This window comes from Mycobacterium sp. PTI7 (genome assembly GCF_056679845.1).
The window spans coordinates 5342315-5457657 of record NZ_CM155252.1 but is presented as its reverse complement, the minus strand read 5'-3'; the positions used below and the strand labels follow the sequence as shown (position 1 = coordinate 5457657).

Genomic DNA, 115343 nt, shown 5'->3' with positions numbered 1-115343 from the left:
CCATGACCGACCCCGACGTCCCCATGCCCCGCCCCGCCCGCACCGGCGGCGGATCCTCCCTGCCCATGCGCGACCTCATCCGCATGGCCGCCCACGCCATCCACTACCTCGCCGTGTTCGACGACCACTCCGACCGGCCGATCTACCTCGCCCGCAGCAAGCGCATCGCCACCACCGACCAACGCATCGTCTGCCACGCCCGCGACCAGGGCTGCACCCGACCCGGCTGCACCCGCCCCGGATACCAGTGCGAGGTCCACCACGCCCCCGACTGGAACCACGGCGGCACCACCGACGCCGACAGCCTCTACTTCGCCTGCGGCACCGACCACACCCTCGTCACCCGCGGCCACGCCACCACCACCGTCACCGACGACGGCCGCCTCGCCTGGTCCGTCGGCGGCGCCCCACCAAGGGTCAACCCCCTCCACCGCGACGCCGACCTCCACCGACGGCCCGACGACCGGTAACGACCCAAGGCCTCGGCCCCGCGTAGCCCGCGGGGCCTGCAGCCCGTTGGCGACCACCTCTACCCTGTCCGGGTGGCCCACTCGCATTCACATTCGCACTCGCTGAGTGGCCCGGCACCCCTGGGCCCGATGGCCGCCAAGATCGTCGTCGGCCTGCTCATCGTCATCGGGCTGGCCTCGATCGTGGGGGCCGCGATGCTGTGGCCGAGCCAGCAGAAGGTCGACATCCCGCTGCCCTTCCAGAACGCGGCCGGCGGCGCCGTGACCACCGAGGCGGGTCGCGTGCTGTCCACCGGCGTCGCCGACTGCGGCAGCCCGTCGGCGGGTGCGGTGCTGACCAGCGCCCCCACGATGGCGCCGTCGGGTGGCGGCGAGTGCATCCAGTCGCTCATCACGATCGACTCGGGCCCCAACACCGGCGCGAAGACGCTGCTCGAGTTCAGCGGCGGCCCCGGCCAGCCGCAACTCGCCGCGGACGACGACGTGCGGCTCAGCAGGCAGGTCGACCAGAACGGCCTCACCACCTACGCCTTCTACGACTTCGAACGGTCCTGGGCGCTGGTGGCACTGGCGGCCGTCTTCGCGATCGTCGTCGTCGCGGTGGCCCGGTGGCGCGGGCTGCGCGCGATGATCGGCATCGTCGTCGCCTTCCTGGTGCTGGTGGTCTTCCTGCTGCCCGCGCTACGCGACGGCGCACCCACCATCCCGGTGTCCCTCGTCGCGTCGTCGGCGATCCTGTACGCGGTCATCTACCTGGCGCACGGCGTCAGCCTCCGCACCAGCGCCGCGCTGCTGGGCACGTTGGCGTCGCTGCTGCTGGCCGCGGGGTTGTCCTGGGGTGCAATCGAACTCGCGCACCTCACCGGCCTGTCCGAGGACCAGAACAACGAGGTGGCCGCCTACCTCGGCAACGTGTCGATCACCGGGCTGCTGCTGGCCGGGTTCATCATCGGCTCGCTCGGCGTGCTCAACGACGTCACGGTGACCCAGGCGTCGACGGCCTTCGAGCTGGCCGAGCACGGCGTGTCGCGCACCGCGGTGTTCGTCGGCGCGATGCGCGTCGGCCGCGACCACATCGCCAGCACCGTCTACACGCTGGTGCTGGCCTACGCGGGCAGCGCGCTGCCACTGCTCCTGCTGTTCAGCGTGGCGAACCGGTCGCTGGGCGACGTGCTCACCAGCGAGAGCGTCGCCATCGAGATCGCCCGCTCCGCGGTCGGCGGCATCGCGCTCGCGCTGTCGGTGCCCCTCACCACCGGCATCGCCGCGATCCTGGCGACGCCGCAGGCGGTCAGCGGCCCAGCAGCCCCAGCAGATACGCCCCGTAGCCCGACTTGACCAGGCGGCCGGCCCGCTCGGCCAACTGGTCGTCGTCGATGAACCCGACGCGCCAGGCGATCTCCTCCGGCACGCCGATCTTGAGGCCCTGCCTGCGCTCGATGGTCCGCACGTAGTCGCTGGCGTCGAGCAGCGAGTCGAACGTCCCCGTGTCCAGCCACGCGGTGCCGCGCGCCAGCACCTCCACCGTGAGCCGGCCCTGCTCCAGATAGCGCTGATTCACCTCGGTGATCTCGTACTCGCCACGCGCCGAGGGTTCCAGCGCCTTGGCGATCTCGATGACGTCGTTGTCGTAGAAGTACAGCCCAGGCACCGCGTAGTTCGACTTGGGTGCCGCCGGCTTCTCCTCCAGCGACAACGCGACGCCGTCCGCGTCGAAGTCCACGACGCCGTACGCGGACGGGTTCGCCACCCAGTACGCGAAGATGGCGCCGCCCTTGACCTCGTGGAACCGGCTCAGGCTGGTGCCCAGGCCGGGGCCGTAGAAGATGTTGTCGCCCAGCACCAGCGCCACCGAGTCGTTCCCGATGTGGTCGGCGCCGATCACGAACGCCTGTGCCAGCCCGTTCGGCTGGTCCTGGATCGCGTAGCTGATGTCGACGCCGAACTCGCTGCCGTCGCCGAGCACGCGGTGGAACCCCGGCGCATCGGCCGCGGTGGTGATGATCTGGATGTCCCGGATGCCCGCCATCATCAGCGTGGACAGCGGGTAGTAGATCATCGGTTTGTCGTAGACGGGCACCAGCTGCTTGCTGACGCCCATCGTGATCGGATACAGCCGTGTTCCCGAGCCCCCGGCCAGGATGATTCCCCTCATGGGGAGAAGCCTAGAACGGAGTGCGGGTCAACCACTGGTCCCATACCGCCGAATCCCCGAACACCTCGATGCCGGCCTCGACGGTGCTGCGCCGACGCGTGATGGCCAGCATCAGGTCGACGGCCCGGCCGCGGACGGCCACCTCGCCCTTCGTGTGGTCGTGGGACCAGGTCACGCCGTCCTCGTCGTGCACGATGGTCCACTCCCCCGTCGGACCGAGGTCGTCGTCGGTGGCGTGCAGGTGCAGCGTCAGCCCGCGCTGCAGCGGCGGCGCGTGGCGGTCCACCTGGGTGGTGGCCAGATCGATCCACTCGGTGACCGCGTCGGCGGCCAGTTCGGGTGACAGCTCGAAGTCCCGGCCGAGCGCCAGATCGGCGTCGGCGCGGTGCACGGTCACCTCGTGCAACCGCCTCCGGACCCACCAGCCCGCCGGCTTGGCGCCGTGGAACGTCCACACCCGGGCATCACTACCGACGCGGTCGATCGCGTCGATGATCTGCTGGGCGCCCGCGTTGAGCCAGGCGATCGCCTCGTCGGGATCCGCGGGCGGCTTCCCCTCGCGGACCTCGCGCGGGTCGAGCGCCTCGAGCCGGCGCTCCCCGACGATCTGGGCGGTCCACCGCTCACCCCGTCCCACGTGCTTGAGCAGCTGGAGCAGGCTCCACCCGGGACACGTGGGGATCTGGACCTGGTCCCACGTCGTCGGGTCGACCGTGCGGACGACGTCGCCGAAGGCTCGGGTCTCGTCGATCAGGGCTGCTCGAAAATCCACCCTAGGAACGTACCGCCGGACGGGTCTGGCCAAGGGTGATCGGCAAGGTCGCCCAGCCGCGGAGCACGCGGGTGTCGCGACGGCTGCCGCCACCGGTCAGCGTCGCATGCGGATGCCGCTCGAAGAACGTGCGCAGACCGACCTCGCCCTCGGCGCGGGCCAGCGCGGCACCCAGGCAGAAGTGCCTGCCACCGGAGAACGACAGGTGCCGTCCCGCGTTCTCGCGGGTGATGTCGAAGCGGTGCGGGTCGGCGAACACCTCCGGATCGCGGTTGGCGCCCGCCAGGTAGAGGATGACCAGCTCGCCGGCCTTGACCGTCTGCCCGTCCAGCTCCGTGTCGACGCGGGCGATGCGCGCCGACAGCTGTACCGGCGACTCGAGCCGCAGGATCTCCTCGACGGCGCCCGGCCAGAGGTCGGGCTCGTCGAGCAGCATCGCGAGCTGGTCGGGATGCTCGAGCAGGATGCGAATGCCGTTGCCCAGCAGGTTCACCGTCGTCTCGAATCCGGCGGCGAGCACCAGACCGGCCGTGGCGAGCAGCTCCTCGTCGTTGAGGCGGGTGCCCTCGTCGCTGGCCTCGATGAGCTGGCTCATCAGGTCGTCGCCGGGCGACGTGCGGAGGTGCCGGATGTGGTCGGTCAGCCAGGAATTGAAGCCGTCGAGGCCCTTCTCCACGCGCAGGTACTGCGGCCACGCCAGGCCGATGTCGAGGCTCGGCGCGGCGAGTTCGCCGAACTCGAGGATCTTCGGACGGTCCCGGTCGGGCACGCCGATGATGTCGCCGATCACCGTGACCGGCAGCTGCGAGCAGTAGTGCTCGACGATGTCGACGGTCTCGCCGGAGTGGGCGTCGAGGTCGTCGATCAGCGCCGTCGCCGCCAGCTGCACTCGATCTCGAAGCGCGGCAACGGCTCTGGTGGTGAACACGGACGACACGGTCTTGCGGTAGCGGGTGTGCTCGGGCGGCTCGACCGACAGCAGCGACGGCGGCAGCAGCGGGTGCAGCCGTCCTTTGACGCCCGTGCGCTGCTCCAGCCAGCCCAGCGGGCCGGGCAGGTTCCTGCCGATCGCCGTCACCGAGAAGTCGTCGGACCGCAGCAGCTGATGGGCGATCGCGTGGTCGGAGGTCAACCAGGCCGCGCGGCCGCGGACCAGCCTGCCGCGTTCCCGCAGCTCGTCGGCGAACGCGCCGGGATCGGCCCGTACCGCGGGATCGGCGATCAGCCGGCCCTGCGGTTCGCCGTGCCGCGCGCCGTAGGACGCCAGGCCGCGGATCACACCGTGCAGGGCGAACCAGTGCACGCGCTGTCGCAAGGTCATGACTCGAGCTTAAGCACGGGCCGCAGGTCGTCCAAGCGATCGAACAGCTGCCACACGTACGACGAGGTGCCGTTCTCGCGGTGGGCGTGCAGATCGGCCAGATCGGGGTCGTCGCAGTAGCCGTCGAAGGCCGCCCGGTCCGGCCACTCGACCAGGATCAGCACCTGCCTCGGGGCGACCTCGCCGGCCACGGTGTCGGCGAACTTGCCCAGCGCCACCACCCGGCCGCCGTAGCGGGCCACCTCCGCGACCGAGCGCTTCGAGTAGGCCAGGTATTCGTCGCGGTCGGCGACGTCGAACAGGTTCAGTGCGTAGACCGTCACCCGGCCCACGTTACGACGCGGCGGACTCCGGGATCCGCCGGCCGAGCGCGTGCACCCGCCAGCCCGCGGCCTGCCACCTGTCGACGTCGAGGCAGTTGCGGCCGTCGACGATCACCTTCGCTCGCACCGTCGCGGCCAGCTCGTGTGGATCGAGGTCGACGAACTCCTGCCACTCGGTGAGCACCAGCACCGCGTCGGCGCGGTCGCACGCCTCGACGACGGAGGTGGAGTAGTTCAGCGTCGGGAACATCCGCTGCGAGTTCTCCATGGCCTTGGGGTCGTACACGTTGACACCCGCGCCGTTGAGCTGCAGCAGACCGGCCACGTTCAGCGCAGGCGAGTCGCGGACGTCGTCAGACTCCGGCTTGAACGCCGCCCCCAGGACCGCGACGTTGGCGCCGAGCAGCGAGCCGCCGCAGGCCTGGGTGGCCAGCTCGACCATGCGGACGCGCCGGCGCATGTTGATGCTGTCGACCTCGCGCAGGAACGTCAGGGCGTGGTTGGCGCCCAGTTCGCCGGCGCGGGCCATGAAGGCGCGGATGTCCTTCGGTAGGCAGCCGCCGCCGAATCCGAGGCCCGCGTTGAGAAATCGCCGCCCGATGCGCGGGTCGTACCCCAGCGCGTCGGCGAGCAGGGTCACGTCGGCGTCGGCGGCCTCGCACACCTCGGAGATCGCGTTGATGAACGAGATCTTGGTGGCCAGGAACGCATTCGCCGACACCTTGACCAGTTCGGCGGTCTGCAGGTCGGTCACCAGGAACGGCACCTCGTCGGCGAGCAGCGGCGCGTACATCTCGCGGATCGCCGCCTCGGCGCGCACCGAGTCGCGCTGGACGCCCAGCACGATGCGGTCGGGGTGCAGGGTGTCGTGCACGGCGAAGCCCTCGCGGAGGAACTCGGGATTCCAGGCGATCTCGACGTCGACGCCGTCGGGGGCGATCGCCCGCGCCCGGGCCACCAGATCGGCCGCGGTGCCCACCGGCACCGTCGACTTCCCCACGACCACCGCGGAGCGACGCAACCGCGGCACCAGGTCGTCGATCACCGCGTTCACATGGCAGAGGTCGGCGCCGTACTCGCCCTTCTTCTGCGGCGTACCGACGCCGAGGAAGTGCACGTCGGCGAAGTCGACCGCTTCCTCGTAGTCGGTGGTGAAGCGCAACCGTCCCGCTTCGAGATTGTCGCGCAGCACCTTCCGCAGACCCGGCTCGTAGAACGGGATGTCACCCGACGAGAGCTTCGCGATCTTGCCCGGGTCGACGTCGACGCCGATCACCTCGTGGCCGAGTTCGGCCATGCCGGCCGCGTGGGTCGCGCCGAGGTATCCCGTACCGAACACTGTGCATCGCATACCGCTTGGTTACCGGTTTGCGATGAGCTAACCACTACGCGACACCGAGCAGCAGGCCAACGTTGGGTGACGAGCGGTCGACGACGTCTCGACCAGCGATTTCTACGAGCAGAAGATCAGGAAGCAGTTCGAGCCCGGTGCCGCGGGAGCACCGCCACCGGGTCCACCCTGCCCACCACCGGAGCCGCCACGGCCGCCGGAGTCACCGCGGCCACCCGACCCGGAGTTGCCCGAACCGGAGTTGCCCTGCGACGGCCACGGGAACTGCTGCTGCGGTTCCTGCTGCTGGGGCTTCTGCGGCTGCCATGGCGGCTGCCACGGGGACTGCGGCTCCTGCTGCTGCGGGGGCTGCCACGGCGGACGCTGCTGCGGCCAGTCGTCATCGTCGCGCGACGGACGCTGCGGCCACTGCTGCTGCCACGGGGGTTGCCACTGCGGCTGCCGCTGGACGGGCGGCTGCCACATCGGCGGCTGCCAGACGGGCGGCAGGACCACGGGCGGGACCACCGGCGCGACGACGGGCGGCGCCGGAGCGGGTGCCTGGGGGACCACCGGCGCCGGTGCGGCGGGCGGAGGTGCGGGCGCCGCCTGCGGCGGTTCGACGTACACCGTGCGCGGCGGCGCGGCGGGCGCCTCCTGTACGACGGGGATCGGCGCCTTGATGGTCTCGGGCGGCGGCGCGGGGGCCGCGGGCGGCGCGGCCTCCTGAACCGGCGGTGCGGCGGGCAGCGCGACGCTCGGCGCGATCGCGGCCTGGCCCGGATCGGGACGCGTGTCGGCGGTGGGCCGGATGCTGACGGCCAGCGAGATGACCAGGGCCACCACGCCCAGCACGAAGACCGACGTCAGCGCACTTCCGACGAGCAGGAACGGCTTGCGTCCCTCCTCCGCGGGACGGTCGTCGAACGCGTCGTCGTCGTCGAAGGGGTCGACGTCGGAGTACGCCTCGTAGGCGGCGGCGGGCGCCACGGCCGGGGCGACCGCGCCGATGGGCCGCATCTGCGTCGCGGCGCCGGCCAGGTTGACGCTGCCCGCCGTCGCGCCGTCGGGATCGAGCGAGTAGGCCAGGCCGGCGGTGGTGGCGTCGTAGACCGGCGCGTTGGCCGCGGCCAGCGCCGCACCGCGGGCGAGCGCGAGACCCGACTCGTCGGGCGCGTTGACCGGGATCGTGACGAGGTCGGCGAGGTGCGCCTTCACCGCGGCGATGTCGACGCCGGCACCGACGACGAACATGCCCTGCGGCGGCGCGTTCTGCGCCTCGACGGCGGCGACCATGTCGGCCAGCACGGCGAGGGCGTCGGTGCTGTGCAGGCTGCGGCTCAGGACCTTGACGATCGAACCGTCGTCGCTGCGCACCACGGACAGGGTGGCGGTGTCGCGGTCGATGAAGAGCAGGCCGGTGCTGTCGTAGCCGACCGCGCCGCCCGCGGCCTGGGCGAGCGCACCTGCGGCGTGCAGTTCGGACACCAGCATGACGTCGGTGACGCCGCGGGCGGCGAGGCCGTCGCGCAGCGCCGCGGCCTCGGTGCGGTCGTTCCAGGTGACGCCGATGGCCTTGAGGACGTGGCCGCCCTCGGTGGCGCTCTCCTGGGTCCCCAGCACCGCGGACACCAGCTGATCCGTCGCGGTCGAGGTTGCTGAACCGTCACCGCCGGCCACCTCGAAGGTGTCGTGGTCGACGATCGCGCCGTCGCCCTTCTCACCTTCGACCAGCACCATGCGGACCGTCTTAGGTGTCAGGGACACACCCAGTACGATATCCACGAACCCCTCCAAAAAGTTTGCTATGTTGCCAAGCCGCCGCTACTGACAGATACAACACACGTCGTCGACTCGATGTTTCATCGCCATCACCAGCGCCGTCGTTACATGACGCACGGTTAGCTGACCGCATCCGCGGACACGTGCCGACGGCTCCCGATCGACCCTACTCGGGCCGCCGCCGCGGTGCCGGGGTCAGTTCTCGTCGGCGCGCTCGGTGCGGGGCGGGCGGGGCGCGCCCAGATCGCCGAACGGTCCGGGCCTGCGCGACGCGGTGTGTCCGTGCACGCCCTCGGCGTACGCGGTCTCCGCGTGCTGGGTGAAGTCGACGCCCGTCGTCTCGTCCTCCGCGCTGACGCGGAAGCCGATCACCCGGTCGATGACCTTGCCGATGACGTACGAGACGCCGAACGCGTAGAGCGCGACGACCACGACGCCGAGCGCCTGCTTGCCGAGCTGGCCGAACCCGCCGCCGTACAGCAGGCCCTCGGGACCGCCCGTCATCACCTCGGTGGCGAGGAAGCCGATGAGCAGCACGCCCACCACGCCGCCGACGAAGTGGACGCCGACCACGTCGAGCGAGTCGTCGTAGCCGAACCGGAACTTCAGGCCGATCGCGAACGAGCAGACCACGCCCGCGAGGAGGCCGACGACGACGGCGCCGAGCGTGTTGACCGTCCCGCACGACGGGGTGATCGCGACGAGTCCCGCGACCACGCCGGAGGCGGCGCCGAACGTGGTGGGCCGGCCGTCGCGGACCTGCTCGACGGTGAGCCAGCCGAGCATGCCGAGGCAGCCGGCGACGAGCGTGTTGAGGAAGATCGCGGCGGCGGTGCCGTTGGCGGCGAGCGCCGAGCCGGCGTTGAACCCGAACCAGCCGAACCACAGCAGGCCCACGCCGAGCAGGACGAAGGGCAGGTTGTGCGGGCGCATCGCATCGGTCTTGAAGCCGATGCGCGGCCCGAGGACCAGTGCCAGCGCCAATGCGGATGCGCCCGAGACGATCTCGACGACCAGACCGCCCGCGTAGTCCAGCGCGCCGAGCCGGAACAGCCAGCCACCCGGCGCCCACACCCAGTGCGCGACCACCGCGTAGACGGCGACGGTCCACACCGGCACGAACACCACCCATGCGGCGAACTTCGCGCGATCGGCGATGGCACCGCTGATCAGGGCGGCGGTGATGATCGCGAACGTCAGCTGGAACGTCGCGAACAACAGCTCGGGCACCGATCCGTGCAGGGTGTCAGGAGTGATGCCGGCGAGCCCGACGTGCTCGAGCGTGCCGATCAGTCCGGTCGCGCCGTCCCCGGTGAAGGCCAGCGTGTAGCCGAACAGCAGCCACGCCACGGTGACGAGCGGGATCGAGATGAAGCTCATCATGATCATGTTGAGCACGCCGGTGGTGCGGACCATGCCGCCGTAGAAGATCGCCAGGCCGGGCGTCATCAGCAGGACCATCGCGGTGGCGGCCAGCAACCAAGCGGTGGCGGCGGGGTCGAGTTCTTGCATCCGGCGATTCTCACACGGCGGCGGGGTCGCGCCGACCGCCGAGCGGTGTCAGGACTTGACGAAGTTCAGATACGACTTCGACGGCGTCGGTCCCCGCTGGCCCTGATACTTCGAGCCGGCGGCGGAGCTGCCGTAGGGGTGCTCGGCCGGGCTGCTGAGCCGCAGCAGGCACAGCTGACCGATCTTCATGCCCGGCCACAGCGTGATCGGCAGGTTCGCGACGTTCGACAGCTCGAGGGTGATGTGCCCGCTGAAGCCGGGATCGATGAACCCCGCGGTCGAGTGCGTCAGCAGCCCGAGGCGGCCCAGCGACGACTTGCCCTCCAGCCGTCCGGCGAGGTCGTCGGGCAGCGAACACCGCTCGAGGGTCGACCCCAGCACGAACTCGCCCGGGTGCAGGACGAACGGCTCGTCCTCCTTGGGTTCGACCAGCGTGGTCAGGTCGTCCTGGCGCAGCGACGGGTCGATGTGGGTGTACCGGGTGTTGTTGAAGACCCGGAAGAGGTTGTCGAGCCGGACGTCGACGCTGGACGGCTGGACCATGCCGTCGTCGAACGGGTCCAGCCCCAGACGCCCGGCGGTGATCTCGGCGCGGATGTCGCGGTCTGAGAGCAGCACGCGGTGAGCCTAACCGGGTCAGTACGCGCCGTGGCCGCGCAGCACCACCAGGACGGTCCGGCCGATGATGATCAGGTCCTGGGCCATCGACCAGTTCTCGACGTAGGAGAGGTCGAATCGGGTCGCGTCGTCGGCCGACAGGTTGGACCGGCCGCTCACCTGCCACAGCCCGGTCAGCCCCGGGCGGACCATGAGGCGGCGCCGGACCAGGTCGTCGTAGGTGGTGACCTCGTGCGGCGACTGCGGGCGCGGCCCGACCACGCTCATGTCGCCGGTCAGCACGTTCACGAACTGCGGCAGCTCGTCGATGCTGAACTTGCGCAGGACGCGTCCGACGCGGGTCACGCGCGGGTCGTCCTTGGCCTTGAAGTACAGACCGTCGTGGTCTGCGGCGGCGAGCATGCCGGCCAGCTGGGCGTCGGCGCCCACGACCATGCTGCGGAACTTGAGCATCGGAAACGTCCTGCCGCCCAGGCCAACTCGCTCCGCGGTGTAGAAGACCGGTCCGCGGCTGGTGGTCTTGACGAGGATCCCGGCGATCAGCAGCACGGGCGAGGCGGCCAGCAGCGCGGCCGAGGCGAAGGCGACGTCGAACATCCGCTTGCCCCACGAGTTGGCGCTGTCGTACTGCGGTTCGTCGATGAGGAGCATGGCCATGCCGGCGACGGGTTGGCTCCGGATGCGTTCTGCCGCGACGTCCATCAGCCCGGCCGCGACGATCAGGTCGATGCCCAGCGACTCGAGATCCCAGATGAGCCGTCGGATGGCCTGCGGTGTCAGGTGGTCGGTGGGCGAGAGCGCGACGGTGTCGGCACCGCTGAGCTTCACCGCGTCGATGACGGAGTGGTCGTCGCCGACGTGCGGCACGCGGCGGTCCTCGACGAGCGTTGCGTCCCCGTGTGCCGGCGGCGTGCACAGTCCGACGACGTCGTACCCCAGGCGCCGGTCGGTGACGAACTTGCTGGCGATGTCGACGGCGGTGGCCTCGCGGCCCACCACCAGCAGCGCCGTCTGATACAGCCCCCTGGCCCGCTTGCGGGCGGCGACGGTGCGCCACAGGCGGCGGTTCGCCAGCAGCCCGAGCAACCCGAAAGGCAGTGCGAGGGCGATGTATCCGTTGGCCGGGTCGATGTTGAGCGCCAACGACAGGAACGCGATGACGCTGAACAGCACCAGCGCCGACGAGACGACGCGGCGGTACTCCTCGGTGCCCTGACCGAGGATGCGGCGGGACCGGCTGTCGAGGATCGCGAGCAGGCCCAGCCACAGGGCGGCGAGGACGGCGCCGACGAGTGCGTAGTCGATGCCCGGCAGCTGAGCCCAGGCCAGTTCTCGGGCCCCGCCGAAGAGTCCGAAGCGGACGCCGTCGGCGAGCGCGAAGGCGGCGCAGACGACCAGCGCGTCGCTCGTCCACACGTGGCGGAGGTACTCGGCCTGCCACTGCTCGCGTGGGGAGCGGAAGGTGCGGGTGCGCCGCCTGGTGTGGGGAGGGCCGGCGTCGGGGTCGCCGGACGTCTCGAGGGACACGCGTCATCCATTTCGTCGAACTACTTGCCGACGCAATGGTGCGGCGTCGAGCGCCGCGCGGCAGCGGAACGGAGGAAACCGTCATGTCGGCTGTCCCGCGGCGGCGCGCTCGAGGTCGAGGAGTTGCTCCCCGCGCCGTTCGGCGTCGTAGGCCGCGCGCCCGCCACGGAGGCCGAACAGTCGCTTCGACACCAGTAGATAGACGACGGCGGCGACGTTGACGGCGAAGGTGAGGACGCGGGTTAGCGTGATGCCGTTGCTCAGGTCGTAGATCTCCAGCGGCAGGAACACCGAGGTGGCGACGACGGCGAAGTACTCTCCCCACCGCTTGAGCAGCCACAGCCCGACAGCCTCGATCAGCTCGAGGACGGCATAAGCGCCGAGCGCCGCGACCAGCAGCGCGAGCGTCGAAGGTGTTGCGGCCAGCGCCTTTTCGACGGTGTGGACGAGGCTCATCTCGTCGACACGGAAGCCGGACTGGCGCAGCAGTGGCAGGTCGCGGTCGAAGACGGCCTGCAGGGACAGTTGCTCGTCGCGGAACGTCCACACGCCCCACGCGGCCAGTGCGAGCAGCAGTGCGCGGATGAGGCGCTCGACCGCCAGCACCCGGACGATCACCACCTGCCGCAGCGCCTTGCCGCGCAGGATCTCCGGCGCCGCGCTCGTCGGGCCCGTCGTGAGCGCCGGCCCGAGCGCGAAGTCGCCGCACCGCAGGCACCGCCACGCCGCGCCGACGCCGGTCGTGGCGTGCAGCCTGTCCGAGAGCGCGGGGTCGTCGGGGGCGAACGTGGCGTGGCCCGCGAACGCGCAGACGAGCAGTTCCCAGCGCCGGGTGTTGCGAGGTGTCGACATCGTGTTCGTCCTTCCCGACGCGACAGCAGCGCCCGACCGGGCGACTGTATGCTCACTGCCAGGATGGAGCGCCACGGACGTCCCGTGCCGATGTAGTTCAATGGCAGAACATCAGCTTCCCAAGCTGAATACGCGGGTTCGATTCCCGTCATCGGCTCCACGTATCGACCAGCGGGAGCCCGTCAGAACACCCGCACATGCCACGCCGGTCCCGAAAATTCCTCGCTGTGTCGCGGCGTGCAGCCGGCTCTCTCGGTGACCGTCGCCGAGCGCACGGTTGTTGCCGCCGCTACTCGCGATTCGCGTAAACAAGCGTGCGCTCGGGGGCGAGATGGCTGAGACCGCGCGGAGGGTCGTGCTCGCGCGGGAATCACGACCCTATGCGCAGTCTCGACGCCGAGCGGCTACTCGCCGCTGCTCGTCCCACCGCCGGCACCGTCACCCTCGCCACCGGTCGACGCGGGAGCAGCGGGCTTCGCGCCCGTGATGGATCCGAACCCGCCCTTGATGGCGTCCGTCAGCGGCTTCAGCGGCGTGAACGGGTCGAAGGCGGAACCGCCGGAGGCACCGGTCGAACCGGTCTTCGGCGGGGTGGACAGCGGCGCGCCGTTGACCCCGGGGATCACCGGCTTCGGCTTGGCCTGCGAGACGCGGGAGGTCTCGACCACGGAGTCGGCCTCGGGCTCCGCCACCGTCGCGGCGGCGATCCGCGGCGCAGGTGCGGGCGCCGGCGCGGGTGCCGGCAGCTGCGGCGGGTTGAACAGCGGCGGCGCGATCACACCGGGAGGCGGCGGGGTGGCCGGCGCGAACGGGGTGTCGGCGGCGGTCAGGTCGGGCGCCATGGTGAACGAGACGCCGTACGGCATGATCCCGGCGCCGATGCGCGGCAAGACATTGATGCCGAACGCCGGGCCGGAGCCGATCTGCAGCGCCGTCTGCAGTCCGCCGGACGCGCTGGCCTGAATCGGGCCGGGACCCATGTCGGCGTAGTCGACGAACCCGGTGGTGCCGGTGTTCATGATGACGCCGGGGATTCCGGCCCGCCAGCGGCCGATGTCGACGGCGCTGACGTTGTCCGGGTAGCCGCTCGCGAGCAGCGATCCGGTGGGGGCCTGGAAGAAGCCGATCGCCTTCAGGACGTTCAGGTCGAAGACCGCCGGACCGAACACGTTGTTGGTCTGCAGGAAGCCGGCGTGGTTGGCCATGAACGGGTCGTACTGCGCGGCACCCTGCGTGAAGCCGATCGCACCGGTGCTGCTCGCCAACCCGGTGACGCCCAGCAGCCATTGATCGACGCTGGTGACGTTGCCGAGCGTGTTGTTGGTGCCGGGCACCGACTGCTGGATGCCGATCGATCGCAGCGAGTCGAGGTTGAAGCCGACCGGTCCGAACTGGTTGACGGTGGCGAGCGCGCCGGACGCCGCGGCCGCGGTGGGACCGACGAGCGCGGACACGGTGGCGGCGCCGGTGCTCGGCCCCGCCGCCCACGGGAACATCTGGCTCAGGGCCAGCGGCTGAGCCGCGAGCCGGACGTCGCGTGCCGTGATGGATTCCGGGGTTGCAACCGACGACGTGTACTGGGCCGCCAGCAATGCGGCCGCTCCCACGGCGCCGATGCCAGCACTGGCCAAAAGATATTTGGTCGTAAGCATGAAATTCCTAGTGCAGTGCGGACGGGGGTTTGCTGCTCGTGCAATCTAACCCCTTGCGCACGGAAATTCGAGGCCTACAGCAAATAACGAATTCGCATACGCGAAGTTTGCTACCAGCTATCGGAAATCGGGCTCTTCAGCAGTCCCGACGACGACGGCCGTCAGAAGACCCGGATCCAGTCGACCAGCATCTCAGCGGGGTAGTCGCCCCCGGCTGGTTCCCGCCCGCCGGACCCACCGACGGCAATGTTGAAGATCGGCGCCATCGTGTAACCGGGGTCGTTGAACGGCCACTCCGGCAGCGAACTCGCGGCCACGGTGAAGAATGGCTCCGCGCCGGGCTGGTAGTCCTTCCAGAAGTACATGGCCTCGGGCTTCCACGTCATCCGCCAGGTGTGCCAGGCGCCGTCGACCGGATGCTTGTCGGTCTCGAACTGCGTGCCGTCCAGACGCGCGTGGACGGTCGTGCCCGACGGCCAGTCCCCGTTGCCGTACCACTCGACGAGGTCGACCTCGCCGCCGCGCACCGGATCGTCGTTCAGCAGCCAGAAGGCCGGCCAGGCGCCTGCGGTCAGGCAGTTGAGCTTGATGCGGGCTTCCCACGTGGTCCCGACGCCGCCGCGCCAGTTGCCGACGATCTTCGCGCCCGCGTACTTCTCCTGGATGTTGGCGCCCTCACCGCGGGTGGCGCGGATGACCAGGTTGCCCTTGCCGTCCTGGAAGACGTGCTCCTGGTCGGTGACGTAGCGGCCCATGTTGTAGGGCTTGTCCCACTCGACGGGGTTCCGGATCGTCTCGCGCGCCGGCACGATGAACCAGGCACCCGGATCCGGCGGCGAGCCGGCCGGTCCGTTGAACTCGTCGGCGAACAGGAACGCCGGCGTCGGATTCGCGGCGGGAACCGGCGCACCCGGTCCGGGGGGCGGCCCTGGCGGCGCGTCACCGATCACCGGTTCGGCACCAGCCTTGGCGAGCGGCAGCGCGGCGGCGGCCACCCCGAACCCCAACATCAACATCGCGCTACGGCGATCCATACTCGGCACCTACAAACCGTAAACGGAGAGGGCGTGATTCTGCGAGTCCCCGGCTCCGGTGTCGCGCAGGTGGGTCACCGCGCGACGGGCCAGTCCCACACCGACATGTCGCCGGCCGGGTAGTTCATGCAGACGTCGGTGGCCTTCGCGACCACGCCCTTGTTGTTGAAGAACACCTTCGCCCAGTTGCCCCAGCGCGTCGCGACCTGCTCGTAGTACACGTTGGTGGCGGTGTCCTCCGAGTACTGGCGGCGGGCGACCGGACTCAGCGAGAAGAACCAGTGGATGCGATCCTCGGCCATCTGCTGCACGTCGGCGGGCCGGTTGCTCTTGTCGATCATGTAGCGCTCGAAGTACACCGGGCTGGTGTCGCGCGCCGCCTGCAGGTACTGCTCGGTGTCGCACGTCGTGATGATGATGCGGTGCGGGATCGGGAAGTCGTCGGTGGAGTCGGCGGCCGCCGTCCCCGTCCCCCAGATGCCCGCGGTCGCCAGCGCACTCGCGACGAGGGCGCCCTGCACCAGCTTCGTGATCCCGTTCATGGCGGTCCCCTTCATCGGTCGGAATCCGGGCCGTCGGCGACGGCGGGTTCGGGTTCGAGCAGCCGGCGCACGTTGGCACGCGAACCGTAGGGCTGCAGCATCCGGCTGGCCGGACGCGGGCGGATGTTCAGCGGCCACCAGAACCAGCGGCCCAGCATCGCCGCGATCGACGGCGTCATGAACGACCGCACGATCAGGGTGTCGAACACCAGGCCCATGGCGATCGTCGTACCGATCTGCCCGAGCACGACGAGGTCACTGAAGACGAACGACGCCATGGTGGCGGCGAACACCAGGCCGGCCGCGGTGACGACGGCGCCGGTGCCACCCATGGCCCGGATGATGCCGGTGTTCAGGCCCGCGCCGATCTCCTCCTTGAACCGGGATATCAGCAACAGGTTGTAGTCGGCGCCCACCGCCAGCAGGAGGATGATCGCCAGCGCCGGCACGATCCAGAACAGCTCGATGCCGAAGATGTACTGCCACACCAGGACCGAGAGTCCCAGCGAGGCGCCCAGCGACAGGACGACGGTGCCGACGATCACCACCGCGGCGACGAAGCTGCGGGTGATGAAGATCATGATCAGCAGGATCAGCGCGATGGCCGCCAACGCCGCGATCATCAGGTCGTAGGTCGACCCCTCCTGGATGTCCTTGTACGTCGATGCCGTACCCGCCACGTAGATCTTCGCGTCGGACAGCGGCGTCGCCTTGATCGCGTCGAACGCCGAGTCGCGTAGCGCGTCGATGTGCGAGATGCCCTCGGGCGTCGCGGGATTGCCCTCGTGCGTGATCGTCATGCGGGCGGCCTTGCCGTCCGGCGACATGAACAGCTTGAGGCCGCGCTTGAAGTCCGCGTTGTCGAACGCCTCGGGCGGCAGGTAGAAGGAGTCGTCGTTCTTCGCATCGTCGAACGCCTTGCCCAGCGCGGTCGCGTTCTCCAGCGCCTCCTGGCTCTGCGTGTTGGTGCCACCGGTGGTGGCGTAGTTCGACTGCAGCAGATCCCGGTTGGCCTTCTGCACGTCGATCTGCGGCGGGATCAACGAGACCAGTTGCGGCTGCAGGGCATTCAGCTTGTCCAGGCTGGCCGTGATCTTGCCGAACTGGTCGCTGAGCTGGGAGATGCCGTCGAGCGAGTCGAACACCGACCGCAGCGCCGCGCACGACGGGATGTCGTAGCAGTGCGGTTCCCAGTAGAAGTAGTTGCGCAGCGGCCGGAAGAAGTCGTCGAAGTTGGCGAGGTTGTCACGCACCTCGTTGATCGTCTTCACGGTGTCGTGGAACGCCTGGACCTGCTCGTCGGTCGCATCCGCGCTGGCCTGCTGCAGCTTCAGCTGCTGTTCGAGGATGTTGATGGACCTGCTGGTCTGATCGACCTGGCTCAGGATGTCGCGGGCCCTGTCCTCCTGGTAGCTCAGGTTCATGATCTGACCCGCACTCTGCGCGCTGATCTGGAACGGGATCGAGCTGTGCGTGATCGGCGTGCCGAGCGGCCGCGTGATCGACTGCACCAGCGCGATTCCCGGGGTGTGCAGCACCGCCTTGGCGACGCGCTCCAGGATCAACATGTCCGACGGATTGCGCATGTCGCGATCCGACTCGATCATGAGCAGCTCCGGGTTCAGCCGGGCCTCCGAGAAGTGCCGCTCCGCGGCGGTGTATCCGACGTTCGACGGCGCGGTGTCGGGCAGGTAGGGACGGCCGTCGTAGCTGATCTTGGCGCCCGGCAGCGCGATGACGCCGATCGCCGCAATGGCCAGCGACACGACGAGGATCGGACCGGGCCACCGCACGATGGCGGTGCCGACGCGCCGCCACCCGGTGGCACGCACCTTGCGCTTGGGCTCGAGCAGTCCGACCTTGCTGCAGAGCACCACGACCGCGGGACCGAGCGTCAACGCGGCGATCAGTGTCACCAGCACGCCGATGGCCGCCGGCACGCCCAGTGTCTGGAAGTACGGCAGTCGGGTGAAGTAGAGGCAGGCGACCGCGCCGACGATGGTCAGACCGGAGCCGACGATGACGTGGACGGTCCCCCGGAACATGTCGTAGTAGGACTCGTCGCGTTCGAGACCGCGGTTGCGGGCCTCCTGGTAGCGGCCCACCAGGAAGATCGCGTAGTCGGTACCCGCTGCAATCGCCAGCAGCGTCAGGAGATTCGTGGCGTACGTCGAGAGGCCGATGATCTCCTGGTGGCCCAGGACCGCGACGACGCCGCGGGCGGCCATCAGCTCGACGGCCACCACCAGCAGCATGATGAACATGGTGACGAAGGAGCGGTAGACGATCAGCAACATCAACGCGATCACCGCGAACGTGATGGCGGTGACCATGTGGGTGCCCTCGTTGCCCACCTCGAAGTTGTCGGTGATCGTCGGCGCCGCACCCGTCACGTAGGCCTTGACCCCTGGCGGAGCCGGGGTCTCCGCCACGATGTCGCGGATGCTGTCGACGGACTCGTTGGACAGCGCCTCGCCCTGGTTGCCACGCAGATACACCTGGACGAGGGCGGCCTTGCCGTCCTTGCTCTGCGAACCGCCCGCCGTCAGCGGGTCTCCCCAGAAGTCCTGGACGTGCTCGACGTGGGTGGTGTCCTCGTTGAACTTCTTGACGAGGACGTCATAGAAGTCGTGCGCGTCCTGGCCCAGCGGGTTGTCGCCCTCGAGGACGACCATCGCGGCGCTGTCGGAGTCGAACTCCTCGAACTTCTGGCCGATGTGCCGCATCGCCATGATCGACGGCGAATCGGCCGCATTCATGGCGACCGAGCGCGCCTCGCCCACCGTCTCCAACTGCGGGGCGACGATGTTGCTGAGGACGGCGATGGCGATCCACACCAGCAGGATCGGCAGTGCGAGTGCGTGAATGAGGCGTGCCGGCCGGGAGTGCACCGACGAATCCTCGCGATGCCCGCTCATGCCGACTTGTCCAGGCAGGCGATGTAACCGTTCACGTTGCTGGTGGACCTTTCGTCCTTGACGATGCCGTTGACCGTGATCCGGCAGGTGATCGGCGCCGAGTCACCCTGGGCGCGCAGGTCCGCGAAGAGCGTCGGGTCGTCGGTGACCAGATTGTGCGACCACGGCAGTGGGACGTCGTCGACGCGCTGCGGCTGGGCGTTCTCGTCCAGGAAGTTGATGGTCGCCGTCGCACCGGGACTGCCCATCACCTCGAACAGGACCCGCTTGGGGTTGTAGCCGGTGTTCTCCAGCGAGTCGGCGGCCGGCCGGGACGTCTCGTCGGTGGACCCGAAGATCCCCTGCAGTCGGTCGATGCTGAAGACGACGAGCGCGATGACGATGACCGCGACCAGTACCGTCCAGTGCCGCTTCATGACGCCGATCATCGAAAACCGCCCACGGGTGAAGCCTTTCGACGTCCGTCGCATGCGGCCATCCGCATCACGATCAATTGGTCCCAAACACTGAACCGAACGAAACCGTACGGTACCGTTCGTGGAGTTGCAACCGCAGCAGCAGGCGCTTCGCCTGCACGTATGGGCCATTCGGTAACGACTTCGGCGTCAATTTCGAAGTACACCGACGGAACATCTCGATGGAAGGAGGCGCGTGAGGCGGACGTCCACACCCACCGCACCCCCCGAGACCAAGCCGCGGTGGACGAAGCGCGAGGCCGAACTGCTAGCCGTCACCCTGCGGCACCTGCAGGAGCACGGCTACGAACGGCTGACCGTCGAATCCGTGGCGACCGATGCCCGCTCGAGCAAGGCGACGCTCTACCGGCGGTGGCCGTCGAAGGAACGACTCGTCCTCGCCGCGTTCATCGAGGGCACCAACTGTTCGGACGTCCCGCCCCAGACCGGCTCGCTGCGCGGCGACCTGCTCCACATCGGCAACGAGATCTGCCGGCAGTCCTCCGAGCACGCCAGCACGATGCGCGCGGTCCTGATGGAACTCGATCGGAGCCCGGAGCTCGGCGAAGCCTTCGAGACCGAGTTCCTGGTCCAACGACGCAAGGTCTACGACGAGGTGCTCGCCGCCGCCGTCGACCGGGGCGAGATCGACGCCGAGATCATCACGACCGAACTCAACGACCTGCTCGCCGGCTACCTGGTCTTCCGGTTCCTGATGCCCGGCAAGTCGCCCACCGAGGACACCGTGGTCGCACTCGTCGACGGCGTGCTGCTGCCGAGCCTCACCCGCAACCGCACGGGCTGAGCGCCGCACCAAGATCATTTGCTGTGGTTGGAACAGTGCCCGCCGGGGCATCGACGTCGTTTGCGGCCATGCTGCCCACTTCGGATACACTGCCGTCAATAAGAATTGGGGACGCGAAGCAGATCGGGGACTTCGCGGGGGGATGAGGGGGAAGGTCATGGTCGGGCACGGGGTGTCGTACACGGCGGCTTCGTACGTGGGCCGCATCGGTGCGCTCGCAGTCGCACTGGGCATCGGCGCCGCGGTCGCGGGAGGTGCGGGCATCGCCCGCGCCGAGGGCCCGTCGGACGCGGATTCGAGCGGGTCGTCGGCGCAGTCGTCGCCGGCGCAATCGGAGGCGGACGCCTCGGCAGGCGGCGCGCAGGCATCGACGAGTGCGCCACAGACGGAGACACCGGAGGCCTCGGATCCCTCAGACGACGCGGCGGACTCGCCCGCGTCGCCGAACGTCCCGGAGATGAACGTCGGCAATGGCCGCGACACCACCACGCCCGCCGACCAGGAGGAGGACAAGGACGCCGAGGCAGGTCCGGACCCGGTGCCCGACGTGACCCCCTCGAACGTCCGGCGGGACCGCTCGCACACCGCACCCGCCGTGACACCGAGGCCAGCGGACCCGGTCACCGCCGCCGCCTCGAGCCTCCCCGCCGTCAGGACCGCCCCGGTGGCCGACGACGCACCCGCGCCCGTCGCGCGCCCGGTGCTCGCCGAACCGGCCATCGTGACGAAAACCGTTGCGCTGCAACCCGTCACGATCACCGAGGTCGCACCGGCTCCGGTGAACCCGATGGCCACGATGGTGTCCCAGGTGCTGTCCGCCCTGGGCGTGACACCGGTGGCGACCGGCACGGGCGGCGCTCCGCTCACGCCGTTCCCGATCGTGCAGGCGTTCCTGCAGCTGATCCACCGCGAGATCGAGCGCTTCACGCTGAGCCTCAGCCAGATCTGGCCTGCGCCAGCGCCTGTCATCATCCCGACCAATCCGATTCCATCGGTCGGCACCGGAACGCCCAGTCCCACCGACGACGTCGCGACGCCGTACGGCGAGATCGGCACGTGGATGTTGGAACCCAACGGGCAGATCTCCGACTACGGCGGCCTGCCCTACGGGGGCAAGACCGTCCTCGAGCCCGTCAACGTCATCATCGTCGACCCGACGTCGTCGTCGGCGGCGGAGTCGGCGTGGAAGCTCAACACGGCGATGTTCTGGTCGGGCTTCCCCGCGCAACCCATCCACAGCGGCGGATTCCTCGGCACCATCGACCATTTCACCTACGGGCAGCAGCCGACCGGTCCCCTGCTCGGGTACTCGGACAACTTCTTCCTGTTCCCCAACAACCACGGCCGCATCTTCGGGCCCGACCCGGTGGAGACCAGCACGGGCTACGTGTGGAGCGGTGCCTTCAGCACGGAGGCATTCGTGATCTACGACTTCCTCCCGCGGCACGCCTACGTCTCGTCGAACGTCGCACGCACCGCGCTGGCGACGCGGCTCATCGCCAGTGGGCAGGCAACCTACGGCGGCATGGTCCCGCTGAGCAACGCCTACGAGACCGCGACCACCACCACGGGCGATCACGACGGCTACGCCGTGGTCATCGTCTTGAGGTAGCCGCACCGCCGAGCAGCTACGGACGTCCTGCGACCGAACCCGGTCGCCGAATTAGCCACCAGCTAAGCCATCGTCATCGTGGTTCCTGCGTGTTATCGTCCTGTGAGATTCCTGGGACATTTAGCAAAGGGGCTGCTCACATGTCTATTCATCGCGCTTACTCACGCCAGCCGGTGCAGCGTATCGCCACCGCGAGTGTCGTCACCGCAATCGTGACGGCCTTGACGATGGGCGCCTCGCCGCCGCCTCGGGCAAATGCCGCGTACACGCCGACCGCGCTGGCGGAGGCCCTGGCGACGACACCCGGGGCACCAGGACTTCCGCCGATGGCCCTGGCACCGGGGGCTCCCGATCCGGCGTCGATCCCCGACCTGACCTTCGGCATCGGACCGCGCGGCTACGACGCGATCCAGACCTACGGCGCCCTGCTGGAGACGGCGTTCCTGAACAACGTCAACCTGGCCGGAGTGCTCGAACGATTGGGCGTCGACCCAGAGACCGCGATCAACACCGCACTCGGAAACGCGCTGGTCTCGGCGCTGGCGGGCGTGGCGCTCCCGGTCGGGAGCATCCCGGTCATCGGCGGCGTGTTGTCGAACGCCGGGATCACCAACGTCGCGGCACTTCTCTCACTCCTCGGACTCGACCTCGACGACCCACTGGGGCTGACGGGACCGACGCCCGGCCTGAACGTCATCACCACGGGTCCGCCGTTCAGCCTGCTCAAGTTCGCCGGCATCGACCTCGGCTGGGTGCCCGGGTTCCCGAACGCGGTGGCAGACGAGATCAACGGCACGCAGTACCTCGGCATCAGCCCCGTCGCGCTGCTGCAGACGTTGAAGGGCCTGCCCGGCGTCACGGACGCCGACAAGCTCATCCTGGATCCGCTGATCCTGACCGCCCAGGGCATCTTCGGCAACGCCAGCGCGATCGACGTCCGCGTTCCCGTCGTCATCGGCTTCGGGCTGGGCGCCTTCGCCGCTGGCATGGCCTACCCGCAGGTGGTCGCGGACCTGGCCAACCAGCCCGGCGGCGCGAACGACGTGGGAGCCGACCCGCTGGCGGGGAGCCTCACGATCCTGCCGATGATCCTGCTGCGCAACCCCGGTCGCGCCAACGGCGGCCTCTTCGCGCGGTTCTACCCGGTAGCCGGACTCGCGGGCATCGACACCGTGACCCCGGACACCGCGGTGACGAGCAGCGCCGACGGGACGGGGCTCAGCATCGCAGTCGGCAACACCGGGATCGTGATCGGCGATGCCAACCTGGTTCCGATCAAGGTCGACGGGACGGTGGAGTACGACCCGCTGTCGGACTTCCCGGCGTGGCCGAATCCGTTCTCGCTGGCCAACTCCGCTGCGGCCCTGGCATTCCCGACCTACCTGCTCCGCGGCATCACTGCGGCGAGCCTCACCGAGGTACTCGACGGCCAGCTCAAGCCGCAGGTCGCCGCGGCGCTCGCCAACACGTCCGGTCCGCTTGCATTGAACCTGTATCTCACGGTCCCGGTGAACGACGCGCTGCCGCTGCTCGAGCCGGTCAAGCTGCCGATCGACCTGATCAACCTCTTCACCGGTGCGAACCTCAACAACCCGATCGCGACGGCCCTGGAACCGGTCCTCACCACGCTCGCCAATCTCGGTTACACCGACGTCACGCGCACCGTCGTCGACGGCGTCCCGGTGTACGACCGCACGCTCGACCAGGGCAACGTGATCACCCCGTTCGGCACACTCCCCTCGGGCGTCGACTGGGGACGGGTCCCCGGCGACCTCCTGGTGCAGCTGGCCGCGGGGATCCAGAAGGCGGTCGGCGACGGCCTCGTCGGCAGCACGCCAGTGGTCAACCCGCTCGGGATACTGGCCAACCTGCTGGGCCTGAACCTCCCCGGCGCCACCGGCACCAGCCCGCTGAGCGGGTTGACGACACTGCCCCGGCTCGCCGGCGCCACGTCCACGGCGGCGATCGCGAACGAGACTCCTGCCGTTCAGGCTCGCGCCGCGGCACCGGCCGCCGTCGCACCGGTCGCACCGGTCGCACCGGTCGCACCGACGACGGACCCCGAGCCGGAGCCGCAGCCGCAAATTCAGGCGCAGGAATCCCTGGCGTACAACGATGTCGCGACGACGTCGACCGACCAGACCACCGACGCCGGCGAGACCACGACGCCTCCCGCGACGGGAACCGATGCATCGGCTACACGTGCCCAGGCCCGATTGAATGCGGCGCACGAGCGGGCGGTGCAGCGGCTCGACGAGATCGCCAAGGATGGACGGGACCAGATCGCGAAGGTGGTCGGCGGGGTTCAGGACGACGTGCCGAAGACGGTGAAGCAGGACTCCGCGCCCGACCCGACCAAGAAGGCGACCGACGAGACGAGCACGGGCGACGACAAGCCCAAGGACACGGGCGGCGACGACTCCTAGCAGCCGTCTCGGCAGTCATCCCGTCGCACCGGCGCCGGCACCGCGCAGCACGAATCACCGCGCCAGGCGTCGCGTCCCTCGCGCACGGCGATCACCGCGATCACGAGTGCGGCAACCGGATCGGCCCACGACCACCCGAGCGTGCTGTTCACCACCAGCCCGACGAGGACCACGGCCGACAGGTACGTGCACAGCAGGGTCTGCTTCGAATCCGCCACCGCGGACGCCGAGCCGAGTTCCCGACCCGCGCGGCGTTGCACATGGGAGAGCACGGGCATGATCACCACACTGGCTGCGGTGAGCGCGATCCCGATCGCCGAGTGCCGGGCATCGGCCGCCCCGAGAAGGGACCTCACTGCGTCGACCGTGACGTAGGCGGCCAGGGCGAAGAACGAGCACGCGATGACCCGCAGCGCGGCCTTCTCTCGCGAGGCGGGATCCGGTGCGGTGAACTGCCACGCCACGGCCGCTGCGGAGGCGACCTCGATCACCGAGTCCAGCCCGAAGCCGATCAGCGCCGTCGACGACACGCGTGCGCCTTCGCCGACCGCCACGGCGGCCTCGACGACGTTGTACGAGATGGTGGCCGCGACGAGTAATCGGATGCGCCGGGAGAGGACCGCGCGCCGGTCGGCCGGCGTCGTCGGGGATGCGTCCGCACTCATCAGTCGCAGCCACACCCTCGTCCGGGATCATCCGACCCGGAACAGGTGCAGTCGGGATCGACGGCGAGGACGAGGCCCATCAGATCGTCGAGCGCGCGGCCGATCCGCCGGTCGGCGAGTTCGTACCTGGTGCGCCGCCCCTCGGGTACGGCGACGACGAGACCGCAGCCGCGCAGACACGCCAGGTGATTCGACAGGATCTGCCGTGAGACGCCGAACGCGTCGGCCAGCTCGGATGGATACCCGGGTGAACGATTGAGGCTCAGTAGTATTCGAGTACGGGTGGCGTCACCCAGCGCATGGCCGAAGCGCGCGAGCGCGTCGGTGTGTACCAGCGTCTCCATCGCACAGACAGTACATCAGAATCTGTATCGTCGACTAGCTGATGCGCCTCGGCACCTCGGGGTTGACCGGCGGCGCGACCGGCCGCGGTACCTCGACGGCGTTCTCCTGGATGATGATCGGGTCGCCGACGTTCACCGTGTCGAAGTACCACTCGGCGTCCTCGGTGCTCAGGCCGACGCACCCGTGGCTGACGTTCTCGAATCCGAGCGAGTTGACCGCCCACGGCGCCGAGTGCACGAAGAGTCCGCGACCGGTGAAGCGGACGGCGTACTCGACGTCCAGGAGGTATCCGTCGGGTGCGTCGACGGGGATGCCCACGCTGCTGGAGTCCATCACGACGTCGCGCTCCTTTGCGAGCACCGTGTACGTGCCGATCGGCGTCGGGTACTGCGGTCGGCCCATCGACGCGGGGAACACGCCCTGTTCGCCGAAGCGGGGGCGGTGATGTGGCGCCGGCAGCGGCGGTCCCGCCTCCAGCCCGTCGATCGTCACGGTGAACGTGTGCTCGGAGATGTTGGCGGTGCCGATGACGGCGGGGCCCGTCTTGAGCGTGGTGGTCCGACTGCCCACCGCGAGCGCGACCGTGCTGTGCGCGGGCCAGAACCGGTCGGGAGCCCACTGCACCACGTCGTCGCCCTGCCACTCGAACGTGCCCGTCATCGGGGGATCGGTCCTGATGGCGAGGGCCCGCTCCGCGGCGGCCCGATCGGACACCGGCGCCTCGAAGGTCACCACCACGGGATGCGCCACGCCCACCACCAGGTCGGGAGCGGGTGACACGGACGCGACGGCGTACTCGGACGTCCGGTTCGCCGCGGCGAGACTGACCTCGACCGGGGCCGCCGCCACGCTGACGGCGGTCATCACCACCGTGAGAAAACACCGAACGACCGTCCGCATGGCTCCTGCTCCTGGTGCGACGGCGACATCGCCGTGATGTGGGTGTTACTGCGAAAGATCGTGTGTTTCAGAATCGTTCGCCCGAAGCGCGGGCCGGCACGGCGATGGATCATCGCGGGTGCCGGCCCGCGTCCGGGAGACTGACCGGCTACGGTCAGCGCGTGGGGCCGGGCATGGTCGGCTGCCCGGCCACCGGGGCTCCGGCCGGCGGCGGACCCGTGGGCGCGCCCTTGCCGCCGAAGGTCCCGGACATGTCCACCAGCGGGGCCACGACGGGTCCGCCGACCGGCACCGGTGCGCCCACGGGAACCGGCGGCACACCCACCGGAACGGGAGGCACTCCGACGGGGACGGGCGGTACGCCCACCGGAACCGGCGGCACGCCAACGGGAACCGGCGGCACACCCACCGGGACCGGCGGCACGCCGACGGGGACGGGCGGCACGATCGCGGGAGGCGGACCGGGGAAGGCCATGGGCACGCCACCGGACATGTCGGTCAGCGGAGCGCAGGCCGCTCCCCCGCCCGCAGCGCCGGCGCCCGTGGCGGCCGGCGCGCCCACCTCACCCGAGGAGGTCTGCAGGCACTCGTACCCACCCGTCATGAACGGCGTGGCCGCGGCGACCGGGCTCAACGCCACGGTCAGGCCGCACACTCCAGCGATCACGATCGCCTTGATGCTGGATCGACTCGACATCGACATCAACGTCACTTTCCTTCCTTCGTGCACCAGCCAGTGCTCAACTGGTGCAGCCAATCCAGCTGTACCCAAGTCGTACCTGACAACCGAAACAATTGACGGCCGGATCAATTGGGCCAGAGCTGACCGTCGATCCGCGACGCGCCGCACCGCATCGTGTCCAAATGGTGACGTTCACAACGTTTTACGGCCAGATGGTCGAGTGACCCGCTGCGCAACCGTGATTCAACGGAGATGATGCGGCGTGGATCGTGTGCCGATCAGCCTGATGGCGGTCGCGACATGGTCACGGCTTCGCGTCGGTCGCGCATCGCCGATCCCCGAGGCCACGGTTGCTGGCTAACGTCGGATCGATCGAGTGGACGTCACCGCGTCGTCCCCGTCGCCGAAGGTGGGACATGACGCCGCGTCTGCGCATCGCATCCGTTCCGATGGCGATGGTGGCGGTCCTCGGCCTGACCCTCCCCGTCGCGATCGCGCCGCTCGCAGACGCCGAGCCGTGCGAGGGCGCCGCCGCTGCGGCGCAACCGCCTCCCGGTGTGGGCGTGGAGATCCCGAGCCCGTCCAAGCTGCCGGCGTTCGGAAGCCGCCCCACCGGACACCGACCTGCCGGCGCCAACGACGAGGCTCCCAAGCCCCGTCTGGGCCAGCTGCCGTTGGCGATCCTCAAGGCGCTGACCCCGCCGCAGACCGGCCAGGTGCGCCAGCAGGCAGCCGTCGTGCCCTCCCCGGGGCCCGGTGCGTCGAGCCAGTCCCCGGCCGCTCAGCAGGTCCCCGCCGCGCAGCCCGTCGCGCCGGCAGCCGCCGCGGCACCGGTGCCTGCGGCACCACCGGGCACCGCCCTCGTCGGCTGGGTCACCGGCCCGGACAGCCCGGGCGACACCATCGGGCGGTTCGGCATCACCGGAACCGACCTCGGAATCATGTGGGACAACGGGGATCCGGCCAACAACCAGGTTCTGGTCGCCTTCGGGGACACCTACGGGTACTGCGGGATCCCCGGCGACCAGTGGCGGTACAACGCACTGTTCCGCACGCAGGACCGTCAGCTCGCCCGTGGCATCGAGGTCGGTCCGGGCGCGGTGGGCAATGCCTACTCCGGATCGCCGGTGTGGCGCCCCAACCTCTCCAAGCAGATCATCAACAGCATCGACTACGCCCCGCAGGAGAAGGGCATCATCCCGACCGCCGGCGTGGCGGTGGGCAAGACCCAGTACCTGAACTTCATGTCGATCAAGAACTGGGACAGCAACGGCGCGTGGACCACCAACTTCTCGGCTGTCGCCGCGTCCACCGACAACGGCGAGCACTGGGGTGTCTATCCCGGCACGGTCCGCACCCCGGGCGCCGGCAACGAGAAGTTCCAGCAGGGCGCGTTCCTGCGGCCCGGCCCCGGCGACCCCTATCTCTACTCGTTCGGAACACCGGCGGGCAGAAGCGGATCGGCGTTCGTCTCGCGCGTCCAGCCCGGGCTGGTGCCCGACCTCACCCGGTACGAGTACTGGAACGCCGACGGCCAGACCTGGGTACCGGCCAACCCCGCGGCGGCGACGCCGGCGGTGCCCGGCCCGGTCGGCGAACTCTCCGTGCAGTACAACACCTATCTCAAGCAGTACCTGATGCTGTATTGCAACGGCGCCAACGACGTCGTCATGCGCACGGCACCCTCGCCGCAGGGACCGTGGGCGCCCGAGCAGATGCTGGTCCGGTCCACCGACATCCCCGGCGGCATCTATGCGCCGTTCCTGCATCCGTGGTCGGTGGGCAAGGAGCTGTACTACAACCTCTCGCTGTGGTCGGCCTACAACGTCATGCTGATGAAGACGGTTCTGCCGTAGTCGATCACCCGAGGCGCAGCGACGACGACGGCAGCGACTCCACACCGTCGCGGGCGAAGCCGGACCACAGGGCGCGCATCCGCGAGCCCAGGTGGTCGTCGAGCCGGCGCGTCGGGCCCAGCATCGGCGCATTCGCCCATGCCCCAGGCGATCCGAGCAGGTAGGGCAATTCGATGCAGTGGCACGCGCCGAACGGCGCGTCGGGTGGCGCCCAGTCGAAGCGGTAGGTGGCCGCCCGGCCTCCCCCCGACCGCCATCTCCCGACGAATGCTTCGACGGCTCGGCCGAACACCCGGCTCGTCATCGGACCGGTCGCGGCGCGGATCACGCTCCGCTGCAGGGGTTTCAGGCGACCGAGGGCAGCCACCCTCGGGTTCATCGCGACGAAGGGGGACGCATCGTCGCGCGTGTGCCCGATCAGCAGCTCGACCCGCCGGGCCGCATCGGCGATCCGCTCGGGCAGATCGGCCGCGGATGGCAGGGAGGCGCGGCCGAGGGTCGGCGCGAACGCCATGCCGCCCAGCAGGCCGAAGTCGCGCGCGGCCAGCACGGCCGCCCCCTCGGCCGCCAATAGCCGGGTCGGGGTCGCCGCTCGCGGATCCTCCCCGGCCAGCGCGCGCGCCATCGCGGCACGCATCGCGTCGGACATCCGGCCGCGCCCCTCGACCACGTCCGCGTTTCCGCTGGCGATGCCGAGCGGGGCGCTCTGCACGATGGCACGGTGGAAGAGGCCCTCGGTCTCGTCGCTCAGCATCAGCGCGATGACGGAGTCGCCACCGGCGGACTGCCCGAAGACCGTGACGTTCGCCGGGTCGCCACCGAAGGCGGCCGCGTTGTCGCGGACCCATCGCAGGGCGAGGATCTGATCGCGCAGCCCGACGTTGTCCGCGCCGTCCGCGTCCGGCGGCGCCAGGTACCCGAAGATGCCGAGTCGGTAGGTGACGGTGACGACCACGACGCCCCCCTGCGCGGCCAGCAGCGTCGGGTCGTACTTCGCGGACTCGCCGCCACCGGCGACGTACGCGCCGCCGTGGAACCACACCATGACGGGGAGTCCGGTGGCGTCCCGGGGTGCGGTCACCGACAGCACCAGGCAGTCCTCGTGGAACGTCAGTCCCGTCAGCACCGGGCCGGTGACGAAGTCGAGACGGCCCGGCCGCTGAGGGCAGGCCGGACCGGGAACCGTCGCGTCACGGGGCGTCGTCCACGGCGTGGGGGGCACCGCGGCGTCGAAGCGCGTCGCCGAGCCGTAGGGGATCCCGCGAGCCCGGATCACGCCGTCCGAGGCTTCGACCTCGAGGGGACCGGCGCCAATCGTCAGCTGCACGGCACGAACGTACCGGGCCGGCTCAGCGGTAGTAGACCTCGTCGCCGCTCGGGTAGCCGCCGCCGGTCGTGGTGACGTGGACGTGGTCGTAGTGACCGGCGCCGCCGCCGGACGGCCCGCTCGGCGTGAAGTACGTCCCGCGCCAGATGGCGTCCTGCATGCCGAACCGCTTGGCGTTCTTGATGACGAAGCGGACGATCTCGTTGCCGAGTGCGATCCCCGACGAGGAACCGGCGTTCGGGATCATCACGTCGAGTGCCAGCCCGTTCGGATGCCACGGCAGGGCATCCGCCCGGACGCCGCCGATGGAGTCGATCTCGGGGAAGGCTGCACTGATCGCGCGGGCGGCCAGGATGGTCTTGACCTGCAGACCGGACTCCGGGGCCACGCCTGCGGGCAGGGGCTTGGGGATCTGGGCCGCGACGCGCCACCGCGACGCCGACACCAGCTGATTGGTGGCGCCCGGAGTGCCGGGGAACGCGACCGTGGACGCCGGCGAGAAGACGTCCGGTGCGGGGACGATCTCCATGCAGCAGGGTGCGGTCACCGCGGCGGCTGCGACGGTCTGGGTGTCGACCATGGCGGGGCGGGGCTCGACGTCGCCGGCGGAGGCGATCAGCACCGCGACCGGCCCGAGGACGGCAGCGCACAGCACCAGCGACGTACGCCGGCTACTGGCTAATTCATGTCGACCCACAGCAGGCACCCTACGTGCGAATTGGCGGCCCATCGGCAAATTGCGATATCGAACCGTTGGTCAGTCGTTACAGGTTCGTGATCATGCCAGCCCACACGGTGGCGCGCAACCGTGTCATCCAGTGTCCGCCCTGCTCAGGGCGACGCGCGTGGACGAGGGAGGCTAGGCGGAGGCCCGCTCGGCGGGCTGCCACTGCGGGCGCATCCGGATCCGCCGGATCGTGGCCGCGCGGCCTTCCGAGCGCGTACCGACCAGCGCGATCGCCCGCCGCGGCTGCGCGCTGCGACGAGCCTGGGCCATTTCGCGGAAGATCGCCGCGACCTGGTCGGGTTCGCCGTGCACGGTGAACGTCCGGCGGTCCCACCACATCATCTTGGTCTCGTAGCGCTCGTCGGGGTACGGCGTCGCGGGAACGGAGGCGACCACGCCGCCCGAGGAACGCCACTGGTCGAGGATGTGGGCCGCCGAGGTGGCCATGCAGAAGTTGATGTCGAAGATGGCCATCGCGTGGAAGCCGCTCCGCGCGATCATCTTCGCGCGGTGCCGGGTGCCGCCGGGCTCCTTGGCCAGCCAGGCGGCCTTCATCTCCAGGACGCCGAGCGGGATCCGCGCCTCGATCATCTGGCGCACCTGGCTCGCACCGGCGTTGCCCGCCCACTCCACGATGGCGTGCGACTCCTCGGGTTCACGCAGCGGACCCTTGGCGCGCACGCCCCCGACCACGACGCCGTCGACGTCGGTCAGTGCCCAGAACAACGCCGTGTCGTCGGCGCACCGGGACGGGTCGGGGTCCAGCGCATCGGCGACTCCGAAGCGCGCGTAGCTCGCCACCGCCCCGCGGTGGTATGCGGCGAACAGCTCGGGTTCGGCGGCCGGGGTGGCCATCACCATCGTGCACTCGGCGATCGGATCCCAGCACGCGACCCTGGTGAAGTCGCCCAGCATGGGTTGGGCCGTTGCAATGCCGACTGGTGCCACCTTTGTGCCGCCCCTTCACTCTGTCGCCAACCAATTTCGTCGTCGGCGTTCGGTTATAGCAATACCATACGTTTAGTATTTTTAGCTATCTAGCAGCGCTTTCATCCTGGCGTGTCGTGTATAGCAACATATGTAGCTGTTGACGTAAGAGAAATTTGCGGCAGCCCTGGTGCGGGTCGGCGACACCGCCGCAGACCGTGTCCGGCCAGCGAATGGTGATCGCCGAGACTCGGGGCGGGAGGATGGGCCTCGATTGCACGAAATACGTTGCCAGACAACATATTCGGAAGGCCGGTCACCGGCCGGGGCCCCGCCGGGCCGGCCGACGCGAGCAACGGACACTCGATACGGTGGCGACGCACCGCGCACGGCCCATCGGGGATCGCCCAGTCGGGAAGCCATCGTTGCTGAGTCGCGCAACCCCGCCGACGCCCCACCGACGACCCGCCCGGCGGGCGGAATTGCGTTAGGAGACAACGGGAACACAACCAGCAGACGAAGAACCAGCGAAGAATCGACACGAGCGCTAATAGGAGCCGACTGAGCCACGGACACGACGAGGTGTCCTTGACCTCAGCTCAATCAGGTAATGTCGTGCATTCCAGTCGCAACGGTTCACACATTGGGCAAACTTCCGGGCATCCGCGACTGATGTCCGCAGCAAACCATCCAGGCGGTCGGAGCGCAGCATCGCGTGTCGGGGAACGGTGATGACGGGTTCGGTGTTCGGGATCACACGATGAGACACCGGGAACGGTTCGTCGGCGACGACGACCCAGGTACGGGTCCCGTCGCGATGGACGCAACCCTCGATTGGCTACCTCACCACGTCGGATCCAACGGCTCGTCGGCCACCGGGCACGTCCCCCCGGTCGCGGCGCCCCCTGCCCCGTTCGCGCAAATCCTCGACCACAGTCCCGACGCGATCTGCATCCACCAGGACGGCCGCTTCGTCTACTTCAACGCGGTGGCAGTGCGCTGGCTCGGCGCCCGTTCGAGCGCGGAACTCCTGGGCCACGCGGTCTCCCGCTTCGTCCACGCGCGGTCCATTCCGCTGGTACTCGCGCGCACCGCGACGCTGCACAGGCCCGGTGACGCGACACCCGGCCTGCGGGCCACGGTGGTCCGCGTCGACGGCACGGAACTGCACGTCGAGGCGCTCTCGGTGATGACCGAATGGCACGGCGCCGTCGCCTACCAACTCATCCTGCGCGACCTCAGCGAGCACCGGGCGTCCCACGATGCGCTCGCCCACCGGGCCGCCCTCGTCGACAATGCCGGCGACGCCGTCATCTCGATCACCCGCTCGGGGATGGTGACGAGCTGGAACCGGGCTGCGGAGCGCATCTACCGCCGACCCGCGCACCGGGCGCTCGCGCTGCCGATCGACGTCGCCGTCGGCGCGACCGTCGACCTCGCCGCGAGTACCGCGGGCGACGGCGTCACGCACGCCACCCACTACGCCCTGGACGGGTCGTCCCGCACGATCCGGGTGTCGGCCACCGCCTATGACGGCGGCTACGTCCTGGTCTGCTCCGACGAGTCGACCCTGCGCCGTGCCGCACGCAATCTCCGCACGGTGGTCAACACCCTGCAGGTCGGCGTCGTCGTCGTCGACCAGAACGGATGGCTGCTGACCGTCAACCCCGCCGCGCGCCAGATCATCGGGCTCGACTCCGGGCGGATCCGCGCCGAGCACGGCGAACGCTTCCGCGACGTGCCCGTCTACGACGCCGACGGCGTCCTGCTGCGCCCCACCGAACGACCGGTGCGCAAGACGTTCGACACCGGGCTCCCGACGATGGGCCGCATCGTGGGGATGGACCGGCCCGACGGACGCCGGATGTGGTTGTCGCTCAGTTGCCAGTTACTGCACCCCGATGCGCACGAGCACTCCCCCGTGCTGGTGTCGTTCACCGACGTCACGTCGCAGCGCGCAGCCACCGAACACCTGGTCTTCCAGGCGGCGCACGACGCACTGACCGGTCTGCCCAACCGCACGCACATCCTCGAGACCATCGACGCCCTGCACCGCGAGTCTGGCGTGCTGCGCGCGGTCCTCTTCATCGACCTCGACGACCTCAAGACGGTCAACGACACCTTCGGCCACGACGTCGGCGATCTCGTCCTGCAGGCAACCGCCGCCCGACTCTGCCGAGCCGTCCGCACCAACGACATCGTCGGCAGACTCGCGGGCGACGAGTTCGTCGCCCTGCTCGTCGGCGACCTGCAGAACGGTGCGCTGGACAGGTTCGTCGACCGGATCCGGCGCGTCCTCTCCGAACCCCTGGAGATCCCCGGCGGCACCCTTCAGCTGGGCGCCAGCATCGGCGTCATCGACACCCACGCCGACGACACGCGGGACGCGGCGACGCTGCTCCGCGACGCGGACGTCGCCATGTACGCGGCCAAGGCCACCGGTCGTCAGGTCAGCGTGTTCGCGCGGCACTGAGCGCGCTTCTGGCAAGCTGCCACCCGTGGTTCCGGTCGAGGAGTGGCTTAGGGAGCAGTGCGCCGACTACGGCTGGGGGCTCGGCGGCGTCTTCCGCGGCAAGGGCGACCACACCTGGCCGCTGATCGCCCACGACGCCGAGGACCTCGAGGCGCAACTGGTGGCCGGCGGGCACATCCTGCCGCTGCCCAAGGAACCCGCCGCACTGGCCAACGTGCTCGAGGTGGGCATCGTCAGCTTCCTGATGGATCGCGCCGACGACCTCGCCGGAGCCGCCTCGGCGCGCGGCACCGAACGCGGCTACCCGGACGTCGAGCTGAGCGGTGACGCGTTCGGAGGCGGTTTCCACGCCGTCGACATCAAGGTCGCCAGACGAGCGGTGGGCGCGAGGGGGAACCCGCTCGGCCGCACGCAGAGCCGCATCACCCTCTACACCGGCAACACCTACTTCCGGCATCCGAAGATCTCGTTTCCCGGCGTGATGCGCCCCTTCGCCGAGTACGCGTCGCATCTCGACGTGCTCGGCATCTACACCCTCGACGAGACGACCCCCGGGCGCGTCGCCGACCTCGAACTGATCGTGCAGCAGCCCTGGAAGATCGCCAGCAGACACCGCTCGTCGACCACCCGCGAGTACATCGGCGCGGTCGACAAGATCGCCGATCTGCGCGCCGGCAGGGGCGAGTTCGACACCGAGTCGGAGTTCTACGCCTTCTGGCGCCGGTTCCCGTTCAAGACCGCGCGGGCGGTCGAACTGCTCCTGGCCAAGGAACTCGACAGATAGGCCCGCGCGGGGCCGCGCAGCCGCGATTCGTCGGTGCTTCGTGGGATGCTCTTGAACCATGGCGAGCAGCAAGGGAACGGCGATCTCGTTGTTCTCGGGCGCCGGCGGTCTCGACCACGGCGCGGAGGCTGCCGGATTCGACGTCCGAGCCGCCGTGGAGCGCAACCGCGACGCGGCGCTCACCATGGAGAAGAACTTCCCCAGGCTCGCCTCGCCGGTCATCCAGAAGGACATCCTCGAGACCAGTACCGCCGAGATCCTGCGCGCCGCCGGCTTGCGCCGCGGGCAGCGCCCGGACCTCCTGCTCGGCGGTCCGCCCTGCACGCCGTTCTCCAAGAGCGGGTTCTGGCTGGAGTGGAAGCGCTCCGGCCTCGATCCGGACGCCACGCTGCTGCAGGAGTACACCCGGGTGCTGCGCGAGGCACGACCGCGCGCCTTCGTGCTGGAGAACGTCTACGCGCTGACCTACGACAACCGCGCCAGCCGCCCCGCGCTGCAACGGCTGCTGCGCGAGATCGACGAGGCCGGCTACGCCTATCACATGGGCGTTCTGCACGCCGCCAACTTCGGTGTGCCGCAGGCGCGTCCGCGGCTGTTCATCGTGGGAGCGCCCAAGGGCAGGCCGACTCCCGAACTGCCGGTGCCGACCCACGGGGGCAGCTGGGAGCGACGGTCAACGGGCAATCGGGAGCGCCCGTTCGTCACGGCCGGCGAGGCACTCGAGGGCCTGGTGTGCGACCCGGAGCCCGAGGAGGTGCTGCGCGGGCAGTACGCCCCGCTGCTCGCCGACATCCCACCCGGCGGGAACTACCTGCACTACACCGCCGAGCGGGGGCATCCCGCGCCCCGTTTCGAGTGGCGCAGCCGGTACTGGTCCTTTTTGCTGAAGCTCGACCCAGCCAAGCCCTCGCCCACCATCCAGGCGCAGCCCGGTCCCAACGTCGGCCCCTTCCACTGGGCCAACCGACGACTGCGTACCGCCGAGGTGAAGCGGCTGTTCACCTTCCCCGATGACTTCGAACTCGTCGGCAGCCGCGCGAGCGTACAGGCACAGCTGGGGAATTCGGTCCCTCCCCTACTCGCACGTCAAATCTTCGTTTCGGTCAAACGTTCGCTGCGCGCCTGATTTTCCTGCGAACACGCCGTTGTTCCGGAATGTTCGAGTTGCCCTGCGCCGGATTTCGGTAAAGATGCTCTGCGGACACGTCGACTGGCGTACAGCTTGATTTCACCGACCGGACTGCCCCCGGTCGATCGAAGGAGACTCGATGAAGATGCTCGGAAAGGTCGCGGCCGCATCCTGCGCCACCGTTCTGACCTTGGCGGTAGCGGCCTGCGGCGGTGACTCCGGCGGCGGCGGCTCGGCCTCCGGCTCCGGCTCCGGCGGCGACATCCAGGTGACCATGACGTCGTTCCCGGACTACGTCGACCCGCAGCTGTCGTACACCGTCGAGGGGTGGGAGACGCTGTACAACGTCTACACGCCGCTGCTCACCTACAAGCACGCGAAGGGCGAAGAGGGCACCCAGGTCGTGGCCGGCCTCGCCGAGGCCATGCCCGAGGTGTCGCCGGACGGCAAGACCTACAAGCTGAAGCTGCGGTCGAACATGAAGTACTCCGACGGCTCGCCGATCAAGGCGTCTGACTTCACCTACGCCATCCAGCGCCTGTTCAAGGCCAACTCCGGTGGGTCGGTGTTCTACGAGACCATCGTCGGCGCCAAGGAATACGCCGGCGGCACCGCGGACACGATCAGCGGCATCGTCACCGACGACGCGACCGGCGACATCACCATCACGCTGACGGAGGCCAACGGCACGTTCGAGAACGTGCTGGCACTCATGTTCGCCGCGCCGGTGCCGCCGTCGACGCCGATCGACAAGGACGCGACCAACAGTCCGCCACCGTCCAGCGGGCCCTTCATGATCAGCAGCGTGCAGGCGCCGCAGACCATGACGATGGAGCGCAACCCCAACTTCTCGACCGTGAAGGACGCCGGCGCAACGGAAGTCGCCGATGCGAACGTCGACAAGATCACCATCACCCAGAACAAGAGCAACACCGCCCAGGTGACCGGCGTCGAGCAGAACGCGATCGACTTCATGGTCGACCCGCCGGGCGCCGACCGGCTCGCCGAGGTCAAGTCGCGGTTCGGCCAGCGGTTCCGGCTCGAGAACTCGATCAACACGTACTACTTCTGGATGAACAACCAGACCGCCCCGTTCAACGACCTGCGGGTGCGCCAGGCGATCAACTACGCCGTCGATCCCGAGGCGCTCAACCGCGTGTTCGGCGGTCGGCTGCACCCGACCCAACAGATCCTGCCGCCGGGAATGCCGGGCTACGAAGAGTTCAAGCTGTACCCCGGCCCCGACCTGAACAAGGCCAAAGCACTGCTCGCCGAGGCCAATCCGGCCGACAAGGACATCACCGTCTGGACCAATGACGAGCCCGACCGCAAGCGGATCGGCGAGTACTACCAGAACCTGCTGACCCAGCTGGGCTTCAACGCCACCCTCAAGGTCATCGCCGGCGACGTGTACTTCACCACGATCGGCAACCAGTCGACGCCCGACCTCGACACCGGATTCGGCAACTGGTATCAGGACTTCCCGCATCCGGACGACTTCTTCCGCCCGCTGCTCAACGGTGCCAGCATCCTGCCGACCAACGGCAACAACTACTCTCGCGCCAGCTACCCGGATCTCGACGCCAAGATGAACGAGCTGCTGCGCAAGCAACTCGAGGATCCGGGCGTCGAGGAGCAGTACGCTGCGCTCGACAAGGCGTACATGGAGCGCGCGGCATGGGCGCCCTACGGGAACGAGCAGTTCGCGACGTTCGTCTCCGAACGGATGGACTTCGATAGGGCCTACAACCATCCCCTGTTCAACCAGGACTACTCTTCGTTCGCCATCAAGTAATGGCGGCGCCGTTCACGGACGTGGAGGTTCCCGACGAGCCGCCACTTCCCGCGGGGATTCCGCCTGCCGAGATCGAGGGGCGTAGCCCCTGGTACCTCGCGGGACTTCGGTTGCGCCGCAACAAGGTCGCGCTCGCATTCGGCGTGCTGTTCGTCGCCATCGTGCTGATATGCCTCGCCGCCCCGCTGTGGGCGGACCACGTGGCCCACACCACGCCCGATGCCAACCACATCACCGACACCATCGAGGTGGACGGCCAGCAGGTCGACATCGTGTCGCCCGACGGCACGCCGATCGGCCCCGGCCTGCGCGGGCAGTACCTGCTGGGCGCCGACCAGAACGGCCGCGACGTGATGGTCCGGCTGCTGTACGGCGGCCGCACGTCGCTGTTCATCGGCGTCGTGGCGGCGGCGATCACCACCGTCATGGCCGTGGTCGTCGGCCTGCTGTGCGGGTACTACCGCGGCTGGATCGACGCGATCCTGTCGCGGGTGATGGACGTCGTGTGGGCCTTCCCGGTACTGCTGCTCGGGATCGCCCTGGGCACGGCGCTGGCGGTGGGCGGGTTCGACGTCGGGTTCATCTCCATCGCCGGCGACTCGGTGTGGATCCCGATCCTGATCATCGGCATGGTGTACGTCCCGTACATGGCCAGGCCCATCCGCGGCGAGATCCTCGCGCTGCGGGAGAAGGAGTTCGTGGAGGCCGCCGTGGCGCAGGGCAAGGGCCCGCTGCGGATCATGATCACCGAGCTGCTGCCCAACGTGGTCTCGACGATCATCGTGTTCTTCACCCTGAACATCGCGAACGACATGCTGCTCGAGTCGGCGCTGTCGTTCCTGGGTGCGGGAGTCCGGCCGCCGGGCGCGTCGTGGGGCACCATGATCGCCGACGGTTATCAGACCATCTACACCGCGCCGCACCTGACCATCGTCCCCGGCCTCATGATCGTGCTGACGGTGTTGTCGCTCAACGTGTTCGGCGACGGCCTCCGCGACGCGCTCGATCCGCGCGCCAAGATCCGACTGGAGCACTAGCCCGATGTTCCGCTTCATCGCCCGGCGATTGACCGGGATGATCGCCGTGCTGTTCGCCATCTCGGTGATCGTGTTCCTGATCTTCAACGTGATCCCGAACTCGAACCCCGCGATCCGGATCGCGGGCAAGAACGCCAACCCCGAACTGATCGCCCGCGTCAGCGCCGATCTCGGTCTCGACCAACCGCTGCCGGTGCAGTACGCGACGCTGATGCAGAAGATCTTCACCGGTCAGTTGACGTCGTACGCGAGTTCGCAGAACGTCACCGAGCAGATCTGGCGCGGCCTGCCCGCCACCCTCTCGCTGACCGTCGGCGCTGCGGTGCTGTGGATGGTGCTGGCCGTGGTGTTCGGCTACCTGAGCGCCATCCACGCCGGCCGCTTCACCGACCGTGCACTGACCATCCTGTCGCTGGTGGGCATCTCGATGCCGGTGTTCTGGCTGGCCGCGATCCTGCTCTACTTCTTCACGTTCAAGCTGCAGATCTTTCCGACCAGCAGCTACGTCCCGCTGACCACCGACCCGCTGCAGTGGGCGTCGCACCTGATCCTGCCGTGGCTGACGCTGGCGGTGCTCTACGTCGGCTTCTACAGCCGGGTGCTGCGATCCAACATGCTGGACGTGATGAACGAGGACTACGTCCGCACCGCGCGCGCCAAGGGCGTCAGCGAGCGGCAGGTGCGCATCCGGCACGTGTTGCGCAACTCCATGATCCCGATCGTCACGCTGTTCGGCCTCGACTTCGGCGCCGTGGTGGGCGGCGGTGCGATCCTGACCGAGACGGTGTTCAACATCAACGGCGTCGGCCTGTACGCCGGCCGTGCCATCGGCAGCCTCGACCTGCCACCCCTGATGGGCGTGACCATGTTCGGCGCGTTCTTCATCGTGTTCTTCAATACGGTCGTCGACATCCTCTACGCGTTCCTCGACCCACGCATCCGGCTCGGAGAGGCGGCACCCGCATGATTCTGGAAGTGGAGGACCTTCGCGTCTCCTTCGCCACGGACGGCGGCGTCGTCCAGGCCGTCGACGGCGTCTCGTTCAGCCTCGCCGCGGGCGAGATCCTGGCCATCGTCGGCGAATCCGGCTCCGGCAAGAGCGTGACGGCGCAGACCGTGCTGGGCCTGACGCGCGCGCCGAACGCCACCATCACCGGCGCGGTCAGATTCGACGGCCGCGACCTCACCGACCTCGACGATCGCGACCTGCGCCAGGTGCGCGGCGAGCGGATCGCGATGATCTTCCAGGACCCGATGACGTCGCTCAACCCCGTCTACCGGGTGGGCGATCAGATCGTGGAGATGATCCGGGCGCACCGCGACGTGTCGAAGCGCGAGGCCCGCGAGCGCGCCGTCGAGCTGCTGACGTCCGTCGGCATCCCCAATCCCGAACGGCGCGTGCGGCACTACCCGCACGAGTTCTCCGGCGGGATGCGCCAGCGCGTGATGATCGCGATGGCGCTCGCCCTGGACCCCGACGTGCTGATCGCCGACGAGCCGACCACGGCGCTCGACGTCACCGTGCAGGCCCAGATCCTGCGCCTGCTCGACCAGTTGAACCGGGAACGCGGGCTGGCCGTCGTGCTCATCACCCACGACCTCGGCGTCGTCGCCGAGATCGCCGACCGGGTGGCCGTGATGTACGCCGGGCAGATCGTCGAGGACGCCACCCTGGAGGACGCCTTCTACGATCCCCGGCACCCGTACACCTGGGGTCTGCTCGGGTCGATCGCGCGTCTCGACGACGACCGTCCGACGCGGCTGGCACAGATCGCCGGTCAGCCGCCGTCCCTGCTGTCCCCGCCGACGGGGTGCCGGTTCGCGGCGAGGTGTCCGCACGAGTTCGAGAAGTGCTCGGAACCGCCACCGTTGGACGGTGACCGGTGCTGGCTGTCACCGGAGGACAAGCGCCGCCTGCGCGACGTCGACGGCCGCATCGGCCTGCGGGCACCGGCGGTGACGTCGTGAGCACGCCGGTGACCGCCCCGCTGCTCGAGGTGACCGATCTGGTCAAGCACTTCCCCATCAAGTCGGGCGTCATCGTCGACCGCGAGGTGGGCCGGGTGAAGGCGGTCGACGGCGTGAACCTGACCATCGGCGCGGGCGAGACGCTGGGCCTCGTCGGCGAATCGGGTTGTGGCAAGTCGACGTTGAGCCGCACGATCCTGCAGCTGACCACGCCGACGTCCGGTTCGGTCCGCTTCGAGGGCGAGGAGCTGGTCGGGCGGTCGCGCCGCGCCATGCGCCCCCTGCGGCGCCAGATGCAGATGATCTTCCAGGACCCCTACGCGTCGCTGAACCCCCGCAAGCGGGTCGGGCAGATCATCGGCGAGCCCATGGAACTGCACGGCATCGCGTCGGGCCGGGACGTCGCCGGACGCGTCCGGGACCTGCTCGACCGGGTCGGGTTGCAGGCCGAGCACGCCGAGCGCTACCCGCACGAGTTCTCCGGCGGCCAGCGGCAGCGCATCGGGATCGCCCGCGCGCTCGCGCTCAAGCCCAAGCTGATCATCGCCGACGAGCCGGTCTCGGCGCTCGACGTCTCGGTGCAGGCACAGATCATCAACCTGCTCAAGGACCTGCAGCAGGAGTTCGGGCTCGCGTACCTCTTCGTCGCGCACGACCTGGGCGTGGTCCGTCACGTCTCGGACCGCGTCGCGGTGATGTACCTGGGCCGGATCGTCGAGATGACCGGCGCGCAGGCGCTCTACGAGCATCCGCTGCACCCGTACTCGCACGCACTGCTGTCGGCGGTGCCGGTGCCGGACCCGCGGATCAACGCCGCCCGCGAGCGGCTGGTCCTCGAGGGCGACCCGCCGAGCCCCATCGACCCGCCGGCCGGGTGTCACTTCCACACCCGCTGTCCCCGGGCCGCCGATGACTGCCGGGTCGACGACCCGGCGCTACGCGAAATAATGCCGAATCACGTTGCCGCGTGCCATCATCCGCTGATGGGCGCTGGCGCGGTGTGACGGCTCAGCCCGCGGCCTTGGCGGCGGCCTTGGCCGCGGCCTTGATGGTCTTCGCCTCGGGACTCGCGGCGGAGTAGCCGGGTGCCTTGGAGTTCGCGGCGCCGGCGTCGCAGTTCAACGACACCAGCACCTGCTTGACCGCCGCCCCCGCACTGTTCTCCGGTGGCGGTTCGGTGCGCTCCCGTTCGTTCGACACCAGGCAGTCGGGCCAGGCCTTCTGATCGCCCACGGTCGTCGCGACGACGGCCTGCATGCCGGCACCGCTGATGGCCGCGGTGGCCTCGCTGTACTTCTTGCCCGTGACAGACGGGGCGGACGCCTGCGCGACGCCCGATCCCAGGGTCAGCGCCGCGGCAGCGGCGGTCACCGCGCACGTCAGCGCCCACGCGGGGCGGGCCACGTCAACTCCCGCCCTTGAGCGGAGGCACGGCCTTCTCGACCTCCGGGGTGGGTGCGGGCGTGGTCCAGGTGGCGGTCTCGCCCATCTTGGCCGCGCCCACCACCGGTTGCACGTAGACGGTGTTGGTGGGGGCGTCGCCGGACCCCGCCAGCACGTGGGACGAGTCCGTCGTGGTCGTGCTCTCGTGGATTCCGAGGACGGCGAGTGCGACGAGCGCGCACCCACCGGATACTGCCAGCAGTCGGGCGAATGTGCGGTCTGGGCGGGTGTCGTTGTCTTCCATGCTCACCGATGGTGACGCGCGTCCTGCCCGGGACGCTGGATCCCCGCTGTGACGTTGCTAGTAGCCGAACTGCGGCGGCTGTTGGTACACCGGCGGTTGCTGGTAGATCGGCGGCTGCTGATACACCGGCGGGGGCTGCTGGTAGATCGGCGCCGGGGTGGACGGCACCTGGACCGGGATGGGGATCGGCACGAACGGCACCGTGATGTAGCTCGTCGTCATGGTCGGCGTCGGCGACGTCGTGGTGGTCGTCGGGGGTGGCGTGGTCTCGGTGGTGGTCGGCGTCGTGGTGGGCGCCGTCGTCGTGGTGGTCGTGGCGGTCGTCGTGGTCGGCGGGGGCTCGACGGTGACGGTCTCCGGAGGTGGTGGCGGCGGAGGAGGTGCCTCGCTGATCACGGTGACGACGCTGGGCGGGGGCGCCTCCGGCACGGGCGGCGGCACCTCGGCGGCGGGAGGGGCGGCGGGAGGCGGCACCGCGGACGTCGGAGGGGGGAGCGCCGACGTGGCGGTCACCGGAGCGGTGCTGGGTGCCGGCTGGGTGGCCTCGGTCGCGCTGGTCAGGGCGATGGCGACGCCACCGACGGCGACCAGGGCGATCACCGCGGCGACGCCGAACACCAACTGCGGCAACCGTTGCCACGCACGTGGCCGGTCGTCGTAGGGATCGGCGCGGGGGACGTACTGCGACACCGCGCGGGTGGTGCCCGTGTCGAGCGAGTACGGATTCGCACCGGCGTACGGGTTGCCCCCGGCGTAGGGCAGGGGTTCGCCGGAGGCGTCGTCGTCCTGCGACCAGGCGAGCGCGCGGAAGGTGGCCGAGCCCGGCGCCGCCTCGTCGATCGCCTCGGTGGTGAACGCGGCCTGCGCCACCCCGGTCTGCGCGGCGGAGTCGGTCGCAAAGGCGGCGTACACGGCGGCACCCACCGCGGCGTCCTCGGCGGGCTGCTGCGTGGTCACCGACTGCGCCCGGCGGTCCGCGAGACGATCCGCGACCAGGGGGATCACCGCGCCACCGCCGACCGTCACCACAGACGCGAGGTCGTCCCACTCGATCTCGTTGCGCTGCAACAGGTCGTCGAGTTCGGCGAGCATCGTCCCGACGGACTCCGACATGAGTGCGTCGAGTTCGGCGCGCGTGATCGACATCGCCGAGCCGTGCCCGGGCAGGTCGACGGCGATGTCGGTCGACGTCTCCGCAGACAGCCGTTCCTTCGCCCGTCGGCACTCGTCGTGCAGTGCGGACAGCGATCCCACCGCCGCCGTGCCGGAGGGGTCCGTCCCCTCGGCGTCGGTGATCGCGTCGAGGACGTGAGCCATCAGCGCCTCGTCGACGTGATCGCCGGAGAACGCCGCGACGCGCACGGTCTCGATGGGCTCGAACGACGATCCGGCGTCCGCGAGCGTCAGCGTGGTTCCACCGCCGCCGAGGTCCACCAGCGCGATGACGCCCTCGGTGGGCAGCGCGTGGCCGGCGTGCAGCGCGGTCAGGGCGGCGACCGCGTCGGACACCAGCCGGGCGGGCACGCCGTTGGGCGACAGGTTGGGCAGGGCCCGCATCGCCGACCGCAGGGAGCGCAACGTCGCGGCACCCCAGTGCGCCGGCACCGCGATCGCGATCTGGCCCGCGTCGTCGCCGATCAGCTCGTCGAGCGCCTGGGCGATGAGGTCGTCCGCCGAGTGCCGCGATCCGTCCGCCGCGACCAGGGGCACCGATTCGCCCGCGCGCTCCACGAATCCGCCCAGCGTCTGACCCGACACGGTCAGCACCGATCTGCGGATGACGGGTGCACTGCCGACGCGAGCCATGACCATGTTGGTGGTCCCGATCGACAACCCCAGCGGGTCGCTCATAACGGACCCACCATAACCACACGACACCGCGAACAACGTTCGTACGTTTGGCCTTTGACCGACTGTGTCCGTAACGTGACCGCCTCGCACCTCGGCCGTCGCCGTCACCAGTGCGAATGCCGGGAACCCGGCCGGGCCGTCAATACTTTCGCGCGACTTCCGGTGCGCGACCCCACCGGTGTGTTTCCATGGCGACATGGGTGACATCGACGAGATCCAGCACGTGAAGTACCGGTACCTGCGCGCGCTCGACACCAAGCACTGGGACGACTTCGCGGACACGCTCACCGAGGACGTCGTCGGCGACTACGGCGAGTCCCTCGGCGAGGAACACCACTTCACCGACCGCGCCTCGCTCGTCGAGTTCATGGTCCGCTCGATGCCCGCCGAGGTGATCACCGAGCACCGGGTGACGCATCCCGAGATCGACGTCGACGGCGACGAGGCCACCGGCATCTGGTACCTGCAGGACAAGGTGATCGTGCCGGCGTTCGACTTCATGCTGATCGGCGCGGGCTTCTATCGCGACCGCTACCGCCGGACCGCCGACGGGTGGAAGATCAGTGCCACCGGCTACGACCGCACCTACGACGCCTCACTGTCGACGAAGTCGCTGGACTTCAAGGTCAAGGCCGGCCGCGCCATCAACGCCCTCCTCTAGGTCTCCCGCGAGCAGTCCACTGCGTGGCTCCAGTCAACTCCCCTGTTTCGCGTGCATACAGGGGAGTTCGCGACTGCTCGCGGGAAAAAGGGGGATGGCTACTTGGAGACGGCGATCAGCGCGCCGGGGCGCAGCCACTTGATGAGACCGACCATGGTCGCGTCGTCTACCGCCACGCAACCCGCGGTGGCGCCGCCGTCGGTGGTGTGCACGAAGAACGCGCCGCCCTTGCCGGGAACCCGCGCCTTGTTCACCCCCATCACGATCGCGTGCGCGTACTGCGGGATGTCCAGGTTCTCGGTGCCGTCGCTCAGCGAGGTGCTGAACGGGCACTGCGCCTTCTCGCACACCTGCATCGTGTTGTAGGTGGGGCTCTTCATGTCGCCGTCCCACCAGTGGTTCGGGGTCACCTGGACGTACGTCAGGCCGCCGCCCGGATTCGGTTGCGTGCCAAAGGCGAAGTCGAGGGTGTAGACGCCCATCGGCGTCATCATCGAGCCGTCGTAGTGGTCGGCCGACATGCCCTTGGAGCCGATCTTCGCCGGGATGCCCGCGCTGACGGCCCGCCAGCCGGCGGCCGTGCGCTCGTAGACGTCCATCTTGGCGTCCGTCTTTCCCACGCCGACAACCGAAATCACCTGGGCGGCCGTGCCGACCTGGCCGGCGAACCACGGCGTCAACTCGGCGGTCGCGACCGGTGCTCCCGCCCACCCGCCGACGAGGGTCAGCGCCGCGACGCACAGGACGGTCAGCAGACGGCGCACGCCCTCCATCGTTCGCAGCCCCGCACCCGGAGGTCAAGACAAGGTTCGGACACGATCCTGCAACCGTGGAGCGACGGCTAGGTTGGTGGGATGGACATTCGGCGGCGGCGGCGCGGCATCCAACAGATCGGCAAGGGCCTCGGCACGCTGGACCGGGAGATCTTCGAGGCCATCGCGGAGTCCCCCAGCCCGCTGCTGGACGCCGTGATGCCGAAGCTGACGGCGGCGGCCGACCACTCGAAGCTGTGGTTCGCGATCGCGGCCGGGCTCGGCGTCGTCGGCACGAAGCGCATGCGCCGCGGGGCGCTGCGCGGCGTCGCCACGCTCGGCGTGACGAGCCTCGTCACCAACCAGGTCGCCAAGCGGGCCTGGCGGCGGCAGCGGCCCAACGTCACCACCGTTCCGATCATCCGCCGCTCGCTGCGGATGCCCACGTCGAACTCGCTCCCGTCCGGCCACTCCGCCAGCGCGGCGGCGTTCGCCATCGGCGTCGGCCTGGAGAGCCCATCGGTGGGCCTGGGCCTGTCGCTGCTGGCCGGCATGGTCGGCATCTCACGCGTGGCCACCGGCGCGCACTACCCCGGCGACGTGCTGGCCGGGTTCGGCCTCGGCGCCGCCATCGCGGTGGTGGGCAGCCGCATCGTGCCGCCGATCGTCGAGACCCGCCTGCCCACCGCCGATCCCCTGCTCGTCAAGACCGCCGAGCGTCCCGACGGCGAGGGCGTGATCCTGGTGATCAACCCGGCGTCGGGCAGCGGAACCGGCGCGCGCGTCATCGACGAGGTGCGGGAGATGTTGCCGCGCACCGAGATCGTCGAACTGACCGCCGAGGACGACGTCGAGGCCGTCATGCGCGACGCCGCCGAGCGGGCCGACGTGCTGGCGGTCGGCGGCGGCGACGGCACGGTGTCGTGTGCGGCCGGGGTGGCCCTCGACGTGGGCAAGCCGCTGGCCGTCTTCCCCGGCGGCACCTTCAACCACTTCGCCAAGGACATCGGCTGCGACACCGTCGAGCGGACCGCGCAGGCCATCCGCGAGGGACGCGTGTCCTGCGTGGACGTGGTGCGGCTCAACGACACCGGCACGATCATCAACACCGCGAGCATCGGCGACTACCCCGCGTTCGTCCGCACCCGGGAGAAGCTCGAGCACAAGATCGGCAAGACGCTGGCCGGGGCGTACGCGCTGTTCCACACGCTGCGCCACAACGCGCCGGTGCGGATCGAATACGACAACAAGGTCCTCGACACCTCGCTGTTCTTCGTCGGCAACTCGGTGTACCTCCCGTCGGGATTCGCGCCGTCGCACCGCAGCCGGATGGACGACGGGCTGATCGACGTCCGCATCCTGGAGACGGGGCGCCCGCTGGCACGGACGCGCGTCCTGACCGCGCTGGCGCTGGGCCGCCTGGTGCGCAGCCCGCTCTATCACGAGATGCGGGTGCCGGAGTTCAGCTTCAAGGCCGTCGACGGACCCACCCCCGTGGCGCACGACGGCGAGGTCGAGATGACGCTCGACGAGGCGACCTTCAGCGTTCGGTACCGGGCGCTGCCGGTGTTCCGGCCGCAGTCCTGAGTCCGAGCACCGGCAGGCACAGCACGAACCACGCGTAGCCGAGCGCCCACCCGGCGACCACGTCGGAGGCGTGGTGCACGTTCAGAGCGACCCTGCCGACGCCCACGGCGACGATCACCAGGACGCCCGCGGCGACGAGGAGCGGTCGCAGGGCCGGCCGGACCAGCGGCCACGCCACCACGCCCAGCGCCAGCACGCAGGCCATCACGCCGAGCGCGTGCCCCGAGGGGAACGACGTCGACGACGCGTGGACCATCGCCGTGTCGGGCCGGGGACGGTCGGCCAGCCACTTGGCCAGTTCGGTGAGCGGACCGGACAGCACGGCGCACAGCAGCAGGAACGTCCCCACCCCGGGCCGACGCTTCACGTAGGCGTACACGATCACGCCGACGGCGACCACGCGCAGCACCAGGGGCGAGAACACGGTGCACACCGCGTCCCAGAACGTCACCCAGGCGCGGTCGCCCTCCCCGACGCGGTAGGCCGCGGCGAGGGTGGACGTGTCGACGTCGGCCAGCCACCGCCACGGCGTCGTCCAGCCCACCCACATCGCGGCGTAGAGACACAGCGCGAGCACCGCGAGACCCACCAGGACGTACGCGCGCTTGCTCATCAGTCCAGAGGTACCACGGGAAATGTCGGGGGCACGCACTTTGAGAAGTGCCGGGAACACGACCGTCACACATTCGAAACACCTCGGTTCTACCTTGCGATCCATGACGCAGGAGGCGCAGGACGCCGCACCGGGGGACGACATCGAACGCGACACCATGACGGCCACCAAGGAGACCTTGGAGGACTACACGCTGCGGTTCGCCCCGCGCAGCTACCGGAAGTGGTCGACGCGGGTGGTCGGAATCTCGGCACTGGGTGGCATCGCCTACCTCGCCGACTTCGCGATCGGCGCCAACATCGGCATCGCCTACGGCACCACCAACGCGCTGTGGGGCATTCTCATCTTCGCCGTGGTGGTGATGCTGACCGGCTTCCCGGTCGCCTACTACTCGGCGCGCTACAACATCGACCTCGATCTGGTCACCCGCGGCAGCGGCTTCGGCTACTACGGCTCGGTGGTCACCAACGTCATCTTCGCGACGTTCACGTTCATCTTCTTCGCCCTCGAGGGCTCGATCATGGCCCAGGGACTCGAGCTCGGCCTCGGCATCCCACTGTGGATCGGTTATGCCGCATCGACGTTCGTGATCTTCCCGCTGGTGATCTACGGCATGAAGGTGCTGTCGACACTGCAGGTGTGGACCACCCCGCTGTGGCTGATCCTCATGGTCGCGCCGTTCGTCTACCTCGTCGTGAGCCATCCGGAGTCGGTCAGCTCGTTCTTCGCCTACCAGGGTGAGAACGGCGTGCAGGGCTTCGATCTTGGCTCGACGCTGCTGGCCGCGGGCGTCTGCCTGTCGCTGATCGCTCAGATCGCCGAGCAGAACGACTACCTGCGCTTCATGCCGCCCCGCACCCCGGAGAACAGCCGCAGCTGGTGGACGTGGCTGTTCCTCGCCGGCCCGGGCTGGGTCATCTTCGGCGCCATCAAGCAGATCGTCGGCCTGTTCCTCGCCGTGTACCTGATCGCCAACGTCGCCGACGGCGCGGGCATCGCCAATCAGCCGGTGCACCAGTTCCTGGAGATCTACCAGAACTTCCTGCCCCCGTGGCTGGCCATGACGCTCGCCGTGATCCTGGTGGTCATCAGCCAGGTCAAGATCAACGTGACGAACGCCTACTCGGGCTCGCTGGCGTGGACCAACTCGTTCACCCGCATCACCAAGACCTACCCCGGCCGCCTGGTGTTCCTGGGCTTCAACCTGCTGATCGCCCTGGTCCTGATGGAAGCCAACATGTTCGACTTCCTCAACACGATCCTGGGCTTCTACGCCAACTGCGGCATCGCCTGGGTCGTGGTGGTGGCCTCCGACATCGTCTTCAACAAGTACCTGCTGAAGCTGTCGCCGATGCAGCCGGAGTTCCGCCGCGGCATGCTCTACGACTTCAACCCGGTCGGGTTCGTGTCGATGCTGGCAGCGGCCGGCGTCTCGATCCTCGCGTTCTTCGGCGGGCTCGGGGAGGCCATCCGGCCGTACTCGCCGCTGGTCGCCATCGTCCTCGGGCTGCTCTTGCCGCCGATCATCGCGGTGGCGACCAAGGGCAAGTACTACCTGCGCCGCACTGACGACGGCATCGACCTGCCGATGCTCGACGAGTTCGGCAACCCGTCCGACGCGCACCTGCGCTGCCACGTCTGCCACCACGAGTACGAGCGGCCCGACATGCTGAAGTCGGCGAGCGATGAGGGCTACATCTGCTCGCTGTGCCTGTCGACCGACAAGACCGGCGAGAACGTGCTGCCCGCACAAACGTAGAACCGACCGCAGCAGGACGGCCATGATCGATATCGTTCGATCATGGCCGTCTTTCTGCGCCGCATGCTCAGCATCGGCAACCTGCCCGACGACATGCGGGCGGAGGTGGAGGCGGAGGGCGTCCTGCACCTCGAGGAGTTCGTCCCGGTCACCTTCCGGTTCTCCGGCAAGGTGCCCGGCAAGACCGCCAAGGGCAACGTCCGCAGCTTCGTGGGCGCACTCGCGCTGACCAACCGGCGCGTGCTCGGCACGCTGTCGACCGTGCCGAAGAAGGCGGGCCGGACGGTCGACCACCAGTGGCTCGACGAGCCGGGATCCATGGTCGACGCGACGCTGGACCGGAGCGGCCTGACGCTCGACGTCCCGGATCTCTCCGTGGTCGACCCCGGGTTCGCGGGATCGGTGTCGCTGCACTACAAGTCGGACCTGTCCGACGAGGTGCTGGCGCAGGTGCCGCAGCGCACCTTCACCGTCGACGTACCGCCGAAGTTCGTCTACTCACTGTGCGGCGTGCCACGCGGCTAGGTCAGTCACGCCCCTGATTCAGTCGACGTCACCGTCGACGTAGCACCAGCGTCCCGCCCGCCGCTCGAAGCGGCTCCTCTCGTGCATCGCCGCGACGCCGTCGTCGTCCCGGTAGTGGGCGGTGAACTCGACCTCGCCGCGCTCGTCGTCCGCCCCGCCGGCCACCACGTCGTCGACGTCCAACCCCAGCCACGAGATGTCGTCGCCGAGCGACACGTCGGCGGGCCGGGTGCGCGGATGCCAGGTGCGGAAGAGGTAGTCCGCCCGTCCGCGCGCGTAGGCCGAGTACCGCGAGCGCATCAGTTCCTCGGCGGTGGACGCGGCGCGGGTGCCGTCGTGCAGTGGTTCGCAGCACGCGTCGTAGCGTCGACCGCTGCCGCAGGGACAGTCACCGGGAGTGGGCACGAGGGACATGATGGCCCGATCGGGGATATGTTGCTAGCGATGACTGACAACGTGCTGCTGGTGCACTGGCACGACCTCGGCCGCCACCTCGGCGCCTACGGTCACGTCGACGTGGCCAGCCCTCGCATGGACCAGCTGGCCGCCGAGGGCATCCTCTTCACCCGCGCCCACGCCACCGCCCCACTGTGCTCGCCGTCGCGCGGTTCGCTGTTCACCGGGCGCTATCCACAGAGCAACGGGCTGGTCGGCCTGGCGCACCACGGCTGGGAGTACCGCGCCGGCGTCCGCACGCTGCCCCAGCTGCTGTCCGAATCCGGTTGGCAGACGGTGTTGTTCGGGATGCAGCACGAGACGTCGTACCCGGCCAAGCTCGGCTACGACCAGCACGACGTGTCGAACTCCTACTGCGAGTATGTCGTCGAGCACGCCACCGAGTGGCTCCTCGATGCGCCCCGCGAGCCCTTCTTCCTCGTCACCGGCTTCTTCGAGACCCACCGGCCCTACCCCCGGGATCGGTACGAGCCCGCGGACCGCGCCACCGTCGCGGTGCCCGACTACCTTCCCGACACCGACGACGTGCGCCAAGACCTCGCCGACTTCTACGGATCGATCACCGTCGCCGACGCGGCCGTCGGCCGGCTCCTCGACACGCTCGAGGAGACCGGGCTCGACCAGGACACCTGGGTGGTCTTCATGACCGACCACGGGCCCGCGCTGCCGCGGGCCAAGTCGACGCTCTACGACGCGGGCACGGGCATCGCGTTCATCGTCCGACCACCGAAGCGATCCCCTGCCACCCCGACGGTGTACGACGAGTTGTTCAGTGGCGTCGACCTCGTGCCCACCCTGCTCGACCTGCTGGGCGTCGACGTCCCCGACGAAGTACAGGGCCTGTCGCACGCGGACGCGCTGCGCGAGCCCGGACAGGCGTCGCCGCGCACCGAGGTCTACACGACGAAGACCTATCACGACTCGTTCGACCCGATCCGCGCCATCCGGACCAAGGAGTTCAGCTACATCGAGAACTACGCGCCGCGTCCGGTGCTCGACCTGCCGTGGGACATCGCCGACAGTGCGCCCGGGCAGATCGTCGGGCCGCAGACCCGGGGGCCGCGGCCGCCGCGCGAACTGTACGACCTGCGCGCGGACCCGACCGAGACCGTCAACCTGCTCGACGGCGAGCCCACCCGCGAGCACGAGGCCGTCGCCGCCGAACTCGCCCTGCTGCTCGACGACTGGCGCACCAAGACCAACGACGTCATCCCGTCCGACTTCGCGGGCACCCGCATCTCCGAGCGCTACACCAGCACGTATCTGAGCATCAAAGGCCGGCCGCTGCCCAGTCGGTCGGCGCTCGCATCCGGTCGCGGCGTGCACGACGAGGCCGGCCAATAGTTGCGCTCGTGCTGAACGGAAATCGCCTGCGGCACGCCCCCTGACCACCGGCTAAGCTCTCGCGAATGGCAGCCCCGACGGCATATCTGGTGCTCGCATCGCAGCGCAGTGGCAGCACGCTGCTGGTCGAGTCGCTCCGCGCCACCGGCGTGGCGGGCGAACCGCAGGAGTTCTTCCAGTACCTCCCCACGACCAGCCAGTCGCCCCAACCGCGGGAGTGGTTCGCGGGCGTGGACGACGAGTCGATCCTGCGCCTGCTCGACCCACTCGACGAGGGCAAGCCCGACATCGCCCCGGCCGAGATCTGGCGGGACTACATCCGCACCGTCGGCCGCACCCCGAACGGCGTCTGGGGCGGCAAGCTGATGTGGAACCAGACGCCACTGCTGCTCGACCGCGCGCGGGACCTGCCGGAGCGGTCGGGCGAGGGCCTGCTCGCCGGGATCCGCGACGTCGTCGGCAGCGACCCCGTCCTGATCCACGTGTACCGGCCCGACGTCATCTCCCAGGCCGTCTCGTTCTGGCGTGCGGTCCAGACCCGCGTGTGGCGCGGCAGGCCGGACCCGGTCCGCGACGCCCGCGCCGAGTACCACGCCGGCGCCATCGCGCACGTCGTGACGATGCTGCGGGCGCAGGAGGAGGGTTGGCGCACCTGGTTCGCCGAGGAGAACGTCGAACCGATGGACGTGCCCTACCCGACACTGTGGCGGAACCTGACCGAGGTGGTCGGCAACGTGTTGGAGGCCCTCGGACTCGATCCCCGGCTGGCGCCCGAGCCGGTGCTGGAACGGCAGGCCGATCACCGGTCCGACGAGTGGGTCGAGAGATACAAGGCAGACGCCGAACGGGAAGGACTTCCGACATGACGGAGGCGGCAACCGACGCCACACGCGTCGACGAACTACGCGTCCTCGAGGCCGAGGCGGTGCACATCATCCGCGAGGTGGTGGCCGAACTGCAGCGGCCCGTGCTGCTGTTCTCGGCCGGCAAGGACTCGATCGTCCTGCTCCGGTTGGCGGAGAAGGCCTTTCGGCCGTCACCGCTGCCGTTCCCGGTGCTGCACGTCGACACCGGCCACAACTTCGACGAGGTCATCGAGTTCCGCGACCGCAGGCTCGCCGAGCACGGCCACAAGCTCATCGTCGGCTCGGTGCAGGAGACCATCGACAGCGGCCGCGTCGCCGATCCCGGCGAAGGCGCGTCGCGCAACCGGCAGCAGACCCGCACGCTGCTCGACGCGCTCGAGGCCGGCGGCTTCGACGCGGCGTTCGGCGGCGCCCGCCGCGACGAGGAGCGGGCCCGCGCCAAGGAGCGCATCCTGAGCTTTCGCGACGAGTTCGGCCAGTGGGACCCGCGCGCCCAGCGGCCCGAACCGTGGTCGCTGTACAACGGCCGCATCCGCAAGGGCGAGCAGGTCCGGGTGTTCCCGCTGTCGAACTGGACCGAACTGGACATCTGGCGCTACATCGAGCTGGAGAACCTGGAGCTGCCGCCGATCTACTTCGCCCACCAGCGCGAGGTGCTCGAGCGCGACGGGATCCTGCTCGCGGTGTCGGACTACGTCCAGCCCCGCGGCGACGAGACGGCGGCCGTCGAGTGGGTGCGCTACCGCACCGTCGGCGACCTCACCATCACCGGTGCGGTGCGATCGCGGGCGACGGAGATCGCCGGCGTGATCGAGGAGATCTCGGCAGCCACCGTATCGGAGCGTGGTGAGACCCGCGCCGACGACCGCACGTCGGTGGCGGCGATGGAGGATCGCAAGCGAGAGGGCTACTTCTGATGAGTGGGACTGGGGTCGCCAGGCAACTGCTGCGCATCACCACGGCGGGGTCGGTCGACGACGGCAAGAGCACCCTGATCGGGCGGCTGATGCACGACACCGACAGCCTGCCGCTGGACCACCTGGACGCCGTCACCGACGAGGCCGGCGTGGCCGACCTGGCGGCGCTGTCGGACGGACTGCGCGCCGAGCGCGAACAGGGCATCACGATCGACGTGGCGTACCGGTTCTTCTCGACCGAACGCCGCAGCTACATCCTCGCCGACACCCCGGGCCACGAGGCGTACACCCGCAACATGTTCACCGGCGCGTCGAACGCGCACGTGGCGATCCTGCTCGTCGACGCCCGCGCCGGCGTGCTGCGCCAGACCCGGCGGCATGCGCGGATCGCAAAGCTGTTGGGCATCAAGCACTTCGTCGCCGCGGTCAACAAGATCGACCTGGTCGACTTCGATCAGGCCCGCTTCGACGAGGTCCAGGCGGAACTGCAGCAGGTGGCCGACCGGCTCGGCGGGTCGGGCACGGAGGCCGACCTGGCGGTGATCCCGATCGCGGCCAAGCTGGGCGACAACGTCGTCCACCGCTCCGACAACACGCCGTGGTACACCGGCCCCACGCTGCTGGAGTACCTCGAGGGCATCGAACTGTCTGCGCCACAACCGGAGCCGACGAAGCTGCGGTTGCCCGTGCAGTGGGTGTCGCGGCCGACGGCCGAACAGCGGCGCCGCTACACGGGCCGGATCTCGGCGGGCACGCTGAGCGTCGGCGACCCGATCCTCGCGCTGCCCTCGGGCAGCCGGTCGACGGTCACGGCGCTCGACACCCTCGACGACGACCGCGCCACCGGTGTTGCGCCGCTGTCGGTCTCGGTCGAACTCGCCGACGACATCGACGTCGGCCGCGGTGACGTGTTCGTCAGCGGTGCGGACGATGCGGTGCTGCCGGTGGCGGCACGCGAGCTGTACTCGACGGTCTGCTGGTTCGCCGACACCCCGCTGCGGGCCGGCGACCGGCTGGCACTCAAGCAGGGGGCGCGGACCGTCCGTGCCACCGTCCAGGAGCTGCACACCCGCCTGGACCCGGAGACCCTCGACGACCTCGACGGCCCGGTCGAGTTGACCCTCAACGACATCGGCGCGGTGACGCTGCGCACCAGCGGCGTCGTGGTGGCCGACCCCTACGCCGACAACCGCGACAGCGGCGCCTTCATCCTCATCGACGAGACGTCCAACGACACCGTCGGCGCGGGCACCGTCACCGAGGCGCGCGAGGTCAAGCCCGGCGAGCAGACCCGCAACGACATCCGCTGGCACCCGTCGTCACTCGACCGCGACTACCGGTGGGGCAAGACCGGCCAGCGCGGCGCCACCATCTGGCTGACGGGGCTGCCCGCGTCCGGCAAGTCGACGCTGGCGGTCGCCGTGGAACGCGCGCTGGTCGAGGCCGGTGACGTCGCCTACCTGCTCGACGGCGACAACATCCGGCACGGCCTGAGTGACGACCTGGGCTTCTCGGCCGGTGATCGGGCCGAGAACATCCGCCGCGTCGGGCATCTCACGCGCCTGCTGGCCGACGCCGGCGTGGTCGCGCTGGCATCACTGGTGTCACCGCTGAAGTCGGATCGCGACATCGCCCGCACCCTCAACGAGGCGGCGAAGCTGCCGTTCATCGAGGTGCACGTGGCGACGTCGCTGGCCGAGTGCGAGAACCGCGACCCCAAGGGGCTGTACAAGCGTGCCAGGGCAGGCGAACTCAAGGGGCTGACGGGCATCGACGCGCCCTACGAGGAGCCCGAGAACGCCGACCTGGTGGTCGACACCACCGGGGCCGACATCGACGACCTGGTGCGCCAGGTGCTCGACGCGCTGCACGCCGCCCGCGACGGAAGGTAGTCAGCCGCCGACCCGCGCCACCACGAACACCCGCCGGAACGGGAAGTACGTGGTGCCGTCGGGTCGCCGCGGATATGCCTGGGCGAGAAGCGGAATGATGGCTCGGCGGTAGCGCTCCCACGCGTCGTCGTCGAGCCGGCTACGCACCTGGGTCAGTGCGGTGCCGGTGATCCAGTCGAGCACCGGCGTGTCCCCGCTCAGCTGGTGGACGTAGGTGGTCTCCCACGCGTCGACCACGCATCCCGCGTCGGTCAGCAGCTCCGCGTACGCGGTCGGCGTCGCGACCACGTCGGCCTCCCGGAACGGCATGTCCGACAGTGCCTCCGCGAACTCGGCGGTCCGGGCGACGGTGCGGACGGCGTCGTGGGACGGGGCGTCGAAGTTGCCCGGCACCTGCATGGCAATCCAGGCACCCGGTTCCAGCAGGCCCGCCCACCGGGTCAGCAGGTCCGCGTGCCCGGGCACCCACTGCAGGGCGGCGTTGGACACGACGACGTCGGTGTCGGGTTTCGGCGTCCAGTCGGCGATGCCGGCCAGCTCCGCGTCGAGCCCGCGGGCGCGGGCGGCCTCGACCATCTCCGCCGAACTGTCCACCGCCTCGACGACCGCGTCAGGCCACCGCTCCCGCAGCGTCACCGTCAGGTTCCCGGGCCCGCAGCCCAGGTCGACCACCCGGCGCGGCCGCTCCGCTCCGACGCGGGACGTCAGGTCGAAGAAGGGGCGGCCGCGGTGATCGGCGAAGGCCAGATAGACGTCGGGATTCCACATGTCTGCGATCCTCTGCCATCCTGTGCGGTGATGGAAGAGACAGCGTCGGCGCGGCGGATCTGGGAAGCCCTCGGGCTGCCCGGCATCGTCGACGTCCACACCCACTTCATGCCCAAGCAGGTGATGGACAAGGTCTGGCAGTACTTCGACTCCGCGGGCCCGCTGGTCGGCCGCGAGTGGCCCATCACCTATCGCACCGACGAGGCGGAACGCCTGCGGACGCTGCGCGACTTCGGCGTCGTCGCGTTCACCTCGCTCGTCTACCCGCACAAGCCGCTGATGGCGGCGTGGCTGAACCAGTGGGCGGCCCAGTTCGCGGAGGCCACGCCGGACTGTCTCTCGACCGCGACGCTGTATCCGGAACCGGGTGTCGAGGACTACGTCGCCGAGGCGATCGGGCGCGGCGCCAGGGTGTTCAAGGCGCACGTCCAGGTCGGCCGGTACGACCCGTCGGACCCGCTGCTCGACGCGGCGTGGGGGGTGCTCGCCGACGCGCGCGTACCCGTCGTCATCCACTGCGGCTCCGGCCCGGCGCCGGGTGAGTTCACCGGTCCGGATCCCGTACGGGCGGTGCTGCGGCGCCATCCCCGGCTCCGTCTGATCGTCGCGCACCTCGGCATGCCGGAGTACTCGCAGTTCCTCGACCTGTGCCAGCAGTTCGACGACGTCCACCTCGACACCACCATGGCGTTCACCGCATTCGCCGAGGAGACCATGCCGTTCCCCGCCGCCGACTACCCGCGGCTGCGGGACGTGGGCGATCGCATCCTGTTCGGCAGCGACTTCCCCAACATCCCGTACGGGTACGCCGAGGCGCTGACCTCGGTGACCCGGCTCGAGGGCGTCGACGACGACTGGCGCCGAGCGGTGCTGTATGGCAACGGGGCCCGCCTGTTCGACCTCGCCCCCAGCTGATCCACAGCCGCCACGCGGCGGGCCGGGAGCGTGACCGGGCAACCTGTCACGGTGACCTTCCGGTGGCCGCGCTGGATGCTCGCCGTCCTGCTCGTGGCGACCGCCGGGACGTACCTGTGGCACCTGTCGGCGAGCGGATACGGCAACGAGTACTACGCCGCGGCCGCGCAGGCCGGTGCCCGCAGCTGGTCGGCCTGGTTCTTCGGTTCACTCGACGCCGGGAATTTCATCACCGTCGACAAGCCGCCCGGCGCGCTGTGGGTGACGGGTCTGTCGGTGCGGATCTTCGGCATGCACCCGCTCGCCGTCCTGGTCCCGCAGGCGCTGATGGGCGTCGCCACGGTGGCAGTGCTGTACGCGACGATGCGCCGCACGTTCGACGATCCCGTCGAGGGCGCGGCGGCGGGGCTGCTGGCCGGCCTCGCGCTGGCGCTGACGCCCGCGGCGGCGATGATGTTCCGCTTCGACGACCCCGACGCGCTGCTGGTGCTGCTGTCGACGGTCGCCGCGTACGGGACGGTCCGCGCGGTGCGGGAGACGTCGTGGCGCTGGCTGGCGGCCGTGGGTGCGGTGGTCGGGCTGGCGTTCCTCGCCAAGATGCTGCAGGCGCTGCTCGTCGTCCCCGGTCTCGCGATGGCCTACCTGGCGTGTGCGGCGACGAGCGTGCGTACCCGGGTGGCCCACGTCGCCGGTGCGGGTGCCGCCCTGGTGATCGCGGCTGGATGGTGGGTGGCGGTGGTTGCGCTCGTCCCCGCGGGCTCGCGGCCCTACGTCGGCGGCTCGGTGGACGACTCGGTGCTCGACCTGGCGTTCGGCTACAACGGGGCGAGCCGGATCCTCAGTTCGGAGTCGTCGGGGGCCACCGCGACCACCCGCGCCGCGGGTGTCACCCGGCTGTTCAGCGGCGAGATGGGCATCGAGATCTCCTGGCTGCTGCCCGTGGCGGTGGTCGCCCTGGCCATCGGCGGATATTCAGCGGCTCGCGGGCGCCTGGCGCGCGTGGAGCGGACCGCCCTGATCTCGTGGGCGGGGTGGCTGCTGGTTGGCGGCGGCGTCCTGAGCGTCATGCGCGGTACCGAGCATCCCTACTACGCCGTGGTGCTCGCGCCGGCCGTCGCTGCGCTGGTGGGCCTGGGCGCGGTGTGGGCGTGGCGGCTGCGTGCGGGGTCGGACGGCCGCGTCGCGATGGCGGCCATGGTGCTGGCCGGGGCGGGATGGTCGTCGGTCCTGCTGCACCGCAATGGATTCGGCGTGGCATCGACGGTACTGGCGACGGGTGTGCTCGCCGCGGCACTGCTCGTGGTCGGTCGTCGGATGCTGTGGCCAGGTGCGCTGATCGGCGTGGGCTCGGTGTTGGCCGGGACCGTCGTCGTCACCCTCGCCACCGTCGCCTCGCCGCACCACGGGTCGATCCCGACGGCGATGGAGCTCCCGCATCGCGGTACCTCCGGGCCGTGGACCGGTGACGAGGCCACGAATCCCGACCTCGCCCGCCTCCTGGCCGCGACCGGTACCCGCTGGTCAGCGGCCACCAACGGGGCGGAGTCGGCGGCGCTGCTGGAGATCTCCTCGGGTACCTCGGTGATGGCGGTCGGCGGGTGGGGCGGTGACCCGGCTCCGACGCTCGCCCAGTTCGTCGACGACGTTCGTGCCGGGCGGGTCGCCTACTGGGTGGAGGCGGGCCGCGGCGGCGCCGCCCGACCGCACGGCAAGGTGATCCGGTCGGCGAGCACCTCGGCCGCGCACACCCGGGAGATCGCCGACTGGGTGGCCGCGACGTATCCGGCGACCAGCGTCGGCGACTGCCTGGTGTACCGGCTGTCCTAGACGGTGTCGTTGCAGGACGTCGTCACGTAGACGGTGTCGAGTTGCGCCTTGTCGATCCGGCGGTCCTCGTCGTCGATGTTGGATCCGCGCAGACCGCTCACACCCGTTGCGGTGCACTGCGATAGCGATCCCTGGCTGGGCCCGCCGTCCAGCTGGACGTCGTAGCCCTCGGAGCGCAGCCACTCGACGGTGTCCTGGGCCGAGCCGCCCATCGGTACGGCGGCCGCCGCGGGCGCGAGCGCGACGGCCCCCATCATCAGCGCGCCGATCGCGAAACCCGTTGCCGTGTAGCCCTTCATCAGTGAACCCCTTCGTTCGTCTGGAATGTGTTCGTGCGTCTCCTCCAGGATGGGTGGCGTTCACCGTCTTTGCGAGGAACTCATATGCCACGCATAGACGACACCTGCGGCGTTCGGGCCCGTGCGCGGCGATACCATCGCGTATGGCCGATGCCCGGACGGACGCGATCGATCCGCCGATTCCCGTGCTCGACGTCGCCGGTGCCGACGCGACCAGGGGCGGTCTCCCCCGCCGGGCGGACCTCACCTGGGAGCAGCGGCTGATCGTGGACTCGTCGGCCGTCGCCGACCTCGGACTGCGCACGGCGATCGCGTCGCTGATCAGCGCGACGATGCTGCCGAAGATGGCCATGTCGGCACTGCGGCCCACCGATACGCGGGCCGAACGCGCCGCCCTGGAGTTCTACGCCGATCTCGCCGCCGCCAAGGATCCCGCCGCCTCATTCCCCGCGCCGACCCGGCCGCCGCGGGTGTCGACGCGGGCCGCCAATCCGATCGCCGAATGGGCGGCACACGGGCGGGTCGAGAACGTGCGGTTCGCCAGCAGCTTCGAGGCCGTCAACCCCGCGATCCGCGAGCGCCGGCTCGGCTACGCCCGCAACAACGTGGTGCACGCGCAGCACTGGCGTCACGACGACGGCCCGCACCCGACGCTGTGCCTCATCCACGGCTTCATGGGGTCGGCGTACCTGTTCAACGGCCTGTTCTTCTCGCTGCCGTGGTTCTACCGCGCCGGATACGACATCCTGTTGTACACGTTGCCCTTTCATGGCCGCCGCGCCGAGCGGGGATCGCCGTTCAGCGGGTACGGCTACTTCGCCGACGGCCTCGCCGGCTTCGCCGAGGCGATGGCGCAGGCCGTCCACGACTTCCGGTCGGTGCTGGACTACCTCGAGCACACCGGTGTGGACCGCATCGCGCTGACCGGGATGTCGTTGGGCGGATACACCTCCGCGCTGATCGCGGGTGTCGATGACCGCATCCAGGCCGTCATCCCGAACGTGCCCGTGGTGACGCCGGACGCGGCGTTCGACGACTGGTTCCCGGCCAACCTGCTCGTCAAGCTGGGCAACCGGATGACGCGTGCCGACCGGGACCTGACGACCGCCGCGTCCGCCTACCACTCACCGCTGAACTACGCGCCGCTCGTTCCGAAGGACCGGCGCCTCATCATCACCGGCCTGGGTGACCGGCTCGCCCCGCCCGAGCAGGCCGAGCTGCTGTGGAAGCACTGGGACCGCTGCGCCTTTCACTGGTTCCCGGGCAACCACGTGCTGCACGTCAGCCAGCCGGACTACCTGCGCCGGATGACGCGGTTCCTGTCGGAGTTCATGTTCGACTAGGGGCGTTAGGTTGCGAGTGGCCACTCGCGAGCGTGCGCAAAGTCAGGTTTTCACGCGGCGTGTTGCCCGCAAACACGCACGCTCGCCGAAGAAATCGAACCCCGGGATCTAGCGGGCGTGGGCGCCGCCGGTCAGCTCCGCGGAACCGGCCGGCCACCGCAGCCGGGCGAGCACGTCGGCGGGCAGGGGCGCCGGGTCGACGTCGAGGACGCTGACCGACCGCGGGTCGAGTGCGGTCAGCAGGGGGCGGTGCCGTCCGTTGCGGGCCACCAGCCCCGGCACCGGCGGATCCTTCGGGGCGTCGTCGGTGCGGACGGCGGCCACCGCGACGACGGTCGGCCGGTCGGCGGTTCCGCCGAACTCCAGCGCCGTCCACGTCGGCTGGTGGGTATGGGTCCACACGTGCTCGAGACGTTCGGTCAGGGTGGCGTCGACGGGGATCGCGTAGGCGGCGAGAAAGCCTCCGTCGTCGGACATTCCGCGCCACGTCTCGCGGGACGATTCGGTCGGCAGCAGCGACGGTCCGTCCACCTCGTCGACGATGCTCGCCTCGAAGCCCAACTCGCGCAGGTGGTCCGACAGCCGGCGGCCCACGATCTCCGCGGTGTCGTACAGCGGGAGTTCCGGCGACCGGGCGCGCAGGGCCGCCAGGTTGTCGGCCGCGTTGACGGTCATCCCGATCCAGGTGCGGCGGGTGCCTGCGGCGTCGAGGTTGGTGACGCGCACCTTCGCGCACCGCACGCCGTACCGCTGGACGTACCCCGCGATCACGTCGAGCGGCACGGCCGCGCCCTCGCGGGCGGCGACGGACAGCAGCACCGCCACCTCGTTGGACGGCTTGAGCGCCGGCACCGAGCGATTGCGGCGTGCGACGCCCAGCCGCCGGGCGATCATCGTGGTGAGGAACGTCCCCCGCCACCACGCCAGCACGATCAGGACCACGGCGATCGCGATGCCGAGCACCCAGCGTCCGGTGGTCGTGTGCCACGGGTAGCCCATGACCGCGGGGATGACGACGAGCAGCGCCAGGGTGATTCGGGCGGTCATCAGCCCTCCTTCCGTCGATGTGCGGCGACGGCGGTCGCCGCTGCGGCCAGGGCGAGGAGCCCCGTGCCGATGAATGCGATGGTGCGTGGCGTGGAGTCGTCGGCCGCGGGGGGCGCGGGGGCGGCGACCGGACGCGACTGCGGCGCCTGCGCACCGTCGACGTCCGCCACGTCCCACGTGAGCGCCGCCACGGGATCGACGGTGCCCGCCCCCACCAGGTTCGACGGCGACCGTGCCGCGCCGTGGGCGCTGGCGGTGATGCGGCGCACCACCTCGTCGGCGCGCAGCTCCGGGAAGCGACCGCGGACCAGCGCGGCGACGCCGGACACGTACGCGGCGGCGTAGCTCGTCCCGCTGACGCCGAACAGCTCGCCGCGGTCGTTGGGCAGCGCGTTGGCCAGTCCGCCGCCGTCGGCGTTGCTCACCGACGCGATGTTCTGACCGGGTGCCGCGAGGCCCACCCACGGGCCCGCCATCGTGAAGTCCGACGGCTGGCCCTGCGGGCTCACCGATCCGACGGAGAGCACGAAGGGCTGCCACCACGACGGGATGGACACGGACGTAACGCCCGCCCAGTTGCGCGGATCGTCGGGACGGCCGGGATCGGACAGCGGGTTCGACGGGCACGCCGATCCCGCGTTGAGCCCGGCGCGGTTGTTCCCCGCGGCGGCGACGATCACGGCGTCCTTCTCGACGGCGGCATAGCGCAGCGCCGCACCGAGTTCGTCCTGCACGACCGTCTTGTTCGCCGGCAGGCACGTCACGGTCGACACGTTGATGACGCGCGCACCGAGGTCCGCCGCCCGCACCACGGCGCGGGCGAGGGTCGCCACGTCGAGCGTCGCCTGCACCAGCGCGGGATCCTCCCCCGTCGCGCGCGGCGCGAATCGTCCGGACGTCTGGCGGATCGAGATGAGCCGGGCGCCGGGCGCGACGCCCGAGAACCCGTCGGGGCCCGGCTGACCCGCGATCAGGCCGGCGACCAGCGTGCCGTGGCCGTCGCAGTCTGTGAGCCCATCGGTGTTCTCGACGTAGTCACCACCGGCCTCGACGTTCGGCAGCCGCGGGCCCGGTCGCACGCCGGTGTCGATGACGGCCACGGTCTGACCGTCGCCCCGGCCGTACTCCCACGCCCCGGCCAGGTTCAGCAGCTGGTCGTTGGGGCTCACCGCACCGGGATCGCTACCCGGCAGCACGCCGGTCACGAGGCAGTCGCCGCGCTGCGCCATCGGCTGCACGGGTCCCGCCGATCCCGTCGGCGTAGCCGCCTGCCCGTCGACGACGGGTGGCGTGATCGCAAGCGCCGCAGGGCAACTCGTCACCACGACGGCAGCGGTGACCGCGAGCGACACGGCACCGGAACGCAGCCGACGGGTCGTCACCGCTCCAGCACCCAGGCGAACAGCCCGATCAGGTAGGCCATCGCCGGGATCAGCGACGCGTCGAGCGCGGAGGCCACGAAGCCGGTGATGCGGCGCATCGGCAGCGAGTAGGTGTCGGGGTTCGCGATCGCGGGGTACAGCGCGGCGATCGCCCACGCGATGGTCAGCCCGGCCAGCGCGATGAGCGCCCACCACGCGGCCTGGTACCGCTCGTCGACGAGGTAGACGACCGCGAGCGCGAGTGCCACCAGGTAGGACTGGCCCAGCAGCCACGCCTTGCACGGCGCCGAGTCCCAGACCCTGGCACGCAACGCAGCACCGAGCGACGCGGCGACCACGACGTACCAGGCCCAGGCCGAGACCCCCTGCGGGGCAACGAGGGCCAGTGATCCGGCGACGGCGAGCAGGACGCCGCCCGCGACGAACCCGGTCTGGTGCGAGTCGCTGATGCGGACGCGACGGGGCAGGTCCTCGAGCACGCGCAGCGGCGGGGCGCCGGGCGACGGATCGCCGGGGGCGGGGATGACGGGCACCGGGAAGCGGGCCCACAGCGCCGAGAGCTGCGCGGCCTGCACGGTGACCAGCAGTGCCAGCACGATCAGCGCGCTGCCGAGCACGACGGCGTCGAGCGTCCAGATCGCGGCGGCGCCGGCGACGAGCACGGCACCGGCCCCGACGGTGCTGGCCGCCGTGAACACGGCGATGGCACGCTCGGCGAGCGTGATGCTGATGATCGACCACGCCGCGACGCCGGCGGCGGCGAGAAGCACCTGCGCGGCGCCGAATTCGCCGGGGACGGCGAGCGCGAACGCCGCGGCGATCGGCAGCAGCGCTGTCACGGACAGCGCGGTGGCCAGCCGGGGCGAGCGCGACCGGGTGACGAGGGCGCCGAGCACGGTCAGCAGTGCGACCCCGCTGACGGTGAAGAGGCCGGCCTGCTGACCCGTGGCGAGCCGGTGGGCCGTGGCAATCACCGTGGCGAGGACGACCAGCGCGAGCACGGCAACGGCGGCGCCACGCTCCACGTGCGACGCACCCCAGGGCCGTTCGCGCGCGGCGGAGAAGATGACGGCCGCGTCGGCGATGTCCTCGACGATGCGCGGCGCGGGCGGGCCGGCCGGAACCGGTTGCAGCGCAAGCAGGTCGCCGTCGGCGACGCCCACCGTGTCGAGGGTGGCGTCCAAGCTGAACGGCACGCCGCCGACCGGGGCCAGGGACAGCTGCACGGGTGTTGCGGTGGCGGTGCCGTCACCGGTGGGCAGCGCCATGCGGCGCACCGCCGGGAGGATCTCGCGCAGCGGCAGTTCGGTGGGCAGCGCCATGTCGACGAGCCGGCCGCCCTCGTCGCCGGTCGCGAGGACCGCGACGCGCACGATGGGCATCACCGGCGCGCTGGGCGTGATGGTGTCGGACATTCCTGGTCTTCCGTTCTCTGGTCGAAGTCTCGGGTGAGGCGGGCGTCGGGAAACCAGACGCCGCCGGGCAGTGTCGCGGTGAGCCGTTCGACCGCCGTCGCGATCGCCAGCGGGGTGCCGGGGGCGAAGGTCGAGACCCATTCGCCGTCGAAGCCCACCGACGGGCTGACGACGACGCGTCCGGCCGAGGTGTCGACGACGCTGGTGCCGACCTCGGTGCTGACGCGGTGGCCGTCGCGGTGATCACCGGCGACGATCTCGACGTACGTGCGATCGGCCGCGTAGGCCGCCTCGACCACGTGCCGGGCGCCGGGCGGGATGCCCAGGTCGTCGAGGACGTCGCCCAGCGTGGCGCCGTCGCGCAGCCGTTCGTCGGCGCGCGCCCCGATCCGTGCCGAGAGGACGAACTCGTCGAACCGGGCCGGCGGCCGACGCGAGAGCCCCGCCGTCAGCACCGGCACCAGCGCCTGGGGATGATCGACGTCGAGTTCGGTGAACGTGACGAGCGGACCGCTCCGCAGCGCGACGACGACGCGGCCGTCGCGGCGCGACACCAACCCGCGCAACAGGTTTCCGGCGCCCGAGACGAAGCGCAGCTCGAGCCACCGCCGCGCGCGGCAGGTCGTCGTGACCCACCGGGTCACCGACGCGTCCACGCGGCCGTCGGTCAGGACGCCCAACCCGGTCAGCTCGTCGCGCATCCTGGCGTCGAACACGTGGCGGGCGGCCGGGTCCGCGTAGGGCGGCGTCAGCGCCAGCACCCACGGGAAGTTCCCCGCGCCCACCGCGTCGGCGACGTACCACGCCTGGTCGGCGGTCAGCTCGACGGCGTTAGCGCCCACTGCGCATCAGGCGTCCCTCACCCATCAGACCGCGCCCCACTTCGCGCCCTGGGCCGCGTCGCGTGCGCTCATCGACATCGTGTTCATCTCGTGCGTGCTGGACATCGCCCGGTAGGCGCGGACCAGTTCCTCCAAGCTGGTGTTCCACTGGGCCTGCCAGGCCTGGTAGGACATGCCGGTGTCGCCCTGCCAGCCGGCGGAGAGCGCGGCCTGCTCGCTCGCGACGTCGGCGCCGACGGCGTGCAGCGCACCGGAGTAGCCGTTCATCTCGGCGGACAGTGCCAGCATGGCCGGGTAGTTGTACATGATCTGTGACATGTGATGTGTCCCTTCAGCTCTGCTCGGCGAATCAGATTGCGGTGTAGGTGCTGGACGCGGCGGCGTCCTCGGCGACGTAGGTGGACGCGGCGTCGCCGATGTTGGCCTGGGCGATGTCGAGCAGGGCGTTGACCCGAGCCGACACCTCGATGAAGCGGGCGTGTGCGGCCTGGAACGCCACCGCCGACTCGCCCTGGTGGAAGGCCTGCGACGACTGCGCGGCCTGCTCGGCCTGGGCGATGGTGCTGCGCATCAGCGCGGCCTTGGAGGAGAACGCCGCCTCGGAGGCGACGAGCTGCGGGATGTGGGCGTCGAGAAGGCTCATGGTGTGTCCTCTGCTGTGGTGGGTCGAATGGATGTTCTCGGTCGGATCGGGTGCGTCAGGTGCGTGGTCCCCCCTCCGGATCCCAGGTGCCCGGCAGCAGCGGATCGACGGGGCCGCCGCCGTAGGGGTCGTCGGGCAGCTGGGTGAGGCCCACCACGTCACCGGTCGACGTGGCCGGCTCGGTGACGATCGTTCCGGCGAAGCCGATCTGGCCCGCGCCGCGCGACGAGGCGCCGGTGCGGGGCCGTGCCGGGGGCGCCGGTTCCGGGTCGGGATCGGGCTCGTAGTCCATGTAGGCGTCGGCGTGGCCACGCTCCTGGATCTGCGCGCCACGCTTGCGCCGGGCCTTGCGCTTGGCGAGCGACGACGCCGCGGCAGCGGCGGCCGAGGAGGCGGCGATGTCCGACGCGGGTGCCTTGGCGCCGGTGCCCTCGCGCAACGTGGGGGTGGGTCCGGGTCCGGGGTCGGGCCCGGCGACCACGTAGGGCACCAGCGGCGCCGCCGCGACGGCGGGCGCGCCGGGCGCGGGGGCGGTCCCGCCGGGCACCGACGTGACCGAGGTGGCGGGCGCCGACGGCACGGTCGGCGCGACGCTGGCCGCAGGCAGCGGCTGCTGCGGCGCCTCCGCGCGGGGCGTCGGTGCCTGGGCGGGCGCGGGCTCCTCGGCGGGGACGGCCTCGGGTGCGACGGGCTTGTTCAGGTACTCCTGCAGGAAGTACCCGCCGACGCCCAGCCCGATCGCCAGCAGCGGCTGCAGCAGCAGCTGCGGATAGGTCAGCGACGCTCCGATCCACGACACCGCCTGATAGGCGACGGCGGACAGGAACGGCCCGTACTGCACCAGCGTGGGGCCGGGGTTGGTCAGCAGGCCCGTGATCAGGTCGACGGTGTTGCCGATCGGGTCCTGCAGGAACTCGGTGATCGGCTGGAACAGCGAGTTGGTGTAGTCGGAGTACGCCTGGAAGAACTGGTTGACCGCCTGCAGCAGCTGCTGGAGGAAGTCGGCGTTGTTGAGCGCGTTGCCCGCGTCGAGCGCCTGCACCTGGGCGAAGGACTGCTGCGCCGAGGCCGCACTCGAGCCCGCCTCGCCGACACCGGGCGCCAGCAGGAAGGGCGCGGGCGGCGTGACGGGCGTCGCCGCGACGGACGCGCCGGCCACGGCCTGGTAGGTGCTCATCGCGGTGGCCGCCTGGATCCACATCCGGACGTAGTCGGCCTCGTTGAGCGCGATCGGGATCATGTTGATGCCCAGGAAGTTCGTCGCCATCAGCACGCCGTGCACCGTGTGGTTGAGCGCGAGTTCGGGCAGCGTCGGCATCATCGCCAGCGCCGTCGTGTACGCCGCTGCCGTCGTCTCGTGCTGGACGGCCGCGGCGGCGCTGTTGGCGCTCGCCTGGGCCAGCCACGTCAGGTACGGCGCGTGCGCGGCGACGTACTGCTCAGCGCTCGGGCCCTCCCACGCGCCCGACTGCACGGCGGCCAGCAGGCTGGTGAGTTCCGCTGCGGCCATCGAGTATTCGGCACTCAGTGATTGCCATGCCCCGGCGGCGGCGAGCAGCGAGCCGGGGCCGGGGCCACTGCTCAGCAGGCCCGAGTGCACCTCGGGCGGCAGCGCCATCCAGACGGGAGCGGTCATGGTCGGATCAGCTACCCGCGGTCAGGTAGGAGGACGCGGCCATGGCGTCGCCGGTGGCGTAGCTGGTGCCGGACTCCGCCACGCCGACACCGGAGCGACCGAGTTCCATGGTGCCCTGTGCGGCGACGGCGTTGTGTTGCGCGCCATGTGAACTGAACGCGCCCGCCGACTGCAGCGACACCGGATCGGCGGCCGGCGGCAGCACGGCCGAGACGAGCGGCGCGGCGGCGGCGTGCGCGGCGGCCAGACGTGCCACGAGCGCCTCCACCTGACCGCCCGCGGCGGTCAGACCCTCTGGGACCACACGAAGAGTCATCGATTGAACTCCCTTCCTCTGTTGCCGCTCGCCGCCGCTTCGTCGACGAACGGGTTGACCAGTTGCACGAACGTCGCGCCGTCGCGGTCGTCGAGCAGCAACCCCCGGCCCGCGGGCAGCCGGCTGAACCGGTGGCCACGGATCTTGCCGCTGTCCTGCGGGTTGCCGGACAGCATCAGCGTGGTCGCCTGCAGCTCGTTGAGGCGACGGAGCAGTGGCGCCGTCATGATCGCGTGCGCGGATCCCGCCGCCCGCGCCGTGACGATCACGCGCAGGCCCAACTCCGTTGCCTGCGAAAGCAGCCCGACGACGTTCGCCCACGGCCGTTGCCCGACGTACGGCCCGTTGACCGCCGGCGCATCGGGGATCTGATCGACGTCGTCGACGATCAGGTAGTGCGTATGCCCCTCGTAGCTCCAGCCGCTGAGCTGCTGCGGCGTGAGACCCGCCGGGGGACGGCGCTTCTCGAGCAGCGCGGACAGGCCGAGCATCGCCGGTGTCACTCGGTCGATGTTGGGCGTGTATTCGTTGTCGGGGAACAGCGGCTCGTCGACGAGGTGCAGCCTGCGGTCGATGACCGTGAACGCGACGTCGTCCTGCGTCGAGTTGTCCCGGATCGTGCGGATGAGGTGCCGAAGCAGGGTCGTCTTGCCGGACTTGGTGTCGCCGAACACCATCAGCAGTGGGTTGTCGGCGAAGTCGACCTCGACCGCGGCCAGGTCCTCCTCGCGCTGACCGACCACGATCCGCTCCGGGCCGCGGTACAGCGGCGCGACGGCCTCGGGAGCGAGGACCGTCGGCAGCAGCCGTACCGGTGGTGCGGCCTGGCCGGGGTAGCGGGAGTTGATCGCCCCGATGGTCTCGAGTGCGGGCTGGGCGAACAGGAAGTGCTCTGCCGCCATCGTGAGACCACGTCCGGGCTGGTCGGCCGGCACACCGTCGGCGGCGCGGCGCAGCGCACCCACCACCCGCACGTTGCTGTCCTGGGAGTCGGACAGCTTGAGTTCCAGCCGCAGCCCCAGGCCGTCGCGCATCGCCAGCGGCACCTCGAGCCAGTTCGGCGTGGTGATGACGACGTGGATGCCGTACGACAGTCCGGTGTTGGCGAGTTCGGTCACGCGGGCCAGCAGCGGGTTGCGGGTGCTGAACTGGTCGGTGTTGTCGCGGCTGAACGCGTACAGGTTGTCGATGACCAGGAACACCTCGCCGTAGCCGTCGCTCTGAATGCCGTTGCCGCCGTTGGCCGCCCGCTGCTGACGTGCCCGGAGCAGCTGCTCCAGCTCGCCGAACGTGCGGCGGATGCGCTCGGGCTCCAGCGGCGAGGCCACGCTGCCGACGTGGGCCAGATCGGCCATCGGTCGGAGCTGACCGCCGCCGTAGTCGAGGCAGTAGAACGTCACGTCGCGCGGGGAGTGCAGTGCCGCGGCCGACAGCATGAACGTTTGGAGCGCGGTGGTCTTGCCCGACTTGGGACCGCCGTGGATGACGAGGTTCGCCCCCGCCGAGGTGGCGTCGAACACCAGGGGGTCCCGCCGCATTTGGAAGGGCCGGTCGATCTCGCCGAGGGGCCAGCGCCACTGCCGCTCGGGCACCCCCGCGCGGTGCAGCAGTTCGGCGAGCGGGATCGGCTCGTCCAGCGGCGGCAGCCACAGCGCCGGCGCCTTCGGGCCGTAGTGCGACAGCTGATCGCCGATGGTGGCCACAAGCTTGCGCGGCGGCCGCACGTCCTCGTCGACCGCGCCGTGCACGACCACCGTGTCCGCAGGCGCCTCCACGTGACCGGCCGTGAACGGCTGCGGCACGGGGACGGCGGACACCACGACCGACGTGGGCTTGCGCGGCGGGTCGTAGATGCCGTCGACGTAGGTGCTGCGGAACTTCACCGGCATGGCGCCGGGCGTCGGCACCAGGAAGCCCTCGCCCTTGTGGTCGGGGCCGGACTCGATGTGGAACGCGTCCTCGACGCCGATGATCTGGCGGCTGACGCTGGGGCTGGCCACCTTCAGGCCGATCCGGTAGGAGGTGTTCTTGTCGATGTCCTTGATTCGCCCGACGTCGAGCGTCTGCGAGGCGAACAGGATGTGGATGCGGAACGAGCGGCCCTTGCGCGCCACGTAGTCGAAGAGGTCCGCGTACTCCGGGTGGTCGGCCAGCATCAGCGAGAACTCGTCGGCCACCACCAGCAGCGTGGGCATCGGCGCGAGATCGTGTCCGGCCGCGATGGCCGCCTCGTACTCGAGCACCGAGTTGAACGCGCTGCCCTGCACGCGCCGGCCCGCCTCCATCAGCAGCTTCTCGCGCCGCGCCACCTCGCCGCGCAGCGTGTCCGCGAACCGATCGGCCAGCGAGCGCTTCTCGGCCATGTTGGAGATGACGGCGACGACCTGGGGGAAGTGGCGGAAGATGTCCGCGCCCGCCTCGCCCTTGAAGTCGGCGTAGATGACCACCAGGCGGTCGGCGGAATGAGTCGTCAAGAGCGCCAACAGCAGTGCCATCAGGGTCTGCGACTTGCCGGAGCCAGTCATGCCGATCATCAGGCCGTGCGGACCCATGCCGCCCTCGGCCTCGTCCTTGAGGTCGAACATCAGCGGCTCGCCCGTGGCGGTGACGCCGATGGGCACGCGCAATTCGTCGGCGCGGGTGCGCGGCGCCCACAGGTCGGCGACGTCGAGTGCCGCCGCATCGGAGATGCCGAGCAGCGTGTTGAACGTCTCGAGGCCCGCGCTCGTGGTCCTGGCCTGACGGGGGTTGGAGTCCCACCGCGACAGGCGGCGCGCCACGTGCTCGGCGTCCGCCGTCGGGTAGCTGTCGGCCCGGGCGACGTAGGTCTGCCACGACCCCGTCTGCCAGCGCTCGATGCGCCCGTCGACGACGCGCAGGACGGGGCGTTCGGGGTCCGAATACTGCTCGTGGTGCGGCTCTTCGGTGGTCCGGTGCACCACCGTGACGCCGGCGACGCCCGCTCGCGGCACGACGAGGGCCGGGTCGGCGTCCGGATCGTCGACGATCACCAGCAGGTGCCGGGTGGGGGCGTCGGCGGATCCGAAGGCGCCGCGGTCGTCGAGCGCCGGAGCCAGCAGGTCGCGTAGTTCGGTCGCACCGGTCGCGAGGTAGCGCGCGGCGCCTGCCCCGTCGACGCGGCCCGGGACGTCGACGTGCGACAGCCACTTCAGCCACGACCAGTCGGCGCCCTCGAGGTCGGGGGACGCCAGGGCGACGCCGAGGACGGCGGGGTCGTGCCAGGTGACGGCCTGCGCGATCCAGGCCCGCAGGGCGCCGCGGACGTCCTCCGGGTCGCCGACCACGGTGATGCGGGAGACCTTCGCGAGGTCGATGCCCGAGGGCACCGCGCGGACGGTGCGCTGCACCTCGAGCAGGCTCCGGAGTGCGCTGTGCGACACGGGTTCCAGATCGATCTCGTCCGCGGCGTCCTTGACCCGGAGCGTCGCGTTGAGGGGTGCGTCGTGCAGGCCGGTGCGCACGACCAGGAAGTCGGGGTCGTGCGGGTCGCGCTCCCACTGCCTGCGGGTGCCCGGTACCTCGGCCAGGAGTGCGGGCGCAGGATGTGACCACTCCAACGACGCGCGCTGCTCGGCGGCATGGGCGCGGACGTTGTCGCGCACCACCGACAGGTAGCGCAGGTAGTCGGCGCGCTCGGCGTCCACCTCCTCGGTGCGCACCTTGCCGTCGGTTCCGCGGTACATGGCGGTGGCGGCGAGCAGCAGCACGAACGGGAAGAACAGCGTCGTCGGCGACAGGAGCCGCATCCCGGTCGCGAACAGCGCGACGATCATTCCGACGATGAGGATGACGATCAGGTACGGCAGGACCCTGCGCAGCAGCGACGGCGGCACCAGTCGCGGCAGCTCGGGCGGCGACTCGATGGTGATGGTGCCCTTGCGCGAGACCGGTGCCGGTAGGCGACGACGGGCCTCGAAGATGATGCGACTCATGGAGTTTCCCTGATGACGGCCGGGCTGGGGTCGGGTTCGAGCCCGTCGTGCGCGAGGAGCGCATCGGCGCGGGACAGCGTCGGCCCTGCGGCGAACTGGTTGAGCATCGCCCACGGGATGGGCAGCGGCGGTGGCACGAGACCGAGTGCGCCGAGGGTGTCCTGATCGGAGTCCTGGTCGACGCCGTAGCGGACGCCGGTGTCACCGACCCAGAACAGCGACCCCGCGGCCGGCGACGCCGGCTGCTGACGGACGTCCTGACCGACGGTCTGGACGAGGAAGCCGGTGCCGGGGGCGAGGACCACCCGGTTGGCGGTCACCCCGGCGCCGCCACCGACGAGTTGCACGGGCCGCAGACCGTCGGCGACGGGAAGCGCTGCACCGGTGAGGAGGTCGAGCGTGCCGCCGGTGGCGTCCACCGGGTGCGACCAGCGTGCGCAGGTCAGCGGTGCGGCCGCGGAGTCGATCAGGCCGACGGGCCCGGCGGGGTACGCGTCGACGTCGATGGCGCTCGCGACGGGCAGCCGCGCCACGTCGTCGGCGCCCAGACGTGGCGGCTGCGCCAGCCCGTAGGAGTTCGCGTTGCGCAGGATGGCGGCGAGCACGGGCGAGATCGGTTGCAGCCCTTCGGCGAGTACCGCGTAGTGGCGCAGCGTGTTGTCGGCGTCGAAGGCCGCCACCACGGAGCCGATCTGGGCCGGCACCGGCAGCGGGTAGCCGGGCTGCCCGCCCGCACCCGCGATGGCGGGCACGATCAGGGCGGGCGCCTCGGGGATGGCGTTGAACAGGCCCGGCGCGATCGCCCGCGGAGCCGGTGCGCCCGTGCCGATGCCCAGGGCGTCGGTCACGGCGCGGTCGGCCAGGTCGACCTTGCTGCGTCGACCGTCCCACAGCAGCCAGGTGCCGGCGTTGGGCCCGCCGTCGTTGCGGACCAGTACGGCCTGCCCGTCCGGCAGCGCCGTCGCGCGCTCACCGCTGTCGTCCAGTGCCCCCGCGATCACCGTGATGCCCACCGCGGGACCGGAGGCGGCGTCGCACACCGTCCACTCCGCGTCGCGGGCGGTGTTCTGCACCATGCGTTCCGGGGCGCCGGGGATGCCGATCAGGTTGCCGCGTGCGAACTGGTCGATCTCGCTGCTCTTGACCGTGGTCGGCTTGTCGGGGCGATCGGCGATGAGCCGCGCCGAGGTCAGGTTCAGCACGGGGTGCACCTGGTCGCCGAGTCGCACGTAGAGCGCGGCGGTTTCGCGGTCGGCGAGGATCGCGCTGTCGCCGGCGTCGCCCGCGGGCCGGATCAGCGAGAAGATGAAGCACCCCGCCAGGCCGGTGACGAGCAGCAGGGCGCCGACGAGGACGGCCCGTGACTGCGTGCGCAGCGGATCGACGAGCATCCGGGTGTCGTGGAGCGCCACGCCGGATGCCCTGCGGCGCATGACGAATCGCCATCCCGACACCTGGTGGCGGGTGACGAACCCACGGCGGTAGGCCACGCGTTCGGGGTTGTCGTTGACCGGCGTGCGCGAGGCAAAGGACCGGCGGTCGTCCTCCTGGCCCGTCACCTGGGCACCTCGAGCCCGAGGCCGCGGAGCAGCGGGATCGCGGAGTTCATCACGTCGGTGTCGGTGATCGTCATCAGCTCGTCGTCGGTGAAGTCGTCACTGTCCGAGTGGTCGAGCCGGTATTCGCGCTCCTCCTCGGAACGTTCGACGAGGTTGCGGACGAAGCGGCCGTTGCCCGCGATGTCCAGGCTGCGCCGTGCGACGCCCGCGGCGTCGGGGGTGGTGGCCGTCGCGAGGTGCGCGAACAGGGCCTCCATGTGGTCGCGTGCCGCACCAGCGAAGACGCTGTCGCGCTTCTCCGCCATCCGCATCGCGATCTCGACCAGTTCGTGTGCTGAGTAGGACGGGAAGTCGATGCTGCGGGTGAAGCGGGACCGCAGGCCTTCGTTGGTGTCGAGGAAGTTGTCGAGATCTGCGCGGTAGCCGGCCACGATGACGACCAGGCGGTCGCGGTCGTTCTCCATGCGGGCCAGCAGCGTGTCGATGGCGACGAGGCCGAAGTCGTTCTTGGCGCCGGTGGACACCAGCGCGTAGGCCTCGTCGAGGAACAGCACGCCGTCCAGGGCGCTGTCGATCAGCGCGTTGGTCTTGGCCTCGGTCTCGCCGATGTGCTGGCCGATCAGGTCGGCACGGTGCACCTCGCGGACGGTCTCCTTCTTGAGGATGCCCAGACCGCAGTAGATCTTGGCGACCACGCGCGCGATGGTCGTCTTGCCGGTTCCCGGTGGGCCCGCGAAGACCAGGTGGTTGGTGCGCTGGGCGACGGCCAGACCGCGCTCCTGGCGGCGGATGGCCATGGCGACCGACGACTTGAGCCGGGCGACCTGGAACTTCACCTCGTCGAGGCCGATGAACTCGGCGAGTTCGGCCTCCGCCTCGATCAGCAGGTGCGCCTTGCGTTCCTTGGCGCCGGGGTCGACGAAGTCGGTCTCGTCAGGCTCGGTGGCGGGGTCCCACGGGTCGATGCGCGCCTCGATGCGGGCGGCGGTGGTCGGGACGATGGCGAACGACGTGTCCGACAGCGCCTCCTCGACCTGCGCGTGCTCGGGGTTGGCGGCGTACAGCTCGGCGAGGGTGTCCGCGGCGTCGAGGTCTTCGCCCTGCGCGCGCAGCGACAAGGCCTTGACGAGCGTGCCGTCCACGACGGCGACGGCCACCGGCCCCGAGGGATCCTCGAGATAGGACAGCGCAGGGGCGAACATGCCCAGCCGGGCCAGCGAGGTGCCGAGCGCGACCCGCGCGGCGTGGGCGTACGCGTCGTCGAGCCGGGGGTCGTTCACCACGGGGGTCAGCACGCGCACGACGTCCGACCAGCGTTCGGTGCGGTGGTACATCGCGACCCGCACCCAGCGGGCCTGGAGCCAGCTCGGCCTACGCTCGAGCAGCTGGGCCACCAGCCGGTCCCCGGCGGCGTGGTCGCCGCGGTCGGACAGCGTCGCGGCGTAGGCGAGCTGGAAGTCGTCGGGCGTGGTCGCACGGAAGGTCAGGTAGAGACCGGTGTCGTAGTCGAAGCCGAGGTCCCCCGCCGCCATCTCGAGGTGGCCCTGCAGTACGCCGGCGGTGGCGACGGTGCGCCAGATCGATTCGACGACGCGTGCGCTGGTGTCGCCGGCGGCGGCCAGGCCGGTCCAGGCGTCGCAGTGCTCGTGCGCGATGCGCGTCAGTTCGGCGAACCCGGTCCGCGCTGCCGCGACGTCCGCCGGACGGCGCCGGTCGTGGACGGTCAGACCGAGCGTCCGGCAGCATGTGCTGAAACGGCTGAGAACCTCTCGGTCCACCCGCGCCCCCGCAAGCGTGTCACTACCCATGTGTGGTCACGGAGACTGAACGCCCCCGCCATCTCCCTTATGTATGCCTAAGCTAACTCGCCGAAGTTAGCATTGCATAACTTAACTGTCGAGATGCACGGTGCGCGTTGCCGATGGTGACCGCGGTCACTCCTTGGTGGCGGTCACCAGGCTCGTCGAGGCGACCATCGGACCCGCGTCGGGATCGTCGGGCGGGACGGATCTGCCCAGTTGATCGAGATACGCAGGGAGGGCCGTGGCTTCCGCGCTCCACCCGCGGGCCCCGAACCACTCCTCCGCGGGGGCGTGTTGCTCGTTGTAGACCAGGGTGAAGAACGACCCCTCCGCACCTGCGTCGCGCTCCTCCTGCTGCTTTGCCAGGAAGACCTCCGCCGGCATCGGCCGCCCCTCCTCGACGGCGACCCAACTGCCCGGATGAGCCATTTCGTCGATACCCCTGAACAATTGCTCCTGGGCATCCGCCGGCAGGTAGATCAGCAGTCCCTCCGCGATCCAGGCCGACGGCCGGGCGGGGTCGAAGCCCGCGTCGCGCAGTGCGGCGGGCCAGTCGTCGCGCAGGTCGATCGGCACCTCGACGCGCTCGGCACGCGGTTCGGCGCCGTGGCGGGTGAGGACCTCCCTCTTGAAGTCGAGCACCTGGGGCTGGTCGAGTTCGAAGACCCGGGTGCCGTCGGGCCAGGGCAGCCGGTAGGCCCGCGAGTCGAGACCGGCGGCGAGCAGAACGATCTGGTCGACGCCCGCCTCGGCGGCGTGGGCGAAGTACGCGTCGAAGTAGCGGGTACGCGCGCCCTGGAACGACACGAAGTGGTCGCCGAAGGTCGATCGGAGCCGCAGTGCGCCCGCAGTCGGCCCGTCGCCCGACCCGGTGTCGTCGAGCACCTCGGCCCACGGACCGCCCACCGCCCGGCAGAACACCTCGGCGAAGGGATCGACGGCGAGCGGATCGTCCTTCTGCGCCTCGAGTGCACGTGCAGCGGCGACGAACAGTGCCGTCGAGCCGACGCTCGTGGTGATGTCCCAGGTGTCCCGCTCGTCTCCGTGGGGTCGCATCGGCCCGAGGCTACGCCCGGATTCTGACAGTCCGATGGGTCCGTTCCGGCTCGCGGACGCACACCTCAGATCAACGGGCGCCCCGTCCTGACGCGCCGGTCCAGGTCCTTCAGCAGGACGTTGAACGGGAACTGGCGGACGACGCTCGGCAGCGCGTGGTTGACCGTGCGCAGCACCGCGATCACGCGGTCGAACGCGCGCTGGCGCTCGTCGTCCCACGGCAGGCGCATCTCGTCGCGGAACCGCTGCGGCAGGAACCCGGTCGTGATCAGCAAGGCGAACGCCTCCAGCCGGCGCTGGATCGGTCCCGGTAGCCGAACGCCCCGGATGCGGTTGGCCGCGATCGGATAGAGGTAGTCGCGCAAGGTGTCGTCGATGTGTACCTCGTCGAGCGACCGCTGCCAGTAGTCGTCGAACGCGGCGCGGTCGGCCGGCCACATCTCCTGCGGAACCTGCAGCGTGGTGCCGAGATTCGCGCCGTCGACGTAGTGCTGATCGGCGGTCTCGTCGTCGAGTTCGCCGACGAACAGTCGATACACGTCGACGCCGCCCTTGTAGAGGCATGCCGCGACCCACAGCTGCAGGTCCTTGTCGAAGGCGTGGTACTTCACGGGGCTCTCGTCGGTCGAGTAGACCTGCGCGTGTGCGCCGTTGACGGCCCGCCGAAACGCCTTCTTCTGCGCGTCCGATCCCTTGGTCGCGACGGCGAGGTACGTGAACGTGGTGCGCGCCCGCTTGATCGGGTGCAGGTCGACGCGGCCGCTCTCGACGCGGCTCTCGTACACGCCGTAGCCGACGCCCGGGCGGGCCAGCTGCATGATCACGTTCGCCGGCCCGGCGAGCAGCGCGACGCCCATCAGCCCGTCGTCGAAGTGCGCACCGCGCCGTCGCCGCGCCGTCGACCTGGCGGGGGCGCTGATCGCCCGCTCGACGTGACTGTCGTTGACCGTCATCGGTCGCCCCTTCGGTCCAAATGTGAGAACGAGTGTTTCCTGATATTGCAGCCACAGTCGACGGGTGTCAAGATGGTGCTCGTGGCGGAGACCAGGGCGCAGGTGCGGCCGTATCGCGGCGTGGATGCCGCGCAGCGCCTCGCCGACCGTCGACGGCGGTTCGTCGAGGCCGGCCTCGACCTGCTCGGGGGGACCTCGGCGGGTCCGCCGCCCGAACTGACGGTGCGGGCGGTCTGCCGCGGCGCGGGCCTCGCGGCGCGCTACTTCTACGAGACCTTCACCGACAAGGACCAGTTCGTGGGTGCGGTGTTCGACAGCGTCATCGCCGAACTCGCCACGACCACGCAGGCCGCGGTCGCCTCGGCGCCGCAGGCCGAGCAGAACAGCGCGGGCATGGCCAACATCGTGCACACCGTGGCCTCGGACCCGCGGGTCGGACGACTGCTGTTCAATGCCCGACTCTCGAACGCCGTCGTCAACGCCAAGCGCGCCGAGTCGGGGGTGTTGCTGGCCACGCTGTACGGCCGGGAGATCGGCGTCGCGCTCAAGGTCGGCGGGGACCACACCACCCGCCGCGGGATGGCCACCGCGCACTTCGCGGTCGGCGGCGTGGGCCAGACCATCAGCGCCTGGCTGGCCGGTGACGTCGACCTCTCCCCCGACGAGCTGGTCGACCAGTTGGCCGCCGTCCTCGACGAGATCAGCCAGCCCCGCCTGTACGACGACAACTGAGACGTCGGGGTGCGCCGCCGGGCGGCTGCTCACGGTCAAGTCGTCTATCTTGCAGGCCATTTCGACGGTGCGACCGTCGGGGCACTAGAGGGCGACAATGCGCACGCGCCACCCGCGCGACGCTCCGGATCCTCGTCATCCGGCGGGATCGCCACGCGTTTCTCGACTCCGGGGTCTGGTCAAGATCAATGTGCGAACCTAACATCATCACGGACACCCCGGACCAGGATTCGAGGACGCCATGGCGGTCACATCTCGTGGGTGCTCGCCGGCTCCGCGCCGACGGATGGCGTTCGGGTGCGGGCACCATCACCGGGAGTCGACCCCATGAGCAGAACTTCCGACCAAACCCCGGGCGTGACGCGTGAATTCATCGGCGTCGACTCGCCATCGGCGCGGCGCGCCGGGTCCGGCGGCCATCCCTGCCAGGGCGTGTACTACCGCGGCGTCGGCCGTAAGCCCAAGGTGGCCATGATCGCCACGCACTATCAGGTCGACTTCTCCGAGCACTATCTCGCCGACTACATGGCGACCCGCGGCGTCGGGTTCCTGGGCTGGAACACCAGGTTCCGCGGCTTCGAGAGCAGCTTCCTGCTGGACCACGCTCTCGTCGACATCGGCGTCGGCGTGCGCTGGCTGCGCGAGGTCCAGAACATCGAAGCCGTGGTGCTGCTGGGCAATTCGGGCGGTGGCTCACTGATGGCCGCCTACCAGGCGCAGGCCGTCGACCCGCACGTCTCGCCCGCCGAGGGCATGCGTCCGGCACCGGGCCTCGGCGAACTCGACGCGGCCGACGGGTACGTCGCCAGTGCCGCCCACCCCGGCAGGCCCCAGGTGCTGACGGCGTGGATGGACGGTGCCGTGACCGACGAGTCCGACCCGGTGGCCACCGATCCCGACCTCGACCTGTTCGACCGCCGCAACGGCCCGCCGTACCCGGACGGGTTCCTCGAGCGCTACCGCGCAGCGCAGGTCGCCCGCAATCACGCCATCACCGACTGGGTCGAGCGCGAACTGGTCCGCGTTCGGGCGGCGGGGTTCTCGGACCGTGCATTCTCCGTGCACCGCACCTGGGCGGACCCGCGGATGGTCGATCCCACCATCGAGCCGACGAAGCGGCCCGGAAACACCTGCTATGCAGGGGATCCCGCGCGAGCCAACCGATCGGCACGCGGCATCGCCGCGGCCTGCACGCTGCGGAACTGGCTGGGCATGTGGAGCCTGCGGCACGCACAGACCAGCGCCGAACCGCACCTGGTTCGCATCGACAGCCCAGCGCTGGTGATCAACGCCGAACAGGACACCGGCGTCTTCCCCTCCGACGCCCGACGCATCCACGACTCACTGGGAAGTACGGACAAGACGCTCTGCGCCATCGACTCCGACCACTACTTCACCACCCCCGGCGCGCGCAGCGAGCAGGCCGACCTGATCGCGAAGTGGATCGCCAAGCGATGGCGGTGACGGCGCCGGACGTACGGTTGGTGCCGTGACCATCCGAGTGCTGGCCCACTTCGTGCCGGGCGACAAGGTCCCATCGCTCCTGACACCGCATTCCGCCTGGCTCGACGTCAGGTTCTGCGCCGAGAGCGACGACGCCGCGTTCCACCGCGAGCTGCCCGAGGCCGACGTCGTCTGGCACGTGCTCCGGCCGCTCTCGGGGGTCGACGTCGACGGCGCCGGGAAGTGCAGGCTCATCCACAAGCTCGGCGCCGGCGTCAACACCATCGACGTCGACGCCGCCACCCGGCGGGGCATCGCGGTGGCGAACATGCCCGGCGCCAACGCGCCCTCGGTCGCCGAGGGCACCGTGCTGCTGATGCTCGCCGCCCTGCGCAGGCTCGTCGCGCTCGACCGGGCCACCCGTGCCGGCGAGGGCTGGCCGTCGGATCCGACGCTCGGCGACACGGTGCGCGACATCGGCGGCTGCACGGTCGGGCTGGTCGGGTACGGCAACGTCGCCAAGCGGGTCGAGACCATCGTGTCGGCGATGGGCGCGACCGTGCTCCACACCAGCACCGGGGACGACGGCCACCACGGCTGGCGGCCGCTACCCGACCTGCTCGCCGAGAGCGACGTCGTTTCCCTGCACCTGCCGTTGACCGACGCCACCCGAGGGCTCATCGGCGCGGACGCGCTCGCCACCGTGCGGACCGACGCCGTGCTGGTCAACACCTCGCGCGGGCCCATCGTCGACGAGCACGCGCTGGCCGACGCACTGCGGGACGGACGCCTGGCGGCCGCCGGCCTCGACGTGTTCGGGGAGGAGCCCGTGCCGGCCGACAATCCCCTGCTGGCGCTCGACAACGTGGTCGTCACGCCGCACGTCACCTGGTACACCGCCGACACCATGCGGCGGTATCTCGCGGAGGCCGTCGACAACTGCGAGCGGCTGCGCGACGGCCGCGAACTGGCGAACGTGGTCAACGGGGTCCAGCCCACCTGGTGAACCTGGTGAACGACGTGCTTGACGCGCCTCCCGGTGCATTGGGTAACGTCGGTCCCAACCGACCGGTTGATCAGAGGAGACCCGCATGCCCATCGCGATCCTGTCCGAACACACCGACCTGGCCGACTCGGTGCGCTCGTTCGTCCAGCGCGTGGCCCCCTCCGAGGTGCTGCACGAGGCGCTGGAGACTCCGATCGCCAACCCGCCGTCCTTCTGGAAGGGCGCGTCCGAGCAGGGCTTGCAGGGCGTGCACCTGTCCGAGGACGTCGGCGGTCAGGGCTTCGGCATCCTCGAGCTGGCCATCGTCCTTGCCGAGTTCGGCTACGGCGCGGTGCCCGGCCCGTTCGTCCCGTCCGCGATCGCCAGCGCGCTGATCTCAGCCAACGACGCCAACGACAAGCGGCTCGAGGGTCTGGCGTCCGGCGAGGTGATCGCCGCGTACGCCATCGACTCCAGCCTGACCGCGACCCGGCAGGGCGCCGGCCTGGTCATCCGCGGCGAGGTCCGCGCCGTGCCCGCCGCCGCACAGGCCTCGCTGCTGGTGCTGCCCGTCGCGATCGACGGCGACGAGGCATGGGTGGTCCTCGACGCCGACCAGGTCGAGATCGAACCGGTCGCCAGCGTCGACCCGCTGCGCCCGCTGGCGCACGTGCGCGCCAACGCGGTCGAGGTCGACGACGCCCGCGTGCTGTCCAACCTGAGCCGCACCCGGGCCCGCGCCCTCATGTCGACGCTGCTGTCCGCCGAGTGCATCGGCGTGGCGCGCTGGGCCACCGACACCGCCGCCGAGTACGCCAAGATCCGGGAGCAGTTCGGCCGCCCGATCGGCCAGTTCCAGGCCATCAAGCACAAGTGCGCCAACATGATCGCCGAGACCGAGCGGGCGACGGCGGCCGTGTGGGATGCGGCGCGTGCGATCGACGAGACCGGTGACGACACGAACTACGAGTTCGCCGCCGCCGTCGCCGCCACCCTCGCCCCGGCCGCCGCACAGCACACCGCGCAGGACTGCATCCAGGTGCACGGCGGCATCGGCTTCACCTGGGAGCACGACACCAACGTGTACTACCGGCGCGCCATCGTGCTCGCGGCGTGCTTCGGCCGGGCCGCGGACTACCCGCAGCAGGTCGTGGACGTCGCGACGGCCACCGGGATGCGTCCGATCAACATCGACCTGGACCCCGATACCGAGAAGCTCCGCGAGGAGATCCGCACGGAAGTCGATGCGCTGAAGGCGATGTCGCGCGAGGAGCGCACCACGGCGATCGCCGAGGGCGGCTGGGTGCAGCCGCACCTGCCGAAGCCGTGGGGCCGGGCCGCCGCACCGATCGAGCAGATCATCATCGCGCAGGAGTTCGCCGGCGGATTGGTGAAGCGCCCGCAGATGGGCATCGCCGCCTGGATCATCCCGTCGATCGTGGCCTACGGCACCGACGACCAGCAGCAGCAGTTCCTGCCGCCGACCTTCCGCGGCGAAATGATCTGGTGCCAGCTGTTCTCCGAGCCCGGCGCCGGCTCCGACCTGGCCAGCCTGACGACGAAGGCCACGAAGGTCGACGGCGGGTGGCGCATCACCGGCCAGAAGATCTGGACCACCGGTGCGCAGTTCTCGCAGTGGGGCGCGCTGCTCGCGCGCACCAATCCGTCGGCGCCGAAACACGGTGGCATCACGTACTTCCTGCTCGACATGAAGTCCGAGGGCGTCGAGGTGAAGCCGCTGCGCGAACTCACCGGCAACGCGATGTTCAACACCGTGTTCATCGACGACGTGTTCGTGCCCGACGAGATGGTGCTGGGCGAGGTCGACCGCGGCTGGGAGGTCAGCCGCAACACGCTGACCAACGAGCGCGTGTCGATCGGCAGCAGCGAGCCTCCGTTCCTCGCGAGCCTCGAGCAGTTCGTGGAGTTCGTGCGCGACGGGCACTTCGACCAGATCGAGCAGCACGACGCGGGCAAGCTGATCGCCGAGGGCCACGCCGCGAAACTGCTCAACATGCGCTCGACGCTGCTCACGCTGGCGGGCGGTGATCCCATGCCCGCGGCCGCGATCAGCAAGTTGCTGTCGATGAAGACCGGCCAGGGGTACGCGGAGTTCGGGGTGTCGTCGTTCGGCACCGACGCCGCGATCGGCGACCAGGGCGAGCTGTCCGGCAAGTGGGCGGAGTACCTGCTCGCCGGGCGCGCCACCACCATCTACGGCGGCACGTCCGAGGTGCAGCTCAACATCATCGCCGAACGCCTGCTCGGCCTCCCACGCGATCCGTAGGGGTCCCTCCTCGCGTTCTGACGGCGCCTGCACGCCGGGCGCCGTCGTCCGTCGATTTGATCATCACCGCGAACCTGCGACCACTGGGCATTACGGTCGATCCATGGTGCCCACCGCTGCCGGCTCACTGCTGCCCTACGGTCGCATTCCGACCGGTGACGGGCCCTCGCTGCTCGCCGTCGCACCCGGCGGCACGGTGTACGTCTCCAATAAAGGTGACCAGACCATCACTTCCTGGGACCCAGCGGCGCACGAGACGACCACCTTTTCCTCCCTTCCCGGTCCATGGGCGCTGGCGGTGAGTCCGGACGGCGAACTGCTCTACGTTCTGCACGCCCCAGCCACCGGGCCCTACGTGGTCGACATGATTCGGACCGCGGACCGCGCGAGGGTGGGTCAGGTACGGATCGACGACCGCCCAGGTGGCGAGATCGCATTGTCGCCCAGCGGGACTCGTCTCTACGTGGCGACGAGTGCGGGCATCACGGTCATCAACACGTTCAATCAGTCCATCGTCACGAAGGTGTCCTTCGGGGGCAGGCCCACCGGTGTCGCAGTCACACCCGACGGCAGTCGTGTCTACGTCACGGGCCAGGAGAGCGACACCGTCACCGTCATCGACACCGCCACGAACACGGTCGCCCGCACCATCCCGGTAGGGCCAGAGCCCTACTACGGCATTGCCATCACGCCCGACGGTCGCCGCGCGTACGTCCCAAACCACAACGACGGAATGAGCCCGGGCACGGTTTCGGTGATCGACACCGATCCCGGAAGCGGCACCTACCACTCGGTCATCGCCACGGTGGCAGTCGAACTCGCTCCCGTCAGTACTGCAGTGAGCCCGGACGGAAGCGTCGTGTACGTGGCCGGCTCCCTGGGTTCGCTCACGATCATCGACGTGGCGACCGGCGAGGTCGTCCGAGTCATCTCGCTCGGGGAACGCGACACCTACGATGTCGCGGCCAGCCCTGACGGCGAGTACGTCTATGTCAACAGCCTGCTCACCGATCACGTGCTCGTGTTCCGGGTAGCGCCCCCAGAGCTGTACACGATCGTCGACACGATCTCCGTTCCCGACCACCCGCAGAGCGTCGAGGTCAACCCCATCGACGGTAGCCTTTGGGTCACCAGCCCGGATTTGTACGTGTCCTTCGTCGATCCCGACCGCACCGTGACGAACTTCGGTGCGCAGCTCGACCACGGCATCTTCGACGTCGAGTTCAGCCGAGATGGCCGTTCGGCGTACTTGACCTGGCGCGACCGGGCGGTCCAGGTCTTCGACACCGCCTCGCGGACGCCCATCGGATTGATCGCGACACCAAGAGCCACGACCTACGTCGAGACCGACCCGAACGGCACGTTCGCCTACGTGGCGAATGTGGGAGGTTCCGCGGAGACCGTCACGGTGATCGACACCGCCACGAACGCCATCGTACGGTCGATTCGACTCCCCAACGTTTCAGCTGGCGCACTCTGCGTCTCCCCGGACGGCGCCTACATCTACCTGGTCGACGAGAGAAGCGGAAATGTCCTGCAGATCGACGGCGCAACCGGGTCGTTAGCCAAGACCATCGTCGTCGGCGACGCCTTCAAGTTCGTCGTCGTCAGCCCGGACGGCAAGACGCTCTACACCGTGGACGACGGCGTCGCGTCCGCAGGATCGTCTGCGCGAGCGCGGGTTTCGGTCATCGATGTCGCGTCCGGAGCGGTGTCGAAGATCGAACTGAATGGTCTGACCCCGTGGAACCCGATCCTCAACTCGGATGGCACCCGGCTGTACGTCGCCCAGTCGGAGTGGAACAGCGTCGCGGTGATCGACACCACGGTCAGACGGCTCATCTCGGTGGTCAACGTGGGAAGGAACCCCCGCGGAATGGCGATCAGCACCAACGGTGAATTCCTCTACGTGGGTAACTTCGACGACGGCACCGTGTCCGTGATGAAGATCGCGTAAGTAGACATCACCACCGCCCGTTCGAAGACTTCATGGACCGGTCGCCGGTTGGCACACCCCCGCACGGGGAAGGACAACGACATGACGTCGATCGCTCCCGTCCTGCTCTACGACGGCGTGTGCGGGGTGTGCAACCGCGGTGTCCGCACCATCCTCCGGTTCGACCGGCGGGGCACACTCCGCTTCGCGGCGCTCGACAGCGAGTTCGCCCGTGACGTGACCGCGCGGCACCCGGAGCTCCGGGACGTCGACTCCGTCGTCTTCGTCACCGATCCGGGGCTGCCCGGCGAGAGGGTCGACGTCCAGTCGGCGGCGATGTTCCGCGTCGCGGAGTACCTCGGCGGCCCGTGGCGGCTGACGCTGGCGGCCCATGCGATCCCGCGCCCGCTGCGCGACTGGGCGTACGCGCGCTTCGCCACGGTCCGCTACCGCATCGGCGGCCAGTACGACACCTGCCCGATCCCGCCGCCCGGGGTGCGCAGCCGGTTCATCGACGCCGCCTGACGCGAGTTCTGCCGACGCGTCGTTGCCGCACGCATCGCGCGACGCTGGTGCAGAATTCGTCTGACGTCGGCCGGCAGGAGGTGACCCACGAGCAATCCCGGGTCGGCCGTCACCCTGCGCCAGCTCCGATACTTCGCCGTTCTCGGCGAGGAACTGAACTATCGCCGCGCCGCCGAGCGGCTGTTCATCACCCAGCCCGCGCTGTCGACGGCGATCAAACAGCTCGAGCACGCCTTCGAGGTGGTGCTCTTCACCCGTAGCACCCGCGAGGTCGCGCTGACCGACCTCGGGGCGGCGTGGCTCCCGCAGGTGCAGCAGGCGCTCGGCGGCGTGGATGCCGTCGTCGACAACCTCGTCACGCTCTCCGGCACCCGGCACGGCGTGCTCCGGCTCGGATACCTGATCGGCACCGGAGCAGACCTGCTCTTCCGCCTGGTGCGGCACTTCGAGGCGGCCTACCCCGACGTCACCGTCGAACCGATCGAGTACGACTTCGCCGATCCCACCGCGGGCCTGGCCGACGGCAGCACCGCGGTCGCGATCATCCGACCGCCCGTCGACCTGCCCGAGCACCGCATGCTGATGCTCGACGCCGAGTCGTGGGTGGCGTGCCTGCCGCGCGACCACCGGCTCGCCGAGCGCAGCGAGGTGGCGATCGCCGAACTGCTCGACGACCCCATCGTGTGCGCGCCGCTGACGGCCGGTCCGTGGCGCGACTACTGGCTCGCGATGGACGTGCGGGGCACCCGACCGCCGACGATCGCGGCGGTCGCGGCGACGTACGAGGCGGAGACCACGTCGATCGCGCGCGGACTCGGCATCAGCTTCACGTCGTCCTCGGTGGCCCGCTTCTACGAGCGACCCGGCATCGTTTACGTCCCGATAACGGATCGGCCGCCGAGTTACACGGCGCTGGCGTGGAAGCCGTCCGGGCTGTCGCCACAGGCGGACGCGCTGGTCAGGCACGTGCAGACGCACTGGAGCTTCGGCGAGACACCGACTGTCGAACCTGATTGATAACCGCTCGTTATGAGCAGATCAAAACAATGAACTTCCGGTGGACGGCTGCGGACGATTACCTGTTCCTAGGTGTAGACCCGAAGCCCTGACCTGGAGTGATCATGACCGATGCCCTAGCCTCCACCACTCATCAACCACCGCCCGTCAACGACGAGGACCAGCGCCTCACCGAGTTCGGCTACGAACAGAAACTCGACCGCTCGGTCGGCCGACTCGCGTCGTTCGCGATCGGCTTCGCCACGATCAGCGCCACCACGGCGGTGTTCACCGGCTTCGGCGCCGGCTACTTCACCGCGGGCGCGCCGTTCGTCTGGACGCTGCTGCTGGCCGCCGCCGTCTTCCTCGTCTGGGTCGTGATCGCCGCCGACCTCACGGCGAAGATCCCGCTCGCCGGCTACGCCTACCAGTGGACCAGCCGCATCCACGGCTCGACGCTCGCCTGGTTCACCGGCGTCATGGCACTCGCCGGATGGGTCTGCGGCATGACCGGCGTCGGCTTCATCCTGTCCGGCTATCTCGGCGGACTGTTCGGCTGGGACATGTCCCAGACCGTCCAGATCCTCGTCGCGATCGGCGTCATGGCCGTCTGCATGCTGGTCAACCTCTACGGCGTGCGGTTCGCGACGATGGTCAACAACATCGGCGTCAGCCTCGAGTTCGTCATCACCATCGGCGCGACGATCCTCGTCGCCGTCGTCGCGTTCTCCGCCCCCGAGAACCACCAGTCGTTCTCGGTGCTCTTCACCGGCGGCACGTCCGACGGCGCCACCCCGTACATCGTCGCGTGGCTGGCGGCGTCGCTCGGACCGTTCTTCGGATTGATCGGCGTGGAAGCCAGCGCCGACGTCGCAGAGGAGACCAAGGACGCCCGACACGTCATCCCGCGCACCATGTTCTACGCGCTGACCGCATCGATCGTCATCGAGTTCCTGATGTACGTCGTCTACGTGCTGGCCATCAAGGACGCCGCGGCCGTCGAGGCCAACGGCGCGGCCCCCATCGAGGAGATCATCACCCAGCAGGTGGGCCCGGTCGTCACGAAGATCGTCGTGGCCGTCGCACTCACCAACGTCATGGCCTGCATCCTGGCCAACATCCTGGTGGCCACGCGGCTGACCTATTCGATGGCCCGCGACAACATGCTGCCGTTCTCCCACGTGTGGCGACACGTCTCCACCACCAACCGCACCCCGACCTACGCGGTGCTCGGACTGTTCGGACTGTCCACCGCGCTGCTGCTCCTGGCGCTGGTCAGCGAGAAGGCCTTCTTCCTGATCCTCGGCCTGTCGGCCCTGGCGGTGTTCGCCACCTACGTCCTGCAGACCATCGCGCTGATCATCGGTCACCGCCGGGGCACCATCCCGACCGCCGAACCGGGCACGTTCGACCTGGGCCGCGCCCGCATGCCGATCTACGTGTTCGGGCTGATCGTGTTCAGCCTCGTCTGCGCCGCGCTGATCCTGCTGCCGCAGTTCGCCGGCAACAAGTGGGTGTTCCTCGGGCTCGTCGTCCTCGCCGGACTCTGGGCCGCGACGGGCCTGCGCAAGCGCCTCGCGACCGGCGAGGCGGGACCCGACTATGCCAAGACCCACCTCTCCTGACCTCGACTCACTCCGAAGGGAATCAGCATGACCACAACACATCTCGGCACCAGCAACCTCGTCGCCGTGGAACCGGGCGCCATCCGGGAGGACACTCCCCCGGGCTCGGTGATCCAGTACAGCGACTATGAACTCGACACCACCAGCCCCTTCGCGGGCGGCGTCGCCTGGATCGAGGGCGAGTACATGCCCGCCGAGGACGCGAAGATCTCGATCTTCGACACCGGCTTCGGCCATTCCGACCTGACCTACACCGTCGCGCACGTGTGGCACGGCAACGTCTTTCGACTCGACGACCATCTGGACAGGCTGCTCGACGGTGCGCGCAAGCTGCGCCTGGAGCCGGACATCACCAAGGACGAACTGGCCGACATCACCAAGCGCTGCATCGCGATGTCACAGCTGCGCGAGTCGTTCGTGAACCTCACCGTCACGCGCGGGTACGGAAAGCGCAAGGGCGAGAAGGACCTGACCAAGCTGACCCATCAGGTGTATATCTACGCGATCCCCTACCTGTGGGCGTTCCCGCCCGCCGAGCAGATCTTCGGCACCACGGCGATCGTGCCGCGCCACGTGCGTCGCGCCGGCCGCAACACCGTCGACCCGACCATCAAGAACTACCAGTGGGGCGACCTGACGGCGGCCAGCTTCGAGGCCAAGGACCGCGGCGCCCGCACCGCGATCCTGCTGGACTCCGACGGCTTCGTCGCCGAGGGACCCGGCTTCAACGTCTGCATCGTCAAGGACGGCGTGCTGGCATCGCCGTCGCGAAATGCATTGCCCGGCATCACCCGCAAGACGGTGTTCGAGATCGCCGACGCGATGGGCATCGAGGCGACGCTGCGCGACGTCTCCAGCCGCGAACTGTACGACGCCGACGAGATCATGGCCGTCACCACCGCCGGCGGCGTCACCCCGATCAACTCCCTCGACGGCGAACCGATCGGCGCCGGCGAGCCCGGGCCGATGACGGTGGCGATCCGCGACCGGTTCTGGGCGCTCATGGACGAGCCCGGCCCGCTGATCGAGGCGATCGAGTACTGAGCCCCGACCATTGACGCCGAGTGTGACTCTGACGACGGAACACGCGAGTTTCGCGTCGCCAGAGTCACACTCGGCGCGGGTCGTGACCGTCGTTTGGGTGCTTCCCCCTCGGGTACCGGCAGCGTCGTCCACCCACATCCGCGCCAGAGGAGGAGCATCATGCCAAGCGGTGAAACCGGATTCGACGACGTCAGTTTCGACGTCATCTCCGTGCAGTACCACTCGCTGAAGGCGGGTCACGACTACGGGCAGTACGTGCGCGACGCCCGCAACGCCGGCCTCGACGACGTCGCGTCGTTCTTCGAGGACGTCATGAGCCAGGACGCCGAGCGGGCGAAGCGCTGCCACGGCTTCCTGGCCCAGCTGCAGGGGGCAGGCGCCACCAGCTGACGAGCCGGTTGTGGAGTATTTCCGGCGCTCACCGCCGGAAATACTCCACGACTCGCAAGAAGGCTCAGGGCAGGATCGAGTCGACGTAACCGCCGTCGACCCGTAGCGCGCCGCCGGTGGTCGCCGACGACAGCGGCGACGCCAGGTAGGTCACCATGTTCGCGATCTCGACTGGCTCGATCAGCCTCTGCAGCAACGACTGTGGGCGGTGGACGCGCATGAACTCGCGCTGGGCCTCGTCCCACGGGAGTTCCTTGTCGACCAGCTCGTAGACGAAGTCCTCGACGCCGGCGGTGTGCGTCGGCCCGGCGATCACGGAGTTGACGGTGACGCCCGTGCCTGCGGCGTCCTTCGCGAAGCCGCGCGACACCGCGAGCAGCGCGGTCTTCGAGACGCCGTAGTGGATCATCTCCACGGGCGTGACGATCGCGGAATCGCTGGCGATCTGGATGGCCCGGCCCCACCCGCGCTCGACCATGCCGGGCAGGTAGGTACGGATCAGCCGGACCGCGGCGAGGACGTTGACGTCGAAGTACGTCCGCCACTGCTCGTCGGTGATCTCCCCCGCCGGGGTCGCGCCGAAGATGCCGAGGTTGTTGACCAGGACGTCGACGTGCGGCACCTCGCCCAGCAGCTGGTCGACGCCCTCCGCGCTGCTGACGTCGACCGCCGCACCGACGACGTCGGCCCCGGTCGCCTCCCGCAGACGCGCGGCTGCGGCGTCGACCTTCTCGGCCGACCGGCCGTTCACCACGACGCGCGCGCCGCTGCCCGCCAGCCCCTCGGCGATGGCATACCCGATGCCCTGAGTCGATCCGGTGACGAGTGCGGTCTTGCCCGAGAGGTCCTTCACGGTGGTGTCTACCACCGTGGCAGCGGAACTATTCCGACTCGGGCTTCGCAGGCTCCCCATCGATGTCGGCCGTCTGCCCGCCGACCTCGTGCTTGGCCAGTTCGCGCTTGAGGATCTTGCCCGTCGGGTTGCGCGGCAGTTCGTCGATGAAGATGACCTCGCGCGGCACCTTGTAGCGCGCCAGGTTCTCCTTGACGTAGGCCTTGATCGCGTCCTCGTCGACGCCGGCGCCCTCGGTCTTGACGACGAAGGCGCGCAGGCGGTGGCCCCACTCCTCGTCCTCCACGCCGAGCGCGGTGGCCTCGACCACCTCGGGGTGTCCGCTGATCAGGTCCTCGACCTCGGCGGGGAAGACGTTCTCGCCGCCGCAGACGATCATCTCGTCGTCGCGGCCGCTGACGTAGAGCAGGTCGTTCTCGTCGAAGTAGCCGACGTCACCGGACGACATGAGACCGTCGATGATCTGCTTGTGCCCGCCGCCCGTGTAGCCCTCGAAGGGGAAGGTGTTGCCGACGAAGATCCGGCCCACCTCGCCCTTGGGGACCTCGTTGCCGTCGTCGTCGAACAACTTGACGCGCACGCCCTTCACGACGGGGCCGACCGTCGACGGGTTGATCGCCAGGTCCTTCGGGCGCGCGATGGTCGCGAACGCGATCTCGGTGGACCCGTAGAGGTTGTAGATCACCGGGCCCAGGTCCTTGAGCGCCCGGTTGGCCAGCTCGCCGCCGAGCTGCGAGCCCGACACGAACACGATCCGCAGGCTCGACAGGTTCGGCTTGGGGTTCGTCTTCTCCAGCTCGTCGAGGATGCGCGACAGCATCACCGGCACCACGACCATGGCTGTCACGCGGTGCTTCTCGATGTCGGCCAGCACCGTGGCGGGCTTGAACTTCCGGCGCAGCACCAGCGTGCAGCCGAGCATCGAGGCGATCGTCGAGTGCAGCAGTCCGAGCGCGTGGAACATCGGCGCGGGCAGCGACGTGACCTCACCGGCCTTGAACGGCACGTGCGACAGCACGCCACCGATCGGCGCGAGCGACGGCGGGGTGCTCCGGTTGGCGCCCTTCGGCGTGCCGGTGGTGCCGCTGGTCAGGATGATGATCTTGGCGTGCTTGTCGCTCTTGGGCGGCGGGGTGTTCTCGTTGCGGGCGATCAGCTCGGCGAGCGTCTCGTCAGTGCTCTCCGAGGGGTCGGAGTTGTCCGGGTTGGTGGGCAGCGCGCGCAGCTTGCCCAGCTCCGGGTCCGCGGCCGAACACGCCTTCGTGTACTCGTCGTCGTGGATGATCAGCTTGGCGCCCTCGCGTTCGGACACCTCCTTGATCTGCGGCCCGGAGAACTCGCTGTTGAGCAGGATGATGCGTGCGCCGACGCGAGCCGCGCCGTAGAACGCGATCGGGAACCACCGGTGGTTGCGGATCAGCAGCGCCACCCCGTCGCCGCCCTGGACGCCGAGGCCCCGCAAGCCGTGCGCAACGGCGTTGATCGCCTCGTCCAGTTCCTTGAAGGTGAGCTGGCCGTCGTCGTCGATGATGGCGGTGCGGTGCGGCGTCCGGCGGGCGTTGAGCGCGGGGATCATGCCGAACTCGCCCCACTTGCGGATGTCGGTCAACATCCCGGCCATGTTCTGCGGCGCCTCGATCTTGAGGGCGCCCGCCTCGAACATCTTGCGGGCGTAGTGCAGTTCGGCTGCCCCGCGCTCCAGGTACTGCTGAGCCTTCGCGGGCAGGTCAGTGAGGTCGATCATGTCGACCACCCTATGTGACACGTGTCGGCTTCCGGCCCCGAACTGAGACCGCTCACAACTACGATCGACGACATGGCGAGTTCGCTGTCTCTGGAGGTCGGCGGGCGCACGCTGAAAGTCACCAACCCGGACAAGATCGTCTTCCCCGACGCGGGGGTGACGAAGCTCGACCTGATCGAGTACTACCTCGCCGTCGCGGACGGTGCCCTGCGCGGGGTCAGGGGCAGGCCGATGATCCTCAAGCGCTTCGTCAAGGGGATCACCGAGGAGGCCGTCTTCCAGAAGCGGGCGCCCGAGAACCGGCCGGACTGGATCGAGGTCGCCGAACTGAAGTACGCGTCCGGGACGTCGGCCAAGGAGGCGGTGCTGCGCGAGACGGCGGGGCTGGTGTGGGCCGTGAACCTCGGCTGCGTCGACCTCAACCCCCACCCGGTGCAGGCCGAGGACCTCGAGCATCCCGACGAGCTGCGCGTCGACCTCGATCCGATGCCGGGCGTCGAGTGGCAGCAGATCGTCGACGTGGCGCTGGTGGCCCGGGACGTCCTCGCCGACCACGGCCTGACCGCGTGGCCCAAGACGTCCGGATCGAAGGGATTCCACGTGTACGCGCGGATCGAGCCGCGGTGGCCCTACAAGCAGGTCCGGCTGGCCGCGGAGACCATCGCCCGCGAGGTCGAGCTCCGCGCCCCGGACCTGGCGACCAGCCGCTGGTGGAAGGAGGAACGCGAGGGCGTCTTCGTCGACTTCAACCAGAACGCGAAGGACCGCACGATCGCGTCCGCCTACTCCGTGCGGTCCCGTCCCGACGCGCGGGTGTCGACGCCGCTGACGTGGGAGGAGGTGCCGGGTTGCCGCCCGGAGGCCTTCACGGTGGCGACGGTGCCGGCCCGCTACGCCGACCTGGGCGATCCGTGGGAGGGCATGGACGACTTCCCCGGCGGGCTGGACGCGCTGCTCGAACGCGCCAAGGAACTGGGCCCCGCCGAGAAGGCGCCCCGGGGTGCGCGGCGGGCCAACGGCGCCGGTGGGCGCACCTCGACGATGCCGCTCATCGAGATCGCGCGCACCAAGACCAAGGACGAGGCCCTCGCGGCACTCGACACGTGGAAGGCCCGGCACCCCGCGGCGGCCGACCGTCTGGAGCCCGTCGACGTCCTCGTCGACGGCATGCGGGGACCGAGTTCCATCTGGTACCGGATCCGGATCAATCTGCAGCACGTCCCGGACGATCAGCGCCCGCCGCAGGAGGACCTCATCGCCGACTACTCGCCGTGGGAGAAGTACTCCGGTCCGCAGGGCCGAACTTGACGGCCAGAGTCTTAGCAACTGTTTAGGGCTGACTCCCCAGTACCTTATGTTCGCCGCATAACTTCGGTACTACGTCGAGGACACCGGGCACGTACGCAGCAGTACAGCCGCCCTCGACCAAGTATCGAAGGGAGACCGCACATGGGTATCACCACCCGGCTGCCGGCTTCGAAATCCCCGTTCCGGTACGGCAATCCGACCATCGACTGCAAGGGTGCCGAAGTGCACACCCTGTGCAAGCAGCTCGCGTCCGTCATGACGGTCACCGGCGTGGTCGACCAGGACAACGTCGACTGCCTCGGAGATCAGGCGCGGCACTGCATCATCCCCGAGAAGTCGTTCGTGCTCGACCTCACCGGCGTCGACTCGTTCGCCAAGGCCAGCATCGCACTGCTCGACGCGATCGACGACGCCTGCTACGACGCCGGCGTCGAATGGTCGCTGGTCGCGGGTGAGGCGCTGACGCACATCCTGCGCGTCCACGCCCAGGACCCGACCCTGCCCGTCGCGCACTCGGTTCCCGAAGCGCTGCACCACTTCTCGGACGTCGCCGACGAGCGCCGCCGCCTCCTGCCCGTTCTCACCAAGTCCGCTTAGCCGGAAGGGATCACGACATGTTGCTCGACGTTCGCTGGCTCGCCCACCTCCTGCGCGGCCGCCGCAGGCATCCTGCGACACCCGCTCACACCGCCTGACCCGACCTAAGTCGTCAGGCCCGAGACGGCCTCGGCGATCGGGGTGTCACCGCCGACGAGTTCGAAGGTGACCTCCGCCGCGTCGTCGCCCCGAAGTAGCTCCGCCAGCACCGCCGCGACGTCCGCCCGCGGAATGCTGCCCCGTCCGGTCGTCGTCCCGACGGTCACTCGGCCCGTGCCGGGGTCGTCGGTCAGCCCACCCGGACGCACGATCGTCGTGACCAGTTCACTGCGCTCGCGGACGTTCGCGTCGGCGGCCGACTTGGCCTCCAGGTACGCGGCGAACACCTCGTCCTGACCGTCGGTCTTCTCGTCGGCGCCGATCGCCGACACCATGACGTAGCGCCGGACGCCTGCGGCGACGGCGGCGTCGGCCAGCAGGATCGCCGCATCGCGGTCGACCGTCTGCTTGCGGTCCACACCGCTGCCCGGGCCCGCCCCGGCGGCGAAGACGACCGCGTCCGCGCCGTCCAGCGTGCCGACGAGGTCGGCCACCGACGTGTTCTCCAGGTCGATGACCACCGCCTCCGCGCCCGCGGCCGCCAGATCGTCGGCGTGCTCCGGGTTGCGGACGAGTCCGGCCACCGAATCGCCGCGGTCGGCGAGCATCCGTTCGAGCAGCAGGGCGATCTTGCCGTGCCCGCCGGCGATGACGATGCGCCTACTCATGATGCGAACACCTCCGAGTCGTCGGCGAAGGCCTTGAACTCCAACGCGTTGCCTGCGGGGTCCAACAGGAACATGGTCCACTGCTCACCCGGCCGGCCCTCGAATCGCACGTATGGCTCGATGACGAAGTCGACATCCGCGGTGCGTAGCCGATCGGCGAGATCATGAAACCTCGGCACGGTCAGGATCAGTCCGAAGTGCGGCACCGGGACGTCGTGACCGTCGACGGGATTGTGGACGGGCCCCACCCGGCCGGGTGCGAGGTGCGTGACGAACTGGTGTCCGGCGAGATCCCAGTCGACCCAGGTGTCGGCGCTGCGACCTTCGCGCAGGCCCAGCACCTCGCCGTAGAACCGGCGCGCGGCCGCCAGGTCGTCCACCGGCATCGCGAGGTGGAAGCGCGGGATGGGCGAGTCGAGAACGGTCATGTGGCACTCCCTGCTGTGGCGTCGGGTCACCACGCCAACGCCGGGCCCCGGAACGGGGTTCCGGACGGTGCCGAAGGGCCTGGTCGACGACGCCGACGCGAGGGTTCTCACCTGCGAAAACATTGGTCGGGAATGTTCTGCGCAACTAGGTGTCGGGTGATGTGACTTGGGGCACTCTGGAGTCAACGACGCGACGGCGTGTCAATGGAAGGTGGCGGTACATGGGCAGCAGACTGCGTGGCTTGACCCGCTGGAGTGAGGCCCCGGCGCGTGACGTCGAGGTGGCGACGACGCCGAAGGTGAACGTGTTGAGGGGGCTGGCCGCCAGAGCGACCACGCCCCTGCTCCCCGACGACTACCTGAAGCTGATCAATCCGCTCTGGAGCGCGCGTGAACTACGGGGCGTCGTCGTGGACGTCCAGCGCGAGACCGAGGATTCGGCGACGGTCGTCATCAAGCCCGGGTGGGGCTTCTCCGGCAACTACCTACCCGGTCAGTACCTCGGCATCGGCCTGCGGGTCGACGGCAAGTGGCACTGGCGTTCGTATTCGCTGACGTCGGTGCCGCGCGTCGACGGCAAGAACCTCTCGATCACCGTGAAGGCCACCCCCGAGGGGTTCCTGTCCACCCACCTCGTGAACGGGGTACAGCCGGGCACCGTCGTCCGGCTCGCCGCCCCGAAGGGCGACTTCGCGCTACCCGACCCGGCGCCCAGCACCCTGCTGTTCATCACGGCGGGTAGCGGCATCACCCCCATCATGGCGATGCTGCGTTCGCTCAAGGCGCGCGGGGAGACGCCGAACATCGTGCACATCCACAGTGCCCGGGCCGCCGAGGACGTCATCTTCTACGACGAGCTGCGCACGCTCGAGGAGGATCAGCCCAACTACCGGCTGCACCTGCAGCTCACCGCGGAGATGGGCAAGATCGACTTCGCCGAACTCGACGAGGTCGTGGGCGACTGGGCCACGCGGTCCGCCTGGGCGTGCGGACCGTCGGAGATGCTCGACGCCGCCGAGAACGCCTGGACCGAGGCCGGCGTCCGAGACAGCCTGCACCTCGAGCGCTTCACCATCGCCCGCACCGACAAGGGCGGCGAGGGCGGCACGGTCCTGTTCAAGAAGTCCGACAAGACCGTCGAGGTGGACGGCGCGACATCACTGCTCCAGGCCGGCGAGGATGCCGGCATCCAAATGCCCTTCGGATGCCGCATGGGCATCTGTCAATCCTGTGTTCTGCCCTTGGAATCCGGCTACGTCCGCGACATCCGATCGGGTAACGAGCACGGCGAAGGCGACCGAATCCAAACCTGCATCTCGACCGCATCCGGCGACTGCACCATCGACATCTAAGGCGACGACATGGCCATCAGCGACATCAAGCAGTACACCCACCTCTCCGCAGAAGACGTCGAGGAACTGGGACGCGAACTCGACCAGATCCGAGCCGACATCGAGGAGTCACGCGGCGAGCGCGACGCCCGCTACATCCGCCGGGCCATCCAGCTGCAGCGCGGCCTCGTGGTCGGCAGCCGCGTCGTCCTCATGGCGAGCCGCAACAAGTGGGCCTGGACGCTGGGCACCGCGATGCTCGGCACCGGCAAGATCATCGAGAACATGGAACTGGGCCACAACATCACCCACGGTCAGTGGGACTGGATGAACGACCCCGAGATCCACTCCACCGAATGGGAATGGGACACCACCTCTCCCACGGAGCACTGGAAGAAGTCGCACAACTTCATCCATCACAAGTACACCAACATCGTCGGCCTGGACGACGACATCGGCTACGGCATCATGCGTCTCACGCGCGACCAGCGCTGGGAGAAGTGGATGATCGGCAACCCGATCTACAACATCCTGCTCGGCACGCTGTTCGAGTGGGGCGTGGCACTGCACGGCGTCGAGACCACCAAGTGGCGCAAGGGCGAGAAGTCCATGGCCGAGGTCCGCAAGGACCTGAAGATCATCGGCAAGAAGGTCGCCAAGCAGGTCGGCAAGGACTACGTCGTCTTCCCCGCGCTCGCCGGACCGGGCTGGAAGCACACGCTCGGTGCGAACGCGGTGGCGAACCTGATCCGCAACTACTGGTCGTACATGGTGATCTTCTGCGGCCACTTCCCCGACGGTGCGGAGAAGTTCACCCAGGAGGAGTTCGAGAACGAGACGCAGGCCGAGTGGTACCTGCGCCAGATGCTCGGCTCGGCCAACTTCAACGCCGGCCCGGTGATGGCGTTCATGAGCGGCAACCTCTGCTACCAGATCGAGCACCACATGTTCCCCGATCTGCCCAGCAACCGCTACGCCGAGATCGCGGTCCGGGTGCGTGCACTGTGCGAGAAGTACGACCTGCCCTACACGACGGGTCCGATCCTGCGGCAGTACAAGCAGTCGTTCGTCACGATCGCCAAGCTGGCGCTGCCGGACCGCTTCCTGAAGGGGACGACCGACAATGCTCCGGAGACCAACTCGGAGCGGAAGTTCGCGCAGGCGCGTCAGCTCCGACTCGGTCAGGTGGACCCGGAGACGGGCCGTCGCCGCGGACTGCGGACCGCGATGCGGGAGCTGCAGGACACTCGCGCGGCGTAGCCGCTACGGGGTGGCGGGCTGATACGCCCGTTCACCCAGCACGACCAACGGGCCGCCAGTCGGGTTTACGCCGGCTGGCGGCTCTGTCGTCTGAGGTAGTCGCGGAAGTACTGCGCGACCTCGGACGTGACGATGCCGGGCAGCATCAGATCCCACACGCCGGCGAGGCGGGCCACGATGTCGGACTGCTCGCCGCCGAGGCTGGCAACGGCCCAGGCGCCGTAGGACGCGCTGGCGATCGATCGGCCGACGACCTCGGGTTCGACGTCGGGCCGCACGTCGCCCTGCGCCTGTCCCCGCAGGAGTTGCGCGCCGAGCATGTCGGACCAGGCCTCGAAGTGCTTGCTCGCGTGGCCCGTGGCTCGGCCGACGGTGTGCATCAGCTGCGAGCTGACGCGGGCGCCCGCGTCGTTGACGTGGAGGTAGGCGACGGCGAAGGTGCCGCGGATGACCGCCTCGAGCGCGGGACCACCGGTGTCGGCGGAGGTGAAGGTCTGGTGCACCTTGGTGTTGGTCTCGACGAGGATCGCCTCCGCGACCGAGTCCTTGTCGTCGAAGTGGTGGTAGAACGCGCCACCCGTCATGCCGGACTGCGCGATGATCTCGCTGGTCCCGGTGTGGCAGAAGCCCTGCCGGGCGAACAGTCCGATGGCCGAGTCGAGAATGCGTCGGCGGGTGGCCACGGATCTCAGCTGGCGGCGCTTCTCGCCGCCTCTATTCAGCGCTGTCTCCACGGGCCTGACCTCTTCCGGTCGTAGCCGTACACCGCGTATTCGGTGTACGAGTGTTCACTCACGGTACCAGAGCGCGGTTGCCACAGTCTGCGATCCGGCTCACAATGCGCGGAAGGTGACGAGCGCTACGGACGCAGCGAAAGCGCGGCTGCGTCACGTACCGCGGCGGTGATCCGCGTGATCAGCGGGCTGTCGAGTTTCCAGCACTGCCAGTACAGCGGCACGTCCAGATGCACCGTCGAGATCGGGTTCAGCGCCGGGTCCGAGGCCGCCAGCGACTCGGGGAACATGCCCCAGCCGAGGCCGCCGCGCACGGCGGCGCCGAAGCCCTCCGCGGTGGGGACGTAGTGGGTGGGCGGATCGACGGGCCGACGGAACGCGCGCCGCAGGAACATCTGCTGGAGCGCATCGTCGCGGTTCCAGGAGACGTGCGGCGCGACGGCGGCCGTGCGCGCGGTGAAGCCGTCGGGAAAGTACCGCTCGACGAACGCCGCCGACGCCGTCGCGACGTACCGCATCACCCCCAGCGGGTGCACGCGGCAGCCGGGCACGGGCGTGCGCTCGGTGGTCACCGCGCCCAGCGCGACACCTTCGCGGAGCAGCCGAGCCGAGTGGTCCTGATCCTCGATGCGCAGGTCCAACAGCATCCCGTCCAGCCGGGCGAAGGTGGCCACGAACCAGGTGGCCATCGAGTCCGCGTTGACCGCGAGGGCGACCCGCGGTGCGGCGCCGCCGTCGCCGCCGACCTCTGCCAGCGCCTCGGCCTCGAGCAGCGCAGTCTGCGCCGCCAACCGCAGCAGCGGGATCCCCGCGGGGGTGGCCGTGCACGGTCGCTCGCGCCGCACCAGGACCTGGCCCACCCGCTGCTCGAGTGCCTTGATGCGCTGGCTCACCGCCGACGGGGTCACGTGCAGCGTGGCGGCCGCGCCGTCGAATGAGCCCGTCTCGACGACGGCGGCGAGCGCCGCCAGCTGTTCCGCGTCGAGCGCCACGCCCGCGATGCTAGGGCAACTCAGCGCCGCCGGACGCCCGTGTCGATCGCGTCGGTCTCCGCGCCCGCGGGGAAGGCGACCTCGACCAGATCCCGAGGCGTCTGCGGGCGGCCGAAGTAGTACCCCTGCGCCATCTCGATGCCCAGACGCTCGAGCAGCGACCGCTGATGCGGCGTCTCCACGCCCTCCGCGATGACCGGCAGGTGCAGCGCCTGCGCGAGGGCGGCGACGGCCTTCAGTAGCGGCGGCGGATCACCCGCCCCGGGCGTCACCGCCGCGACGAAGGACCCGTCGAGCTTGAGGAAGTCGCTGGGCAGCGCCTGCAGTCTGCCGAGCGACGAGTAGCCGGTGCCGAAGTCGTCGATCGCGATCCGCACGCCGCCGTCACGGAGTTCGGCGAGCGTCGCGAGCGACGACGGCCGATCGACGTCCACCACGCTCTCGGTGACCTCGAGCACCAGTCGGTCGGCCGGCCAGCCGGTCTCGGTCAGCGTATCGAATACTCCTGCCGCATAACCCTTCTGCACCAGCTCGAGACCGGACACGTTGACGCTCAACGTGAAACCGGACCCACCCGAGCGCTGCCGCATCCAGACCGCGTCCAGGCAGGCGCGACGCAGGACGTAGTGGTCGAGTGCGCCGATGAGGTTGTTCTCCTCCGCGACCCGGACCACCTCGCACGTCGGCAGGTCGGGCTGCGAGGCGGGATGCCACCGCAGAAGCGCCTCGACGGCCACGACGCCACCGTCGCCGAGCGCGACGATGGGCTGGTACCGCACGTCGACGGCGTCGGCGGCCAGCGCGTCGCGCAGCTCCGCCGCCGTGGACGGAAGATTCGCCGACTCGAGCATCGTCCGGTTGCGTCCGCTGCGCCGCGCCCGCCGCAGCGCGGTGTCGGCACGGGCGAGCACCGACGCCGCCGACTCACCGGGCTGCCACGCCGTGACGCCGGCCGAGCAGCCCCGCGCCACGGCGTCGCGCATCCGGTGTGTCACCGAGATCGCCTGCTGCTCAGTTGAATTCGGTAGGAGCACGGTGAACTCGTCGACACCGCGTCTGGCCAGCGTGTGCTCCGGTTCGAGGACCCCGCGCCAGGACGCGACGGTGTGCTGCAGCACCTCGTCGCCCGCGCGGCCGCCGAACTCCTCCTGGATCATCCCGAACCCGTCGACGGACAGGAAGATCACCGCGGGCCGGGGACCGCCTGCCTGGGAACGGCCCACGGTGACGCCGAGCAGACGGTCGAAGCCGCGTCGGTTCAGCAGACCGGTGACGTCGTCGAGTTCGGCGTTGAACACCATCCGGCCGAGGATCGCGATCACGATGCCGATCGCCACCGTGCTGCCGGATGCGACCACACCCGCCCACCAGGGCACGGCGGGCGAGAGCGCCATCGCGGTGAAGCAGCACGTGACCGCGAACGCGAGGTGCAGGGCCGCGGCGAGCCACGACACGAAGAACGCGACGATCGCGATGAACACGTACAGCGTCGCGAACGACACCGCCACGGACTGGTTGGCCGACTCGTAGACCGAGACCGTGGTCTGCACCGTCGCCGTGCCCACCAGCAGGTGCAGTTGCCACAACCGCAGCCGCTCACTCCACAGCAACGCGATGACACCGACGAGCACGGCGAGCGCGGCGTTGGCGTACTGCACGTCCGCATTGGTGAAGCTCGTCGGCGCGAGCGTGGTCATCACCGTGACCAGCAGCCCTCCGAGCAGGAAGCACGACCCGCCGGTGCGGGTCATCAGGGTAGGCGTCGCCACGCCCGGCCACATGTCGCCGCGCGATAAAGTCGTCCACTCCCCTGGCCGCCACCCCACGCGGCGATCTTAACCTGGCAAAGTCAGCAGTGACCCGCGAATGCGCCGGAAGCGTTCGCGGGTGTGGCCGCGGCCGTCGGGTCCTACGCTTGCCGGATGAGTCTGGTCGGCACCACACCGCGTCCCCACCCGGCCCGCCTCGAGGTGGCGACCTATCCGGTGACCGGCGCGATCGACGCCCGCTACGGCGACGTGGACGCCAACGGTCACCTGAACAACCTCGCGCTGGGCTCGCTGCACGAGAACACCCGCGCGACGTTCAACGCGTCGGTGTTCCCCGCCGTGTATGACCTGGCGACCCGGCGGTTGCGCCTGGTGACCGCGACGAGCGTCATCCACTACCTGCACGAGGCGCACTGGCCGGCGCGCATCCTGACCGCGGTCGGCGTCGGCTCGATCGGGCGGACGTCCTACGTCGCGTCGACCGCGCTGTTCGTCGGCGAACAGTGCGTCAGCCTGTGCGACACCGTGCTGGTCGCCCTCGGCGACGACGGCCCGACACCGATCCCCGACGACGCGCGCGAACGCCTGGAGGCGTCACGACTGATCGGCGGCTGAGCCCCCCGACGGCCAGTACTGCTCGTCCGGCGTGGCCCGCGCGCCGAAGATCGCCTGGCCCACCCGCACGCACGTGGCGCCCTCCTCGATGGCGGTCTCGAAGTCGCCCGACATGCCCATGGACAGCCCGCCGTCGCCGACCAGGTCGAGGTCGCGGGCCTCGTCGCGCAGCGTGCGCAACAGCGTGAAGCACGGGCGGATGCGTTCGACGTCGTCGCTGAACAGGGCGATCGTCATCAGCCCGCGCACGCGCAGCGCGCCATACGACGGCAGCGCGCGCAGGAACGGGATCACCTCGTCGGGCGGCAGACCGTACTTCGAGTCCTCACCCGAGGTGTTGACCTGGGCGTAGACGTCGAGGGACCGGCCGAGGGCCTGCAACCGACGGTCGAGTGCCTCGGCGGCCTTGACGCTGTCCAGGCCTTGGAACTCGGCGGCGAACTCGGCGACGTCCTTCGCCTTGTTGGTCTGCAGGTGACCGATCACCGACCACGACACGTCGAGGTCGGACAGTTCCTGCCACTTGCGCTTGGCCTCCTGCACCTTGTTCTCGCCGAGCACGGTGCATCCGGCAGCGACCGCGTTGCGCAGGCGGTCCTCGGACACCGTCTTCGACACGGGCAGCAGCTGGACGTCGCCGCGGGGACGGCCGGCCCGGTCGAGTGCGGCGTCGATGCGGGCGCGGACCCGCTCGAGGTTCGTCGCGAAGTCACTCGTGCTGCGGGCCGTCGGGAAGGTCACCGACGCCGCGCCGCGCTCGGTCTCGGGCATGCCACGAATCCTATGCCGGGTGTCCGGGGCCGATCTCGCCGGCGATCCCGCGTTCGATCCCGGACCGCGTCGACGGCGGCAGCACCAGCAGGCCGTCGAGTTCCCTGTCGGCGAGATCGAGGGACTGGGCGCGCTCCCGCACCGTCGCCGACGAATCCTGCGCAACCCGTAGCAGGCTCTGCGCCCGCGCCAGCCGCTGCTGCGCGTCCTGGGAGAAGTCGCTGCGCCGCAACCGCATCGCCTCGGACTCGGCGGCGTTGAAGGCGGTCACGTAGTCCTCGACGGCGGTCAGGTACGCGTCGGCCGACTCGCGGTCGTCGAGCAGGTCCTCGGCCCGGTCCGGGCGCAGCACGTCGGCGCGCAGCTTCGCCCTGTGGAACCGCATCACGCGTTCGTCGCCGACGTCGGTCATCAGGGGGTAGTCGAGCAGCTTCGCCGCGTCCAGTTCGTACTCGAGCCAACGGGCATCGGTGCGCGCGTGCTCCTCCACCGTGCGGGTGATGGTGCGCCACTGCAGCGGCTGGTCGCCGCGGGTCTGAGCCGCCGGCCGGGGCGCCGGCACCTCGTCGGCCGGCTCGAGTTCGGGCTCGCCGCGCCGGCCGCCGAGGTTCAGCGACCGCACCGCGTAGAACACGGCCAGGCCGACGGGGACGAGGAGCAGCAGCACCTCGACCAGACGAATGATGACACCCACCTCACCAGGATGCCATCGCCGTCGGCGAGACCCGGCCCGGCAAAGGAGAGAAGAAATCGGCGCGCGACTCTAGGGTCGTCGGCGTGGAGGAGAAGAAATCCGTGAGCCGTCTCGACCGCTTCTTCGAGATCACCGCGCGGCAGTCGACCATCACCACCGAGATCCGCGGTGGCCTGGTGACGTTCATCGCGATGGCGTACATCATCGTGCTGAACCCGATCATCCTGTCCAGCTCGGAGGACGTGGCCGGCAACCGGCTCGACTTCGCCCAGGTCTCGGCCACCACGTCGCTGGCGGCGGGTGTCATGACGATCCTGTTCGGCGTCGTCGCGCGGCTGCCCTTCGCGTTCGCGGCGGGCCTCGGCATCAACTCGTTCCTCGCCACGACGGTCGTCGGCTCGGTCACCTGGCCCGAGGCGATGGGCCTGGTGGTGATCAACGGCGTCATCATCGTAATCCTCGCGGCGACGGGCCTGCGCCGCATGGTGTTCGACGCCGTGCCGATGGAACTGAAGCTCGCGATCACCGCGGGCATCGGATTGTTCATCCTCTTCATCGGTCTGGTCGACGCGGGCTTCGTCGGTGCCACCGGAGTGCCGTCCCCGCCCGTCGGACTGGGCAGCGGTGGCGCCGGGTCGATCAGCACCGTGCCCGTCCTGGTGTTCGTGTTCACGCTGCTGCTGACCGGCGTGCTGGTGGTGCGGCGGGTACGCGGCGGCATCCTGATCGGCCTCGTCACGGGCACCGTGGTCGCCGTCGTCATCGAGGCCATCTGGCACCTGGGCTCGGCGGTCGACAAGCCCGGCGGGTGGAGCCTGTCGGTGCCGACGCTGTCGGGCTCGCCGTTCGCGCTGCCCGACCTGTCCCTCGTCGGCGCGTTCACCCTCGACAGCTTCGGCCGCATCGGCGTGCTCGCCGCGGTGATGCTGGTCTTCACGCTGGTGTTCGCGAACTTCTTCGACGCCATGGGCACGCTGACCGGGCTGTCCCGCGAGGCCGGCCTGTCGGACGAGAAGGGCAACTTCCCGCGACTGAAGGCGTCGCTGATCGTGGAGGGCGCGGGCGCGGCCGTCGGCGGCGCCACCTCGGCGTCGTCGAACACCGTCTTCATCGAGTCCGGCGCCGGCGTCGAGGAGGGCGCCCGCACCGGCCTGGCCAACGTGGTCACCGGCGTGCTGTTCCTGGCCGCGATGTTCATCTCGCCGCTCGCCTCGATCGTGCCGACCGAGGTGGCCGCCGCCGCGCTGGTCGTCGTCGGCGTGATGATGGTGTCGCAGCTGCGGCACATCGACGTCTCCGAATTCTCGGTCGCCATGCCGGTCGTCCTCACCGTCGCCGCGATGCCGTTCACCTACTCGATCGCCAACGGCATCGGGATCGGCTTCATCGCCTGGGTGGTGACGCGGTCCGCGACCGGCAAGGTCCGCGAGATCAGCCCGCTGCTGTGGATCGTGACGGCCGGATTCGTCGTCTACTTCGCCCGCGGCTGGCTCGAGACGCTGATCGGGCTCTGAGACGACCCCGATCCCGGGTGCGCTCGGCACGTCTGAGAGTCCGCTGTACGGGTAGCCTTCGGGCCATGAGTGCGGGTCTCTTCGGGCTACTGGACGACGTCGCGGCGCTGGCCAGGCTGGCGGCGGCCTCCGTCGACGACATCGGTGCCGCGGCAGGCCGCGCGACGGCCAAGGCGGCGGGCGTCGTCATCGACGACACCGCGGTCACGCCGCAGTACGTCCAGGGCATCACCGCCGACCGCGAACTGCCGATGATCAAGCGGATCGCGATCGGCTCGCTGCGCAACAAGCTGCTGTTCATCCTCCCCGCGGCACTGCTGCTCAGCCAGTTCGCGCCGTGGCTGCTGCCGGTCATCCTGATGATCGGCGCGACGTACCTCTGCTACGAGGGCGCGGAGAAGGTCTGGGGCCGGATCCGCGGCCACGAGGCGCACGCCACCCCTACTGCGGCAGTCGGCGAGGACGCCGAGAAGACCATGACGTCGAGCGCCATCCGCACCGACTTCATCCTGTCCGCCGAGATCATGGTCATCGCGCTCGACGAGGTCGCCGACCAGGCATTCTGGTCGCGGCTGATCATCCTGATCGTCGTGGCCATCGTGATCACCGCCGCCGTCTACGGGGTGGTCGCGATGATCGTCAAGATGGACGACGTCGGGCTCAACCTGGCGCAGCGCTCATCGACGTTCGCGCAGAAGCTCGGCCGCGGCATGGTCTCGGCAATGCCGAAGGTGCTGGCGACGCTGTCGGCTGTCGGCACCGTCGCGATGCTCTGGGTCGGCGGCCACATCCTGCTCGTGCAGTCCGACGCCCTCGGTCTGCACGCACCGTACGGCCTGGTCCACGGCTGGGAGGAAGCGGTGCACCACGCCGTCGACGGCGTCGGCGCCGTGCTGGGCTGGCTGGTCAACACGGGCGTCTCCGCGGTCCTCGGCCTGGTGGTCGGTGCCATCGTCGTCGCGGTCGTGCACGTACTGCCGTTCGGTAGGAAGAAGGCGCACTGACCCCTGTGTCGGCGGGTTGAGCTGGGCGTCTGCCGGGTATCTTCGCGCGGACGGACCGGGTAGGCCGCCGTCCCCGACCCGAGTGGAGTGTCGCCGGATGGTGGCCAGGCTGGACGAACTGCAGAAGCGACGCCGCGGCGTCGGCTTCGCCATCGGGGTGATCTACAAGTACATCGACGACCAGGGCGGCTACCTCGCGGCGCTGATCACCTACTACGCGTTCGTGTCGCTGTTCCCCCTGCTCCTGCTGTTGACGACCACGCTCGGCGTCGTCCTCGCCGGGCACCCCGACCTGCAGCAGCAGGTCCTGCAGTCCGCGCTCACGCAGTTCCCGGTGATCGGCAGCCAGCTCGAGAGTCCCGAACAGCTGAGCGGCGGGACGATCGCCGTCGTCGTCGGCATCGCCGGCGCGGTATACGGCGGCCTCGGCGTCGGGCAGGCGGTGCAGAACGCGATGGACACGGTGTGGGCGGTGCCGCGCAACAACCGGCGCGATCCGATCCGATCGCGGCTGCGCAGCCTGCTGCTGCTGGTGGTCCTCGGCACGGCCGCGTTCGCAGCGACCGCCCTGTCCGCCGTCGGGCGCGCGACGGAGTCGCTCGGGTGGTTTGGCAAGGCCGGCGTCATCGTCGGTGCCGTCGCCATCAACGCCGTCATCTGCCTGATCGCGTTCCGCGTGACCACCGCGCGTCACCTGACCTACCGCCAGGTGCTGCCGGGTGCATTGACCGCAGCCGTCATCTGGCAGCTGCTCCAGTCGTTCGGCGCCGGCTACGTCTCCCACGTCACCAGGAACGCGAGCGCCACCAACAGCGTGTTCGCACTCGTCCTCGGCCTGCTGGCGTTCCTCTACCTGGTGTCGATCAGCCTGGTGATGTGCGCCGAGATCAACGCGGTCAAGGTCGACCGGCTGCATCCGCGCGCGTTGATGACGCCGTTCACGGACGACGTGGACCTCACCCGGGCGGACCGCAAGACCTATGCGCGCAAGGCAAAGGCGGAGCGGGTTAAGGGCTTTCAGCGCGTCAGCGTCCGGTTCGACCCGGCGCACGAGGACCGGGACGAGGGCACGCCACCGCCCTGAGGGTCAGCTGCCGCCGCCGCGCTCAGCGGGCAGCGGAGGAGGCAGCGGCGTGGTCTTGGTGGGCGTCTGAGAGGTTCCGGTCGACGTGCCCGAGCCCGAGCCGGTGCTCGAGCCCGGAGTGTGGAAGTCGATCCACGGCTCTTCGCGGATCACCGTCGAACCGCTGCTGATGATCAGCGACTTGGCGGCGACCTCGTACTCGATGCCGTCGTTCTCGGCGACGAACGCACCGCTGTCGGTCTTCTCGGCGTCGAGGATCACCTTCGCGCCGTCACGGACCCGCACGCCGCGGTACTGGTACTCGCCGTCATTCGTGCAGATGGCCACGCGCGAGGAGTCGGTGCTGCCGAACTCCACCACCACCGACGGAGACGGACAGCTCGCCGTCGAGTCCACGTAACCCCGGTCGTCGGTCTCGGGCGCGGCCGATGCGGTGGGCAGGCCGACCACGACCAGTGCGGCACCCGCCGCGGCGGCCAGGGAGAGTCGAAACACGGAATGAGACATCGACTTCCACGACACCACGGATCGCGGTATTGCGCGAGTCACCGCGCCGAATCGTTAGCGCATCGACACACTGCCGCGAGCGGGCGAGACGCCCCGCGGCCGGACGCCGTGGGCGATCCCATTGGCCTCGTGCACGCCTACGGCAGCCCGGACCAGCATTCGGATGATGGGCCGACGCGCGAGCCGGTGCAGACGAGTTGATCTCTGATGCAACATCATTCGATCGTCGTCGTCCGGCACGCACCAAGAAAGTGGCCCCAATGCCATCCTTCGCTAAGATAGTGCCATGCATTCGGTGGCGATACTCGCCTACGACGGGATGTCCGGCTTCGAATCCGGGCTCGCCGCCGAGATATTCGGGCTCACGGAACTGTCGGAGAGGTTCGCCACCGGCATCGCCCGACCGTGGTACTCGATGCGGTTGTGCGCCGAACGCGACGAACTGCGCATGATCGGCGGCGCGACGTTGCGCACCCCGCACGGACTGTCCGAACTGGCGTCCGCCGACACGGTGATCATCCCCAGCGTGCGGGACGTGGCCGACCCGGCGTCGCCCGCTCTGATCGAGGCCCTCCGCGAGGCCCACGGCCGGGGTGCGAGGCTGGTGTCGATCTGCTCGGGGGCCTTCGCGCTGGCGGCCGCGGGCGTCCTCGACGGCCGGCAGGCCACGACGCACTGGCTGTACGCCGACCTGCTGCGGATCCGTCACCCCGAGATCGACGTCGACCCGACACCCCTCTACGTCGACGGCGGTGACGTGCTCACCAGCGCGGGATGTGCTGCGGGATTGGACCTTTGCCTGCACATCGTGCGATGCGACCGTGGCACCCGGATCGCCAACGAGGTGGCGCGGCGGCTGGTGGTGTCGCCGCACCGGGCGGGCGGGCAGGCCCAGTTCATCGAGAGCCCGGTGCCCGAACCCGCAGCCGACGGCAGGATCGCGGCGAGCACGGCCTGGGCACTGGCCAACCTCGACATCCCGATCACGCTCGACCAGATGGCCGAACGCTCGGCGATGTCGCGGCGGACGTACCTGCGGCAGTTCGCCAAGGCCACCGGCACCACGCCGGTCAAGTGGCTGATCGAGCAGCGGATCACCGCCAGCCTGGCGCTGCTGGAGTCGTCGCCGCTGTCGATCGAGCAGGTGGCCGCCCGGGTGGGCTTCGAGTCGCCGGTCACCTTCCGGCACCACTTCACGCGGGCGATGCACACGACGCCGAGCGAGTACCGCCGCTGCTTCGCCCGCCCCGACCTCACACTTGGGACCGGCCGCGCGTCTACGGGGTGATGACGACGATTCCGTTCGAGCGGGCGATGCAGGACCACGGCGCCACGGTGCTCCGCGTCTGCCGCGCGGTGCTCGGACCCGGGCCCGATGCCGAGGACGCGTACTCCGAGACGTTCCTCGCTGCCCTGCGGCAGTGGCCCGACCTCGCCGACGACACCAACGTCGAGGCGTGGCTGGTCCGGGTCGCACAGCGCAAGGCGATCGACGTCACCCGCGCCCGGACGCGGCACGCCGTGCCGAGCGCCGACCTGCCGGACCGCGGCGTCGTCCCCGACAGCCCCGACCACGACCTGTGGCGGGCGGTCGCGCTGCTGCCGGAGCGCCAGCGGCTCGCGGTCGCCTACCACTACCTCGGCGGGCTCCCGCACACCGAGACCGCCGAGGTGATCGGCGGGAGCGCCGCAGCCGTCCGGCGTGCGGCGGCCGACGGCATCACCGCGCTGCGCAGATCCCTCACCGACCGGACGGAGCACACCCCGTGATCGACACCGACCTCTTCCCCGTCGACGCGCGTTCCCTCGACGCCCTGCACGACCGCGTCGTCGCGGCCGCCGGGCGCGACGGCCTGCTCGACGTCGCCTACCGGGAGGTGGGCACGCCCGTGGGCACCCTGCTGCTCGTCGCGACCGAGGCGGGCCTGGTGCGGGTCGCCTACGCGCGGGAGGACTTCGACGCCGTCCTCGCCGTGGTGGCCGAGAAGGTCAGTCCGCGGATCCTGCGGGCACCCGCCCGGCTCGACGAGGCCGCCCGGCAGTTGGGCGAGTACTTCGACGGGACGCGGCGGACCTTCGACCTGCCGCTCGACCACGCGCTGTCGGCCGGCTTCCGCAGGACGGTGCAGTTGGCGCTGCCCGACATCGCCTACGGGCACACCGCCAGCTACGGCGACGTCGCGCGGGCGGTCGGCAACCCGGCAGCGGTGCGTGCCGTCGGCAGCGCGTGCGCCACCAACCCGCTGCCGGTCGTCGTACCGTGCCACCGCGTGCTGCGCAGCGACGGCAGCCTCGGCGGGTACGTCGGCGGTGCGGAGGCGAAGACGGCGCTGCTCGACCTCGAGCGCGCCGCCTGACTCACACCAGGCCGAGCGCGCGCAGATCCGCGACGTACTTGCGGATCAGCTCCCGGTCCAGGTGCGGGATGTCCTGTGCCGGGCCCACCTTCGCGGCGCGCACCGCCTCGCGGAACACCTCGGTGGGCGCCACGGCGCCGCGCAGTGGCTGCTCGGGTGCCCGGTAGGCGTCGAGCAGGACCAGTGCCGACCGCTGCCGCTGCTGCTCGGGCAGCCCCCGCAGCGCCGCCTCGAACCGCGCGAACCACTCGGCGTGGTCGTCGATGCGGGTGATCTCGGCGCCGTCCTCGACGAGCCAGTCGACGAAGACGTCGAGCGACACCCCGTCGTCGTGCGGGTTCATCACGTCGTAGGACCGGAACCCGTCGGCGGGCGCAGAACCGGCGCCGAGCGTCGTGATGGCCTCGGCGACGAAGTCGGCGGGCAGGCCGTCGTAGTGCGCGCGCGGCCGCTCACCGGAGCCGTCGTCGGCGTAGAAGCTGCGCGGCGCGATGCCGGTCGCCAGCAGGCTGATGACCAATCGGGTGAACGCGTCCGGCACGTTGACCTGTCCGGCGAACCCGGTGTGCGCGAGGATCATGTCCGACCGGAACACGCTGACCGGCAGACCGCACAGGTCGTGCGCCTCGCGGAGCAGCACCTCGCCAGCCCACTTGCTGTTCGCGTAGCCGTTCGCGTAGCCGCCGTCGAGCGGGCGGCGCGGGCTGGTCACGCGGATGTCGCCGTCCTCCACGAAGTCCGGCACACCCATCGCGACGGCCACCGTCGACAGGTAGGTGACGGGCTTGATGCGTCCGCTGATCGCCAGTCGGATCACCTCGGCGGTGCCGACGACGTTGGGGCCGAACATCTGTCCGTAGGGCAGGACGTGGTTGACCAGCGCCGCCGGGTGCACCACCACGTCGACGTCGCGCGACAACCGGCGCCACGTCGGGTCGTCGAGGCCGAGGTTGGGTTCGCCGATGTCACCCGGCACCACGTCGAGGTGCCGTCCCGCGAGGTCGCGGAACTCCGCAAGCAGCGCCGCGTCGCCGGTGTCGAACGCCGCCTCCAGCCGGCGGTAGGCGGCGTCCGGATCGGAGCCGCGCACCAGGGTGATCAGCCGGCCGCCGGTGCGGGACAGGCGCCGCAGCCACTCGAGCGCCAGGAACCTGCCGAGGTAGCCGTTGGCTCCGGTCAGCAGCACCGTCTCGGCGCGGTCGGTGGCCGGCGGCAGGTACGCGGCGGCCTTGAGCGTCGACTCGTCGATGAACTTGGACAGCACCAGGTCGGCGGCGGCGATCTCGGTCGCGTCGGCGCCGTGCACGCTGACCGCGGTGGGACGGGTGCCGCCGGAGGCCCGTTCGGCCTCCACGTAGCCGGCCAGCGACCCGAGGTCCGCCGACGACGAGATGATCACGCCGACGGGCACCTCGACGCCAAACACGTCGCCGAGCAGGTTCGAGAACGTCAGCGCCGAGAGGGAGTCGCCGCCGAGGTCGATGAAGCGTGCATCGGATTCCGGTGCGGCACCGGGCAATCCGAGCAGCGCCTGCGCGGCCTGCACCACCGTGTCGAGGACCGGCTGGTGCGCCGCGGCCTCGCGCAGCGCCCGCAGTTCGTCGGTGCGCGCCTCGGCCAGCTGGGCGTAGAGCGCCTCCAGCCGTTCGCCGTAGTGCTCCTTGAGTCTGGGGCGCAACAGCTTTCCGACACCGGACAGCAGCCCGTTGTCGGTGCTGAACGGTTCGGTCTCGACGAGGAAGTCTCCGGGCACCTCGTAGGACTGCAGTTCGGCGGTGCGAGCCGTGGCCTGCAGCGCCTCGCGCAGCGCGGACACCAGCCCGTCCCCGTCGCCCGCGAACCGGGCCAGCGCGTCCTCCGTCGGGACGACGACGGCGAGCAGCGACGAGCGTTCACTGTTGCCGTACACGAAGATCTGACGCACCAGCGGCGCGCCGGCGTAGATCGCCTCGAGATTCGCGACGGCCACGAACTCGCCCTGCGCCAGCTTGAGGACGTTGTTGCGGCGGTCGACGTAGACCAGGTGGTCCGGCGCGATCTCGGCCATGACGTCGCCGGTGCGGTAGTACCCGTCGGCGTCGAAGACCTCGGCGGTGACCTCGGGCCGCTTGTAGTACCCCGGCGTGGCGGTCAGCGTCTTGACGAGCAGTTCGCCACGCGGGTGCGGGCGGTCGGTGGTGAAGTACCCCAGCTCGGGGACGTCGATCAGCTTGTAGTCGATGACGGGCGGTCGTCCGATGACGCCGTCGCGCATGACGCCGCCGACCTCGGTCAGTCCGTAGGCGTCGACGAGGTGGATGTCGAGGCACGACTCGACGAACGCCTTCATCTCCGCGGCCAACGGTGCGGTACTGGTGAAGCCACCGAGGACGCGGCCTCCGACGAGGTCCTCGCGGATCTCGCGCTTGGCCGTCAGTTCTGCGTCGTCGGGGGCGGCGCCGTCGGCGACCAGCCGGTCGACCCGGGTCTGGTAGCGCTGGAAGAGCATGTCGACGACGCGCGGGACCAGGGCCAGCTGCGTCGGGCGGACCAGGCTGAGGTCCTCGAACAGCGTCGACAGATCGCTCTCGGGCACGAAGTAGCTCGTTCCACCGGTCTGGAACGACGCCGACAGCGGGATGCGGCCGCCGAGGTGGTTGAGCGGCATGAAGTTGACGTTGAGGACCGGCAGGTCGCCGTCCTCGACGAACTCGATGGTCCACAGGGTGCGGAGCATGCGCTCGGTCCACATGGCGCCCTTGGGCAGACCGGTGCTGCCGGAGGTGTAGAGGATCATGGCGAGCCGGTCGTCGGAGCCGGCCGCGAACGGCGGCGGAGTCGACAGACCGCGCCCGCGGTCGATCACGTCGGCGAGGGTCTCGATGGTGACGGCCTCGTCGGTCAGCCGGACCCGGGCGCGCGCGAGCGCCTCGCGGTGGTCGTCCACCGCCCCGTCGAAGTCGAACACGACGAGACGGCGGATCGACGAGGTGCCGTAGGTCGCCTCAGCCGCGAGGTCGAGGTAGTCGGCGCTGACGGCGAGCACCCGCGGCGCCGCCTCGAGCAGGATGGGCAGCAGACGTGCCGCCGACGAATTGTGTTGCAGCGGAACGGCCACCAGGCCGAGATAGCCGGTGGCGATGTCGAGGGTCAGGTAGTCGGCGCTGGCGAAGCCGATGGTCGCCACGAAGTCGCCGGGGCGCACCGCGTCCTCCGCGGTCCACGCCGCGGCGACCGCCTGGACGTCCGACCACACCTCGCCGTAGGTCGTGGTCTCGAACTCGGGCAGCAGCCGACGCTCCGCCCGGCCGGTCTCGGGATCGCGCACCACCGCCGTCTTCCGCCGCCCCAGCGCGGGACGGTCGGCATACCCGCGGGTGAGGGTCTCGAGGACGCCGGCCAGCCGCAGACCCGGCGCGCGGGCGGCGTCCATGACGGCCTGATCCGGCGTCGCGGCCCGGAACTGCGGGTCGGTGTCGCTGAGCTGCGCGGCGCGGGCGCCGGCCTGGTCGGTGCGGACGTCGTCGTGCACGTCGGTCATCGGATGTCCCTCTCGTCGCGTGGCCCTGAGTGTCGAGAACCCGCTGCCGCCATCATTCCGCACGCCGCCGCGTTCTCCGCCACTCTGGGTAGAGTCAATCATACCCAGCTGGGACGTCCCTGGGAGTTGTGATCGACGGCACGGCAAACTTGCATGCAACCATGCATGCATGAGTGTTAGCGTCGATGCGTGACCCAGCCGCAGACGTCGAGCGCCCAACGCGCCTACGAGATCGCCAAGGACCAGATCCTGTCCGGTGGCGTCCGCGGTGGCCAGTTGCTCAGTGAGGTCGAGATGGCCGCTGCGCTGGGTGTCAGCCGTACCCCCGTCCACGAGGCGTTCCTCCGCCTGGCCGCCGAGGACCTCCTCGAACTGCTCCCCCGGCGCGGCGCCGTCGTCGTCCCGATCTCGGCCCACGACGCCACCGACGTCCTCGAGATGCGACTCGCGCTGGAGACGTCCGCGGTGCGGCGGCTCTGCCGGTCCGCCGAGGCCGTCGACGCGCTCTTCGGCGAGCTGACCGAGCTGATCGCGCGGCAGCGCGAGGACGCCTCCGCCGGTGACGTGCACGGTTTCGCGGCCGCCGACGACGCCTTCCACCGCCGCATCGTCGAGGTCGCGGGGAACGCCATCGGGCACCGGTTCTACTGCTCGATCAGCGAGCGGCAGCGCCGGATGATGGCCGACGCCGCACGCTCGGAGTCGACGCGTCTGGCCGCACTGATCGACGAGCACGACGAACTGGCCGCCGCCATCGGGGCGCGCGACCTCGCCCGGTTCGAGGCCGCCCTCGTCCTCCATCTGGAGGCGACCTACCGGGTGACGATCGGATGACCAGCATCGTGCACTCCGCCGTCACCACCACCCGCACGACGCGGGCCTGGCTGGCCGTCGCGTTCGCCGCCTTCTGCATCGGCTGGGGCGGTAACGAGTTCACCCCACTGCTGATCGCCTACGCGCACGACGCGGGGTACTCGCGCATCGACGTCGACGTCCTCCTCGGCGCGTACGTGCTGGGGCTGGTCCCCGGCCTGCTGATCGCATCCACGCTGTCCGACAGGCACGGTCGTCGCCCCATCATGGCGATCGGGGTGGTCGCGTCGGCGATCGGCAGCCTGACCCTCGCGGTCGGCGACGTGGCCGGCTTCGCCGCGCTCTTCGGCGGACGACTGCTGAGCGGTCTGGCCGTCGGCATCGCGATGGCCGTCGGGTCGGCCTGGATCGCCGAGCTGTCCCGGCCCCCGTTCGACGACGCCGCCCCCGGCGCCGGTGCGCGCCGCGCGTCCATCTGTCTGTCCCTCGGCCTCGGCGCCGGACCACTGTGCGCGGGCATCCTCGCCGCCTTCGCCCCGCTCCCGCTGGTGCTCACCTACGTCGTGCACGCCGCGCTGTGCGTGCCGGCGCTGTGGGCGGTGCTCACCCGCACCGTCGAGACCCGGACCGAGGGGTCGACGCGCAGCCTGCTGCAGGGCCTCGAGGTGCCCGCCGCCGCACACCGCCGCTTCACCCACGTCGTCGTTCCCATGGCGCCGTGGATCTTCGGCTCGGCGGCCATCGCCTACGCCATCGTGCCGGCGCTGGTGGCCGACGAACTCGGCGACTGGGCGCTGCTCTACACCGCCGGGCTGACCGTGCTGACGCTGGCGTGCGGCGTGCTGGTGCAACCGATCGCCCGTCGCCTGGACGACGCGTCGAGCGCCCGCGCAGTGGTGGTGTCGATGATCCTGATGACGGTGGGCATCCTCACCGCCGTGGCCACCGCGCTCACCCGGTCGCCGGGAGTGGCGGTGCTCGTCGCGATGCTGCTCGGCAGCGGGTACGGGATCGCCATCGTGTCAGGGCTTCTCGAGATCCAGCGCATCGCCGAGCCCAACGAACTCGCGGGCATCTCCGGCGTCTACTACTCGCTGGCCTACGTCGGGTTCCTGCTCCCGGCGGCACTGGCGGCCCTGGCCCGCTACGTCAGTTACCCGGTGATGCTGACCGCGGTCGCCGTGGTGGCGGCGGCGTGCGCGCTGCGGTGCGCGTCGGGGTGGTCCAAGCACCTCGACGCACCGGCCGGCTAGTTTCAGGCCGGCGGCACCGCCGCGGTCATCTTCTGGATCGTCTGGATCTCGCTGGGGCGGTACGCGCGTCCGTCCGGC

The 115343-nt window shown here is 69.9% G+C and carries 103 protein-coding genes and 1 tRNA gene (2 of these 104 running past the window's edge); 49 read left to right on the top strand and 55 right to left on the bottom strand.

Annotated features, from left to right (window positions below; genetic code table 11):
- Positions 1–470, top strand: partial view of an HNH endonuclease signature motif containing protein gene (locus tag AC1MEY_RS26215; protein WP_480228261.1) — the final stretch only. The gene continues 928 nt to the left of window position 1, outside the view; 470 of the gene's 1398 nt are visible here — the last part of the coding sequence; its start codon lies beyond the left edge, outside the window; its stop codon occupies positions 468–470.
- A gap of 72 nt (positions 471–542) precedes the next feature.
- Positions 543–1808, top strand: coding sequence for a YibE/F family protein (locus tag AC1MEY_RS26210; protein WP_480228260.1), 1266 nt, complete (start codon positions 543–545; stop codon positions 1806–1808).
- Here the strand turns inward: AC1MEY_RS26210 and rfbA are convergent.
- The 10 genes from rfbA to AC1MEY_RS26160 all read right to left on the bottom strand — a co-directional run bounded on the left by rfbA (position 1762) and on the right by AC1MEY_RS26160 (position 12662).
- Positions 1762–2625 carry a glucose-1-phosphate thymidylyltransferase RfbA gene (gene rfbA / locus AC1MEY_RS26205; protein ID WP_480228259.1) on the bottom strand — a complete coding sequence of 288 codons (864 nt, stop codon included), beginning with the start codon at positions 2623–2625 and terminating at the stop codon, positions 1762–1764. The genes AC1MEY_RS26210 and rfbA overlap by 47 nt on opposite strands.
- Before the next feature lie 10 nt (positions 2626–2635).
- Positions 2636–3397 (bottom strand): maleylpyruvate isomerase family mycothiol-dependent enzyme, encoded by a 762-nt coding sequence (locus tag AC1MEY_RS26200; protein WP_480228258.1) that lies wholly within the window; start codon positions 3395–3397, stop codon positions 2636–2638.
- A 1-nt stretch (position 3398) separates the two neighbouring features.
- Entirely contained in the window at positions 3399–4718 is a 1320-nt protein-coding gene (locus tag AC1MEY_RS26195) for a cytochrome P450 (protein WP_480228257.1), read from the bottom strand.
- Positions 4715–5041, bottom strand: a complete 327-nt coding sequence (locus tag AC1MEY_RS26190; RefSeq protein WP_480228256.1) for a DUF1330 domain-containing protein — start codon at positions 5039–5041, stop codon at positions 4715–4717. Before AC1MEY_RS26190 ends, AC1MEY_RS26195 begins: the two co-directional genes overlap by 4 nt.
- 10 nt (positions 5042–5051) lie before the next feature.
- Entirely contained in the window at positions 5052–6392 is a 1341-nt protein-coding gene (locus tag AC1MEY_RS26185) for a UDP-glucose dehydrogenase family protein (protein WP_480228255.1), read from the bottom strand.
- 102 nt (positions 6393–6494) lie between these two features.
- Entirely contained in the window at positions 6495–8156 is a 1662-nt protein-coding gene (locus tag AC1MEY_RS26180; protein ID WP_480228254.1) for a DUF7159 family protein, read from the bottom strand.
- 192 nt (positions 8157–8348) lie between these two features.
- Positions 8349–9665: an ammonium transporter gene (locus AC1MEY_RS26175; RefSeq protein WP_480228253.1), complete on the bottom strand. Its 1317-nt coding sequence runs from the start codon at positions 9663–9665 to the stop codon at positions 8349–8351.
- Between the two features lie 48 nt (positions 9666–9713).
- Entirely contained in the window at positions 9714–10283 is a 570-nt protein-coding gene (gene dcd / locus AC1MEY_RS26170; protein WP_480228252.1) for a dCTP deaminase, read from the bottom strand.
- A gap of 18 nt (positions 10284–10301) precedes the next feature.
- Positions 10302–11810, bottom strand: coding sequence for a sugar transferase (locus AC1MEY_RS26165; protein ID WP_480228251.1), 1509 nt, complete (start codon positions 11808–11810; stop codon positions 10302–10304).
- Between the two features lie 81 nt (positions 11811–11891).
- Entirely contained in the window at positions 11892–12662 is a 771-nt protein-coding gene (locus tag AC1MEY_RS26160; RefSeq protein ID WP_480228250.1) for a DUF2127 domain-containing protein, read from the bottom strand.
- A gap of 86 nt (positions 12663–12748) precedes the next feature.
- On the opposite strand from AC1MEY_RS26160, the gene AC1MEY_RS26155 reads away from it, so the two are divergent.
- Positions 12749–12822, top strand: a tRNA-Gly gene (locus AC1MEY_RS26155).
- Positions 12823–13066: 244 nt separating this feature from the next.
- Here AC1MEY_RS26155 and AC1MEY_RS26150 read toward each other — a convergent pair.
- The 5 genes from AC1MEY_RS26150 to AC1MEY_RS26130 all read right to left on the bottom strand — a co-directional run bounded on the left by AC1MEY_RS26150 (position 13067) and on the right by AC1MEY_RS26130 (position 19236).
- The gene (locus tag AC1MEY_RS26150) at positions 13067–14269 is read right to left on the bottom strand and encodes a hypothetical protein (RefSeq protein WP_480228249.1); all 1203 of its coding nucleotides are present in this window, start codon (positions 14267–14269) and stop codon (positions 13067–13069) included.
- Positions 14270–14475: 206 nt separating this feature from the next.
- The gene (locus AC1MEY_RS26145; protein WP_480228248.1) at positions 14476–15348 is read right to left on the bottom strand and encodes a glycoside hydrolase family 16 protein; all 873 of its coding nucleotides are present in this window, start codon (positions 15346–15348) and stop codon (positions 14476–14478) included.
- 74 nt (positions 15349–15422) lie between these two features.
- Positions 15423–15890 carry a DUF5078 domain-containing protein gene (locus AC1MEY_RS26140; RefSeq protein WP_480228247.1) on the bottom strand — a complete coding sequence of 156 codons (468 nt, stop codon included), beginning with the start codon at positions 15888–15890 and terminating at the stop codon, positions 15423–15425.
- A gap of 11 nt (positions 15891–15901) precedes the next feature.
- Positions 15902–18808: an MMPL/RND family transporter gene (locus AC1MEY_RS26135; protein ID WP_480228246.1), complete on the bottom strand. Its 2907-nt coding sequence runs from the start codon at positions 18806–18808 to the stop codon at positions 15902–15904.
- Positions 18805–19236, bottom strand: a complete 432-nt coding sequence (locus AC1MEY_RS26130; RefSeq protein ID WP_480228245.1) for an MmpS family transport accessory protein — start codon at positions 19234–19236, stop codon at positions 18805–18807. Before AC1MEY_RS26130 ends, AC1MEY_RS26135 begins: the two co-directional genes overlap by 4 nt.
- 223 nt (positions 19237–19459) lie before the next feature.
- Here AC1MEY_RS26130 and AC1MEY_RS26125 point away from each other — a divergent pair, with 223 nt between their 5' ends.
- The 3 genes from AC1MEY_RS26125 (at position 19460) to AC1MEY_RS26115 (ending at position 24106) form a co-directional block, all read left to right on the top strand.
- Positions 19460–20068 (top strand): TetR/AcrR family transcriptional regulator, encoded by a 609-nt coding sequence (locus AC1MEY_RS26125; RefSeq protein ID WP_480228244.1) that lies wholly within the window; start codon positions 19460–19462, stop codon positions 20066–20068.
- 157 nt (positions 20069–20225) lie between these two features.
- Positions 20226–21680 carry a hypothetical protein gene (locus AC1MEY_RS26120; protein ID WP_480228243.1) on the top strand — a complete coding sequence of 485 codons (1455 nt, stop codon included), beginning with the start codon at positions 20226–20228 and terminating at the stop codon, positions 21678–21680.
- 212 nt (positions 21681–21892) lie between these two features.
- Positions 21893–24106 carry an AAA family ATPase gene (locus AC1MEY_RS26115; protein ID WP_480228242.1) on the top strand — a complete coding sequence of 738 codons (2214 nt, stop codon included), beginning with the start codon at positions 21893–21895 and terminating at the stop codon, positions 24104–24106.
- On the opposite strand, the gene AC1MEY_RS26110 is transcribed toward AC1MEY_RS26115, so the two are convergent.
- From AC1MEY_RS26110 to AC1MEY_RS26095, 4 genes are all read right to left on the bottom strand, one after another.
- Complete coding sequence (locus AC1MEY_RS26110; RefSeq protein WP_480228241.1) at positions 24103–24771, bottom strand: cation efflux transmembrane domain-containing protein; 669 nt, start codon at positions 24769–24771, stop codon at positions 24103–24105. The two genes, AC1MEY_RS26115 and AC1MEY_RS26110, sit on opposite strands and share 4 nt — an antisense overlap.
- The gene (locus tag AC1MEY_RS26105; RefSeq protein ID WP_480228240.1) at positions 24771–25115 is read right to left on the bottom strand and encodes an ArsR/SmtB family transcription factor; all 345 of its coding nucleotides are present in this window, start codon (positions 25113–25115) and stop codon (positions 24771–24773) included. The genes AC1MEY_RS26110 and AC1MEY_RS26105 overlap by 1 nt, the downstream gene beginning before the upstream one ends.
- Before the next feature lie 34 nt (positions 25116–25149).
- A complete protein-coding gene (locus tag AC1MEY_RS26100; RefSeq protein WP_480228239.1) occupies positions 25150–26016 on the bottom strand; it encodes a L,D-transpeptidase in 867 nt (288 codons plus the stop codon).
- A gap of 154 nt (positions 26017–26170) precedes the next feature.
- Entirely contained in the window at positions 26171–26728 is a 558-nt protein-coding gene (locus AC1MEY_RS26095; RefSeq protein ID WP_480228238.1) for a hypothetical protein, read from the bottom strand.
- 386 nt (positions 26729–27114) lie between these two features.
- Here AC1MEY_RS26095 and AC1MEY_RS26090 point away from each other — a divergent pair, with 386 nt between their 5' ends.
- The gene (locus tag AC1MEY_RS26090; RefSeq protein ID WP_480228237.1) at positions 27115–28554 is read left to right on the top strand and encodes a DUF4185 domain-containing protein; all 1440 of its coding nucleotides are present in this window, start codon (positions 27115–27117) and stop codon (positions 28552–28554) included.
- A 4-nt stretch (positions 28555–28558) separates the two neighbouring features.
- On the opposite strand, the gene AC1MEY_RS26085 is transcribed toward AC1MEY_RS26090, so the two are convergent.
- The 3 genes from AC1MEY_RS26085 to AC1MEY_RS26075 form a co-directional block, all read right to left on the bottom strand.
- Complete coding sequence (locus AC1MEY_RS26085; RefSeq protein WP_480228236.1) at positions 28559–29881, bottom strand: carboxylesterase family protein; 1323 nt, start codon at positions 29879–29881, stop codon at positions 28559–28561.
- Positions 29882–29903: 22 nt separating this feature from the next.
- On the bottom strand, positions 29904–30578 hold the full coding sequence (locus AC1MEY_RS26080) for a VldE C-terminal domain-containing protein (protein ID WP_480228235.1): 675 nt from the start codon (positions 30576–30578) through the stop codon (positions 29904–29906).
- 162 nt (positions 30579–30740) lie between these two features.
- Positions 30741–31523: a hypothetical protein gene (locus AC1MEY_RS26075; RefSeq protein WP_480228234.1), complete on the bottom strand. Its 783-nt coding sequence runs from the start codon at positions 31521–31523 to the stop codon at positions 30741–30743.
- Positions 31524–32295: 772 nt separating this feature from the next.
- On the opposite strand from AC1MEY_RS26075, the gene AC1MEY_RS26070 reads away from it, so the two are divergent.
- The 8 genes from AC1MEY_RS26070 to AC1MEY_RS26035 all read left to right on the top strand — a co-directional run bounded on the left by AC1MEY_RS26070 (position 32296) and on the right by AC1MEY_RS26035 (position 41725).
- A complete protein-coding gene (locus AC1MEY_RS26070) occupies positions 32296–34008 on the top strand; it encodes a diguanylate cyclase (protein WP_480228233.1) in 1713 nt (570 codons plus the stop codon).
- A gap of 25 nt (positions 34009–34033) precedes the next feature.
- Positions 34034–34792, top strand: a complete 759-nt coding sequence (locus AC1MEY_RS26065) for a type II restriction endonuclease (RefSeq protein WP_480228232.1) — start codon at positions 34034–34036, stop codon at positions 34790–34792.
- A 58-nt stretch (positions 34793–34850) separates the two neighbouring features.
- On the top strand, positions 34851–35918 hold the full coding sequence (locus tag AC1MEY_RS26060; RefSeq protein ID WP_480228231.1) for a DNA cytosine methyltransferase: 1068 nt from the start codon (positions 34851–34853) through the stop codon (positions 35916–35918).
- A 142-nt stretch (positions 35919–36060) separates the two neighbouring features.
- Positions 36061–37716 carry an ABC transporter substrate-binding protein gene (locus tag AC1MEY_RS26055; RefSeq protein WP_480228230.1) on the top strand — a complete coding sequence of 552 codons (1656 nt, stop codon included), beginning with the start codon at positions 36061–36063 and terminating at the stop codon, positions 37714–37716.
- Positions 37716–38753, top strand: a complete 1038-nt coding sequence (locus AC1MEY_RS26050) for an ABC transporter permease (protein ID WP_480228229.1) — start codon at positions 37716–37718, stop codon at positions 38751–38753. Before AC1MEY_RS26055 ends, AC1MEY_RS26050 begins: the two co-directional genes overlap by 1 nt.
- A gap of 4 nt (positions 38754–38757) precedes the next feature.
- Positions 38758–39720 (top strand): ABC transporter permease, encoded by a 963-nt coding sequence (locus AC1MEY_RS26045; protein ID WP_480228228.1) that lies wholly within the window; start codon positions 38758–38760, stop codon positions 39718–39720.
- A complete protein-coding gene (locus AC1MEY_RS26040; protein WP_480228227.1) occupies positions 39717–40721 on the top strand; it encodes an ABC transporter ATP-binding protein in 1005 nt (334 codons plus the stop codon). The genes AC1MEY_RS26045 and AC1MEY_RS26040 overlap by 4 nt, the downstream gene beginning before the upstream one ends.
- Positions 40718–41725 carry an ABC transporter ATP-binding protein gene (locus AC1MEY_RS26035; protein WP_480228226.1) on the top strand — a complete coding sequence of 336 codons (1008 nt, stop codon included), beginning with the start codon at positions 40718–40720 and terminating at the stop codon, positions 41723–41725. The genes AC1MEY_RS26040 and AC1MEY_RS26035 overlap by 4 nt, the downstream gene beginning before the upstream one ends.
- Before the next feature lie 4 nt (positions 41726–41729).
- On the opposite strand, the gene AC1MEY_RS26030 is transcribed toward AC1MEY_RS26035, so the two are convergent.
- From AC1MEY_RS26030 to AC1MEY_RS26020, 3 genes are read right to left on the bottom strand one after another with little or no spacing between them, the layout of a single operon-like run.
- Positions 41730–42125: a hypothetical protein gene (locus AC1MEY_RS26030; protein WP_480228225.1), complete on the bottom strand. Its 396-nt coding sequence runs from the start codon at positions 42123–42125 to the stop codon at positions 41730–41732.
- Between the two features lies 1 nt (position 42126).
- Positions 42127–42408, bottom strand: coding sequence for a hypothetical protein (locus AC1MEY_RS26025; RefSeq protein ID WP_480228224.1), 282 nt, complete (start codon positions 42406–42408; stop codon positions 42127–42129).
- A gap of 57 nt (positions 42409–42465) precedes the next feature.
- Positions 42466–44259, bottom strand: a complete 1794-nt coding sequence (locus AC1MEY_RS26020; protein ID WP_480228223.1) for an Hsp70 family protein — start codon at positions 44257–44259, stop codon at positions 42466–42468.
- Positions 44260–44455: 196 nt separating this feature from the next.
- On the opposite strand from AC1MEY_RS26020, the gene AC1MEY_RS26015 reads away from it, so the two are divergent.
- Positions 44456–44920 carry a nuclear transport factor 2 family protein gene (locus tag AC1MEY_RS26015; protein WP_480228222.1) on the top strand — a complete coding sequence of 155 codons (465 nt, stop codon included), beginning with the start codon at positions 44456–44458 and terminating at the stop codon, positions 44918–44920.
- Between the two features lie 98 nt (positions 44921–45018).
- Here the strand turns inward: AC1MEY_RS26015 and AC1MEY_RS26010 are convergent, their stop codons facing one another.
- Entirely contained in the window at positions 45019–45684 is a 666-nt protein-coding gene (locus AC1MEY_RS26010; RefSeq protein ID WP_480228221.1) for a L,D-transpeptidase family protein, read from the bottom strand.
- A gap of 90 nt (positions 45685–45774) precedes the next feature.
- On the opposite strand from AC1MEY_RS26010, the gene AC1MEY_RS26005 reads away from it, so the two are divergent.
- The gene (locus AC1MEY_RS26005) at positions 45775–47259 is read left to right on the top strand and encodes a diacylglycerol kinase family protein (RefSeq protein WP_480228220.1); all 1485 of its coding nucleotides are present in this window, start codon (positions 45775–45777) and stop codon (positions 47257–47259) included.
- Here the strand turns inward: AC1MEY_RS26005 and AC1MEY_RS26000 are convergent.
- Positions 47213–47872, bottom strand: coding sequence for a phosphatase PAP2 family protein (locus AC1MEY_RS26000; protein ID WP_480228219.1), 660 nt, complete (start codon positions 47870–47872; stop codon positions 47213–47215). The two genes, AC1MEY_RS26005 and AC1MEY_RS26000, sit on opposite strands and share 47 nt — an antisense overlap.
- Positions 47873–47975: 103 nt before the next feature.
- On the opposite strand from AC1MEY_RS26000, the gene AC1MEY_RS25995 reads away from it, so the two are divergent.
- Entirely contained in the window at positions 47976–49631 is a 1656-nt protein-coding gene (locus AC1MEY_RS25995; protein WP_480228218.1) for a purine-cytosine permease family protein, read from the top strand.
- A gap of 42 nt (positions 49632–49673) precedes the next feature.
- Positions 49674–50156: a hypothetical protein gene (locus tag AC1MEY_RS25990; protein WP_480228217.1), complete on the top strand. Its 483-nt coding sequence runs from the start codon at positions 49674–49676 to the stop codon at positions 50154–50156.
- Positions 50157–50174: 18 nt separating this feature from the next.
- Here the strand turns inward: AC1MEY_RS25990 and AC1MEY_RS25985 are convergent, their stop codons facing one another.
- A complete protein-coding gene (locus tag AC1MEY_RS25985; protein ID WP_480228216.1) occupies positions 50175–50561 on the bottom strand; it encodes a YchJ family protein in 387 nt (128 codons plus the stop codon).
- Between the two features lie 39 nt (positions 50562–50600).
- Here AC1MEY_RS25985 and AC1MEY_RS25980 point away from each other — a divergent pair, with 39 nt between their 5' ends.
- From AC1MEY_RS25980 to cysC, 4 genes are all read left to right on the top strand, one after another.
- The gene (locus AC1MEY_RS25980) at positions 50601–51956 is read left to right on the top strand and encodes a sulfatase family protein (protein ID WP_480228215.1); all 1356 of its coding nucleotides are present in this window, start codon (positions 50601–50603) and stop codon (positions 51954–51956) included.
- Positions 51957–52021: 65 nt separating this feature from the next.
- Positions 52022–52822 carry a trehalose 2-sulfotransferase gene (gene stf0, locus AC1MEY_RS25975; RefSeq protein WP_480228214.1) on the top strand — a complete coding sequence of 267 codons (801 nt, stop codon included), beginning with the start codon at positions 52022–52024 and terminating at the stop codon, positions 52820–52822.
- Positions 52819–53739: a sulfate adenylyltransferase subunit CysD gene (gene cysD / locus AC1MEY_RS25970; RefSeq protein ID WP_480228213.1), complete on the top strand. Its 921-nt coding sequence runs from the start codon at positions 52819–52821 to the stop codon at positions 53737–53739. Before stf0 ends, cysD begins: the two co-directional genes overlap by 4 nt.
- A complete protein-coding gene (cysC, locus tag AC1MEY_RS25965; protein WP_480228212.1) occupies positions 53739–55631 on the top strand; it encodes an adenylyl-sulfate kinase in 1893 nt (630 codons plus the stop codon). The genes cysD and cysC overlap by 1 nt, the downstream gene beginning before the upstream one ends.
- On the opposite strand, the gene AC1MEY_RS25960 is transcribed toward cysC, so the two are convergent.
- Positions 55632–56399 (bottom strand): trans-aconitate 2-methyltransferase, encoded by a 768-nt coding sequence (locus tag AC1MEY_RS25960; protein ID WP_480228211.1) that lies wholly within the window; start codon positions 56397–56399, stop codon positions 55632–55634.
- A gap of 30 nt (positions 56400–56429) precedes the next feature.
- Here AC1MEY_RS25960 and AC1MEY_RS25955 point away from each other — a divergent pair, with 30 nt between their 5' ends.
- Both AC1MEY_RS25955 and AC1MEY_RS25950 read left to right on the top strand, forming a co-directional pair.
- On the top strand, positions 56430–57314 hold the full coding sequence (locus tag AC1MEY_RS25955; RefSeq protein WP_480228210.1) for an amidohydrolase family protein: 885 nt from the start codon (positions 56430–56432) through the stop codon (positions 57312–57314).
- Between the two features lie 51 nt (positions 57315–57365).
- Positions 57366–59141 carry a glycosyltransferase family 39 protein gene (locus tag AC1MEY_RS25950; protein WP_480228209.1) on the top strand — a complete coding sequence of 592 codons (1776 nt, stop codon included), beginning with the start codon at positions 57366–57368 and terminating at the stop codon, positions 59139–59141.
- On the opposite strand, the gene AC1MEY_RS25945 is transcribed toward AC1MEY_RS25950, so the two are convergent.
- Entirely contained in the window at positions 59138–59440 is a 303-nt protein-coding gene (locus tag AC1MEY_RS25945) for a hypothetical protein (RefSeq protein ID WP_480228208.1), read from the bottom strand. The genes AC1MEY_RS25950 and AC1MEY_RS25945 overlap by 4 nt on opposite strands.
- A gap of 143 nt (positions 59441–59583) precedes the next feature.
- Here AC1MEY_RS25945 and AC1MEY_RS25940 point away from each other — a divergent pair, with 143 nt between their 5' ends.
- Positions 59584–60783: an alpha/beta hydrolase family protein gene (locus AC1MEY_RS25940; RefSeq protein WP_480228207.1), complete on the top strand. Its 1200-nt coding sequence runs from the start codon at positions 59584–59586 to the stop codon at positions 60781–60783.
- 108 nt (positions 60784–60891) lie between these two features.
- Here the strand turns inward: AC1MEY_RS25940 and eccE are convergent, their stop codons facing one another.
- From eccE to AC1MEY_RS25875, 13 genes are all read right to left on the bottom strand, one after another.
- Positions 60892–61830 carry a type VII secretion protein EccE gene (eccE, locus tag AC1MEY_RS25935; RefSeq protein ID WP_480228206.1) on the bottom strand — a complete coding sequence of 313 codons (939 nt, stop codon included), beginning with the start codon at positions 61828–61830 and terminating at the stop codon, positions 60892–60894.
- The gene (gene mycP, locus AC1MEY_RS25930) at positions 61830–63182 is read right to left on the bottom strand and encodes a type VII secretion-associated serine protease mycosin (protein WP_480231677.1); all 1353 of its coding nucleotides are present in this window, start codon (positions 63180–63182) and stop codon (positions 61830–61832) included. Before mycP ends, eccE begins: the two co-directional genes overlap by 1 nt.
- A gap of 26 nt (positions 63183–63208) precedes the next feature.
- Positions 63209–64627: a type VII secretion integral membrane protein EccD gene (gene eccD, locus AC1MEY_RS25925; RefSeq protein ID WP_480228205.1), complete on the bottom strand. Its 1419-nt coding sequence runs from the start codon at positions 64625–64627 to the stop codon at positions 63209–63211.
- Positions 64594–65469, bottom strand: a complete 876-nt coding sequence (locus AC1MEY_RS25920) for an ESX secretion-associated protein EspG (RefSeq protein ID WP_480228204.1) — start codon at positions 65467–65469, stop codon at positions 64594–64596. The genes eccD and AC1MEY_RS25920 overlap by 34 nt, the downstream gene beginning before the upstream one ends.
- 24 nt (positions 65470–65493) lie before the next feature.
- Entirely contained in the window at positions 65494–65787 is a 294-nt protein-coding gene (locus AC1MEY_RS25915) for a WXG100 family type VII secretion target (RefSeq protein WP_480228203.1), read from the bottom strand.
- A 31-nt stretch (positions 65788–65818) separates the two neighbouring features.
- Positions 65819–66112 (bottom strand): type VII secretion protein EsxS, encoded by a 294-nt coding sequence (locus tag AC1MEY_RS25910; RefSeq protein ID WP_480228202.1) that lies wholly within the window; start codon positions 66110–66112, stop codon positions 65819–65821.
- A gap of 55 nt (positions 66113–66167) precedes the next feature.
- Entirely contained in the window at positions 66168–67748 is a 1581-nt protein-coding gene (locus AC1MEY_RS25905) for a PPE domain-containing protein (RefSeq protein WP_480228201.1), read from the bottom strand.
- A 7-nt stretch (positions 67749–67755) separates the two neighbouring features.
- Entirely contained in the window at positions 67756–68064 is a 309-nt protein-coding gene (locus AC1MEY_RS25900) for a PE family protein (RefSeq protein WP_480228200.1), read from the bottom strand.
- Positions 68061–72017, bottom strand: coding sequence for a type VII secretion protein EccCa (gene eccCa, locus AC1MEY_RS25895; protein WP_480228199.1), 3957 nt, complete (start codon positions 72015–72017; stop codon positions 68061–68063). Before eccCa ends, AC1MEY_RS25900 begins: the two co-directional genes overlap by 4 nt.
- Complete coding sequence (eccB, locus tag AC1MEY_RS25890) at positions 72014–73576, bottom strand: type VII secretion protein EccB (RefSeq protein WP_480228198.1); 1563 nt, start codon at positions 73574–73576, stop codon at positions 72014–72016. Before eccB ends, eccCa begins: the two co-directional genes overlap by 4 nt.
- Positions 73573–75384, bottom strand: a complete 1812-nt coding sequence (gene eccA, locus AC1MEY_RS25885; RefSeq protein ID WP_480228197.1) for a type VII secretion AAA-ATPase EccA — start codon at positions 75382–75384, stop codon at positions 73573–73575. The genes eccB and eccA overlap by 4 nt, the downstream gene beginning before the upstream one ends.
- A gap of 126 nt (positions 75385–75510) precedes the next feature.
- A complete protein-coding gene (locus AC1MEY_RS25880; protein WP_480228196.1) occupies positions 75511–76434 on the bottom strand; it encodes a class I SAM-dependent methyltransferase in 924 nt (307 codons plus the stop codon).
- A gap of 65 nt (positions 76435–76499) precedes the next feature.
- Complete coding sequence (locus AC1MEY_RS25875) at positions 76500–77387, bottom strand: oxygenase MpaB family protein (RefSeq protein ID WP_480228195.1); 888 nt, start codon at positions 77385–77387, stop codon at positions 76500–76502.
- Positions 77388–77459: 72 nt separating this feature from the next.
- Here AC1MEY_RS25875 and AC1MEY_RS25870 point away from each other — a divergent pair, with 72 nt between their 5' ends.
- From AC1MEY_RS25870 to AC1MEY_RS25825, 10 genes are all read left to right on the top strand, one after another.
- The gene (locus AC1MEY_RS25870; protein ID WP_480228194.1) at positions 77460–78119 is read left to right on the top strand and encodes a TetR/AcrR family transcriptional regulator; all 660 of its coding nucleotides are present in this window, start codon (positions 77460–77462) and stop codon (positions 78117–78119) included.
- Positions 78120–78446: 327 nt separating this feature from the next.
- Positions 78447–79583, top strand: a complete 1137-nt coding sequence (locus AC1MEY_RS25865) for an alpha/beta hydrolase (protein ID WP_480228193.1) — start codon at positions 78447–78449, stop codon at positions 79581–79583.
- 31 nt (positions 79584–79614) lie between these two features.
- Positions 79615–80568 (top strand): 2-hydroxyacid dehydrogenase, encoded by a 954-nt coding sequence (locus AC1MEY_RS25860; RefSeq protein ID WP_480231676.1) that lies wholly within the window; start codon positions 79615–79617, stop codon positions 80566–80568.
- A gap of 85 nt (positions 80569–80653) precedes the next feature.
- Positions 80654–82834, top strand: coding sequence for an acyl-CoA dehydrogenase family protein (locus tag AC1MEY_RS25855; RefSeq protein WP_480228192.1), 2181 nt, complete (start codon positions 80654–80656; stop codon positions 82832–82834).
- 103 nt (positions 82835–82937) lie between these two features.
- On the top strand, positions 82938–84791 hold the full coding sequence (locus tag AC1MEY_RS25850; RefSeq protein WP_480228191.1) for an outer membrane protein assembly factor BamB family protein: 1854 nt from the start codon (positions 82938–82940) through the stop codon (positions 84789–84791).
- 81 nt (positions 84792–84872) lie between these two features.
- A complete protein-coding gene (locus AC1MEY_RS25845) occupies positions 84873–85295 on the top strand; it encodes a thiol-disulfide oxidoreductase DCC family protein (RefSeq protein WP_480228190.1) in 423 nt (140 codons plus the stop codon).
- Between the two features lie 114 nt (positions 85296–85409).
- Positions 85410–86312, top strand: a complete 903-nt coding sequence (locus tag AC1MEY_RS25840; protein WP_480231675.1) for a LysR family transcriptional regulator — start codon at positions 85410–85412, stop codon at positions 86310–86312.
- 104 nt (positions 86313–86416) lie between these two features.
- Positions 86417–87916 carry an APC family permease gene (locus AC1MEY_RS25835; RefSeq protein ID WP_480228189.1) on the top strand — a complete coding sequence of 500 codons (1500 nt, stop codon included), beginning with the start codon at positions 86417–86419 and terminating at the stop codon, positions 87914–87916.
- Between the two features lie 27 nt (positions 87917–87943).
- Positions 87944–88960, top strand: a complete 1017-nt coding sequence (locus AC1MEY_RS25830; RefSeq protein ID WP_480228188.1) for an aminotransferase class IV — start codon at positions 87944–87946, stop codon at positions 88958–88960.
- A gap of 159 nt (positions 88961–89119) precedes the next feature.
- Entirely contained in the window at positions 89120–89350 is a 231-nt protein-coding gene (locus tag AC1MEY_RS25825; protein WP_480228187.1) for an acyl carrier protein, read from the top strand.
- A gap of 64 nt (positions 89351–89414) precedes the next feature.
- Here the strand turns inward: AC1MEY_RS25825 and AC1MEY_RS25820 are convergent, their stop codons facing one another.
- Positions 89415–90218, bottom strand: coding sequence for an SDR family NAD(P)-dependent oxidoreductase (locus tag AC1MEY_RS25820; RefSeq protein ID WP_480228186.1), 804 nt, complete (start codon positions 90216–90218; stop codon positions 89415–89417).
- A gap of 13 nt (positions 90219–90231) precedes the next feature.
- Entirely contained in the window at positions 90232–91947 is a 1716-nt protein-coding gene (gene fadD2, locus AC1MEY_RS25815) for a long-chain-fatty-acid--CoA ligase FadD2 (protein ID WP_480228185.1), read from the bottom strand.
- A 72-nt stretch (positions 91948–92019) separates the two neighbouring features.
- On the opposite strand from fadD2, the gene ligD reads away from it, so the two are divergent.
- Together ligD and AC1MEY_RS25805 are read left to right on the top strand one after the other, a co-directional pair.
- Entirely contained in the window at positions 92020–93255 is a 1236-nt protein-coding gene (gene ligD / locus AC1MEY_RS25810) for a non-homologous end-joining DNA ligase (RefSeq protein WP_480228184.1), read from the top strand.
- Between the two features lie 141 nt (positions 93256–93396).
- The gene (locus AC1MEY_RS25805; RefSeq protein WP_480228183.1) at positions 93397–93852 is read left to right on the top strand and encodes an STAS domain-containing protein; all 456 of its coding nucleotides are present in this window, start codon (positions 93397–93399) and stop codon (positions 93850–93852) included.
- 104 nt (positions 93853–93956) lie between these two features.
- On the opposite strand, the gene AC1MEY_RS25800 is transcribed toward AC1MEY_RS25805, so the two are convergent.
- On the bottom strand, positions 93957–94619 hold the full coding sequence (locus AC1MEY_RS25800; protein ID WP_480228182.1) for an SDR family oxidoreductase: 663 nt from the start codon (positions 94617–94619) through the stop codon (positions 93957–93959).
- The gene (locus tag AC1MEY_RS25795; RefSeq protein ID WP_480228181.1) at positions 94616–95047 is read right to left on the bottom strand and encodes a VOC family protein; all 432 of its coding nucleotides are present in this window, start codon (positions 95045–95047) and stop codon (positions 94616–94618) included. The genes AC1MEY_RS25800 and AC1MEY_RS25795 overlap by 4 nt, the downstream gene beginning before the upstream one ends.
- A 221-nt stretch (positions 95048–95268) precedes the next feature.
- Here AC1MEY_RS25795 and AC1MEY_RS25790 point away from each other — a divergent pair, with 221 nt between their 5' ends.
- Positions 95269–96399 (top strand): ferredoxin reductase, encoded by a 1131-nt coding sequence (locus tag AC1MEY_RS25790; protein ID WP_480228180.1) that lies wholly within the window; start codon positions 95269–95271, stop codon positions 96397–96399.
- Between the two features lie 9 nt (positions 96400–96408).
- Positions 96409–97638, top strand: coding sequence for a fatty acid desaturase family protein (locus tag AC1MEY_RS25785; RefSeq protein WP_480228179.1), 1230 nt, complete (start codon positions 96409–96411; stop codon positions 97636–97638).
- Positions 97639–97703: 65 nt separating this feature from the next.
- Here AC1MEY_RS25785 and AC1MEY_RS25780 read toward each other — a convergent pair whose 3' ends face one another.
- The 3 genes from AC1MEY_RS25780 to AC1MEY_RS25770 all read right to left on the bottom strand — a co-directional run bounded on the left by AC1MEY_RS25780 (position 97704) and on the right by AC1MEY_RS25770 (position 101133).
- Positions 97704–98372, bottom strand: coding sequence for a TetR family transcriptional regulator (locus tag AC1MEY_RS25780; protein ID WP_480228178.1), 669 nt, complete (start codon positions 98370–98372; stop codon positions 97704–97706).
- A gap of 125 nt (positions 98373–98497) precedes the next feature.
- Positions 98498–99364 carry a LysR family transcriptional regulator ArgP gene (locus tag AC1MEY_RS25775; protein WP_480228177.1) on the bottom strand — a complete coding sequence of 289 codons (867 nt, stop codon included), beginning with the start codon at positions 99362–99364 and terminating at the stop codon, positions 98498–98500.
- Positions 99365–99384: 20 nt separating this feature from the next.
- Positions 99385–101133, bottom strand: coding sequence for a putative bifunctional diguanylate cyclase/phosphodiesterase (locus AC1MEY_RS25770; RefSeq protein ID WP_480228176.1), 1749 nt, complete (start codon positions 101131–101133; stop codon positions 99385–99387).
- Between the two features lie 153 nt (positions 101134–101286).
- Between AC1MEY_RS25770 and AC1MEY_RS25765 the strand changes: the two genes are divergently transcribed.
- Positions 101287–101748, top strand: coding sequence for an acyl-CoA thioesterase (locus AC1MEY_RS25765; RefSeq protein WP_480228175.1), 462 nt, complete (start codon positions 101287–101289; stop codon positions 101746–101748).
- On the opposite strand, the gene AC1MEY_RS25760 is transcribed toward AC1MEY_RS25765, so the two are convergent.
- Together AC1MEY_RS25760 and AC1MEY_RS25755 are read right to left on the bottom strand one after the other, a co-directional pair.
- The gene (locus AC1MEY_RS25760; protein ID WP_480228174.1) at positions 101728–102519 is read right to left on the bottom strand and encodes a YggS family pyridoxal phosphate-dependent enzyme; all 792 of its coding nucleotides are present in this window, start codon (positions 102517–102519) and stop codon (positions 101728–101730) included. The two genes, AC1MEY_RS25765 and AC1MEY_RS25760, sit on opposite strands and share 21 nt — an antisense overlap.
- Before the next feature lie 10 nt (positions 102520–102529).
- Positions 102530–103213 carry a hypothetical protein gene (locus tag AC1MEY_RS25755; protein WP_480228173.1) on the bottom strand — a complete coding sequence of 228 codons (684 nt, stop codon included), beginning with the start codon at positions 103211–103213 and terminating at the stop codon, positions 102530–102532.
- A 101-nt stretch (positions 103214–103314) separates the two neighbouring features.
- Here AC1MEY_RS25755 and AC1MEY_RS25750 point away from each other — a divergent pair, with 101 nt between their 5' ends.
- From AC1MEY_RS25750 to AC1MEY_RS25740, 3 genes are all read left to right on the top strand, one after another.
- Positions 103315–104727, top strand: coding sequence for an NCS2 family permease (locus tag AC1MEY_RS25750; protein ID WP_480228172.1), 1413 nt, complete (start codon positions 103315–103317; stop codon positions 104725–104727).
- 65 nt (positions 104728–104792) lie between these two features.
- Complete coding sequence (locus AC1MEY_RS25745; protein ID WP_480228171.1) at positions 104793–105731, top strand: DUF808 domain-containing protein; 939 nt, start codon at positions 104793–104795, stop codon at positions 105729–105731.
- Between the two features lie 97 nt (positions 105732–105828).
- Positions 105829–106815: a YihY/virulence factor BrkB family protein gene (locus AC1MEY_RS25740; protein ID WP_480228170.1), complete on the top strand. Its 987-nt coding sequence runs from the start codon at positions 105829–105831 to the stop codon at positions 106813–106815.
- 3 nt (positions 106816–106818) lie between these two features.
- Here AC1MEY_RS25740 and AC1MEY_RS25735 read toward each other — a convergent pair whose 3' ends face one another.
- Entirely contained in the window at positions 106819–107322 is a 504-nt protein-coding gene (locus AC1MEY_RS25735) for a hypothetical protein (RefSeq protein ID WP_480228169.1), read from the bottom strand.
- Between the two features lie 286 nt (positions 107323–107608).
- Here AC1MEY_RS25735 and AC1MEY_RS25730 point away from each other — a divergent pair, with 286 nt between their 5' ends.
- Genes AC1MEY_RS25730 through AC1MEY_RS25720 form a run of 3 tightly spaced genes read left to right on the top strand, consistent with a single transcriptional unit; the run spans position 107609 to position 109679 of the window.
- Positions 107609–108610, top strand: a complete 1002-nt coding sequence (locus AC1MEY_RS25730) for a helix-turn-helix domain-containing protein (RefSeq protein WP_480228168.1) — start codon at positions 107609–107611, stop codon at positions 108608–108610.
- Complete coding sequence (locus AC1MEY_RS25725) at positions 108610–109092, top strand: RNA polymerase sigma factor (RefSeq protein WP_480228167.1); 483 nt, start codon at positions 108610–108612, stop codon at positions 109090–109092. The genes AC1MEY_RS25730 and AC1MEY_RS25725 overlap by 1 nt, the downstream gene beginning before the upstream one ends.
- Positions 109092–109679 (top strand): methylated-DNA--[protein]-cysteine S-methyltransferase, encoded by a 588-nt coding sequence (locus AC1MEY_RS25720; RefSeq protein ID WP_480231674.1) that lies wholly within the window; start codon positions 109092–109094, stop codon positions 109677–109679. The genes AC1MEY_RS25725 and AC1MEY_RS25720 overlap by 1 nt, the downstream gene beginning before the upstream one ends.
- A gap of 1 nt (position 109680) precedes the next feature.
- Here AC1MEY_RS25720 and car read toward each other — a convergent pair whose 3' ends face one another.
- Positions 109681–113199, bottom strand: a complete 3519-nt coding sequence (gene car / locus AC1MEY_RS25715; RefSeq protein WP_480228166.1) for a carboxylic acid reductase — start codon at positions 113197–113199, stop codon at positions 109681–109683.
- A gap of 189 nt (positions 113200–113388) precedes the next feature.
- Here car and AC1MEY_RS25710 point away from each other — a divergent pair, with 189 nt between their 5' ends.
- Positions 113389–114033: a GntR family transcriptional regulator gene (locus AC1MEY_RS25710; protein ID WP_480228165.1), complete on the top strand. Its 645-nt coding sequence runs from the start codon at positions 113389–113391 to the stop codon at positions 114031–114033.
- Positions 114030–115265 (top strand): MFS transporter, encoded by a 1236-nt coding sequence (locus AC1MEY_RS25705; RefSeq protein WP_480228164.1) that lies wholly within the window; start codon positions 114030–114032, stop codon positions 115263–115265. Before AC1MEY_RS25710 ends, AC1MEY_RS25705 begins: the two co-directional genes overlap by 4 nt.
- Before the next feature lie 2 nt (positions 115266–115267).
- On the opposite strand, the gene AC1MEY_RS25700 is transcribed toward AC1MEY_RS25705, so the two are convergent.
- Positions 115268–115343 carry the 3' end of a glycoside hydrolase 5 family protein gene (locus AC1MEY_RS25700; protein ID WP_480228163.1) on the bottom strand. Its footprint extends 1064 nt past the window's final position, so 76 of the gene's 1140 nt are visible here — the last part of the coding sequence; its start codon lies beyond the right edge, outside the window — the gene reads right to left on this strand; the stop codon is at positions 115268–115270.

Excerpts from the sequence above, each read along its gene's own strand:
- rfbA (WP_480228259.1), bottom strand. The coding sequence starts at position 2,625 with ATGAGGGGAATCATCCTGGCCGGGGGCTCGGGAACACGGCTGTATCCG.
- AC1MEY_RS26195 (WP_480228257.1), bottom strand. The coding sequence starts at position 4,718 with ATGACCTTGCGACAGCGCGTGCACTGGTTCGCCCTGCACGGTGTGATC.
- AC1MEY_RS26185 (WP_480228255.1), bottom strand. The coding sequence starts at position 6,392 with ATGCGATGCACAGTGTTCGGTACGGGATACCTCGGCGCGACCCACGCG.
- AC1MEY_RS26175 (WP_480228253.1), bottom strand. The coding sequence starts at position 9,665 with ATGCAAGAACTCGACCCCGCCGCCACCGCTTGGTTGCTGGCCGCCACC.
- AC1MEY_RS26160 (WP_480228250.1), bottom strand. The coding sequence starts at position 12,662 with ATGTCGACACCTCGCAACACCCGGCGCTGGGAACTGCTCGTCTGCGCG.
- AC1MEY_RS26145 (WP_480228248.1), bottom strand. The coding sequence starts at position 15,348 with ATGGATCGCCGTAGCGCGATGTTGATGTTGGGGTTCGGGGTGGCCGCC.
- AC1MEY_RS26140 (WP_480228247.1), bottom strand. The coding sequence starts at position 15,890 with ATGAACGGGATCACGAAGCTGGTGCAGGGCGCCCTCGTCGCGAGTGCG.
- AC1MEY_RS26135 (WP_480228246.1), bottom strand. The coding sequence starts at position 18,808 with ATGAGCGGGCATCGCGAGGATTCGTCGGTGCACTCCCGGCCGGCACGC.
- AC1MEY_RS26130 (WP_480228245.1), bottom strand. The coding sequence starts at position 19,236 with ATGATCGGCGTCATGAAGCGGCACTGGACGGTACTGGTCGCGGTCATC.
- AC1MEY_RS26120 (WP_480228243.1), top strand. The coding sequence starts at position 20,226 with ATGGTCGGGCACGGGGTGTCGTACACGGCGGCTTCGTACGTGGGCCGC.
- AC1MEY_RS26110 (WP_480228241.1), bottom strand. The coding sequence starts at position 24,771 with ATGAGTGCGGACGCATCCCCGACGACGCCGGCCGACCGGCGCGCGGTC.
- AC1MEY_RS26105 (WP_480228240.1), bottom strand. The coding sequence starts at position 25,115 with ATGGAGACGCTGGTACACACCGACGCGCTCGCGCGCTTCGGCCATGCG.
- AC1MEY_RS26100 (WP_480228239.1), bottom strand. The coding sequence starts at position 26,016 with ATGCGGACGGTCGTTCGGTGTTTTCTCACGGTGGTGATGACCGCCGTC.
- AC1MEY_RS26090 (WP_480228237.1), top strand. The coding sequence starts at position 27,115 with ATGACGCCGCGTCTGCGCATCGCATCCGTTCCGATGGCGATGGTGGCG.
- AC1MEY_RS26075 (WP_480228234.1), bottom strand. The coding sequence starts at position 31,523 with ATGCTGGGCGACTTCACCAGGGTCGCGTGCTGGGATCCGATCGCCGAG.
- AC1MEY_RS26070 (WP_480228233.1), top strand. The coding sequence starts at position 32,296 with ATGAGACACCGGGAACGGTTCGTCGGCGACGACGACCCAGGTACGGGT.
- AC1MEY_RS26060 (WP_480228231.1), top strand. The coding sequence starts at position 34,851 with ATGGCGAGCAGCAAGGGAACGGCGATCTCGTTGTTCTCGGGCGCCGGC.
- AC1MEY_RS26055 (WP_480228230.1), top strand. The coding sequence starts at position 36,061 with ATGAAGATGCTCGGAAAGGTCGCGGCCGCATCCTGCGCCACCGTTCTG.
- AC1MEY_RS26050 (WP_480228229.1), top strand. The coding sequence starts at position 37,716 with ATGGCGGCGCCGTTCACGGACGTGGAGGTTCCCGACGAGCCGCCACTT.
- AC1MEY_RS26045 (WP_480228228.1), top strand. The coding sequence starts at position 38,758 with ATGTTCCGCTTCATCGCCCGGCGATTGACCGGGATGATCGCCGTGCTG.
- AC1MEY_RS26040 (WP_480228227.1), top strand. The coding sequence starts at position 39,717 with ATGATTCTGGAAGTGGAGGACCTTCGCGTCTCCTTCGCCACGGACGGC.
- AC1MEY_RS26025 (WP_480228224.1), bottom strand. The coding sequence starts at position 42,408 with ATGGAAGACAACGACACCCGCCCAGACCGCACATTCGCCCGACTGCTG.
- AC1MEY_RS26020 (WP_480228223.1), bottom strand. The coding sequence starts at position 44,259 with ATGAGCGACCCGCTGGGGTTGTCGATCGGGACCACCAACATGGTCATG.
- AC1MEY_RS26015 (WP_480228222.1), top strand. The coding sequence starts at position 44,456 with ATGGGTGACATCGACGAGATCCAGCACGTGAAGTACCGGTACCTGCGC.
- AC1MEY_RS26005 (WP_480228220.1), top strand. The coding sequence starts at position 45,775 with ATGGACATTCGGCGGCGGCGGCGCGGCATCCAACAGATCGGCAAGGGC.
- AC1MEY_RS26000 (WP_480228219.1), bottom strand. The coding sequence starts at position 47,872 with ATGAGCAAGCGCGCGTACGTCCTGGTGGGTCTCGCGGTGCTCGCGCTG.
- AC1MEY_RS25995 (WP_480228218.1), top strand. The coding sequence starts at position 47,976 with ATGACGCAGGAGGCGCAGGACGCCGCACCGGGGGACGACATCGAACGC.
- AC1MEY_RS25990 (WP_480228217.1), top strand. The coding sequence starts at position 49,674 with ATGGCCGTCTTTCTGCGCCGCATGCTCAGCATCGGCAACCTGCCCGAC.
- AC1MEY_RS25980 (WP_480228215.1), top strand. The coding sequence starts at position 50,601 with ATGACTGACAACGTGCTGCTGGTGCACTGGCACGACCTCGGCCGCCAC.
- stf0 (WP_480228214.1), top strand. The coding sequence starts at position 52,022 with ATGGCAGCCCCGACGGCATATCTGGTGCTCGCATCGCAGCGCAGTGGC.
- cysD (WP_480228213.1), top strand. The coding sequence starts at position 52,819 with ATGACGGAGGCGGCAACCGACGCCACACGCGTCGACGAACTACGCGTC.
- cysC (WP_480228212.1), top strand. The coding sequence starts at position 53,739 with ATGAGTGGGACTGGGGTCGCCAGGCAACTGCTGCGCATCACCACGGCG.
- AC1MEY_RS25960 (WP_480228211.1), bottom strand. The coding sequence starts at position 56,399 with ATGTGGAATCCCGACGTCTATCTGGCCTTCGCCGATCACCGCGGCCGC.
- AC1MEY_RS25955 (WP_480228210.1), top strand. The coding sequence starts at position 56,430 with ATGGAAGAGACAGCGTCGGCGCGGCGGATCTGGGAAGCCCTCGGGCTG.
- AC1MEY_RS25945 (WP_480228208.1), bottom strand. The coding sequence starts at position 59,440 with ATGAAGGGCTACACGGCAACGGGTTTCGCGATCGGCGCGCTGATGATG.
- AC1MEY_RS25940 (WP_480228207.1), top strand. The coding sequence starts at position 59,584 with ATGGCCGATGCCCGGACGGACGCGATCGATCCGCCGATTCCCGTGCTC.
- eccE (WP_480228206.1), bottom strand. The coding sequence starts at position 61,830 with ATGACCGCCCGAATCACCCTGGCGCTGCTCGTCGTCATCCCCGCGGTC.
- eccD (WP_480228205.1), bottom strand. The coding sequence starts at position 64,627 with ATGTCCGACACCATCACGCCCAGCGCGCCGGTGATGCCCATCGTGCGC.
- AC1MEY_RS25915 (WP_480228203.1), bottom strand. The coding sequence starts at position 65,787 with ATGTCACAGATCATGTACAACTACCCGGCCATGCTGGCACTGTCCGCC.
- AC1MEY_RS25910 (WP_480228202.1), bottom strand. The coding sequence starts at position 66,112 with ATGAGCCTTCTCGACGCCCACATCCCGCAGCTCGTCGCCTCCGAGGCG.
- AC1MEY_RS25905 (WP_480228201.1), bottom strand. The coding sequence starts at position 67,748 with ATGACCGCTCCCGTCTGGATGGCGCTGCCGCCCGAGGTGCACTCGGGC.
- AC1MEY_RS25900 (WP_480228200.1), bottom strand. The coding sequence starts at position 68,064 with ATGACTCTTCGTGTGGTCCCAGAGGGTCTGACCGCCGCGGGCGGTCAG.
- eccCa (WP_480228199.1), bottom strand. The coding sequence starts at position 72,017 with ATGAGTCGCATCATCTTCGAGGCCCGTCGTCGCCTACCGGCACCGGTC.
- eccA (WP_480228197.1), bottom strand. The coding sequence starts at position 75,384 with ATGGGTAGTGACACGCTTGCGGGGGCGCGGGTGGACCGAGAGGTTCTC.
- AC1MEY_RS25880 (WP_480228196.1), bottom strand. The coding sequence starts at position 76,434 with ATGCGACCCCACGGAGACGAGCGGGACACCTGGGACATCACCACGAGC.
- AC1MEY_RS25875 (WP_480228195.1), bottom strand. The coding sequence starts at position 77,387 with ATGACGGTCAACGACAGTCACGTCGAGCGGGCGATCAGCGCCCCCGCC.
- AC1MEY_RS25870 (WP_480228194.1), top strand. The coding sequence starts at position 77,460 with ATGGTGCTCGTGGCGGAGACCAGGGCGCAGGTGCGGCCGTATCGCGGC.
- AC1MEY_RS25865 (WP_480228193.1), top strand. The coding sequence starts at position 78,447 with ATGAGCAGAACTTCCGACCAAACCCCGGGCGTGACGCGTGAATTCATC.
- AC1MEY_RS25855 (WP_480228192.1), top strand. The coding sequence starts at position 80,654 with ATGCCCATCGCGATCCTGTCCGAACACACCGACCTGGCCGACTCGGTG.
- AC1MEY_RS25850 (WP_480228191.1), top strand. The coding sequence starts at position 82,938 with ATGGTGCCCACCGCTGCCGGCTCACTGCTGCCCTACGGTCGCATTCCG.
- AC1MEY_RS25845 (WP_480228190.1), top strand. The coding sequence starts at position 84,873 with ATGACGTCGATCGCTCCCGTCCTGCTCTACGACGGCGTGTGCGGGGTG.
- AC1MEY_RS25835 (WP_480228189.1), top strand. The coding sequence starts at position 86,417 with ATGACCGATGCCCTAGCCTCCACCACTCATCAACCACCGCCCGTCAAC.
- AC1MEY_RS25830 (WP_480228188.1), top strand. The coding sequence starts at position 87,944 with ATGACCACAACACATCTCGGCACCAGCAACCTCGTCGCCGTGGAACCG.
- AC1MEY_RS25825 (WP_480228187.1), top strand. The coding sequence starts at position 89,120 with ATGCCAAGCGGTGAAACCGGATTCGACGACGTCAGTTTCGACGTCATC.
- fadD2 (WP_480228185.1), bottom strand. The coding sequence starts at position 91,947 with ATGATCGACCTCACTGACCTGCCCGCGAAGGCTCAGCAGTACCTGGAG.
- ligD (WP_480228184.1), top strand. The coding sequence starts at position 92,020 with ATGGCGAGTTCGCTGTCTCTGGAGGTCGGCGGGCGCACGCTGAAAGTC.
- AC1MEY_RS25805 (WP_480228183.1), top strand. The coding sequence starts at position 93,397 with ATGGGTATCACCACCCGGCTGCCGGCTTCGAAATCCCCGTTCCGGTAC.
- AC1MEY_RS25800 (WP_480228182.1), bottom strand. The coding sequence starts at position 94,619 with ATGAGTAGGCGCATCGTCATCGCCGGCGGGCACGGCAAGATCGCCCTG.
- AC1MEY_RS25795 (WP_480228181.1), bottom strand. The coding sequence starts at position 95,047 with ATGACCGTTCTCGACTCGCCCATCCCGCGCTTCCACCTCGCGATGCCG.
- AC1MEY_RS25790 (WP_480228180.1), top strand. The coding sequence starts at position 95,269 with ATGGGCAGCAGACTGCGTGGCTTGACCCGCTGGAGTGAGGCCCCGGCG.
- AC1MEY_RS25785 (WP_480228179.1), top strand. The coding sequence starts at position 96,409 with ATGGCCATCAGCGACATCAAGCAGTACACCCACCTCTCCGCAGAAGAC.
- AC1MEY_RS25765 (WP_480228175.1), top strand. The coding sequence starts at position 101,287 with ATGAGTCTGGTCGGCACCACACCGCGTCCCCACCCGGCCCGCCTCGAG.
- AC1MEY_RS25760 (WP_480228174.1), bottom strand. The coding sequence starts at position 102,519 with ATGCCCGAGACCGAGCGCGGCGCGGCGTCGGTGACCTTCCCGACGGCC.
- AC1MEY_RS25745 (WP_480228171.1), top strand. The coding sequence starts at position 104,793 with ATGAGTGCGGGTCTCTTCGGGCTACTGGACGACGTCGCGGCGCTGGCC.
- AC1MEY_RS25740 (WP_480228170.1), top strand. The coding sequence starts at position 105,829 with ATGGTGGCCAGGCTGGACGAACTGCAGAAGCGACGCCGCGGCGTCGGC.
- AC1MEY_RS25735 (WP_480228169.1), bottom strand. The coding sequence starts at position 107,322 with ATGTCTCATTCCGTGTTTCGACTCTCCCTGGCCGCCGCGGCGGGTGCC.
- AC1MEY_RS25730 (WP_480228168.1), top strand. The coding sequence starts at position 107,609 with ATGCATTCGGTGGCGATACTCGCCTACGACGGGATGTCCGGCTTCGAA.
- AC1MEY_RS25725 (WP_480228167.1), top strand. The coding sequence starts at position 108,610 with ATGACGACGATTCCGTTCGAGCGGGCGATGCAGGACCACGGCGCCACG.
- car (WP_480228166.1), bottom strand. The coding sequence starts at position 113,199 with ATGACCGACGTGCACGACGACGTCCGCACCGACCAGGCCGGCGCCCGC.
- AC1MEY_RS25705 (WP_480228164.1), top strand. The coding sequence starts at position 114,030 with ATGACCAGCATCGTGCACTCCGCCGTCACCACCACCCGCACGACGCGG.